This is a genomic window from Cryobacterium sp. TMT1-3 (assembly GCF_004402315.1).
GTDB classification, from domain to species: Bacteria; Actinomycetota; Actinomycetes; order Actinomycetales; family Microbacteriaceae; genus Cryobacterium; species Cryobacterium luteum.
On the sequence record NZ_SOFW01000006.1, the window covers coordinates 343041 to 455525 of the forward strand.

Below are 112485 nucleotides of genomic sequence, written 5' to 3' on the forward strand. Positions count from 1 at the left end.
CGGTCCGCGACCGTCAACGATGAATCCGTAATCGACATCGACGGTCGGCTCACCCGCGACGGCCGGGCGAGCGGATTCCGGCAGCTCCCACCACCCATCGTCTCGCGCCGCTAGGTCGAGCCGGTCGGGGCCGAGCTGCAGCTGCACGGCGTGCGCGTCGGGTGCCCAGACGGCGAATTTCTGATCGTTCATGCGTGTCGTCCTGTGGGAGTGTCGGTGGCGCGTCGATTGCCTTCGGCGGGGATCAGCAGCGCCACCGGGTAACGCGCGAGCAGGTCGGCGACGCGCAGGATCGGACCCGTGAAACGTTCCCCGGTGAGCACGTCCATGTAGCCGCGTCCGGCGACGCCGATCGTTGTGTTTCCCCAGCCACCACCGGCCAGCAGTCCGATCGGTAGCCGAGTGGCCAGGGTGATCGCTCCTCCACGATCGAACGCCACGGCATGGGTGGCGGCTGCTCCGAAAACGGGCACGGCGGCGTAGCGGGTGAAGAGCTCTGCCCAATCGCGCCGCAGGCGCAGTGCCCGGCACGTGACCAATAGTTTGGCTGCGCCGGTCTCATCGACCGGAGGGAGCCATCCGCTGTCGATGCGGGCGAGCAGCCGCTGGCGCAACTCATAGTCGACCGAGCGCCGGTTGTCGGGGTCGACGAGTGAAGATTCCCAGAGCTCGCTGCCCTGATATACGTCGGGTACGCCCGGCATGGTCAGTTGCATCAGTTTGAGCGAGAGCGAATTGCTCCAGCCGGCCGGCTGCACCCGAGAGACCAGGTTGGTAGCGAGGTCGCGGGTGGGACCGGGCTCGGTGACGGCCGTGACGAGGTGGTCGAGTTTGGTTTCGAATTCGATGTTCTGGCTCGTCCAGGTGGTGGAGGTGCCGGCCTCGCGCGCCGCCTTGAGCGCGTAGGCCGAGAGTCGTTCCCGGCCGGCCGGCCAGGCGCCGATGATCGCCTGCCACAGCAGGTTCTCGAAGGGCGCATCCCCGAGCGGATGCGCCGCCCGCAGCTGTTCCAGGGCTACCTCCCACTCGGCGGGGATCTCGGCGAGCACCGAGATGCGCGCTCGCACGTCTTCGCCACGTTTGGTGTCGTGGGTCGACAAGGTCGTCATGGAGTGTGGAAATCCGGCCTGCCGGGTGCGCTGTCGGTGGTGGAACTCGGCAAGAGTCACCGTGAACTCGTCGGGATCGGCGCCGACCTCATTGAGCGAGGTCAGCCGGCTGAACCGATAGTAGGCGCGGTCTTCGACGCCCTTGGCCATCACCATGCCCGAGGTCTGTTGAAAGCGCATCGCGGCCGGATGCCCCGGGTCGCCGAGGAGCGGCAACAGCCGGTTGAGCTCAGCCGCAAGCTCCGGGCGGTGGGCGGCCGATCGGCGCGCCGCCTCCTGCAGGCTCTCCAGCCCCAGCGGGAGGTAGGAGCGGTAGACCGGAAACCAGGCCAGCAGGTCGGCCAGGGCCTCGGCGGTGAGGTCGGCAATGACGTCATCTGCCGCGCTGTTGGGCAGGAGCCGGGCGATGCGCTGTACCTCGGAGTGCAGGATGCCGTCGGCCACGTCGCGTTTGTTGCGATAGACCAGAGTCGCCCAGGTGGCGGCTGGATCGCCGTGCAGGCGGGATTCGAGGGCGTCGAGGGCGTCTCGCCCAGCGGGATCGACGAGTACCCGGTCGACGTCGGCGAGGGCGTCATATCCGGTCGTGCCGGCCGTTGCCCAGCTCGTTGGCAGTTGCTCGGGCCCCTCCAGAATCTTCTCCACCAGCACGTAGCAGCCGTTCGTGGCCAGGCGCAGTGCTTCGAGGTAACCGGCCGGATCGGCGAGGCCGTCGGGATGATCGACCCGCAGCCCTTGCACAAGACCCTCCCGCAGCCAGCGCAGAATCTCGCGGTGCGACTCTTCGAATACCCACGGCACCTCTACCCGGATACCGGCGAGGCTGTTCACGGCAAAAAAGCGGCGGTAGTTCAACTCGGCGTCGGCCCGACGCCAGTTCACGAGCTCGTAGTGCTGACGCTCGTGTACCTCGGCCGGGCTCGCCCCGTCGTCGGCGGTTCCAGCGGCGACGGGAAAGCGGTTGTCGAAATAGCGCAATTCGCCGTCGACGAGCTCCAGCCGGTCGAGCTCGGCAGGCCCATCTCCGAGTACAGGGATGCGAATCTTTCCGTGCCCGAACGCCCAGTCAACGTCGAAGGCCTCGGCGTAGCGCGACTGTTGGCCGTTCTGCAGCAGGTCCCACCACCACGAGTTGTGACGCGGCGTCGCGACTCCCATGTGGTTGGGCACGATGTCGACGAGCACGCCGAGCCCGGCCCGGTGCGCAGCCCCAGAGAGTCGGTCGAGCGCCTCCGCCCCACCGCGTTCGGGATCGACGACTGAGTGGTCCACGACGTCGTACCCGTGGTCGGATCCGGCTTCGGCCTGCAGCAGCGGCGACAGGTAGATCCAGTCGGCGCCGAGATCGCGAAGGTAGCCGACCAGGCTCGCGGCGGCATCGAGGTCGAAGCCCGCCGTGATCTGCAGGCGGTAGGTGGAGAGCGGGACGGCCACGGGTCCCGTCGCCGTTGAATCTGTGTCGAAGGTCACCGGCCCGGCCTCAGCTGGGTCCGGGCAGGGTGATCAGGCCTGTGGCGTTGGCCAGTGAGGCCGCAACCGAGTGATCCGGCGCGACTTCGGGCTCGTGATAGGCGCGCAGCACCACGAGGGAGCGGCCAGCCACGGTCTGGATGGCTCCCGCCGGACGGGCGATCGCATCCGCTCCTTCACCGGCCGTGTCGACGACGATTTCCCAGGCCGGGGCGTATTCGTCGGGTGGCAGAGTGAACTCGACGTCGCCGGCATCAGCGTTGAACAACAGCAGAAAATTGACGTCGACGACGTCCTGACCCCTCACGTCACGCTCGCGGATGCCGTTGCCATTGAGGAACTTCGCGACCGCCTTGGCATGGTTCTGATCCCAGTCGTCGGACACCATCGGTTCACCATCGGTGTTGAGCCAGACGATGTCGGGCAACGATTCGTCAGCCAGCCGCTCCACCGGGCGCCCGTCGAAGAACCGGCTGCGTCGAAATGTCGGGTGCTCGCGGCGCAGGCGGGAAACAGCGGCCGTGAATTCGATCAGCGGCCCATCGGCGTCAGCCCAGTGCACCCAGGTCAGTTCGGAATCCTGCGCGTAGGTGTTGTTGTTGCCCAGCTGGGTGCGGCCCAACTCGTCGCCGTGCAGCAGCATCGGCACCCCCTGCGACAGGAGCAGGGTGGCGATGAAATTGCGTGCCTGTCGGGCGCGCAGTCCCCGAATCTCGGGATCATCCGTGGTCCCTTCCACGCCGGAATTCCACGACCGGTTGTGCGACTCACCGTCGTTGTTGTCTTCGCCGTTGGCATCGTTGTGTTTCTCGTTGTACGAGACGAGGTCGGCGATGGTGAAGCCGTCGTGGGCGGTGACAAAGTTGATCGAGGCCATCGGGCGGCGGCCGGAGTGTTCGTAGAGGTCGGCTGATCCGGCTACTCGGGAGGCGAATTCGCCGAGGGTAGACGGTTCGCCGCGCCAGAAGTCGCGCACGGTATCGCGGTACTTGCCGTTCCATTCCGACCACTGGGAGGGGAAATTGCCCACCTGGTAGCCTCCGGGGCCGACATCCCACGGCTCGGCGATGAGCTTGACCTGCGAAACGATCGGGTCTTGCTGTACGAGCTCGAAGAAGGTCGAGAGCTTGTCGACCTCGTATAGGTCGCGGGCCAGGGCGCTGGCCAGATCGAACCGAAAGCCGTCGACGTGCATCTCGAGCACCCAGTAGCGAAGCGAGTCCATGATGAGCTGAAGCACGTGCGGGTGCCGAACGTTGAGGGTGTTTCCGGTGCCCGTGTAGTCCATGTAGTAGCGCTTGTCGTCGTCCATCAGACGGTAGTAAGCCTCGTTGTCGATGCCCTTGAACGAGAGGGTCGGCCCCATATGGTTGCCCTCGGCGGTGTGGTTGTAGACCACGTCGAGGATGACCTCGATGCCCGCAGTGTGCAGGCTGCGCACCATGCCCTTGAATTCCTGCACCTGCTGGCCGAGGTCACCGGTGGAGGAATACGCGTTGTGTGGAGCGAAGAATCCGATTGTGTTGTAGCCCCAATAGTTGTTGAGGCCCTGCTCCACCAGGGCGCCGTCGTTGACGAACTGGTGCACCGGCATCAGTTCGATGGCGGTCACGCCCAGCTTTTGCAGGTGGTCGATGACGGATGGATGCGCCAGGCCCGCGTAGGTGCCCCGCTGCGACTCCGGCACGGAGTCCTGCAGTTTGGTCAGGCCCTTGACGTGAGCCTCGTAGATGAACGACTCGCTGTAGGGCGTGCGCAAGGACCGGTCACCGGTCCAGTCGAAGAACGGGTTGACGACCACGCCGAGCATCATGTGCGCGGCCGAGTCCTCATTGTTGGGCGAGTCGGGGTCGTCGAAGTCGTAGGAGAACAACGACGGGTCCCAGTCGATGGCACCGGTCGTCGCCTTGGCATAAGGATCAAGCAGTAGCTTGCTCGGGTTCAGCCGGTTACCGGCCGCCGGGTTGTAGTCGCCGTGTACCCGATAGCCGTAGCGCTGGCCCGGCTGCACGAGCGGCAGGTAACAGTGCCAGATATAAGCAGATGATTCGCGCACTTCGATGCGCGTCTCACCGCCGTTTTCGTCGATGAGACACAATTCGACGCGTTGGGCGGCTTCGCTGAACAGGGCGAAATTTGTTCCGCTCCCGTCGAAGGTTGCGCCGAGGGGATAGGCGGTTCCGGGCCAGGTTTCCATGAGACTCCTCGAAAAGAAGGTGGGACACGGTCAATGCACGAGCAGCGACACAGCACCGCGCTGCGGGTGACCGAATCGCGCTTGGAGAATACGCTACAGGCATCCGCTGACATATCCGGTCACCCGGGCCCCACCCCGCGAAAAAGGCCCGGCCCTGCAAGAATGCCCGGCCCTGCAAGAATGGAGTGGTGCCATCGGCGGCGCCACGAGGACGGGAGTCACCATGACAGAATCTGAGCTCATCGGCCACTGGGTCAAAGCGCGGGCGCACATCATCGCGTCTCAGGCAGCCCCGACCTTTCTCCTGACTGCCATCGTCGGCTTTCTCGCCCTCGGCCTCCCGACCGCCGACCTGAGCGTGCGCATTGCCGCGGCGGGTATTCTGCTGGCGTCGGGAATCTTCGGTGCACTCGCGCAGATTTCCGCCGCGAATGAGGGGCTTGCCGTCATCGCCGACCTGCGCGCCCTGGAAACACCCGGCTCGCTCGCCCGATGCGTCGTGGCCATGGCTCGGTGGGTGAATGTCGTGCGCTACGTCACTCCGGCGATCTTCGTCATCGTTTACGTGGCCTTGCTGGCATCGCTCTTCTTCAGCGCCCCGGCTCTGCACTTCGGTCGCTGACGGCCCGGCTCTCTCGGCGGTACCTCACCCGGGGGCATCAGGCGGAGCTCGACACCCGGCGCTCGCGGCGAGCTCGCCACCACGCCCACGCCCGCGTCACGATGCGTTTGAAGAATTCGCCCACCCGACGGGCCGCGGCGAACTCCGTTCCAAGTACGGCGAGGCCTAGAAAGACGATGAGCCAGCCGGGACCCGGCAGGGGAATGAGCACGACGCCGATCACGATGATGATCGTGCCGAGCAGCCCAACGCCAAGGCGATAAGCGAACAGCAGGTAGGGGTGCCCGTCTACCCAGGCACGCGTGCGACGCAGAACACGACGCACCGGATGCCGCGGATCGCTTCCGCTGGCCATATCCCGGGACAGATGCTCAGACATGCACCCCAATCTAAGCCCGCTTTCTGGGAGGTCACCTCCAAGGAACTAAACGGCCGAACTATCCGGCAAGGAATCAAGGTAATACCACCGGTGGTCAGTTTTGCGAAAGCGGCTGACTTCGTGTTGCTGTGCTGCAATTCCGTTCTCCCGGTAATGAGCGATGAATTCCACGACTCCTGCGTTATCGAGCAGACCGCCGCGTTCGGTGCGCACGATATCGAGCCGCCGCCACGATATCGCCGCATCCAATTCGAGTCGCTCCGGTCTGGTGAGCGGATGCCACGATTTCAGCAGATACTGTACGTCACCGTAGGCAAAGGCGCTATACCGCGAACGCATAAGCCACTCGGCTGTGGGCGATTGGGCTGCATCGATATGAAAACGTGCGCAGCACACCGAATAGGTGTCCCCGCTCAGGCAGGGACACCGTTCATCCTGGTGATTCATGGCCGGTGAAGCTGAGCTCAGGAAGGCTGGAGCCTGCGGGCCTCTACTTGGCCTGAGCGTTTGCGTAGGCCTCGCGTACGGTTCCCGCAATGCGCCCGCGATCGGACACCTGAACGTCGTTGGCGGCCGCCCAGGCCCGGATGGCCTGCAGCTCGGCGCGGTCGGAACCGGCCGAACCGGCAGCGCGCGGCTTGGCGGGAACATAACCCACGCGCCGCGATACGTTGATATACGGTTTCACGGCCGCGCGAAATTCAGCGAGGTTTTCTGCGGACAGATCAATCTCATAGGAGTCTCCGTCAAACGTGTACGAAACGGTAGCTCCGGAGCCATTCTCGATAACGGTGCCGTCAAGGTCATCCAGCAGTTGAACCGTGGTCTTCTTCATTCTGAAATTCTCCAATGGGGTGTCGAATACATTCGGGATGGATACATTCGCATGTGGCATTAGCCACTAACGAATTATCGCTGGCCATACCGCTTTTGCGATACCCGCCACGCGATATTTCTTTTTGCCTCCACCTTTCCGGCACCGCCCACAGGTCGGCTCTGCTTCCTGCGCGGTTTCCCGAACGTTCCGCAGCATCCGCTCCGAAAAAATATCGGAAAGAATATTTAGCACAGCGTCGCAGGCACAAAAAAATAACCCCGACATTGTCGGGGCTACTTCTTCTTTGGTGGATCCGAGGGGATTCGAACCCCTGACCCCCTGCATGCCATGCAGGTGCGCTACCAGCTGCGCCACGGACCCAGATTGCTGTTCCGAATCTCTCCGAAACAACTTTGTTAGCTTACAACACAGAATGTGATCTGCGAAACCAAAGCTACTCCGCGACCTCATCGGAGACCGCGTCGGCCGCGTTTTCTGCCGCCACCTTCGACGGGATACCGGTCGGGATAACCGGGCAGTCTTTCCAAAGGCGCTCGAGGGAGTAGTACTGACGCTCCTCCTCGTGGAAGACGTGAACAACCAGGTCGCCGAAGTCCACGAGCACCCAGCGGCCGGCAGCGCGCCCTTCGCGGCGCAGCGGCTTATGGCCGGCCTCGATGAGCTTGTCTTCGATCTCACCGGCGATGGCGACGACGTTGCGCTCGGAGCGCCCCGTGACGATGAAGAAGATGTCGGCCAGGGGAAGCGGGTTCGAGACGTCGAGGGCAACCAGGTCTTCTCCTCCCTTCGAGTCGGCGGCGGCGACAGCGATGGAGAGCAGCTCGAGTGCGTGAGGTGAAGTGGTCATGAATGAATCCTTGAGATTGTGCCCCGGGGCGTGAATGCGCTCGCGGCGATGATAAGGGGAAACAACGACGGCGAGCCACATAGGCTCGCGAAGCAGAAATGGGTGGGGCGGGTACCGGAGGCCACTAGTAAGCGCCCGAGAGATAGCCGATGACGAACAGCGCCAGTACGCCGACCGCCAGAACAGCCGTTGCGATGACCGAGATCATGGGAAGCGACGCGCGCTGTTTCTTCGGCGGGGTCAACATGCCCCGTGTGGAAGCGTGGGTGCTAACCGCACGACTTGCGCTGACCGGAGCCGAATCCCCACCCAGCTGATCGGCGTCGAGCTGGTCCATCATGTGGTCCATCTCCGACGAATCAAACAGGTTCGGGTGAGCACCGGTCGAACCAAGACTGCGCGGCAGATCGAACGACCCGGTGATCATGATCTCACCGGTGTTGGAGATTGGGCTTGCACTGCTGGGCTGGTGGGGTATGGATGGCAGAATCAGCGCATTCGTGGTGGTGGGAATGCCACCGGCCCCGATTCCGCGGTTGATCAGTTCGTCGAGCGACTGGTCGGGCTGCGACAGATCGACCCGCGGTGTATCCGCGTCGACGGACCAGTGCCCGATGGGCGGTGTCCAGGCGGAAGTCGCACTGGACCGCTCCTCGTGCGGCCGGATCGGTTCGGGCACGACCGGTTCGGGCACGATCGGTTCGGGCTCGATCGGTTCAGCCGCGATCGGTTCGGCATACATCTGTTCGGGTTCAACGAGCGGAGCAGCGGTGGACTGGGTCGGCTCGGGCTCGATCAGCTCCGCCTCGACCAGCTCGGAATCTGAGGGTGCAGCTGCGGCCGGGGCAGCGTCGGGCTTTGCCAGTTCTTCCCGCGCGTGCAGGGCGCGCAGTTCCCGGCGGCTCAGGATGTGCGGCGCCGAACTCACCGCGGTGGGCTCGTTCGGGTGTGCTGGCTCTGTGGCCTCGATCGACGGCGACTCAGCCTCGGCGTCCGACTCGGAAATGGAATGGTGCCGACTCGAACGTCGTGATGACGCCGAGGTTGATGCAGCGAAGGATGCCGGGCGAAGCGCGGCCGGAGCCAGCACCGGAACGTCCAGCGTGGGAATGGCCTCGTTGACGAGGACACCGTCGTCACCCTGGCTGCGGGCACGCTCACGCGCCTGACGTCGGCTGAGCGGCTGAGGGTCTCCCAACGTCATGCCACACTCCGATACAGATGATGCTTTGAGATGTACTGGACGACCCCGTCGGGAACCAGATACCAGACCGGGAATCCCCGATTGACCCGTGCCCGGCAGTCAGTGGACGAAATAGCCAGTGCCGGAACTTCCAATAAGCTTACGTCCTGGTTCGGCAAACCCGAAACGCTCAGCTCATGGCCCGGACGACTCACAGCGACGAAGTGCGCCAGCTGCCAGAGCTCGCGCACATCTTTCCAGCCGAGAATCTGGGTGATCGCATCCGCTCCGGTAATGAAGAACAGCTCCGCGCCGGGCCGTTCCTCGTGCAGGTCGCGCAGCGTGTCAATGGTGTACGTCGGCCCCACACGGTCGATATCGACTCGACTCACGGTGAACCGCGGATTGGACGCGGTTGCGATCACGGTCATCAGGTACCGATGTTCGCCGCGGGTCACCCCGCTCTTCTGCCAGGGCTGGCCGGTCGGCACGAAAATGACCTCGTCGAGGTCAAAACTCTGCGCGACCTCACTGGCAGCAACGAGGTGCCCATGGTGAATGGGGTCGAACGTTCCGCCCATTACGCCGATGCGCGGCCGTCGAACTGTCACGGTAAGACCAGGCTTCTAGTGGCCACCGGAAGTGGACGTACCGCTGTGTCCGCCGTGCGCTGCGGCGTAGGCGTCAGCCTTGCCGCTGTGGCGGTTGGCGACCTCGCGAAAGCTCCACAGCACAACGCCGAGGGCCAGAAACAGCACGGCGGCGACCATCGGGTAGACGATGAGCGGCAACGGGAGGGCGATGTGCTCGACCTCGGTCAGCACGGCACTCAGAAAATACATCGGTTCTCCATTCACGGGCCACGGGGTCAGGCGCGGCTTGAGGCGGCTGCGACGGGTCGCGGGCCTGACGGCTCACGCCGTCGCCCTATTCTAGCCGGACCCCGGCGTCGTCCGAACTCAGGCACGCACCTGTCCCGTGCCGCGCACGATCCATTTTGTGCTGGTCAGCTCGGGCAAACCCATGGGCCCTCTGGCATGCAGCTTCTGGGTGGAAATGCCCACCTCGGCGCCGAAGCCGAATTCGCCGCCGTCGGTGAACCGGGTCGAGGTATTGACCATGACCGCCGCCGAATCGACCTCGTTCAGGAATCGCTCGGCGTTCTGCAGATCGTTGGTGATGATCGACTCGGTGTGCCCGGTGGAATAGCGACGAATGTGCTCGATGGCCTCGTCGAGCGAATCCACGATCGCCACCGAGATGTCCAGGCTCATGTGTTCCGTGCCCCAGTCGTCATCGGTTGCCGGGACCGCGGCGGGATAGAGGGCGCGCGCGCGAGCATCCGCGTGAATGGTGACACCGGATGCCGCGAGCTTGGCCAGCACATCGGGAAGCAGTCGTTCGGCCGCGCTGCGGTGCACGAGCAGAGTTTCCAGGGCGTTGCAGACGCTCGGCCGGTGAGTCTTGGAGTTGTGCACGATGTCGATCGCCCACTGCTTTGTCGCCGACTCGTCGAGGAACACGTGCACGACGCCCGCACCGGTCTCGATGACCGGCACCTGGGACTCAGTCACCACGGTCTGGATGAGGTTCGCACTTCCCCGCGGTATGAGCACGTCGACGTAGCCGCGCGCTTTCATGAGCTCAGTGGCTCCGGCACGGCCGAAGGGATCGATAGTCTGCACCGAGTCGGGGTTGAGCCCGGCCGCGGTGAGGGCCGCCTGCACGAGATCAACGAGCACTCGGTTGCTGTTCTCCGCGGCTGAGCCGCCGCGGAGCACAACGGCATTGCCGCTCTTCAGCGCGAGGGCGGCGAGGTCCACGGTGACGTTGGGGCGAGCCTCATAGATGACGCCGATGACGCCGAAGGGAACACGCACCTGGCTGATCTTGATGCCGTTGGGCAGGCTGCTGCCGCGCACGACCTGACCGACCGGGTCGGTCAGCAGGGCGATCTGTTCGACGGAGTCGGCGAGGGCGGCGATGCGCGGCGCGTCGAGCTTGAGACGGTCGAGCAGGCCGGCGGTGAGACCGTTGGTGGCCCCGGCTGCGAGATCGGCCTGGTTAGCCGTGACGATCTGGTCGACGTGGTCGCGCAGCGACTGAGCGACCAGTTTGAGTGCTGCGTTTTTCACCTGTGTCGGTGCGGAAGCGAGCGACAGCGAGGCGGTGCGGGCGGCCTCGAGGGTGGGCGTGAGCTGGGCGACATCGTTCAATGACTGCAACATGCCCTCCAGTTTACCGGAGGGCATGGGCAGGGACTATTTCGGCCGGCTAAGGCAGACGGAGGGCTGACGGTGCGGCCGATGGTTCGAACCAGGTTCCGACCGGTTCTCCGCGCAGTGCCTCGGCCACCAGCCCGGTCGCGGTGACGAGCACGGCGGTACCGGCCTGAGCGGCGATCCGGGCGGCCGAAATCTTGGTGCTGGCTCCCCCGGTGCCAACACCGTTGACCTTGGTCGCGCCGAATTCCATACCGACGAGCGGATCACCGGAGGCGACGTGGCTGATGCGCTCGGCGCCGGGCAGGTGCGGCGGGCAGGTGTAGAGGGCATCGACGTCGCTGAGCAGCACGAGCAGGTCGGCACCGATCAGGATGGCGACGAGGGCGGCAAGCCGGTCGTTGTCGCCGAATCGGATCTCGTGCGTCGCCACCGTGTCGTTCTCGTTCACGATCGGCAGGATCCGCAGCGCCATCAAGCGTTCCATCGCCCGCTGGGCGTTTCCGCGGTGGGTGGCATTGTCGAGATCGCTCGCCGTGAGCAGCACCTGTCCGGCGACGATGTCGTACCGGTCAAGGCTGTCCTGGTACCGAAAGATCAGCAGATTCTGGCCAACGGATGCCGCTGCCTGCTGGGTGGCCAGGTCGGTCGGCCGTTCCTGCAGTTGCAGGTACGGCATGCCGATCGCAATCGCGCCCGATGACACCAGAATGACTTCGGTGCCGCGGCTGTGCGCTTCGGCGAGGGCGTCGACGAGCGGTGCGATCTGCCCGGCATTCTCACCGCTGATCGAGGAGGAACCGACCTTGACGACAATGCGTGCCGCCGAACGAACGGCGTGCTGCGACTGGGCCCTCATCGGCGGAGGCTGGTTCGGCCGACGATACTCACGCTGAAACCATTGACGACGCGCAACCCCACAAGCAACTGGCCCTCCGGCAAGAATTCTGGACGCGTAGTGCGACCATCGGCAGTTTAGCGCAGCCGACCCGCACGCCTGATCAGAGCAGCGCGCGACTCTCGGCGCTGGCCGTCGGCTCAAACCAGGTGCCAACATGATCGCCGCTGCAGTAATTAGAGCAGTGCGCGCCGGTCTTCGCTGGCCGTCGGCTCAAACCAGGTGCCAACATGATCGCCGCTGCAGTAATTAGAGCAGTGCGCGCCGCTCTTCGCTGGCCGTCGGCTCAAACCAGGTGCCTACATTATCGCCGCGAAGAGCGGCAGCGGCCAGTTCGGTTGAGGTGACCAGAACGGCGGTGCCGGCCTNCCTACATTATCGCCGCGAAGAGCGGCAGCGGCCAGTTCGGTTGAGGTGACCAGAACGGCGGTGCCGGCCTTGGTGGCGAGGCGAGCAGCGACGACCTTGGTGCTCGCTCCCCCGGTTCCGACGCCGGTTGCTCCGCTGGAGCTGAATTCGAAGCCATCGAGCGGGTCGTCGGCGGCAATGAAATCGAGTTTCTCCGCCCCCGGCAGGTGCGGCGGCTTGGTGTAGAGCGCGTCGACGTCGCTGAGCATGATCAGCAGGTCAGCGTGGATGAGGGTCGCGACGAGCGCCGCGAGGCGGTCGTTGCTGCCGAACCGCAAACCGTAGACGGCCACGGTGTCGTTCTCGTTGACGACGGGCAAAATACGCAGGTCGAGCAGGCGTTCCAGCGCACGACGGGTGTTGCTGCGGTGCGGTTCTTTGAGGGCGTCGCCCTCGGTGAGCAGCACGGTGCCGGCCGCGATGCCGTAGCGGTCGAGGCTTTCCTGGTAGCGAAAGATCAGCACGTTCTGCCCGACGGCGGCCGCCGCCTGCTGGGTGGCAACGTCGCTGGGTCGCTCCTCCAGGTTGAGGAAGGGCATACCGGTGGCGACGGCGCCCGACGAAATCAGCACGACCTCGGTGCCGCGACCGTAGGCCTCGGCCAGGGCGTCAACGAGGGGGGTGATCTGGTCGGAATTCTCGCCGCTGATCGAGGAGGACCCGACCTTCACAACGACACGTTTCGCGCCCGCTACGTTGTCTCTGGCTAAGCCACTCACTTCTGAACTTCTTTCGTTGTGTCGCCGCCAACTTCGGTTTCGGTATCGGTTTCGAGTTCGGCGTCGGCTTCTGCTCCGGTGTCGGTCGGCGCGGTGTCGGTCGGCGCGGTGTCGGTCGGCGCGGTGTCGGTCGGCGCGGTGTCGGCGACTCCCCCATCGGCGGTCAGCTCCACATCGGCAAGACGCACATCTTCGTTGTATTCCTCTTCGCCGGTCTGCCACATGCCCGCTTCGCGCTCACGAATGAGTTCGGCTCGGGCCGACGACTTGGCGTCCATCCGGCCAAAGTACTCTTCGCGACGTTCGTTGCTGGTGCGGCGCTTGGGCTCGTCGAGGCGAGCGTCGGTGCCGCGGGGAGCGGTGATGAGCTCGGCGGTCGACGTGAGAGTGGGCTCCCAGTCGAACACGACACCGTGGCCCGGGCCGATGATGACGGTCGAACCCGCGACGGCACCGGATTTGTACAGCTCGTTCTCGATACCGAGCTTGGCGAGTCGGTCCGCGAGGAAGCCGACGGCCTCGTCGTTGGTGAAGTCGGTCTGCTGAATCCAGCGCTCCGGCTTCGTGCCCAGAATGCGGTAAATGTTGCCGAAGGTGCCACCCTCGACCTTGATGACGAAGCCACCCTCGTCGACGGCCTTGGGACGGATGATGATGCGCGGCTTCTTCGCTTCGGCTGCGGCAGCCTCGGCGCGGCCCTGCTCAACGACCTCGGCGAGGGCGTAGTTGAGTTGCTTGAGCCCTTCGTGGGTGACGCTGGAGATCTCGAACACGCGGTACCCGCGGGCTTCGAGGTCGGCCTTGACGAAAGCGGCCAGTTCGCGGCCTTCGGGAACATCGATCTTGTTCAGGGCGATGAGCTGGGAGCGCTGCAGCAGCGGCTTCTGGCCCTCGGGTACCGGGTAGGCGTCGAGTTCACCGAGAATGACGTCGAGGTCACTGATCGGGTCGCGGCCGGGCTCGAGCGTGGCGCAGTCCAGAACGTGCAGCAGGGCCGTGCAGCGTTCCACATGTCGCAAAAATTCAAGGCCGAGGCCTTTACCCTCGCTCGCGCCCTCGATCAGGCCGGGCACGTCGGCGATAGTGTAGCGCGACTCACCCGACTCGACAACGCCGAGGTTGGGGTGCAGGGTGGTGAAGGGGTAGTCGGCGATCTTAGGCCGAGCGGCGCTCATTGCGGCGATCAGGCTCGACTTGCCGGCGGACGGGTACCCGACGAGAGCAACGTCCGCGACGGTCTTGAGTTCGAGGTAGACGTCGCCTTCCCAGCCGAGCGTGCCGAGCAGGGCGAAGCCGGGAGCCTTGCGCTTGGTCGAGGCGAGGGCGGCGTTGCCGAGCCCGCCCTGGCCACCGGGCGCGACGATGAGGCGCAGCCCGGGTTCGTTCATGTCGAGGAGCTGGTTGCCCTCCACGTCCTTGACCACGGTGCCGATGGGAACCATGAGTTCACGCATCTCACCGTTGTGGCCGTTGCGGTGATCGCCCATTCCGGGGCCGCCATTGTCGGAGCTGCGGTGTGGCGAACGGTGGTAGCCGAGCAGGGTGGTCGTGCTCGGGTCGGCGACGAGAACCAGGTCTCCGCCGCCGCCGCCGTTACCACCGTCGGGGCCGGCGAGGGGTTTGAACTTCTCACGTTTGACCGAAACGCATCCGTTTCCTCCATTGCCCGCTCGTAAATGCAGCGTCACGTGGTCAACGAATGTGGCCATGGAGTGCCCCTTTCAGGTGGCGCAAGAAATGCTTCAAAACAGAGGTGCTATGAAACGAATGCGGTGAAACTACAAGATCGTGCAGAAAATCGTTCGACGGACAAACACGTCAGGGCGGACCGAAGCCCGCCCTGACGATCAAATTATGCGAACCTACTCGGCCGCCACCACGATGTTGATGACCTTGCGGCCACCCTTGGCACCGAACTGCACGGAGCCGGCTTCGAGGGCGAAGAGCGTGTCGTCGCCGCCACGGCCAACGTTGACGCCGGGGTGGAAGTGCGTGCCGCGCTGACGAACGATGATCTCGCCCGCGCCGACAACCTGACCGCCGAAGCGCTTTACGCCGAGACGCTGGGCGTTCGAGTCACGACCGTTGCGAGTGGAACTCGCACCTTTTTTATGTGCCATCTGTCTATCTCCTCAGGCCTAGATAATGCCGGTAACCTGAACGCGAGTGAGCTCCTGACGGTGCCCCTGACGCTTCTTGTACCCGGTCTTGTTCTTGAACTTCTGGATGACGATCTTCGGGCCGCGAAGGTTGTTCAAAACCTCGGCGGTGACCTTGATCTTGGCCAGCGACGTAGAGTCAGAGGTGATCTTGTCGCCGTCGACGAGAAGCACGGCGGCCAGCTCGACGTTGCCGTCCTTGTCAGCCTTGATGCGGTCCATCGTCACGATGGTACCGACCTCTACCTTCTCCTGCCGCCCTCCGGCGCGCACAACTGCGTAAACCACTTTACGTACCAATCTCTGGGGAGCCCGAGGATTTCCGATTCTGGAATCTCACTGCTCTGACTTGTCTGCTGTATTCACTGCAGTACACGGACCGGCTGGCCCAGCGCACTCAGAAAACCCTGGTCTTTGCGTTTATTTTTCTAACGCACACCAAGGGTTGACTTTACCTGATCCGCTACCCATGGTCAAACCAACGGCACGGCGTGTCTGAACCACGGATGAAACACAGTGCGGCTCGTAGACTTCGATCATGGCAATACTTATCGACCAGCCTAGCTGGCCGGCGCACGGTACGGTGTGGGCGCACCTTGTGAGCGACTCACATCTCGAGGAACTGCACGCTTTCGCGGTCGCCGCCGAGATTCCCCGGCGTGGTTTCGATCTGGACCACTATGACGTGCCCGAAGCGCGCTACGCCGATCTGGTCGCGGCCGGGGCGCTGCCGGTGACCTTTCGCGAGATGATCGTGCGGTTGCGCTCCAGCGGTCTGCGGGTGAGCGCTCGGGAACGGCGCGAGCGCCAGGGCGCCCCGCCGCCTTAGTGCCAGCTGGTATCGAACCCGAGCACGCTGCGGCGAATCTCACCGGTGGCGACGTTCACGAACAGGGTGGTCGCATCCGCTGCCTGGGAATTGACGGGATAACCGTCGGAGACTTCGGTGTTTCGGTTCGGCACAATCTGCACGGCCAGAAACTGGTCGTTTGGAGAGAGTTCGAAACCGACGATCGTTTCCGAAGCGGATGCCGGCGCATAGACCGTGCGCGCCTCACCGTTCTGCACGAGGGAGAGGTACTGGCGCACGGCACCGGTGGCCGGGTCGAACTCGGCGACCCGCTGCACGTAGCCGTTGGGATCTGTACCGTCTGCTCCCCCGGCGAGAAACCGGAGTTCGGCGGTATACCGCGTGGTGCCCACGACGCTCTGCGGCACAATGATGGACTCGGTGCCCTGCGACAGGTCGAGCATATACTGACCGTCACGGTCGGAGACGGCGACGCGCACACCGTCGGGTGCGAACGCGGTGAGGTTGGCGAATTGCCCGAGCGGAACCGGTGGGTCGAGTTCCGGCTCGTTTTCCAGGGGGTTGCCACCGGACTGATCGAGCGGATTGATCAGCATCATGGTGGAGTCGTACTGCTGGGCGACGATGTCGGCGCGACCGGCCATGAAGCCCCAGGTCGTGACGCTGAGCGGATCGCCGTCGACGTCGAGAACCGCCGTGGCCGCATTGGTGCGCAGGTCCAGCACGAACAGCACGTTGTCGTAGTGCGGGCCGGGGGCATCCGCTGCACTATCGAATCGAAAGCCGAGCAGCGACTGGCCAGGCGCGGCCTGCAGGTCGTGCACGAGGCCGGCGCCGGGCAGGTTGAGGGCTTCGGCTGCGCCGTCGGCGTCGACACGGTAGAGCGCATTCGTGAAGTCAGAACCACCGTGCTCGGAACTGCCCTGCTCGGAGTTGACCGTGACCACGGCGAGTTCGCTGCCGATCGGGACGAATTCCTGAATGTTCGGGGAAGCAAAGGCCACGTCGGTGTCTGCTGAACCGGTCGTGGTGCGCAGAATGCGGTCGGCGGCGCGGGCACCGGCATCCGCTGACGGGGCCGCGCGACTGAGATAGTACAGCGAGGGTTCACTCGTGCTGAATTTTGCGGTGAGGGTTGAGTCCCGATTGACTGCCGTACCGGTGACCCCGCGCACGGCGACCGCGTAGTCGGTGTTGTAAGCCAGCGGCTGGGAAAAGGAGATGACGACCGAGTTTGCGCTCGTCGTCACCTGGAACGTCGTGGCGGGCTCGATGCTGATCTGTTCAGGGGTGACCTCCTCGAGTTGTCGGTTCGTCGCAAGCACCAGGCGTGCGTTGGCGGACGACACGACGGCGGCCCTGTCGATGTCGACGGCGGTGAGGCGGGGGCCGCTGACCAGGTTGACGGCGATGAGCGCGGCGCAGGCGGCGACGAGGCCACCGACCAGTATCCAGAGGGAGCGGCGGAACGGGCGCATCGATCGGGGCGGACTGGGTTGCCCGGTCAGCAGATCAACCCTGGGCTCAGTAGACATAGGCGCAGTAGACATAGGGGTCAGTAGACATACGGGTCATTCGGCTGGTCGACGACAAGGATTTCGACCGGGGTGATCGCGAGCGGGTCGCTCGCCGCCGCGCTCACGCTCAGGTCGAACCGGCCGGTGACCTGCACCCAGTCGTCGACCTCGTATTCGGCCTGCCAGCCCGGCAGGTAGACCGGAACGCCGATCGGCTGGGCGTCGACGGCGCAGCAGGTCACGACGAACCGGGCGACGTAGAACACGTTCTCGGGGTCCTGGGCGTCGGGTGTCACGAATCCGATCACTTGAGCGGTCTTGTCGGAGTAGAAGGCGGGATCGGATGACTGGGCCAGCAGGGACACCCATTCCCGCACGCTGAGCTGTTCGAAGTCGCCGGTGCCGATGAGCGTCGCAGCCTGCTCGGCGTCATCATCGGTGCCCAGCCCGCCGGAATTCACCTCTCGCTGGGTCGCGGTCGCGCTGCTCAGGGTGGTCGGCGGAACGATGACCATGGCGACCCCCATGACCAGGAGCAGCACGACTCCCACCCCGGTCAGGGTCGTCTCGACCGGTCCGGTGCGCTCGACCTCGAAGGTGCGGCGCCGGGCGAATCCAGCGGCCACAAGCACGAGCCCGATGACTGCCATGGCCATCGTGAACACGAAGTAACGGGGGTGGATGTAGAGGCCGAGCTGGCCGCTCAGGCCCAGCCAGAGGGTCGCCACGACGACCACGAGGCTGAGCAGCACGCCCTGCCAGCGCTCCGCCCAATAACGCAGGGCAGCGTTCGTCTTGCGGTCAGGCAACATAGTTCACCAGCAATCCGAGCGCCGCACTCATCAGGCCCACCACGACGGTGATCTGCAGCAGGGTGCGACTCGTGAAGGTCGTGCGCATGAGGGCGAGCATCTTGACGTCGATCAGGGCGCCGAACACCAAAAACGCCACGATGCCGCCGGGCAGAAAGGTGCTGCCGAAGGACAGCACGAAGAAGGCGTCGACGTTGGAGCAGACCGCCACGATGAAGGCCAGGGCCATCATGGCCAAAACCGACCACACCGGGTTGCTGCCGAGAGCGAGCAGCACCGACCGCGGAACGAACACCTGGGTGAGGGCGGCAACGGCGGAACCAATGAACAGGGCCGGCATGATCACCGAGGTCTCGCGAATGAAAATCTCGGTGGTGCGGCTGAACCGGCTCTCCCGGTTGTGCGCATGATCGTGCCCGCTGGTGGAACCGAGCATGCAGGCCGCCGCGAACCGGCTGGTCAGCAGGCTTTGCGGGTTGGGGTGTTTGCTGAACAGCCAGCCGACCACGTTGGCGATGAGGAATCCGCCGAGCAGGCGGGCCACCAGGATATGGCCGTCCCAGCCGAAGGCCTGGTGCGTGGTGATTATGGTGATCGGGTTCAGAATGGGCGCGGCGAGCAGAAAAGTGATCGATTCGGAGACGGTGAACCCGCCGACCATGAATCCGCGGGCGAGCGGGACGTTGCCGCACTCGCAGACCGGAAAGAACATGCCGAGCAGCGAGATCGACGCGCGACGCAGAATCGGGTTGCGCGGCAAGTGCCGGGCCAGTACTCCGTGCGGCAGCCAGACCTGCACGACCGCCGAGAGCAGGATGCCCAGAAAAACGAACGGCACCGACTCGATGATGACGCTGATCGCGAGGGTCAGGGTGTCCTGCACCCGGTCCGGCAGCGAGAAATCGCTCAGTTGTTCGTCGACGAAGGCCGGTGACATTGCCCGCACGACGAAAACGGCGAGCACCACCAGCACCCCCGCGGTGAGGCCGAGAGGCCATCGCCGCAGGAGAGGGAGTTGCCCGCCGATTGCGTTACCGTCTGACTTTATCGACGGTTAGGCGCCGTGCGGCGGCTGGCCGGGCGCCGATGTGGCGGTCGTCGTACCCGTCGCGGTCAACATGGCCTGGCCGGTGGAACCGCCGGCGGTCGTGACGCGGCGGCTGCGCGCGCGTCCCTGCCCGGGCAGTTTCGGTTCGGGCAGCGAGTCCAGCACCGAATCCAACAGCTGGTCGGTGACCTGCTTACTGGGGCGCCGGGCGGTGCGCGTTGACTTCTTCACCGGAATGTCGAGGATGTCGACGGACTCGGATTGTTCCGCCGCGGGCGCCTGAACCGCCGGACTGGCTACTGTCGGGGCGCCGGCTGCCAGGGTGCTGCGGCCGCCGCGGGTGCGGGGTGCTGCATCCGCTGCCGGGGTGGAAACGGTGTCGACGCTGAACGGCTCGCTGCTTCGCTCACTGACAGGGGCAGCGGATGCCGCTGGCTCAGTCTGCTGCGTGCTGGCTTGCTCGCTGGCCTGACGGGCGCGGGCCTGTTCGGAGCGCGACTGCTGACCGCGCCCGTTCTGACCACGCGAACGCGACTGGCGGCCACGCGAACGCTCGGTGCCGGTCTCGACGGTGTTGGCCTGCTCAGCCACGACCTGCTCGGTGACTCCCGGCTCGGTGTTGCCCTGTTCGGTGTCGGCCGGCTCGGTGTTGGCCGGCTCGGTGTTGCCCTGTTCGGTGCCGACCGGAGAGAGAGCCGGTGCGTCGGCATCCGCTGCCCGGGTTTCGGCCGGAACGATGGCAATGGAACCGGTGCGGGTGATGGTGCGGGCGGCGATCAGGGCGAGGGCGTGCTTGGCGTCCTCGGTGATGCCGTGGGTGCCCTGGCCGCTCTTCGGCGCGTCGGAAACGCCGGTGCCGCCGAAGTGGGCGTCACGGTTGCCTCCATCACGCTGCCCCGAGCTGTCCCGGTTGCTCGAGCCGTTAGTGGCACCAGGGGTGCTGCCCGACCCGTTGCTGCCCGAACCGGTGCTGCCGGCCGTGCTGCCAATCTTGGTGCGCGGGCGGCGTTCCTGCGGCGGCTGCGCGGTCTGGCGGTGCTTCACGACCGGATCGTGGTGCACGATGATGCCGCGGCCTGCGCAGGCCTCGCAGTTCTCGCTGAACGATTCCAGCAGGCCCAGGCCAAGCTTCTTGCGGGTCATCTGCACGAGTCCGAGCGAGGTGACCTCGGCCACCTGGTGCTTGGTGCGGTCACGGCTGAGGCACTCGATGAGGCGACGGGACACGAGGTCGCGGTTCGACTCGAGCACCATGTCGATGAAGTCGACGACGATGATGCCGCCGATGTCTCGCAGGCGCAGCTGGCGCACGATTTCTTCGGCCGCTTCGAGGTTGTTCTTGGTGACGGTCTCTTCGAGGTTTCCGCCGCTGCCAACGAACTTGCCGGTGTTGACGTCGACGACGGTCATGGCCTCGGTGCGGTCGATCACGAGGGATCCGCCGGACGGCAGCCACACCTTGCGGTCGAGGGCCTTTTCGATCTGCTCCGAGATGCGGAACTCGTCGAACGCGTCGACCTCGCCCTCATAGGTTTCAACCCTTTCGAGGAGGTCGGGGGCGACCTGGCTGAGATAGGTCTCGATCGTGGAGCGCACGTCGGGGCCGGCCACGACCATGCGCTGAAAGTCTTCGTTGAAGACGTCGCGCACGATCTTGACCAGCAAGTCGGGTTCGCTGTGCAGTTCGGCGGGGGCCTGGGCCGATTCGACCTGTTCGGCGATGTTCGCCCACTGCAGGCGCAGTCGGTTGACGTCGACGGTGAGCTGTTCGTCGGTCGCACCCTCGGCGGCGGTGCGTACGATGACGCCCACGTTGTCGGGCAGAACCTCCTTGAGGATCTTCTTCAGGCGCGCACGTTCGGTGTCGGGGAGCTTGCGGCTGATGCCGTTCATCGAGCCGTTGGGCACGTAGACGAGGTAACGGCCGGGCAGGGAAACCTGGCTGGTCAGGCGGGCGCCCTTGTGACCGATCGGGTCCTTGGTCACCTGCACGAGTACCTTGTCGCCGGGCTTGAGGGCAAGCTCGATGCGGCGGGCCTGGTTGCTGGTGCCGGAATTCTCGGCAGCGGCGTCCCAGTCGACCTCACCGGAGTACAGCACGGCATTGCGGCCGCGGCCGATGTCAACGAAGGCGGCCTCCATGCTCGGGAGCACGTTCTGCACCCGGCCGAGGTAGACGTTGCCGATGAGCGAGGCGTCCTGGTTCTTGGCGACGTAGTGCTCGACCAGCACGCCGTCTTCGAGCACACCGATCTGAATCTTGTTGTGCTTGGCGCGCACGACCATGAGGCGGTCGACGGACTCACGGCGGGCGAGGAACTCGGCCTCTGTGATGACCGGGCGACGACGACCGGCGTCACGGCCGTCGCGGCGGCGCTGCTTCTTTGCTTCGAGCCGTGTGGACCCCTTGATGCGCTGGGGTTCGGTTATGAGTTCGGGTTCACGGGGTGCGCGCACCTTGACGACCGTGTTGGCGGGGTCGTCGGTTCCGGACCGGTTCTCATCGCCGGTGCGACGACGGGCCCGGCGGCGAACCGTCGGGGCCTCCACGTCGTCGTCGTCGTCAAGTTCGTGGTGTTCCTGGTGGGACTGCTGCTGTGACGAGCGGATGCCGGTACGAGCCGGCATCGGCAGAATCTCCGGCGCCTGGAAGAGCAGGGAGAAGGACGAGCGCACCGGGGCCGCGACCTGGTCGTCGGCCGTGGCGTCTGCCGGGGTGGTTGGCGTAGCGTCGATCATCTGCTGGGCTCCGGTGACGTTGTTGTACTCGGCGATGGTCACCTTCGCGGGGGCGTCGGCCACTGGCACGATGGGCGCCTCGATTGCCGGCACGGTCGGTACTGAGACCAGCGCCTTCCGTGTTGATTTGCGAGTGCCGAACAGGCTCTTGCGTTTTTTGTTTTCGTTGTCTTCCACCATCACTGGTGCGCTCCTTGACCGCTGTGGGTGACCGCGCCACCCACCGGTTACTCTCTCGTGCGAGCCGGTCACCTTCGTGACCACCTCGCGAATGTTTTACTACGGCAACCGGCTTTGCTCCCTGTTGCTGCTCGGGGGCGGTGCTCTGGCTGCTAAAACTTCGGGTCGTGGGACCCTAATTCCGGGCGACTGTTGCCCGGGCAAGCTCTGTACTCATTAAGCTCTGTCTTCATTAAGCACTGTCTTCATTAAGCACTGTGGCGTCTGCTTGAGCGCGGCTCAACGACTATCAACGATTATCGCATGTAATCGCACAAAGCCACGCCGTGCGCGTGGCATAATCGCAAGAGTGCCACAGACAGAGCGTTCACAGCGTCCAACCGGCCTGGCTTTTTTCCTGATCATCGCCGGAATCATCGCGTTTGCAGCGGCCTTCGCCCTCACGCTCGACAAGATCCACTTGCTCGAGGATCCGAACGCTCAGCTGAGCTGCAGTTTCAGTGTCCTCATCGGTTGCGCGACCAATCTCTCCTCGCCGCAGGGAGCCGTGTTCGGCTTTCCGAACTCGCTGATCGGACTCGCCGCCTGGAGTGTGATCATCACGATCGGCATGGCGATACTGGCCGGGGCGCGGTTTGCCCGCTGGTTCTGGGTGGGACTCAACGTCGGCATGCTCGCCGCGATCACCCTCGTGATCTGGTTCATCGGCCAGAGCATCTTCGTGCTCGACGTGCTCTGCCCTTGGTGCATGGTGACCTGGGCGGTGACCATTCCGGTTTTTCTCACCGTGACCCTCTATAACGTGAAGGTCGGCAACCTGCCGGGTGGGGCATCCGTTCGCCGCGTGGCTGCCGGAGCCTATTCGTGGATTTTCGTCATCACGATCGTCTGCTATATCGTGTTTTTCATCGTTGCGCAGGTCAACATGGACGTGCTGAACCGACTGTAATCTGAACCGAAAATTGCCCCCGCTCAGAATTGAGACGAGGGCAATTGGCGTGGTGCTGGCTAGTCGAACCAGAGGGCGAGCTCGCGCGCGGCGGACTCGGCTGAGTCCGAGCCGTGCACGAGGTTCTGCTGAACCTTCACGCCCCAGTCGCGACCGAGGTCACCGCGGATGGTGCCGGGCGCGGCGGTCGTGGGGTCGGTGGTGCCGGCGAGGGCACGGAAGCCCTCGATGACCCGGTTGCCGGCGATGCGGAACGCAACGATGGGGCCGCTCTCCATGAATTCCACGAGGGGCTCGTAGAACGGCTTGCCCTCGTGCTCGGCGTAGTGCGCGGCGAGCAGCGAGCGGTCAGGTTCGACGAGCTTCACGTCGACGAGGGAATACCCCTTGGCTTCGATGCGGCGCAAAATTTCGCCGGTCAGGTTGCGGGCAACGCCGTCGGGCTTGACCAGGACGAGGGTTTCTTCGATCGGGGTGTTCATACAGTCTCCTTGGATTGGTCGGGATTTGAGTGGTCGATGCGGGAACCGGTGATCATGCAGTAGGTCCACATGGCGGCAAACAGGGCGCCGACGAAGAACATGGCCGGCGTGACGAACCCGGTGGCGATGATGACCGCCTGCAGCAGCCAGCCGATCGCGTACGACCAGCGATAGCGCAGGAGTCCGATCAGCGCGACCATAGCGAGGACGAGTAGCACACCGCCGATGATGACGGCGAGCGGGGAGACCGGGCCGGGTTCGGCCTGGACCGACACCAGGCCAAGCGTGACGACGGCGCCCAGGAAGACGACGATGGTCTCGAAGCCGAGGAGGATCGTGGCGAGCGAGCGTGTGACCGACCGCGGCCCCCTCATTTCTCCATCCATTCGCCGGCGGCGGCGAGGGTGATCGCTTCGCCGACGAGCACGATGGATCCGGTGACCAGCACGGCCCGCTTGGGCGCCTCGGCGGCCCACTCGCGAGCGCTGTCGAGGGCACCGGCCAGGTCGTCGAAGCGGAACGTGACCTGCTCGCTGGTCCACTCGGCGATATTGTCGGCGAGGTCGTCCATGCGCACGGCACGTTCGGAGTGCGGCTCGGTGACGTAGAACCGGTCGACCTGGGGGGCGAGGGCCGCGATGATGCCTCCAGCGTCCTTGTCGGCGAGGATTCCGACCACGACGGCGATCTCGTCGAAGTCGAAGTACGCCTCGAGGGCCGCCGCGAGGGCCGTGGCACCGTGCGGGTTGTGCGCGGCGTCCACGAGCACGGTCGGTTCGATACCGACCAGTTGCAGGCGTCCGGGTGAGGTCGCGCTGCCGAGTCCCTCAGCGAGCAGATCCCCGACCAGGGCCTGGCTGCCCGCGCCGAGGAACGATTCGACGGCGGCGATGGCGAGTGCCGCGTTTTGGGCCTGGTGGGTGCCGTAGAGCGGCAGGAACAACTCGTTGTAGGTGCCGGCGAGGCCGCGCACCGAGATGACCTGGCCGCCGACCGCGACGGTGCTCGAGAGCAGTTCGAACCCCTCGTTCTCGCGGGCGAGGGTCGACTCGCTCAGTTCGACTGCACGGTCGAGTTCGGCCTGAACTTCCGGGCTCTGGGCTGCAGAAACCACGGCTGCCGCCGGCTTGATGATGCCGCTCTTGGTGCGGGCGATCTCGGCGACGGTGTTGCCGAGGCGCAGGGTGTGATCGAGGGCGATCGGGGTGAACACGGCCACCTGGCCGTCGGCGACATTGGTGGAATCCCATTCGCCGCCCATGCCGACCTCGATCACGGCGACGTCCACCGGTGCGTCGGCGAAGCAGGCGAAGGCGAGCACGGTGAGCGCCTCGAAGAAGGTCAGGGGTACCTCGCCGGCCGCTTCGAGCTCCTGGTCGACGAGCCCCAGATAGGGCTGGATGTCGGCCCAGTTCGCGGCGAGAATCTGGTCGCTGATCGGTTCGCCGTCAATGACGATGCGTTCGTTCAGCCGCACCAGGTGTGGGCTGGTCAGCAGGCCGGTGCGCAGGCCATAGGCGCGCACAATGCTCTCGACCAGACGGCTCGTGCTGGTCTTTCCGTTGGTGCCGGCCACGTGAATGATCGGGTACGAACTCTGCGGATCACCGAGAAAGTCCAGTGCGCGCCGGGTGGGCGCGAGGCGCGGCTGCGGCTGCGCCTCCCCCACCCGCAACAGCAGCTCGGCGAAGACGGCGTCTCCCGCTTCGCGGAAGGCGTCGAGGGGCGCCGGCTGGTTCATCGGCTCCTCATCGTCGCCGCGCCCGGTGATGTTCTTCCAGTCGGCGCTGTCGTCGGCGGGGATACCGTCGGTCGGGGTGTTATCAGACAAGGATGGCTCCGTTCACGCGTGCGACGGCTACGATGACGGCGCCCAGATTGACATAGTGGTCGGCTGCGAACCGTACGTAGTGCTCGACCGGCGCGCCGACGCGCGCTTCGAGCCACTCGGACGGCAGGTCAGCGGGAAAGTCGCCGGTGGACGGGCGGTGGGTGCTGAAACTCGTTGCGAGGGTCTCGGCCGCAACATCGACTCCCCGAGCGAGGTCGAAGGAATCGGCATCCGCTTCGCTTTGAAAGACGAGATCCAAACGGATGCGGTCGCTCACCTGGAAGCCCGCCGACTTGCGGGTGTCCTGCACGGCGCGAATGAGGTCGCGGGCGAAGCCCTCGGCCTCGAGCTCGGGGGTGGTGGTGGTCGCGAGCAGCGCGAAACCGCCGCCGGGCAGCAGCGCGAGGGCGGCGGCACCGTCGCCGGCGTCGCTGTTCGCTTCAAGGGTCAGCTCGTACTCACTCGGCTCCAGGGCGATGCCGCCGGCCGTGACGACGCCGTCGGTCTCGCTCCAGTCGCCGGCGCGGGCGGCCTTGATGACCAGCTGCACCTGCTTGCCGAGGCGGGGACCGGCGGCGCGGGCGTTGACGACGAGCTTGCTCGTGACACCGTAGGCTGGGGCGCTGTCGTCTTCGAGTTCGATCAGCGTGACCGTCTTCAGGTTGAGCTCGTCGCGGAGAATGGCGACGAAAGAGGCCAGCGCCTGCGTGTTGCCGGTGACGACGGTGAGGTTGGTCAGCGGCAGGCGCACCCGCAGGCCGGCCTGTTTGCGCAGCGACAGCACGGTGCTGCTGATCAGGCGCACCTGGTCCATCGTCGTGACGAGCTCATCGTCGGCGGGGAACAGGGTGGCGTCGGGCCAGTCTTCGAGGTGCACGCTGCGGCCGCCGGTGAGCCCCTGCCAGATGCGCTCGGTGACGAGGGGCAGCAGCGGCGCGGTGACCCGGCAAACGGTTTCCAACACGGTGTACAGGGTGTCGAAGGCTTCGTGGGCGGTGGCCCCTTCGGCGGCGCCGCCCCAGAACCGGTCGCGCGACCGACGCACGTACCAGTTGGTGAGCACGTCGGCGAAGTCACGCAGCCGTGCGGCGGCGACGGTGCTGTCGAGGGCTTCGAGGTCGCTCGTGACGCCGACGATAAGGTCGCGGGTCTTGGCGAGCAGGTATCGATCGAGCACGTCGGTCGAATCGGTGCGCCAGGTGGCTTCATAGCCGCTGGCACCGTTGGCGGAAGATTTAGTGGACGACGACGCATTCGCATAGAGGGTGAAGAAGTAGTACGTGCTCCACAGCGGCAGCATGACCTGGCGGGCACCTTCGCGAATGCCCTCCTCGGTGACGACAAGGTTGCCGCCGCGCAGCACCGGGGAGCTCATCAGGAACCAGCGCATGGCGTCGGCACCGTCACGGTCGAAAACTTCGTTCACGTCGGGGTAGTTGCGCAGCGACTTGCTCATCTTCTGGCCGTCGTTGCCGAGTACGATGCCGTGGCTGACCACGTTCTTGAAGGCCGGTCGGTCGAACAGGGCGGTGGAGAGCACGTGCAGCAGGTAGAACCAGCCGCGGGTCTGCCCGATGTACTCCACGATGAAGTCGGCGGGGTTGTGGGCTTCGAACCATTCCCGATTCTCGAACGGGTAGTGCACCTGCGCGAACGGCATCGAGCCGGAGTCGAACCAGACGTCGAGCACATCGGTGATGCGCCGCATCGTGGACTGCCCGGTAGGGTCGTCGGGGTTCGGTCGGGTCAGCTGATCGATGTACGGGCGGTGCAGGTCGGTCGGGCGCACCCCGAAGTCGGCGGCCAACTCGTCGAGCGAGCCGTAGACATCCGTTCGGGGGTATTCGGGGTTGTCGCTCTTCCAGACCGGGATGGGTGAACCCCAGTAGCGGTTGCGGCTGATCGACCAGTCGCGGGCGTTGCCGATCCACTTGCCGAACTGGCCGTCCTTGACGTTTTCCGGAACCCAGTTCACCTGTTGATTGAGCTCGACCATGCGCGGACGAAAGTCGGTGACGCGCACGAACCAGCTCGACACCGCCTTGTAGATGAGCGGGTTGCGGCAGCGCCAGCAGTGCGGGTATGAGTGCTCGTAGCTGGCCTGGCGAATGAGCCGGCCGTTGGCCTTGAGCAGCGCGGTGAGCGGCTTGTTGGCGTCGCTCCAGAGCTGGCCGGCCACTTCGGGAACGTCGCTGAGAAACTTTCCGCCGTCGTCGAGCGAGAGGATCACCGGGATGCCGGCGGCCTCACAGACCTTCTGGTCTTCCTCGCCGTAGGCGGGAGCCTGGTGCACGATGCCGGTACCGTCGCTCGTGGTGACGTAGTCGGCCACGAGGATGCGCCAGGCGTTCTGGGTGCCCCAGACCGCTTCGTCGGCATAGTAATCGAACAGGCGGTCGTAGCTGACACCCTCGAGCTCGAGCCCGGTCACCGTGCGCGAAACGGATGCGACGGCCTCAGCCGCCGACTCATAGCCGAGGTCCTTGGCGTAGTTGCCGACCAGGTCGATCGCGATGAGGTATTCGGCGCCGAGCACCGTGGCATCGGCTGATCCTTCGCGCAGCACCTCGGCATCGGGTGTGCCGTTCGGGCCGGCCGGCACGACGGCGTAGACGATTTCGGGGCCCACGGCGAGCGCGAAGTTCGTCGGGAGGGTCCACGGGGTCGTGGTCCAGGCCAGCGCACGCACGGCGGTGAGGCCGAGCACTTCGGCCTTGGCGCCGATCAGCGGAAAGGTGACCGTGACCGTCTGGTCCTGACGCATCTTGTAGACGTCGTCGTCCATGCGCAGTTCGTGGTTGGAGAGCGGGGTCTGGTCGCGCCAGCAATAGGGCAGCACCCGGTAGCCCTCGTAGGCCAGCCCCTTGGTGTGCAGCTGCTTGAATGCCCAGATCACCGACTCCATGAAGGTGATGTCGAGGGTCTTGTAGTCGTTCTCGAAGTCGACCCAGCGAGCCTGGCGGGTGACGTACTCTTCCCAGTCCTTGGTGTATTCGAGCACCGACTCGCGGGCCACCGCGTTGAACGCCGCAAGACCCATCTCTTCGATCTGACTCTTATCGGTGATGCCGAGCTTGCGTTCGGCTTCGAGTTCGGCGGGCAGGCCGTGGGTGTCCCAGCCGAACCGGCGGTGCACCTGCTTGCCGCGCATGGTCTGAAACCGGGGGAACAGGTCTTTGGCGTAGCCGGTGAGCAGGTGGCCGTAGTGCGGCAGACCGTTGGCGAACGGCGGGCCGTCGTAGAAGGTCCACTCCTCGGCACCGTCGCGCTGGTCGATCGAGGCCTGAAAGGTGTCGTCGTTCTTCCAGAATTCGAGCACCTCGTTTTCAAGGGCCGGAAAGTTCGGCGAGGGAACGATGGCCTCGGCAGGCGTGCCGTGGGGGGGCGTAGTACTGCTCTTGGGGTACAAAATGCTTCTCCTACCGGGACGGGTCACTGGGGCCCTGCTCCACGAGGACGAACGATTCTGTAGAAATCGCCGCGGTACCACCTCGCTTGCCGCCCGAAACCGCTGGGCGACCGCTTGTTCAAAGGCTGTGACGGGCCCGACCCGTTCGGTTCTACTGAGCTGCCAACCCGAGGGCGGGCATCCGTTCTTCCAAAGACTCCCCGGTGATAGCCGGGTCACTGTCATTGACCACAATCGTACCGGATGAACGACCGCCGTAGCCTAACGTTGAGGGGTGAAGAATCAAATGCGGCGCCCAGCCCGTCCCCGTCGTCTGCTCGCCGCCACGACCGGCATCGTCGCCCTCGGGCTGCTGTTGGCCGGCTGCACGCCGGCCGGCCCGAACGAACCGGCCGGCGAGCCCCGAAGCGGCGGCACGCTCACCTACGCCTCCGGCGACGCCGAGCCGAGCTGCCTCGACCCGCACGTCGGCGGAAACTTTCCCCAGGCGCTGGTCAGCGCCCAGTACCTCGAATCGCTCGTCTCCCGTAACGACGCCGGCCAGATCATTCCCTGGCTGGCCGAGTCCTGGACCCCGAGCGACGACGGCCTGACCTGGGACTTCACCCTGCGCGCCGATGTGACCTTCACCGACGGCACCGCATTCGACGCCGCAGCCGTGCAGGCCAACATCGCGCACCTGCAGAACCCGACGACACTCTCCTCGACCGGATACCTGGCCCTCGGCAAGGTGAAGACCGTTGCGGCGGTCTCCCCCACCGTCGTGCGCTTCACCCTGACAGAACCGGACAGCGCCCTGCTCGAGTCACTGTCCCAGCCCTGGCTCGCCATGGAATCGCCGGCCGCCCTCGAACGCAGCCAGGACGAGAACTGTGCCAGCCCGGTCGGCACCGGCCCGTTCATCGTGCAGAGCTGGGTGAAGCAGAACGCCATCACCCTCGTGCGCAACGACGATTACGTCTCCCCTCCAGCGGATGCCGCCCACGCCGGCCCCGCCTACCTCGAGGAGGTCATCTGGCGGTTCATCCCCGACTCGGCATCGCGCTACGCGGCCCTGCAGTCCGGCGAGGTCGACGTGATCGACAACGCCCAGCCGGACACGATCGTGCAGGCGAAGCAGAGCGATTCAATCGAGCAGCTCGACTCGCCCCGGCCCGGCGCCGCCAACCGCATCGAACTGAACTCGGGTCAGGCCCCCTTCAACGATGTGCGGGTGCGGGAGGCGTTCATCCGCTCGGCCAACGTGGACGATGCCGTGTCGAGCCTGTTCCAGGGCACGGCCACCCGCTCGTACTCGGCGCTGTCGAGCGTTGAGGGCACCGCCATCTCGAACGCCGCCCTGTTCGACTACGACCCGGCCGCCGCCGCCGAACTGCTCGATGCGGCCGGCTGGAACGAAACGGATGCCGACGGCTACCGGGCCAAAGACGGTGTGCGGCTGTCGGTGGAGTTTCCGGTGAGCACCAACCAGTCCATTCCGGCCGAGCAGAGCGTGTTCGAGCAGATTCAGGCGACCGCGAAGGAGACCGGCTTCGAGGTGAACCTCGCTCCGATGGATCTCTCCAGCTGGTACGCCGCCCTCGCCTCCAACGACTACGACGCGGTGAGCGCGCCGTACACCAAGGTCGGCCCCGACGTGCTGCGCATTCTGTACCACTCCGACAGCATCGTGCCGGCGCCAAGCGGGTACTTCGCCAACCTCGCCCAGGTGAACGACCCCGAGATCGATGCGCTGCTCACGACGGCGGCGCGCACCACGGATACCGACGAGCGCAGCTCCCTCTACGCCGACGCCCAGAACCGCATTCTGGAAGGCTTCTACCTTCTGCCGCTCTACGACCAGCAGAATCACTTTCTGCTGCGCGGCGATGTGCAGGGCCTTCGCACCCTGCCGACCGTGGCCGTGCCCACCCTGTACGACACGTGGCTGAACCGGTAAGCCCACGCCGGGCCGCGCTGCGAGTGTTCGCCCCCGTGGCAGCCCGCCTCGGCGGAGCGATCTTCGTACTCTGGGCGGTGGCCTCGATCACCTTTTTCGCGGTGCGCCTCATCCCGGGCGACCCGGCCCAGGCGGTGCTCGGCGGCCCCGGATCGCAGGCGTCCCCCGAAGCTCTCGCCGCGGTGCGCACCGAATACGGGTTCGACAAACCCGTTTTGGTGCAGTATCTGGCCCAGCTCGGCCGCCTCGCCACCGGTGATCTCGGCCGGTCGTACGCCCTCAATCAGGATGTCGGGCCGCTCGTGCTCGATCAGCTCGGCGGCACCGTGCTGCTGGCCGTTCTGGCCCTGGCTCTGGCCTGGCTGCTTGCCCTCGCGCTGGCCGCCTGGTCGACGCGCGGCGGCACGGTCGCCGCCCGGGTGGGGTCCGGCCTCGAGATCGTCGCGGCGGCGCTGCCGCATTTCTGGCTGGCGACCTCGCTGATCGTGGTGTTCAGCATTTGGCTCGGCGTGCTGCCGCCGATCAGTACCGTTGGCGCCGCCGGACTGGTGCTTCCGGTGCTCACCCTCGCGATTCCGCTGGCCGGTTTTCTCGGCCAGATTCTGCGCGAATCGCTGCTCGCGGCGTTGGAGAGCCCCTTCGTGCTCTCGGCCCGCGCCCGCGGCGAGAGTGAGCGCGGAGTGCTCTGGACCCATGCGCTGCGGCACGCCTCCCTGCCCGCAATCAGCCTCTCCGGCTGGGCGTTCGGTTCACTGATCAGCGGCGCGGTGGTCGTTGAAACCATTTTCGCTCGCCCCGGGCTCGGTCGCACCCTGCTGACCGCCGTCACCCTGCGAGACGTTCCCGTGGTGATCGGCGTGGTCATGATCGTCGCGGTCGCCTACATTCTGATGACGCTGCTGACGGATGCCGCCACTCGCCTGGTCGATCCCCGATTGCGCAGCGAATGAGCGATCTCGAGGTGCAGGCCGAGCTAGCCACCCAGGCTGCCCGCTCGGGTCAACCGCGCCGCCTCGGCCTGGCCGAGGCGACAGCCGGACTGCTGGCCGTCTTTCTGCTGGTCGCTGCTGTGACGCCGCAGCTGTTGGCCCCCGGCGACCCTCTCGGCATTGACCCGCTCTCGGCGTTCATGCCGCCGACGGGAGCGCACGTCTTCGGCACCGATGAGTCGGGCCGGGACATCTTCACCCGGGTGGTGCACGGCACCCAGTACTCGCTTGTGATCGGTGCCGCCGCCACGGCGATCGGGTTGGGGCTCGGCATCGTGCTCGGCACCCTGGCCGGGATGCTCGGCCGAGTGGTGGACTTCACCGTGAATCGGTTTCTTGAGGTGCTGTTCGCGTTTCCCGGCTTGCTCCTGGCCCTGCTGTTCATCGTCATCTTCGGCCCGGGAGTGGCGACCGCCACCATCGCCGTCGGGCTGTCCACAGCGCCCGGGTATGCCCGGATCGTTCGCGCGCAGCTGATCACGGTGCGCTCGGCGGCGTTCGTCGAGGCGGCGACCGTTCTTGGTCGCACCCGCTGGCAGATTCTGCTGCGTCACATTCTGCCGAACACCCTCGCACCGCTGTTGGTGCTCGCAACCCTCGGCATCGGGCAGGCCATCGTCTGGGCGGCGACGCTGAGCTACCTCGGCCTCGGTGCCGAACCGCCGACGGCCGAGTGGGGCGCCATGCTCTCGGCCGGGCGCACCTACATCACATCGGCCTGGTGGATGAGCTTCTTTCCCGGCCTGTTCATCGTGCTGACCGCCGTGACGGCCACGGTGCTCGGCCGCAGCATCGACCGAAGAATGAGGCACGCATGAACCCGAGGCACGAATGACCATGACCGAACCGGCGGCGGCACTGACCGTTCACAATTTGCGGGTGGGCTTCGGCGCCGACCCGGTCGTTCGCGGTGTCTCGTTCGAGATCGCCCGGGGCGAGTGCCTCGCCATCGTCGGCGAATCAGGCTCGGGCAAGAGCGTGACCGCGCGCAGCCTGCTCGGTCTCGCCGGGGCGAACGCCCGGGTCGGCGCTGACCGGCTCGAACTCGGCGGGCAGACCGTGCTCGGCCTCACCGACCGTGCCTGGCGGGCCCGCCGGGGCAAGGACGTGGGCCTGGTGCTGCAGGATGCCCTGGTCTCGCTCGACCCGCTGCGGCCGATCGGCCGGGAAATTGCCGACTCGCTGCGCCTGCACACCATCCTCGGCGCCGCCGCCCGGGCACGCCGGGTGCTGGAACTGCTCGACGCGGTCGGCCTGCCCGAGCCGGCGACTCAGGTGCAGAAGCTCTCCGGGCAGCTCTCCGGCGGGGAACGTCAGCGCGCCCTGATCGCCGCCGCGATCGCCCTGGACCCGCCGCTGCTCATCGCCGACGAGCCGACCACGGCGCTCGACGTAACCGTGCAGGCGCAGATTCTGGCCCTGCTCGAGCACATCACGCGGGCCGGCACCGCCGTGCTGCTGATCAGTCATGACCTCGCCGTGGTGAGCCGCATCGCGCACCGGGTCGCGGTGATGCACGACGGCCGCATGATCGAGACCGGCCGCACCGAACAGGTTCTGGGCGCCCCCCGGCACGAGCAGACCCAACGTATGGTCGCGGCGATCCCGGCCGACAAACCGCGCGGCACTCGGCTCTCCCTCAGCACTCGCCCAAGGGATGCCGCGAGCCCGGTTTCAGCAGACAGCACCGTTTTGGCAAACAGTACGGTTTTGGACGACAGCACGGTTTCGGCAGCCAGCACGGTCGTGCTCGAAGCCATCGGACTGTCCAAGTCTTTTCGACGACCGGACGGCAGCCGGCACCTCGCCGTCGACGACGTCTCCTTCGCGCTGAAGCGCGGCAGCACCCTCGGAATCGTCGGCGAGTCCGGCTCGGGCAAGACCACGACCGCCCGACTGCTGCTCGCTCTGCTGCCGCCGGATCGGGGTGCGGTGCGGGTGTTCGGCGAGCCGTGGAGCGCGGCGAGCGAGAAGACCCGGCGCGGGCTGCGCCCCGGCGTCGGCGCTATCTACCAGGATGCCCTCGGCTCGTTCGACCCGCGCTGGAACGTCGCCGAGATCCTCACCGACGCACTGGGCCTTTCGCCGGGCCTCCGTCAGCGACGCCGCGCACCGCAGACGACGGCTCGGCTTTTGACCCTGCTCGACGAGGTCGGCCTCGCCGCCGCGGTGCTGACCCGCCGCCCGCTCGAACTCTCGGGCGGTCAGCGTCAGCGGGTCGGCATTGCCAGGGCCCTGGCCGGTCGACCGGCGATACTCATCTGCGACGAACCGGTCTCGTCGCTCGATGTGAGCGTGCAGGCCCAGGTGCTCGACCTGCTCGACGACCTGCAGCGGGAGCGCGGCCTCAGCCTGATTTTCATCTCGCACGACCTCGGTGTGGTGCAGCACGTCAGCGACGAGATCGCGGTCATGCGAGCTGGTCGCGTCGTGGAGAGCGGGCCGGCGGCGCGCGTGTTCGCCGCGCCGCAGCATCCGTATTCGGTGCAGCTGCTCGCCGCCGTACCCCGGCTGCCGGCTTGAACGATCTGCCGGATTGACCCCCGTTCGGGGAAAAAGGGCCGATCGGGTAGATTAGACGGGCACACTCAGGCACCTCACCATCGACACGGTGCCGAATATACCGAACCGGAGAATGATGACCCACGCTGACCGCGTTCCTGAAAAGCCTGCCCTCGAAGGGCTCGAAGCCAAATGGGAGACCCGCTGGGAGAGCGACGGCACCTACCGGTTCGCTCGTGAGAACGCCACCCGCGACACGATTTATTCGATCGACACGCCCCCGCCGACCGCGTCGGGCTCACTGCACATCGGCCACGTGTTCTCGTACACCCATACCGACGTCGTCGCCCGGTTTCAGCGGATGCGCGGCAAGAACGTGTTCTACCCGATGGGTTGGGACGACAACGGCCTGCCCACCGAACGGCGCGTGCAGAACTATTACGGCGTGCGCTGCGACCCGTCGCTTCGCTACACCGACAACTTCGTTCCCCCGTTCGAAGGCGGCGACGGCAAGAGTTCCAAGGCCGCCGACCAGCTGCCGATCAGCCGCCGCAACTTCATCGAACTGTGCGAAACCCTCACCAAAGAAGATGAGAAGCAGTTCGAAGCGCTCTGGCGCACCCTCGGCCTCTCCGTCGACTGGACCCAGACCTACCGCACCATCGGCCAGGAAGCCCTGTTCACCTCGCAGCTTGCCTTTCTCGGCAACGTCGAACGCGGTGAGGCCTACCAGGCCATGGCCCCCACCCTGTGGGACGTCACCTTCCGCACCGCCGTCGCCCAGGCCGAGCTCGAAGACAAGGACATGCCCGCCGCGTACCACCGGGTGGCGTTCGCCAAGCCTGACGGTTCCACCATCGAGATCGAGACCACCCGACCTGAACTGCTCCCGGCCTGCGTTGCCCTCGTCGCGCATCCCGACGACGAACGCTACAAGCACCTGTTCGGCACCACGGTGACGACCCCGGTGTTCGGCGTCGAAGTTCCCGTGCTCGCCCACCACCTGGCCCAGAAAGACAAGGGCTCAGGAATCGCCATGATCTGCACCTTCGGCGACGTGACCGACGTGGTGTGGTGGCGTGAACTCGACCTGCCCAACCGCGCCATCATGGGTTTCGACGGCCGCATCATCGCCGAGGTTCCGGAAGCCATCGTTTCCGAAGCCGGCCGCGCTGCCTACGCCCAACTCGCCGGCAAGACCGTGTTCTCGGCCAAACAGGCCGTCGTGGAGCTGCTCAAGGCCAGCGGCGACCTGATCGGCGATCCGAAGCCGATCGTGCACGCGGTGAAGTTCTTCGAAAAGGGCGACAAGCCGCTCGAAATCGTCTCCACCCGGCAGTGGTACATCCGCAACGGCGCCCGCGACGAGAAGCTGCGCGCCCGCCTGCTCGAGCACGGCTCCGAGCTTGCCTGGCACCCCGAATTCATGAAGGTGCGCTACGAGAACTGGGTGAACGGCCTCACCGGCGACTGGCTCGTCTCCCGCCAGCGCTTCTTCGGCGTGCCACTGCCGGTCTGGTACCCGCTCGACTCCAACACGAACCCGGTCTTCGACCAGCCGATCGTGGCCACCCGCGACCTGCTGCCGGTCGATCCCTCCTCGGATGCCGCGCCCGGCTACACCGAAAGCCAGCGCGGCCAGGCCGGCGGTTTCGTCGGCGAGGTCGACGTCATGGACACCTGGGCCACCTCCTCACTCACCCCGCAGCTCGCCGGCGGCTGGGAACGCGACCCGGAACTGTTCAACCTGGTCTTCCCCTACTCGCTGCGTCCGCAGGGCCAGGACATCATTCGCACCTGGTTGTTCTCCACCCTGCTGCGCGCCGAGCAGCAGCACGGTATCTCGCCGTGGCAGCATGCCGCCCTCAGCGGCTTCATCGTGGACCCCGACCGCAAGAAGATGAGCAAGTCGAAGGGCAACGTGGTCACCCCGGCCGACATGCTCGAGCTGCACGGCTCCGACGCGGTGCGCTACTGGGCGGCATCGTCTCGGCTCGGGACCGATGCCGCTTTCGACCCGAAGAACCCGACGCAGATCAAGATCGGCCGTCGTCTCGCCATCAAGATCCTCAACGCGAGCAAGTTCGTCGCCATGTCGCAGGGCAGCCGAACGGCCCCGATCACCGAACCGGTCGACCAGAGCATGCTGGCGGGCCTCACCGCTGTCGTCGCCCAGGCCACGACAGCGTTCGAGAACTACGACCACGCTCGGGCGCTGGAAACCACCGAGAGCTTCTTCTGGACCTTCTGCGACGACTACCTCGAGCTCGTCAAAGAACGCGCCTACGGCGAGCCGGGCCCGGAGCAGGCCTCGGCCGTTGCCGCCCTGCGCACGGCGCTCGCCACCCTGCTGCGCCTGTTCGCGCCGTTCGTTCCATTCGCCACCGAAGAGGCCTGGTCCTGGTCGAACGAGGGCTCGGTGCACACCTCTCCGTGGCCGGTCGCGGCCGATCTGCTCGGCAGCGACGCGGTCGCCACCGGCAACATCGCCCTGCTCGACCTGGCCAGCCGCGCGCTGACCGGCATCCGTCGGGCTAAAACGGATGCGAAGGCGTCGCAGAAATCTGAGGTGGAATCTGCAGTAATATGCGGTGCACCCGCCGAGATCGCACTACTCACCCTGGCCGCCGCGGATCTTAAGGCGGTCGGTCGGATTCACGAATTGACCTTTATCGACGGCAGCGAACTCGCTGTGACCGACATCGTGTTCGCCACGGTGTTGGAAAGTTAGGAGACCCGATGTCAGTAACCGTGCGCCCGCTGGGCGACAAAGACTTTTTCCCCTGGCTGGGCCTGTTCGAGGGCTACAGCGCGTTCTATGAGAGCGAACTGACCGATCAGAAGGCCCTTCAGGTCTGGAGCTGGATCATCGACCCGAACAACTCGCTTGACGGTGCCGTCGCGGTTGACGACCGGGGCGATTTCGTCGGCCTCGCGCACTACCGCACCGTGCCGCGCACCCTCAGCGGCGACCTCGCCCTGTTCCTCGACGACCTCTACGTTGCCGAGGACGCCCGCGGCAAGGGTGTCGGCACACTGCTGATGGACTTCACCAAGGCGTACGCGCGCGAGCGAAAGCTGGCCCAGGTGCAGCTGGTGACCGCGGCCGACAACGCTACCGCGCAGGTGCTCTACGACCAGGTCGGTACCCGTACCGACTGGGTCACCTACGAAATCGACGTCTAGACCGTGCAGCTGGGCACGCGTTGGACTCTCGGGGGAACCCTGCCCACCGGGCTTCCCCACGTCGTTGAAATCGCCGTCAAGGCCGTCGAAGACGACCTCACGGCGCTCGCCGTCGATACCAGTACGTGGCGTTGGACGCTGACCTGGCTGGAGTCCAAGCCGGTGATCGAACTCGACGACGGCACGGTCATCCGCTTCAACCCGGTCGACGACAGCGCGACCATCACGCAGCCGTCGACGAGCACGGATGATGACGACGAGGACTGGATCTGATCCGGAGCGGCAGCCGCGCGGCCTGACCGCACCGGGTTTCAGGCCCGAGCGTCAGGCGCGGGCCAGAATTTCGCCGTGCGGCATACCGAACCAGCCGTCGGGGTCACGCACCCACTCTCGCCAGGCCGCGGCCATCCGCTTGAGGTCGGCGAGATCGGCCACCCCCGATTCGATGGCGTGGGCCGCGAAGCTGGATTCGGTCACCCGCACCGCCCACGATTCCCCCCACCACTCACGCTCGGCGTCGGACGCGAAGCACCAGACGGATGCGCTGCTGGTCACGGTGGTGAAGCCGGCCCGCCTGGCCCAGGTTTTGAGGGACCGGCCAGCGTCGGGGTCGCCGCCGTTCCAGTAGTGCACCTCGCGGTAGACCCGCATCCAGTCGACCAGCCCGTCTATCGGCGGCGCAATCATGACTCCCCCATAGTCCACGTCGCGGGCGGCGAACACGCCGCCGGGCCGCAACACCCGGCGGATCTCGGTCATCGCCGCGACCGGGTTGGCGAGGTGCTGCATCACCTGGTGGGCGTGCACGATGTCAAAGGTGTCGTCGGCGAAATCGAGCGCGTAGACGTCGCCGACCTGAAAGCTCGCGTTGTGCACCCCCTCGTCGGCGGAGAGACCGGTCGCACGCGCGACGATGTCAGGCGACGCGTCTATGCCGACAACTCGTCCGGGAGCGAGACGCCGGGCCAGATCGACCGTGATAGTGCCGGGGCCGCAGCCGACATCGAGCAGCACACCTCCGGTGCACAGCTCCGGAATGAGGTAGGCCGCCGAGTTCGCGACCGTGCGCCAGGTGTGCGAACGCAGCACGCTCTCGTGGTGACCGTGAATATATTCGTCACGGGGGGCGGACTCAGAATTGCCGGTCAGGTCGGTCATGGTCAGATCCTACGCGCCGCCCGAGCGGCCGCGATGGTTAGGGTGGAGGCATGGCCTCGACAGCGAACAACCCGTTTTTCACCTGCAGCACCCTGCCCTACCAGCTGCCGCCGTTCGCCGCCATCACCGACCTGCACTACCGGCCCGCATTTCGCCACGGCATGACCGAGCAGCTCGCCGAGGTCGACGCTATCACCGCCACAGCGGATGCCCCCACCTTCGAGAACACCCTCGTCGCCCTCGAGCGCAGCGGGCAGACGCTGGCGCGCGTCGCCGAGGTGTTCTTCAACCAGAGTTCCTCCGACTCGAGTGACTTCACCACCGACCTGGAAGAAGAACTCGCGCCGCTGCTCGCCGCCCACGCCGACGCGATTCGGCTCGATCCCCTGCTCTACGAGCGCATCGCCGCCCTGCACGCCGAGCGGTCGCGACTCGGCCTCGATGCCGAGTCGCTCTACCTGGTCGAGCGGTATTTCACCGAGTTCACGCTCGCCGGGGCCGGCCTGAACGACGACGACAAGCAATCCCTGCGTGAATTCAACGCGCGACTGTCGACCCTCACCACCCGGTTCGAAAAGAACCTGCTGTGTGACACCAACGCCCTCGCGCTCGTGCTCGACGACGTGGCCGAGCTCGACGGCCTGACCGAAGGCGAGATATCCGCGGCGGCCGAAGCAGCCAGGGAACGGGGCCTCACCGGGCAATACGTGATCAGTCTCGTCCTTCCCACATCGCACCCCTATCTCGCGAGCCTGACCAACCGGGGGGTGCGCGAACGGTTGCTCGCGGCGAGTCGCGCGCGCGGCATCCGTTCTGATGCGGCGGGCGCCGACACCGACAACCGGCCCCTCGTGATCGAGATCACCCATTTGCGCGCCGAACGGGCCCGGCTGCTCGGGTTCGACAACCATGCCGCCTACGTGACCGCCGATCAAACCGCGAAAACGCCCGCTGCCGTCTGGAACCTGCTGGCCCGCCTGGCTCCCGCCGCCGCCCGCAACGCCTTGCTCGAGCAGGCCGACCTGCAGGCCGTGATCGATGCGGACGGCGGCGGTTTCGAACTGGCCGCGTGGGACTGGGCGTTCTACACCGAGAAGGTGCGCCGAGCCAAATATGACGTCGACACCGCCGCCATGCGTCCCTATTTCGAGCTTGAGAGCGTTCTCGCCAACGGCGTGTTCTTTGCGGCCAACCGGCTGTACGGGCTCACCTTCACCGCGCGGCCCGATCTGGTGGGCTGGCACCCCGATTCGCGCGTCTTCGAGGTCACCGCCGAAGACGGCTCTGCCGTCGGGCTGTACATCGGCGACTTCTACACCCGGGATTCCAAGCGCGGCGGGGCCTGGATGAACGCCCTGGTCTCACAGTCCTCGCTGCTCGGCACCGACACGTCTGTGGTCTGCAACAACCTCAACGTCTCCAAGCCGGCCGCCGGCCAGCCCACCCTGCTCACCTACGACCAGGTCACCACCCTGTTCCACGAATTCGGCCACGCCCTGCACGGGCTGCTGGCGCGCGCCACTTATCCCAAGTTCTCCGGCACCAACGTGTACCGCGACTTTGTGGAATTTCCCAGCCAGGTCAACGAGATGTGGATGCTCTGGCCCGACGTGCTCGCCAACTATGCCCGCCACTTCGAGACCAACGAGCAGATGCCGCAGCAACTAGTCGACCGCATTCAGGCGTCGTCGGCGTTCAACGAGGGTTTCCTGACCAGCGAATACCTCGCCGCCGCGCTGCTCGACCAGGCCTGGCACCGCATGGATGCCGACACGATCGTCACCGACGTGGCCCGGTTTGAAGCGGATGCCCTCGCCTCCGTCGGTCTCGACAATCCCGCCATTCCCACCCGCTACGCCAGCACCTACTTCGCGCACACGTTCTCCGGCGGCTACGACGCCGGCTACTACTCGTACATCTGGAGCGAGGTACTCGACGCCGACACCGTCGAATGGTTCAAGGAGAATGGCGGCCTGACCCGCGCGAACGGCGATCGTTTTCGTAATCGGCTGCTCGGGGTGGGCGGCACCAAAGATCCGCTCGAGGCCTACCGCCATTGGCGCGGTCGGCCCGCCGACCTGCAGCCGCTGCTCGACCGACGCGGCCTCAACTAGCCGTTCGCTCGCACCCTCAGTATTGAGGATGCGCGGGACGATCCGCGGCCGTAGGCTACGTGGCCATGGACGTTCCGACGGGTCTCATTCAGGGCAGGGGGCGGCGGCGGTTTCTCCGGATCGCCGCCATCGTTCTTGCCGTCATGTTGCTGAGCGGGCTCGTCTCACACTACTTGCGCGAGAACATCGCCATCAGCACTCCGGGCTGGCGTGGCCTCAGCGCGCTAGCGGGTCTGGTCTACGCTGACGGCGAAGCGAATCTGTGGGCCTGGGCGTCCGGACTCCTCCTCGCCGGTATCGCCCTGTGCCTGGCCACCGTCGGCTTCGCTGCACGAAATGAGCGAGATCTGGGCGCACCCTACTTCGTGCTCGCCGCCGTCGCCGTCGAATTGTCGGCCGATGAGATCGCCCAGTTGCACGAAAAACTCGCCCGCTTTGACCTCGACAGCCGCTTCACCTTCGCTTGGCTCACTGTCGGTGTGCCGTTGGCCGTTGTCGCGTGCCTGCTTCTGCTCTGGATCGCCCGCAAGATCGACCGACTTCTTCGCCGCCGTCTCATCGTCGCAGGCGCTATCTACCTTCTCGGTGCCGTTGGCTTTGAGGCCATTGGCGGCATCGCGGTGGGAGGCCGCCTCGACGAGTTATCGCGCGCCAGCCTGACCTACCATGCGCTTGTCGGTATGGAAGAGGGACTTGAAGTGACCGGTGCGCTCATCGCGCTGGGTGCCGTGCTGTCCGCGCTGGTCGTTGAACGCATGGAAACCGGAATACTGCTGCGAACTCGTTTCGGTCGCGCAGGTGAACACCCCCTCAAGAGTGCACCGGCGACTCAGTGAGGCCAGACCAGATCAGAACCAACCTCCGTGGCACTCGATAGCCGGACGTCGAATGCACCGCGAAGCGACCGCTACAGCACCAGCCACTCCAACATCATGGCCACCGCCAACATGAGTTGTTCGATCCCCAGCAATCCCAGCAAATACCCGCCGGGGTACGCCCGAACTAGGCCGACTTCACCTGGCGAGTCTTGTGCACCACCATTTCGGCTGGCGCATTGTGCAGCACCGTGTCGCGGGTAATGATGACCCGCTCCACGTCGGTCGTGGACGGCACCTCAAACATGACCGGGCCGAGCACTTCTTCGAGGATGGCCCGCAGCCCGCGGGCGCCGGTCTTGCGCAGCACGGCGAGGTCGGCGATGGCTTCCAATGCCGGCTGTTCGAATTCGAGTTCAACCCCGTCGAGCTCGAACATACGCTGGTATTGACGCACGAGTGCATTCTTGGGCACGGTGAGAATCTGCATCAGGGCCACCTGGTCGAGTTGGGTGACCGTGGTGACCACGGGAAGACGACCGATGAACTCGGGAATCAGCCCGAACTTGTGCAGGTCCTCGGGCAGCACCTCGCTGAACAGGTTGATGTCGTCGCCCTTGATGTGCAGCGGAGCCCCGAAGCCGATGCCCTTCTTACCGGCGCGGGACGAGATGATGTCTTCGAGCCCGGCGAAAGCACCAGCCACGATGAACAGCACGTTTGTGGTGTCGATCTGAATGAATTCCTGATGCGGATGCTTGCGCCCACCCTGCGGGGGAACCGAGGCGATCGTGCCCTCAAGAATCTTCAGCAGCGCCTGCTGCACGCCCTCGCCCGACACATCGCGGGTGATCGAGGGGTTCTCGGCCTTGCGGGCGATCTTGTCGATCTCATCAATGTAGATGATGCCGGTCTCAGCCCGCTTGACGTCATAGTCGGCAGCCTGAATGAGCTTGAGCAGAATATTCTCGACGTCTTCGCCGACGTAACCGGCTTCGGTGAGGGCCGTCGCATCCGCTACGGCAAAGGGAACGTTGAGGCGCTTCGCGAGGGTCTGGGCCAGGTAGGTCTTGCCGCAGCCGGTCGGGCCGATCAACAGAATGTTGGACTTGGCGATCTCGACGTCGTCGTGAATGGCTTCGGCTGCGGTGAGCGTTGCCCGAGACCGCACACGCTTGTAATGGTTGTACACGGCGACGGCGAGGGCACGCTTGGCGGGTTCTTGGCCAATGACGTATTCCTCGAGAAAGCCGAAGATTTCTTTGGGCTTGGGGAGGTCGAATTCACCGGCGGCGGCCTCAGAGCCGGCTTCGGCCAGACGCTCTTCGATGATTTCATTGCACAGCTCGACGCATTCGTCGCAGATATAAACGCCGGGGCCGGCGATGAGCTGTTGTACCTGCTTCTGGCTCTTTCCGCAGAAGGAACACTTGAGCAGGTCGGCACTTTCACCGATTCGGGCCATGTCAGCCTCCTCCATTGGTCTCGCTGCAATTGAGCCTAGCCTGTGCGTGTGACAGTTACGTGCAGCACGCCACAAACCGAAACGGCGCGCCGCCCGAAGGCGACGCGCCAGCCGGCCGGTTCAGGTCTTTAGGCTATTTAACGAGCATAGGAAGGTTCTTACGGCTGGTCAGAACCTGGTCGATGAGCCCGTACTCGAGAGCATCGGCGGCGCTCATGATCTTGTCGCGGTCGATGTCCTTATTGACCTGCTCCACGCTCCGGTTGGAGTGGTGTGCGAGGGTCTCTTCGAGCCAGACCCGCATGCGTAGAATCTCGGCCGCCTGAATCTCGATGTCCGAGGCCTGGCCACCGCCCTGGCCGCCAACCGAGGGCTGGTGGATCAGGATGCGCGCGTTCGGTAGGGCGAGACGCTTGCCCGCTGTACCGCCGGCGAGCAGCACGGCCGCAGCGGATGCCGCCTGGCCGAGGCAGACCGTCATCACGTGCGGGCGGATGTACTGCATCGTGTCGTAGATCGCCGTCATTGCGGTGAACGATCCGCCCGGCGAGTTGATGTACATCGTGATGTCGCGGTCAGGGTCCTGGCTCTCGAGTACGAGAAGCTGGGCCATGACGTCATCGGCCGAGGCGTCGTCAACCTGCACGCCAAGAAAGATGATGCGGTCTTCGAACAGCTTGGCGTAGGGGTCCTGGCGCTTGTAGCCGTAGGCGGTGCGCTCTTCGAAGGTGGGGAGGATGTAGCGCGACTCGGGAGCGTTCTTAGTAGAGCCGCCCATCGAGCTGTAGGCCGTTCCACCGAATGTGGGGATAGTCATGATTTCTTCCTGTTCAGTTTCGGTGGGCTACTTGGACACGTCGGCGTCGGGGTCAGTGCCGCCACCGCCGATAACGTCCGAAGCGGATGCGCGCAGGTGATCGACGAAACCGTATTCGAGGGCTTCCTGGGCGCTGAACCAGTTGTCACGGTCACCGTCGGCGTTAATTTGTTCCGGGGTCTTTCCGGTCTGCGCGGCCGTGATCTCGGAGAGGCGCTGCTTCATGTCGAGAATGAGGCGGGCCTGGGTCTGGATGTCGGCGGCCGTGCCACCGAAGCCGCCGGACGGCTGGTGCAACAGTACCCGCGCGTTCGGGGTGATGTAGCGCTTGCCCTTGGTGCCGCTCGTGAGCAGGAACTGGCCCATCGAGGCCGCCATGCCGATACCGACGGTGACGATGTCGTTGGGTACGAACTGCATCGTGTCGTAAATCGCCATGCCGGCGGTGATCGATCCACCGGGAGAGTTGATGTAGAGGTAGATGTCGCGTTTGGAATCTTCCGCTGCCAGCAGGAGGATCTTCGCGCAGATCTCGTTCGCGTTTTCGTCACGGACCTCTGAGCCGAGCCAGATGATGCGGTCCTTCAGCAGTCGGTCAAATACACCGTTGGTGGGTGTCGGGTCGGCCATGTCGTGCTCCGTTTCAGTTGTCGCTTCTCAATGAATCTATCGGAGCGCGCGAGCGAAAACGGCTCTGTTCGCCCTCGGCAGATAACCGGATGCCGCGCACGGCTCCTGCAGCATGCAGAAGGCCGACTGGAGTGAATCCAGTCGGCCCGTGCCCGCCATCAGGCGGTACTGCTGCAAACGCTACTTCTTGGCAGCGGCCTTCTTCTTCTTGGGCTTCTCTTCAACCTCGGCGTCAGCGTCAGCGACCGGAGCTGCCTCGGCGTCGCCGGCAGCGGCATCCGCTTCAACAACCGGCTCGGCGTCGGTGACGTCGTCGACCGGGCCGGTGAACGCGCTCAGGTCGACCGGCTTGCCGTTGGAGTCAACGACCTCGGCCTTGCCCAGGGCGATGGCGAGGGCCTTGTTGCGGGCGACTTCGGCCACCATCGACGGGATCTGGCCGTTGGTGTTGAGGGTCTGCACGAATTCGCTCGGGTCCATGCCGTACTGGCTGGCGCCCTGGATGAGGTACTGGGTGAGCTCGTCCTGGCTGACCTTGACCTGCTCGGCTTCGGCGATCGTGTCGAGCAGAATCTGCTGACGGAAGGTCTTCTCGCTGGCTTCGGTGACCTCGGCGCGGTGGGTGTCGTCTTCGAGGCGGCTTTCGCCCTCGAGGTGGCGGTTGACCTCGTCGAGGATGATCGCGGCGGGGATCGGAACCTCGACCGAGCCGAGGAGCGTCTCAATGAGACGCTCGCGGGCCTGGCTGCCCTGGCCGAAGGCCTTGTTCTGTTCCACCTGAACCTTGAGGCTCTCGGTGAGCTCGGCGATGGTGTCGAACTCGCTCGAGATCTGAGCGAAGTCGTCGTCAGCGGCGGGAAGTTCGCGTTCCTTGACGGCGATGACCGTGATCGTGATCTCGGCCGTCTCACCCTCGTGGTCTCCGCCCATGAGGTCGGAGTTGAAGGTGGTGGTCTCGCCGGCGCTGAGCGAGTCGAGGGCCTCGTCGATGCCGTCGATGAGGTCGCCGGAGCCGACCTCGTAGGAGATGCCGCTCGCGGTGTCGACCTCTTCGCCGTCGATCGCGGCGTTCAGGTCGATCTGGGCGAAGTCACCGGTCTTGGCGGGGCGGTCAACCGTGATGAGCGTGCCGAAGCGGCTGCGCAGCTTGTCGAGTTCCTCGGCAACTTCGTCGTCGGACACCTCGACGGCGTCGACAGTGAGCTTGAGGCCGGCGTAGTCGGGCAGGTCGATCTCGGGGCGCACGTCAACCTCGATGGCGAGGAGCAGGTCACCGGAGAAGTCGGTGTTGCTCGGCCATTCGACGATGTCGGCCTCTGGACGGCCCAGCGGGCGCAGCTTGTTCTCTTCGACGGCCGCGCGGTAGAAACCGTCGAGACCCTCGTTGACGGCGTGTTCCAGAACGGCAGCCTTGCCGACGCGCTGGTCGATGATGGCCGGCGGGATTTTTCCCTTACGGAAACCCGGGATGTTGATGTCTTCGGCGATGTGGCCGTAGGCGTGGGTGATGGCTGGCTTCAGCTCTGCTGGGCTCACCGTGATGGTGAGCTTGGCGCGCGTGGGGCTCAGTTTTTCGACCGTGGACTTCACTCGAGACTCTCCTGTGTATTGAAACGGTGTGCTGCGGGTAATGTCGGGGCGACAGGAGTTGAACCTGCGACTTCTCGCCCCCAAAACGAGCGCTCTACCAAGCTGAGCTACGCCCCGGATCTTTCAATCCGCTGGTACTGATAACTGGGGAGCCAACCTGCTGGCGCGTGAGAACGCTCGCGACAGGCGGATTGACCTCAACCAGTCTAATGCACGCCATTCGAGCGGATGCGCGCCCGCTGGCATCCGGCACCCGGTTTCTTGTACTAGGCTATCCCAGTGCCCGAATGTTGGGCGTGGGGTCGTAGCTCAATGGTAGAGCCTGAGTTTTCCAAACTTATGACGCGGGTTCGATTCCCGTCGACCCCTCTGTATCGACCGTAAGGACAACGTCGAATCGCGAAAGCCGCCAGCTTCTGCTGACGGCTTTCGCTGTTTAATCCGCTAGTGCCCGTGGGCCGGCGACAGCACGCGCGGCCCGCTGCCGACGGCCAGGTTCGATTGAGGCACCCTCGCGTCGTGAGCGGTCGGCGGGGTGCCGGCCTGTTCGCCCGGCTTGACGACGACGAACTGGCCCATCATGCCGGCGTCTTCGTGCGCCAGCATGTGGCAGTGGAACATGTACGGAAAGTCGGGATCGGTGTACTCAGCGAACTGCATGATCAGTTCGTAGCGCACCCCCGGCTCGAGGTAGATCGTGTCTTTCCAGCCCGAGAGTTCGGCCGGCGGTGGCTCGGTACCTACCCGCAGCACCTGAAACTGCACGGCGTGCACGTGAAAGTTGTGCGGCAACGGCATGGCGTTGTCGACGGTCCACACCTCGGTGGCGCCGGCCTCGACGGTCTCATCGATGCGCGTCATGTCCATCAGCTTGTTGTTGATGGTGTAGCCGTTGAGGGTGAAGGAGCGGTCGGCGGAGGCATCCGCTTTCCGCAACGGTTCCATGGCGGCGAGGGTGGTCGAGGGGGCGCCGATGCTGCTGAGCGTGGCGGCGGCGCGCAGCTCCAGCACGTCGAGCGTGTCGTCGCCGGCGTTGCGGGTGGCGGCACTGGCCGAGGTGCCGAGGTCGGGCGGGGTGGACTGTAGATTTACCGTCTCGCCCGGGGTGACCTGCACGAGAATCTCGGCACGCTCCCCCGGTGACAAACGGATGCCGTCCATCGGCGCCGCCTCCGCGAGCAGTCCCCCGTCGGTCGCGATCAGGTCGAAGGACCGGCCGTCGCTGAGCCCGAAGTCATACATTCGCGACGTGGATCCATTGACCAGGCGAAGCCGCACCACCTCGGACGTGACATCGAGGTAGGGCGCAAGGGTTCCGTTGACCAGCAGCTGGTCGCCGATCGGCCCGATGTAGCCGCGCACGTCGGTGACGAATTGACCGTCGTCATCGAAACGGCGGTCCTGCACGACCACGGGAATGTCGTCGACACCGTAGGTGCGGGGCAGGGTGAGCGCTGCTTCCTCGTCGTCCTGCACCAGGAAGAGACCGGCCAGGCCCATTTCGACCTGGTGTTCCGTCTTTCCGTCGGGGTGCGGGTGGTACCACAGGGTCGCTGCGGGCTGGTCGATGGTGAAGTTCGGGCTCCAGGTGGCGCCCGGTTCGACCATCTGGTGCGGGCCACCGTCCATCTCGGCGGGCAGGCTCATGCCATGCCAGTGCACGGTGGTGGCCTCCCTCAGATCGTTCGCGACATTGATGCGCACGTCCTCCCCCCGGGCGGCGACGAGTGTGGGGCCGAGGTAGCTGCCGTTGTAGCCCCAGGTGTCGGTGTCAACGCCCGACGTGAACTCGGTTGTCCCCGATTCGGCCGTGAGGTCGAAGACTCGCTCTCCGTCAGCGTTGACGGTCGATTCAGCCAGCGGCGGGATGGCGAGCGGGTTCACAAAGTCGATCGTGCCGACGGTGTCGATCACGCCGGCGCCAGTGTCGGTCGAGCAGGCGGTCAAGCCCACGGCCAGCACGACCGCGCCGATCAGACCACCACTGATCAGGGTGGCAACACGACGGCGGGGGCGCACAAAGCGAGACGGGAGCATGACTCTATTTTCGCAGCCCGCCTGATGCGCTCACACCACGCCGGTTCGCAGCGAGTGCTTCAGGCCTGGCACCGCGGGCACCAGTACAGCTTGCGGGCGGCCATCTCTTCGAGCACGATGTGCGTTCCGCAGACCCGGCAGGGCAGGCCTTCCCGCTTGTACACCCAGTGCCGGTCGGCGCGATTCTTCATGGCGAGCCGATAGGTATCGCCCTCGAGCTTGTCCATGGTCATCATCTGCCCGGTCGCAACGCCGATGTGCAGCAGGTGGGCCCAGTCCTGCCAGAGCGCGCGCACAACCTCGTCGCTCAAAGACTTGCCGGGAGCGTGCGGGTTGAGGCCGGCCCGAAAGAGCATCTCGGCCCGGTAGACGTTTCCGATGCCGCTGACCACGGTCTGATCCATCAGCAGGCGGCCGATCGGCGCCGGCTTCCTGCGCACAACACTCACGAACCGCGCTTCGGCTTCCGGACTGTTGTCCAGTTCCGGGTCGGGTCCGAGTTTGGCGATGACGGCCTCGACCTGGGCCGGGTCAAGCACCTCGCACGCAGTCGGTCCGCGCAGGTCGGCGCAGACCGTGTCGCTGAGCAGGCGCACCCGCACCTGGCCGACCGGCTCGGGCGGAAAGGTGTCGGCGAGGTCGATCTCCTTTTCCTGCTCCGACATGCGCACCCGGGTGCGGCGCGGCGCCCCGATACTGAAGATCGAGTTCTCGCCGTTCTGGTCGAAGGTTGGGGCATCCGCTGAAAGACCGGTGCCGTGCTGGTTGGTCTGGCCGATCCGGCCGTTGGCCGCGGCCATCGTGGCATCCATGAGGATGTCTCCGCTGAAATCCCAGGCGCCGTACATTCCCAAGTGGATGCGCAACCACAGTCCGTGGTCGAACTCCAGGAACATCTGCTTGCCGACGGCGCGGGCATCCGTCACCGTGTGCCCGGTCAGTTGAGCGGCACCGGTCACGAACCGGCCCTGCGGCGAACTGACCGTGACCCGGTGGCCGACGAAATTGCGTTGGAACTGTCGGGTGATGCGGTGAACGGAATGACCCTCTGGCACCTCAGATCACTTTTCGTCGACGTTCTTGCCGACGATGGTTCCGCTGGTTTCATACTCCGCCAGCTGACGGATGCGACGCACGTGCCGCTCCTCCTCGCTGAACGGCTCGGCAATGAAGGCGTCGATGAAGCCGGTGGCCTCCCCGATGGTGTGCTCGCGGGCGCCGATCGAGATGATGTTGGCGTCGTTGTGTTCCCGGGCCAGCCGGGCGGTGGAGAGGTTCCAGACCAGGGCGGCGCGGGCGCCGGACACCTTGTTGGCGGCCATCTGCTCACCATTGCCCGAGCCGCCGAATACGATGCCGAGCGCTTCGATGCCGCTCTCCCGGTCGTCGACGGTGACCTGCGCGGCGTTGATGCAGAAGGCCGGGTAGTCGTCGAGGGCGTCGTACGTCTGCGGCCCGTGGTCGATGACCTCGTGGCCGGCTGCACGCAGGTGCGTGATCAGGTGGTTGCTGAGGTCGAGTCCGGCATGGTCCGTGGCGATATGGATGCGCATAAGAGCAGTCTATTTAGTGCCGACGACCTCCGCGAAAATCGGCTCCCGGATGCGACTGCGCTTGAGCTCGAAGAATCCGTCGTAATTGGCGAGGGCCACGACGCCGTCCCAGAGCGCGAGGGCCGCATCGCCCATCGGTGCCGGGGAGATGACGGGGCCGAAGAAGGCCACGCCGTTGACGGCGATCACCGGGGTTCCGACGTCCTGGCCGACGCGGTTGATGCCGTCGAAGTGACTCGCCCGCATCTCCCGGTCGTACTCATCGCTGTCGGCGAAGGCGGCGAAGTCAGCGGGCAGGCCGACCTCGGCGAGCGCGGCCAGGATGACCTCGTCAGCATCAACGCTGCCCCCGGGGTGAATGAGGACGCCGAGGGCGTCATAGAGTGCCTTGACCATCTTTTGGCCGTGCAGCTCACCAGCGGCGGCCACGAGGCGGGTGTACTTCAGCGCCCGCGGAAAGAACGCCGCGTATTCCGCGCTCACGTCCTGATCTTCATTGAGGACGGCAAGGCTCATCACGTGCCAGGTCACCTCGAAATCGCGCAGTCGGGCGACCTCGTCGACCCAACGCGAAGTCATCCAGGCCCAGGGGCACGACGGGTCAAACCAGAAGTCAACGGAATCAGTCATGCGACCAGCCTAAGCGGGGCCAGCGGGGCTCCCGCATCCCCATTCCTGAGAATGCCGTTTGGGCAATGTCCCCCATAAGGGGGTATTGTGGCTGGGTTGAAAAAAATCTGCACCACGCAGTACAGCTTTGTCTTCGCAGCACAATATCTCCCCGGGAGAAATTCACATGCCCACTGACCGAAGCACGTCCAACCTGAATTCCGGCGCCACTAGCGCCGGGGCAGCACGGGGCAAGCCCACAAGGACCCTCCGCCGCCGCCGCATCGCGGTCTCCGACGTCAACGTCGTCGACAAGCCCATCATGAAGCGCGCCCTCGGCGGCACCATCGTGGGAAACACCATGGAATGGTATGACGTAGGTATCTTCGGGTACCTCATCACCACCATGGGTCCGGTCTTCCTGCCGGAGGCGGACGCATCCGTTCAAACCCTGTTTCTGCTCGGCACCTTCGCCGCGACCTTCTTCGCCCGCCCGCTCGGCGGGGTGTTCTTCGGCTGGCTCGGCGACCGAATCGGCCGCCAGAAGGTGCTCGCCACCACCCTGATCCTGATGGCCGCCTCGACCTTCGCCGTCGGGCTGCTGCCCGGCTACGCTCAGGTCGGCGTCTGGGCCGCGGTCTTGCTGGTGTTCGTCAAACTCGTCCAGGGCTTCTCAACCGGCGGCGAGTACGCCGGCGCAACGACCTTCGTCAGCGAGCACGCCCCCGACACGCAGCGCGGCTACTTCGCGAGCTTCCTCGACATGGGCAGCTATCTCGGGTTCGCCATCGGAGCCTCACTGGTCTCGGTGCTGCAGCTCACCCTCGGGCAGGACATCATGGAGGCGTGGGGCTGGCGTATCCCGTTCCTCATCGCCGGTCCGCTCGGCCTTATCGCCATCTACTTCCGCATGAAGATCGACGAGTCGCCGGCCTTCCAGGCCACCCTCGACGCGCAGGAGGAAGCCCAGAAGAACCCGGTCGGCGCGACAGCCGACACTCCCAAGGGCCCGATTGCCATTTTCAAGGCGTACTGGCGCAACATCATCATCGCGATGATCCTGGTGGCCGCGGCGAACACTGTTGGCTACGCCCTCACCTCGTACATGCCCACCTATCTCACCGAGAACAAGGGGTACGACGAGTTGCACGGTACAGCGCTGACCATTCCGATTCTCGTGGTCATGGCCCTATGCATCCCGCTGGCCGGCCGGCTGTCCGACCGCATCGGGCGTCGCCCGGTGCTGTGGATCGGTGCGATCAGCACCGTCGTGCTGTCGTACCCGGCATTCCTGCTGATCGGCATCGGTGAGATCTGGTCGACCCTGCTCGGCCTGGCGCTCATCGCGTTCCCGGTCACCTTCTACGTCTCCAACCTGGCTTCAGCCCTGCCGGCGCTGTTCCCGACGGCGAGCCGTTACGGCGCGATGGGCATCTCCTACAACTTCGCCGTGGCCATTTTCGGTGGAACCACGCCGTTCATCATCGCGGCGCTCATCGTGGGCACCGGCAACGACCTGATGCCGGCCTTCTACCTGATGGGCACCTCGCTGATCGGGGCGATCGCCATCTACTTTCTCAAGGAATCGGCCAACCGCCCACTCCCGGGTTCGATGCCGAGCGTCAACACCCACGAGGAAGCGCACGAACTGGTCAAGACGCAGGACGACAACCCCCTGCTCGACACCGACGAGATGCCGTTCGACCATACCTTCGAGCCGCCGACCAACGCCCTACCCATTCAGGAACCGGCCAGGCTCTAGTTCAGTAATTGCCTGCGGGCGTGCGCGGCTTCGGTCGCGCGCGCCCGTTTGTCGTTGTTCGAAACGGATGCTCCCAGTCGGCCCGCGTAGAATTTGCGGATGACCTCCGCGCCCCCCACCACTGCGCCCTCCACCGCGGCCGAAACGAGCGCAGCCGAACCCGGCACCGAGTTTGCCGGAATCGACCCGCACGACCTCGAAGTGACCCTGCGGGTACTCGCCTCGCTCAGCGACGTGGATCCGGACAGCACCGACTTCGTCACCGTGCGCCAGGCTACCGCCAAGATGTTCAAGTCGGTCAAGATGTCGCGGCGCCTCGAGAAGCGCGCCATCATCGCGGACGCCGACCGCAGTGTGATCGCCGCCACGGCCACCGGCGCCCCCACTCGCATCGACGACGAGACCCGCGGCGCCCAGCTCTCGCTCGGCACGAGCGCGGCCACGGCCGGCGAACTGCTCGTTCCCCGCGCCTGCTACATCTGCAAGCAGAAGTACACCGTCGTCGACGCCTTCTACCACCAGCTCTGCCCGAGCTGCGCGCTCATGAGCCACGCCAAACGCGATGCCCGCACCGACCTCACCGGCAAGCGCGCCCTGCTCACCGGTGGCCGCGCCAAGATCGGCATGTACATCGCCCTGCGCCTGCTGCGCGACGGCGCCCACACCACCGTCACCACCCGGTTTCCGCGCGATGCCGTTCGCCGGTTCGCTGCGATGGACGATTCCAACGACTGGCTGCACCGCCTGCGCATCGTCGGCATCGACCTGCGCGACCCGGCCCAGGTGATTGCCCTCGCCGATTCGGTTGCAGCCCAGGGCCCCCTCGACATTCTCATCAACAACGCCGCGCAGACCGTGCGGCGCTCGCGCGGCTCGTACTCCCCCCTGGTTGAAGCCGAGGATTCCCCGCTGCCCGACGGCCCGCTGCCCGAGATCGTCTCGTTCGGGCACACGAATGATGCGCATCCGCTGGCCCTCGCCGCGTCGGTCTCCGGGCATCCGCTGCTCGCCGGTGCCTCTGGCGCCGGTGCACTCACCGCGGATGACCTCACCCGCCTCGCCCTCGCGGCCGGCTCGTCATCGCTCGAACGCCTCGCCGCCGGCACCGCGATCGACGCCGGCGGGCTCGTGCCCGATCTGCACGAGGTGAACAGCTGGACCGCAAACGTCGAAGACGTCGATCCGCTCGAGATGCTCGAAGTGCAGCTGTGCAATACGACGGCACCATTTTTGCTGGTGAGCCGCCTGCGGGCGTCGCTGACAGCATCCGCTGCCCGCCGCACCTATATCGTGAACGTCTCGGCGATGGAGGGTGTGTTCGGCCGCGGTTACAAGGGCCCCGGTCACCCGCACACCAACATGGCCAAGGCCGCGCTCAATATGCTCACCCGCACGAGTGCGAAGGAGATGCTCGTCGACGGCATTCTCATGACGAGCGTCGACACCGGCTGGATCACCGACGAACGACCGCATCCCACCAAGGTGCGCCTGGCCGAGGAGGGTTTTCATGCCCCGCTCGACCTGGTCGACGGCGCCGCCCGGGTGTACGACCCGATCGTGCGCGGCGAGGCCGGTGAAGACCTCTACGGCGTCTTTCTCAAGGATTACCAGCCCGGCGCCTGGTAACCCTCAGTCGAGGTCGAACGCCGTGTGAATGGCGGCGCTGAGCTGTGGCTCCTGGCGCGGCAGTAGAAATCCGATTTGGCGGCCGAGGCTGGCCACCGGGATGGTCACGATGTTATCGCAGCTCACGACGCAGTTCTGGTCGAGGCCGTTCGCCGGGCCGACCGAAACTTCGGTGGACAGTCCGCGCACGGTGCTGGTGATGGGGGCGACCGTCACCCGCGTGAGGTGCGGGCGCACGAGCTCACGGGTGAGCACGAGAACCGGCCGTGCCTTGTCGAGGTGCGCAATGTGAATCGCGCGCATCATCACGCGAGGTCCGACGGAATGATCGCGCCGTAGCGTGCGAGGTCGTCCAGGTCGTCACGGATTGTCGGCTGCTCGGACAGAATGCGCACATCACGCAGTGCAATCTCGCGGCGACGTTCTCGTTCGAGGGCCCGGATGATCACAGCGGCGCGGCTGCTGTCGCGGCCCTCGGTCACCGCTCGGTCCAGGTAGTCCACGATGTCGTCGGGCAGGCGTACCGCGATCTGTCGGCTCATGCGCGTCAGCATACCACTTTGGGATTCATTACGGTATGGCGATGCAAAAGCCCGTAATCTGTCGAGGAAAGCACAGGTCACGAGCGAAAAGTCGCCACTGCCAGGCTGACCGCAGGCTACGCCTCAGCCGGCAGACCGCCAGCACAGGATGATCACAATTTCCGCAGCAGCGAGAGGGGTCGAACGGCCCTGCTGGTGAGCATTGATTGGCGTGAGAATGGGTAGCAAGACCTCGGCCCGAATACCCAAGGTCGCAGGTCCCTGGAGGAGAAGGAATGACTGCTGATTCGCTGCCGACTACGGCTCACCGCACCGACACAAGCGCTCGGCTGACCCCGTCACATCGCTCGCTGTGGCTCTCGATTGCCGCTGCCCTGCTCGCTTGGGGCGGCAGCATCCTGACCCTCGCCAACAGCGCTGTCTACGACCAGCTCACTCCGGTGTTTCTGCCGCAGGCTCTCGCCCAGGACGCGGCGAATCTCATCGTCGCTGCCCCGATGCTCGCCGTCAGTGCGGTATTGGCGCTCCGCGGGTCTGTCCGCGCTCACCTGATCTGGCTTGGTGTGCTGGCCTTTACTGTCTACAACTACGTAATCTACGCGTTCTCCGTTCCGTTCGGGCCGCTCTATCCGCTCTGGACGGCGGTTCTGGGCTTGAGCCTGTTCGCACTCATCGGCGGCGTGCGCACCCTTACCGATGCTACGAGCACCGCCCGGTTTCGCAGCCATCGGGCGACCAGCGTCGCCGCGTGGGTGTTGCTGATCGTGGCCGGATTGTTCGCGCTGATCTGGCTCAGGGAGGATCTGCCCGCCTTACTCGGCCGAACGACCCAGCAGAGCTCAACCGACATGAACCTGCCCACCAATCCGGTCCACACACTCGACTACATCTTCTTCCTGCCGTCGGCGTTCTACGTGGGGATCGGGCTGCTGCGAGAAAACCCGTTCGCCGCGCGCGCGACCGCTCCGTTCCTCATCTTCATGGTCCTCACCTGCGTGCCAATTGTCCTGACTCCCGTTGCGCAGGCCGTCAGCGGGCAGTCGCCGGTATGGAGCATTCTCGCCCCGATTGGTGTCATCGCGGCAGTCGTGCTCAGCAGCGTCACCTGGCTCCTGATAACCGTCCGACAGGCGCCAGCGGGTCTCTGACCGCGTTGGTGCGCCCTACGATTGGCACCATCCGGTGCAGATCATCGGGCACCAGGGAGGAACGCACCATGATCGAGGACACTTTCGACCGCGACGTCGTGCGCTCGTTCAAGAAGTTCATAGAGCGCGTCGTGGCGACAGCGGATGCCCAGAACCCGTCCGGACTGTCTCCCCTCGGCGACGCGATCAGCGAGTTTCTGGGAGCGAACGCGTCGACGTTGCCGGTCGTGTCTGAGACGCTCGCCGATAATCGCCTGGTCGACGCCGACGTGGCCCTGACCACCCTGGGCGGTCTCGATCAAAGCAACGTCCGCGGTGTCTCCGGTGGACAACAGCGTTTTCACTCGAGCTTGTCGGAGCTCGTGGCCAGCCCGTTCCAGGGCTTCGGACTCGGGCCGGTGGACTACTCGGCCCGGGCCACCGGACCGACGTCGACCCGCCAGGTGGTCTCCTTCGGCCTCAGGCTCATCCGCTTCGAGGGCCAGCCGATCGCGGTGCTGCAACGCGCCGCCAACCCGCAATTCGGCCGCAACACGGCCGAACTCGAGATTATGGCCGAGTCGCCCGAAACCGTCACGGCATTTCTCGAGCGCCTCCGCGGCCTCATGATCGAGCACAGCGTGCTGCGCGGGCAGGTGCTCTCGTTCGTGCAGACCGAGTATGGGGCCGGAGCCGGAATCACCTTTCTGGAACGCCCCGTGGTTTCAGCCGCCGCCATTGTGCTGCCGGAGAGCATCCTCAGCACCATCACCGACCACGTCATCGGAATCGGTGAGCAGCGCCAGGTTTTACTCGCTGCCGGGCAACATTTGAAGCGCGGGGTGCTGCTCTACGGGCCTCCCGGCACCGGCAAGACCCTCACCGTGCGCCACCTGCTGAGCGAAACTCCGGGCATCACCGCCGTGTTGCTCACCGGGTCCAGCATTGTGCACATCGCTGCGGCCGCCGAGATCGCACGCACCTTCGCGCCGTCGATGGTCGTGCTGGAAGACATCGACCTGGTCGCGATGCAACGCAACGCCACGCCCCAGCCGCTTTTATTCGAGGTGCTCGACGCCCTCGACGGGCTCGACGGTGACGCTGACGTGGCGTTCGTCATGACCACGAACCGGGTCGAGGTGCTCGAGCGCGCCCTCGCCGAACGACCCGGCCGCGTCGATCTGGCCGTGGAGGTGCCCCTACCCGCCCTGGCCGAACGCGAGCGGCTGTTCCGCCGCTACGCGCAGAACCTGCCGTTCAGCCCGGCCGCCCTCGACGCCGCGGCCGGCCGCGCGGAGGGCGTGACCGGGTCGTTTGCGAAGGAGCTCATTCGCCGGGCAGTACTCCGCGCCGCCCTGCGCGAAGGCACGGTCGACGACACCGACCTGCAGGCGTCCCTCGACGACCTGTTGTCGGCCGGTGAATCCCTCACCCGACGCCTCCTCGGCACCAGCAGTGGCGACACCCCGCGCTGGCAGCCCGATGAGGAGCCGAGCGATGGGCCGAACGAAGGCAGCTACGTTCCACGGCACGGTATGGTGATGACGAGCGAAGCCTCGTTCGGCTGGGTCACCGCAAGCGCAGCGCAATTGTCGGCGGCGCCGCCGCCGGCGCCGGCGCACGACGCGACGCGGGAACCTCCTCACGAGCCCCCCGCAAACCCGGCCGAGCCGGTGCAGTGACCGCTGGGGCGCTGGGTCAGGGCGATCGGCTCACCGGCCAGCGCCAGTATGAGACGGATGCCCCGGTACCGGTTACGGCAACACCTCGAAGATACCGCGGGCGCCCTTCTCGGCGTCCGACATGACGTGGCTGACGAAGGGGTAGTGGCCCGGCTGGGTGAAGCTGAGTTCGACGAACCCACCCTGGGCAACAGCGAGATCGAGCACCTGGGAGCCGCCGGTACCGGTGCGGCCGCCGTCCTTCAGCAGGTAGTCGCCCTCCTTGTAGACGGTGGAGAATTGACCGCCCACCACGTGGAAGGCGCTGCCCACGTTGGGCCCCGCGGCCAGCACCCAGACGCGCACGGTCTCTCCCGCCTTCGCCTTCAACGGTCGGGCGGCGTATTGGTTGGCGTACCCGTTGAAGACCACGACGTCGGGGAACTGCGTCGCCACCTTCGCGGCATCCACTTCACCGCCCTGAGCGCCGAGGTACAGTTCGGACTGCACGAGGAGGTACTCGCGGTCCACTGCCGCCAGGCCGGGCGGGTCGATGATCACCGAACCGAACATGCCGTTCGCGATGTGCACCGACATAGGCATGGTGGAGCAGTGGTAGAGCCAGATGCCCGACCGGGTGGCGGTGAAGGTGTAGACCAGTGACTCTCCCGGCGCGATGGTGCGCATCACGGAGTCGGGCGCGATGTCGCCGGCGTGGAAGTCGATCGAGTGCCCGAGCGTGCCCTCGTTCACGAGTGTGATCTCGAAGACGTCGCCGACGGTGCCGCGCAGGGTGGGCCCGGGCGCGGTGCCGTTGAATGTCCAGAGCATCTGGGTGACACCGGGCGCCACCTCGGTCTCCACGTTCCGTACGACGAGGGTACGCCGATGCGTTGTGGCGAGGGGGGCTGGTTCCAGTGTGGCGTCCCGCGCACGGAAGGCAGCGTCGGGTTCAGCCAGTGCATCGAGATCATCGGCGGCTGATGCCCCGGTCGTGGCGGAGCCGTGGCCGGAATGGGCGGCGCTATCGGCGCCTGCGCTATCGGCGCCCACGGCGACGATGCTGATTTCCATGCCCAGCAGCCGATGCCCGGCGATCGAACACCAGCCGGCCACGCTCGCGCCGATCACGCCAACGTGCACGGTCTCGGCGGCGCCCGGGTCGAGTGACCCCGACACCAGACCGGATTCCAGGACCAGGTTGTGCACCATGTCGTCGCCATTGGTGAGGGTGATCACCAGCTCATCGCCGACCGGCACCTCGATGCGGTCGGGCACGAAGCGGGTGCCCACCATGTCGACGGCCACCGTCGTGGTCTGCCCGGTGATGGCCAGGGCGCCCACGGCTGAGGATCCGGCGGCCTGGGTCGACACCGTCGACAGGCCCACCGAGGCCGGGTCGATCACAATGCCGACGGTCACCGTGAGCAGCAGTGCGCTCGCCGCCGCGAGCATCCGCCCGGTACTGCGCGGCCGATCGCCCGGCACCGGCCGTTCGCCCGGCGCCACGCGCACGAGCGGCAGGGCGCGCACCCGCCGGTTGACCCGCAGCGCACGGGTGAACAACACCAGGAAACTGGCCAGGGTGACCACGATCAGCATCGACAAGGCCACCGTGAGAGTGCTGGAGACGGGCAGCAACGACAGCGCGAGGGCGCCATTGACGACCGCGACCCGAAAGAGTCCGCCCCGGTCGAGCTCTGCCGCGGTGGCTTTGAGGGCGGCAGGACCGCCCCCGAGCACGACGGGCACCAGGTAGCTGAGGGCACCGAGTAGAATCTGGGCGGCGAAGCCGATCGCGAAGTAGGGCACGAGGGTTTCGACGCCGGCGGCCGCGGCCGTCCAGCTGGGGGCGAGAGCCACTTGTAGCCCGAAACCGAGGGTGCAGAGCGCAAACCAGATCTGCGCGACACCGAGGCTCCAGGCGGCGAAGGTGACGGCGGGCGCTTTGCGCAGGTGTCCGAGGCCCTCTCCGAGCACTCGACCCAGAGCTACCAGGTACACAAGAACGCCGAACGCCACAACCAGGCGCAGGTCGGCCAGGCAGCCGACGAGTTGCAGCCCGAGCCCACCGACCAGCACCGTCAGGGTGCGGCCAGCCGCCACTGTGGCACCCTCGACGCGGGTGTGCAGCACCGTGGGCCAGAGCAGCGCGACGGTTCCGATCACGGTGAGGCCAACCCAGCCGAGCAGGTTGAGAGCCAGGTGGCCGATGAACAGGCGTTCGTAGGCCTCACCGCCGCCGTCGAGCCGGGCCATCAGGATGCCGAGGGTCACGCCGCCGGCGAGCATCACGGCGCTAACCACGTAGTAGCGCACGAGTGGGGCGAACCGGCCGGGCATCGCACCATGGGTCTGGCCCACGATCACGGCGGCGTGGGCGAGCGCGTTCAGGCCCACCAGGATGCCGCCGACCAGTACGAGGGGGTACCAGCCGATGACCATGCCCGTCATCAGGGCGATAGCGCCAACGGTGTGCATGCTCAGCCGCAGCCCGAGCGAAAAGTGGTGGCCGAGGGCTTTGCGCCGCAGCAGGGTGTCGGCGAAGTGCTGACTCCAGATGAGAATCGCCGTGCTGACCCCGCCGAGCAGCAGCAGGTGCACGAGCAGCCAGCCCGACGACGGCACCTGGCGGTGCAGCAGGGTGAGAATCACCGCGGCAGCGAGCCAGGCGGGCACCAGGCTGCCGGAGACGATGTGCCAGAGCTTGTCTTTCATAGCAGTGAACCCCGAAGGGCTGCGCTCGACGGTACGGTGGTGCCGCGCGGCGCGGCGAGCAGTCCGGTTCCGTTCGGAAGCAGCACCGAGAGCACGGCAATCAGCACGAACAGCAGCACCGCGACGATGTTGAACACACCGCCCCACTGCACCAGCACCGGCCAACCGTAGGTGTCGCCGAGCAGCACCCGGGCCAGCAGCGACACGTGCAGCAGCACCGCCGGCAGGTACATGACCGGCCGGTAGGGCAGCGGCCGGCGCAGCACGGCGGGGAGGATGGTGGGCGCGTGCGCCATGATCATCGACATCACGAAGCCCAGGAACACGGCGTGCATCAGGGCGTCGTACGCGGGGCCGGAATAGACCGGGCCCTGCAGCAACCAGATACCGCCGACGACAAGCAGCCAGCCATAGCCGGCCAGCAGGCAGCCGGCCATGTAGCGGGGCAGCCCGGTGGACCGCACCAGGCGTGTGGCCACGTCGTGCCGGATCAGCCAGCCCACCAGGGCCAGCATCCCGGCACCGAGCAGGGGGTAGCCGGCGACCGGCCAGACCAGGGCCACGACCGAGCCGAAGCTGAGGTTCAGGCTGATGCCGAGCATCCACCCTTCGGCCCGGCGGTTGACGGTGGGCGAAATACGGGACAGCTCGAGGCGCTCACCGGCGATCGTGAGCACCAGGTAGAGAATGAGCAGTGGCGCGAGCTGCGGGATACCGATGCCGCGCAGCCAGAAGATGGTGGCCATCAGTCCCGCGAGGGCGCCGAGCACCTGCACCGCGGTGGATACCGCGCCCTGCTTGCGCCAGATCTCGGCATAGATGGCCAGCAGCAGGGCGCTGCCGGCGACCAGGGCGGTCTGGCCCACGATGACGGGCAGCGGTGAGATGAGGGCGATGCCCCCGCCGCCGAACAGGCCGGGGGCGAAGTAGGCCCAGCCGCGGCGCACCGCCACGGCTCGTTCGAGCGCGACAACGGTGCCCACGAAACCGAACACCATCAGCGGGCCGTGCACCGCGCTGAGCCGCACGGCGTCGATCGGCGCGGCAAGGCCGAGCAACAATAGGGCGCCGTCGAGTCCGGCCAGCAGGGCGATGCCGCCGAGGAGAAGAAAGCCCAGCCGGCCGGTGACATTGGGTCGTGCCGGCGAACCGGGGCCACGTGCGCTGCCGGTTCGTCGAAGAGAGCCCGGCGTGGTCGTCGGCGGCGTAGTCATCGGCGGCATGGTCAGGTCAGGCTGGCGGCGGGGTCAGTTGGCGCGGGTCAGGCGCACGGTCCAGGTTTCGGGTCCGCTTTCGAGGTAGGAAACGGCGAAATCGCCGGGGCGGGCGGCTTCGAGCTGTCCGAGGAGCGGCAGCGGGTTGTGCGAGGCCACCAGGTCGAGGGTGAAGCCGGGCTGGATGGCTCCGAGTGCGCCGAAGATCGTGGCATGGCGGATGGCGTGCGGGATCGGGCGACTGTCGAGAACGATGGTCTCGGCGTCGTCGTGGCCGCAGGCGCACGCGTGTGCGGCGGGAGCGTTGGCGGGTGCGGCGTCGGGCCCGGCACCGGGTCGGCTGACAGACAGGTTGATCGTTTCGGCAGTCATGGACTTTTCTCCTTCGCCGGGTCGAGTGACCCTAATCGCCAGTTTAGAGGATTTTATTCCTTTCAATTGACCGGGCGTGTTTGCCCCGTGCAGCCGAGCCGCACTGAACATCAGGTTCGGTTGTCACTTCACCGGCGGCAGCCGATCGATCAGCTTCGCGTTCTCGGGGTCGTTGCCACGCCGGCGGCCCACCCCTCGTAGCAGGCGCTCATTCCGCGGGCTTCACGCTCGGCGAAGGCCCGGTAGCGGGCGCTCGTGGCAACCGTTGGATCAGTGTTCTCTCTCATGGGCACATCGTAATCATGGTTAGGCTTGCGGGGTGCGATGGCGCCACGAGTGCCAAAGCCTCACAATCGTGAATCGAATTGGAGAACTAAGTTGCCTGGAGAAAACCTCACCCGCATCGAAGCGACCGAGCGCGCCGCGCTGGTCACCGTAGCGAGCTACAACGTTGTGCTCGATCTCACCACCGGTCCCACGACGTTCGGCAGCACGACCACGGTGCGCTTTAGTGCCACCGCAGGCGCCTCCACCTTCATTGACGCCATCACCGCGCGGGTTTACTCGGTGACCCTCAACGGCGCCGCGCTCGATGCGGCCGCGGTGAGTGACGGCATCCGCATTCAGCTGCACGACCTGCAGGCCGAGAACGAGCTCGTCGTCGTCGCTGACGCGCTTTATACCAACACCGGTGAGGGCCTGCACCGCTTCGTCGACCCGGTCGACGACGAGGTCTACCTGTACAGCCAGTTCGAGGTGCCCGACTCCCGCCGGGTGTTCGCGGTGTTCGAGCAACCCGACCTGAAGGCTAAATTCTCCTTCACCGTCACGGCGCCGCGGGAGTGGCAGGTCGTCTCCAACTCCACCACGCCCACGCCGATCGACGCCGGCAACGGTGCCAGCACCTGGGCGTTCGAACCGACCCACGTGATCTCGAGCTACATCACCGCGCTCATCGCCGGCCCCTACGCCGTCGTACGCAGCGAACTCACGTCGAGCGACGGACGCACCATTCCGCTCGGCGTGTTCAGCCGCAAGAGCCTTAGCGAATACCTCGACGCCGACTACATCCTCGCGAAGACCCGCCAGGGCTTCGCCTACTACGAGGAGAAATTCGGCTACGCCTACCCGTTCGACAAGTACGACCAGCTGTTCGTGCCGGAGTTCAACGCCGGCGCCATGGAAAACGCCGGCGCGGTCACCTTCACCGAAACCTACATCTTTCGCTCCAAGGTGACCGACGCCATCAAGGAACGCCGCGTCGTGACGATTCTGCACGAGCTCGCCCACATGTGGTTCGGCGACCTCGTCACCATGACCTGGTGGAACGACCTCTGGCTCAACGAGAGCTTCGCCGAGTGGGCGTCGACCATCGCCACCGCCGAAGCCACCGAGTGGCACGAAGCCTGGACCACCTTCGCCGTGATGGAGAAGAGCTGGGCCTACAAGCAGGACCAGCTGCCCTCGACCCACCCCGTCGTCGCCACCATCCGCGACCTCGACGACGTTCTGGTCAACTTCGACGGCATCACCTACGCCAAGGGCGGCTCCGTGCTCAAGCAACTCGCCGCCTGGGTGGGCATCGATGCCTTCTTCACCGGCGTCGGCTCCTACTTTCAGAAGCACCAGTGGGGCAACACCGAGCTGCGCGACCTGCTGGTCGAGCTCGAACTGGCCAGCGGCCGCGACCTCGGCGAATGGGCCGCGCTGTGGCTGGAAACCGCCGGCGTCAACACCCTGCGCCCCGAGATCACCGTCGACGCGGCCGGCCGGATCACCGGCTTCGCCGTACTGCAGAGCGCCGCCGCCGAGTACCCCACCCTTCGCCCGCACCGCCTCGCGATCGGCTTCTATACCTTCAACGATGCCCACCAGCTGGTGCGCACCCACCGGGTCGAGCTCGACGTCGACGGCCCCCGAACGGATGTCCCCGCTCTCGTCGGCCGCGACCGCGCCGACCTGATCCTGCTCAACGACGACGACCTGAGCTACGCCAAGGTGCGCCTCGACCCGGCCTCGCAGGCCGTCGCCCTCGAACACCTCGCCGAAATTTCGAGCCCACTCGCCCGCGCCCTGGTCTGGGGTTCGATCTGGGACGCCACCCGCGACGCCGAAACCACGGCCCGCGACTTCGTGCGCCTGGTGCTGAACAACGTCGCCACCGAAACCGAGTCGACCACCCTGCGCACCGTGCTCGGCCAGGTTGTGCTCACCGCGAGCTACTATGTGGCGCAGCCGCATCGCGACGCCGTGACCACCGAGGTGGCCGACGCCCTCTGGACGCTCGCGCTGGGCGCGGCAGCCGGCAGCGACGCTCAATTCCAGTTCGTGAAGTTCTTCGCCGCCGTCGCGGCCACCCCCGCGCAGCTCGACCAGGTGGCCGCTTTGCGCTCGGGCGAGACCCTGCTCGAGGGACTCACGGTCGACACCGACCTGGCCTGGGAGCTGCTCACCGCCCTCGTGGCCGGTGGGCGTGCCGACGCCACCGAGATCGATGCCGCGCTCGACGCCGACAACACGGCCACCGGAGCTCAGTCGGCTGCCCTGGCCCGGGCTGCCCTGCCCACCGCGGAGGGCAAGCAGGCAGCCTGGTCATCGCTCATCGACGTGGACACGGCCGCGACAACGATCGTGCGCACGACGGCCGCTGGATTCCTGCGGGTCAACGATGCGAAGCTGCTCGAGCCGTTCGTCACGACCTACTTCGACATGCTGCAGGCGGTGTGGGAGGCGCGGAGCTTCTCGATCGGCGAGAAGCTCGTCATCGGCCTCTACCCGGCACCGCTGAACAACCAGGCCCTCGCCGACGCGACGCAAGCCTGGCTCGACGCCAACCCGGAGCCGGCCGCGCTGCGCCGCCTGGTGGTGGAGAACCTCGCCGGGGTCGAGCGGTCGCTTCGGGTGCAGGCGCGCGACGCCGAGTAGCTCACCACGGCAGGCAACCCCGCGATCGGCCCCGGCCGGTCGCGGGGTTTCGTGCATCGCGCCGTTCACAGCAAACTCCACGCAAACCGGGCGGATGCCACTGGCTGCGTTGCAGGCACCGGGTCACGCCGGCCGCACGGCCGGGTCTGCAGCCCCGGCCGAAGCCACTTCACGGGTGACGCCAAAGCCCCTCGGTAGACTGGCTCTGATATGAACTGGGAAACATTCTGGGCCGACCTCGGCACCTACTTCGCTCAAATTACGTGGACCGTCTACCTGGAGAAGATCTTCGCCGTCGCGATGATCGTCATCATCGCCTTCGCCGTGCGCTGGGCCCTGCAATATGTCATTCGGCGGGTCGTGCAGCAGATTGTCTCGGGCGTCAAGAAAAACCAGAAGGTCGACGACACCCAGGCGCTGAACGTGTCGCCGCTGGCCGCGGTGCGGGTCGTGCAGCGCTCCCGCACGCTCGGCGCGGTGCTGGCGAACATCGTCAACGTGTTCATTCTGATCACGGCGCTGCTGCTCATCGTCACCACCCTGAACAAGGACATTCTCGGCTCATTCGCCCTGCTCACGGCAGCGATCGGTGCCGGCCTCGGTTTCGGTGCGCAGAACATCGTCAAGGACATTCTGAACGGCCTGTTCATGGTCGTCGAGGATCAGATCGGCGTGGGCGACATCGTCGACGTGGGCTTCGCATCCGGTGTCGTCGAAACGGTCGGAATTCGCATCACACAGGTGCGCGACGTCGACGGCACCCTCTGGTTCGTGCGCAACGGCGAGATTCTGCGCGTCGGTAACATGTCACAAGGCTGGGCCCGCGTCATCATCGACCTTGCCATCCCCTACAGCTCCGAAGTCGAAGCCGTGCAGGACGAACTGTTGCGCGTGGCCAGCGCCCTCGCCTCGAGCCGCAAGTGGCGTGCGTTCATCCTCGAAAAACCTGAGATCTGGGGCCTTGAGTCGATCAGCGCCGAAGCCCTCGTCACCCGCCTCGTTGTCAAGACCCGGGTATCGGCCAAGTGGGACTTCGCCCGCGACCTGCGCCTGCACATGAAAAAGGCCCTCGACGGCATGGGAGTGCCGCTCACCCCGCTCAACAGTGTGGTCATGACCACCGGCGACGGCACCATTGACGGCTCTGCCGTTGAACCCGCCGAGGGTGCTCTGGACGCTGCCGAAGAGGCCGCAGCCGCCGTGCCCGATGTCATGGCCGGCGTACGTACCGGCCCCGTGTCGGTGCGTAAGCCCCGCGGGCCGCGCAAGGCCAAGCCGAAGAATGTTCCGGCTCCAATGAAACCGCCGGACCCGGAAACTCGTGGCGACGGCATTGACTAGCCTGAAGTAACCACGCATCACGCCTCGAGCAGAAAGCCGCACCACGTGACAACTGAACGACACCCGACCGACCAGCCGACCGCCCCTGCCGGCGTGCACCTGCGCGAAGGAGAGAACGGTGCGGTCGTGGTGCCGACATTCTTCGACGAGGTCGGCGGGACGCCGTTCTTCGAGAAGCTCGTGCACGACTTCTACGTGGGAGTGGCCACCGACCCTGTTTTGAAGCCGATGTATCCCGAGGACGACCTCGGACCGGCCGAACACCGCCTGGTCATGTTCCTCGAACAGTTCTGGGGCGGTCCGGGCACCTACAGCGAGCAACGCGGCCACCCGCGCCTGCGCCAGCGGCACGTGCCGTTCAAGGTCAATCCGGATGCCCGCGACCGCTGGCTCGCCCACATGAAAGTTGCCGTGGAAGCAGCCAATCTGCCGCCGCTGCAGCAGGGCATCCTCTGGGACTATCTGGAACGCGCCGCCTTCGCGATGGTGAACAGCTTCGAGGAGTAGGCCGCGCCCATGCTTGAACCCGGCCGGCTCTCGGTAGGCTCACTGTAGAAATACGGGTCGACGGATTCCCACCGCAACCCCTGACCCGGGGAGTTGGCATGCAGGAGAGCACCGCAGCACACGGCGACAACGCCTCGCCGCCGAGCACCGACCAGGTCGTTGCGGCGATCGCAGCCGGTGACGCCTATCGTGACACCGAACCTGACGTGCTGGCGCGATTCGAGACGCGCCGCACCGGGCTGACCGATGCCGAGGTGGCCCGGCACCGCGCACTGTTCGGCGACAACGTGATCGTGCAGGTGCAGCAGGAATCGATGCTGCTGCGCTATCTCCACCAGTTCAAGGACTGGATGATCGTTCTGCTGCTCGCGTGCGCGGCGATCACCGGCTACCTCGGCGACACGCTGACCTCCGCCGTGCTCGTACTGCTGGTGCTGTTGAACACCTCCATCGGGTTCGTGCAGGAATACCGCGCCGGCAAGACCATGGATGCCCTGCAACACCTCGCACAATCGCTCACCCAGGTGTTGCGGGAGAACGTGTTCGGCCAGGTGGACTCCGCCGAGCTCGTCGTGGGCGATGTCGTGCGGCTGGAGGAGGGCGCGGCGGTGCCGGCGGACATCCGCTTGATCGAAGCGACCGCGTTCTCGACCAATGAATTCGCCCTCACCGGCGAGAGCGACCCCACCCGCAAATATACCCACGCCATCATGACCGAGGTCGCGGTCGCCGAGCGGCACAACACCGCGCACGCCGGTACGACGGTGGCCACCGGTGAGGCGATCGGCGTCGTCGTGGCCACCGGCACCCACACCGAGCTCGGGCGCATCGCCCGCCTCACCCAGTCGGCGCCGCGCACGGTGAGCCCATTACAGCGCGAGATGGGCTACCTCGCCCGCAATATCACCTATGTCGCGGTGGCCCTGGCCCTGGTGTTGCTTGTCGTCGCGGTGCAGGCTGACCTGCCGTTCCATGAGGCGCTGTTGTTCGCTGTCGGTTTTGCGAGCGCGGTCATTCCGCAGGGGCTGCCGGCCGAGGTGAACACGGCCCTCGCCCAGGCGGCCGGGGCGCTCGCACAGCGGCAGGCCCTGGTCAAGCGGCTCAGCGCGGTAGAAACGCTCGGCGCCACCGAGGTGATCTGCACCGACAAGACCGGCACGCTCACCAAGAACGAGATGACGGTGACCGAACTAGTCGTGGCCGGCCGCGACTATGTCGTGACCGGCATCGGCTATGCGCCGGAGGGCAGTATCGAGCCGGCGGGCGCGGCATCCGCTGATCGGGTGCGGCTCACCGCTTTTCTGCGCACCGGGTTGCTCGCGAGCAACGCCCGGCTGCTCGCCCCCGACGACAGCCATGCCGGCTGGCATATCCTCGGCGACCCCACCGAAGGCGCCCTCGTCACGGTCGCCGCGAAGGCCGGAGTGGACCTCGCCGCGACCGATCGTGAGGTGCGGGAGTTTCCGTTCGACTCGGCCCGAAAACTCATGACCTCCATTCGGGAGAGCCCCGAGGGCTCCCTCGTCGCCCACGTGAAAGGAGCGCCGGAGAGCATCGTGCAGCGCTGCTCGCACATCGACGACGGCGGCACCCCGCGGCCGATCACCGACGCCGATCGCGAGGCCTTTCTCGACCGGCACGCCGAGAAGTCCGATCGTTGCCTGCGCAACCTCGCCTTCGCCACCCGCACCGTCACCCCAGCGGATGCCGCGGCGGTCGACCCGCAGGCCGTCGAACGGGATCTCGTGCTGCTCGGCCTCGTGTCGATGGTCGACCCGATTCGCGAGTCGGTGCCGGGCGCCATGCGGACCGCCCTGGACGCGCGGATTCGGGTGAACATCATCACGGGAGACTTCTCCCGCACCGCCGAGGCCATCGCCCGTCAGGCCGGCCTCGACAGCACGGACCAACTGACCGTCGTCACGGCCGACGCATTGCGCTCAATGCCCGACGATCAGGTACTCGCCCACGCGCTCAAGGGCTATACCGTGTTCAGCCGGGTCGATCCCGAAGACAAGACCCGCATCGTCGACCTCGTGAAGAAGTCGGGCCACGTCGTGGCCGTCACCGGTGACGGCATCAACGATGCCCCGGCGCTGCGTCATGCCAGCATCGGAGTCGCGATGGGTGCCTCCGGAACGGATGTCGCCAAGGAAGCCGCCGAGGTCGTACTACTCGACGATAGCTTCTCCACCCTGGTCGGCGCCATTGAGAAGGGCCGGGTGATCTACGCAAACATCGCCAAGGGTGTGCTCGCCTGTCTCACGTCGAACGTCGCCGAGCTCGTGGTCAATATTGTGAGCCTGCTGCTCGCCACGATCGCCGGCGTTCCGCTCGCACTGAACGTGCTGCAGATTCTCGCGATCGACCTGCTCGGCGAGTTGTTGCCGATCGCTGCGCTCGGCAAAGATCCGGAATCGGGCCGGATCATGACGCGTGGGCCGCGCGATCCGAAGGCGCACATCGTCAACCGGCGCAGCATCCTCGATGTGGTCTATGCCGGCTCGCTCATCGGCCTGCTGGCAATCGGCAACTACCTGCTGTTCTACTCGCGGGCCGGTGTGAACCCGTTCGACGGCCCGCTCGCCGCCGCAATCGTCGCGCAGGCCACCACCATGACCTACGTGACGATTCTGGTCTGCCAGCTGGTCAACATCGTGCAGCGCCGCAGCGAGCTGGGCGCGTTCAGCCGCTACCAGTTCTCGAACCCCACCTTCTGGCTCGCCTGCGCCTTCGGCGTGGCGGTGATGCTTGCGATCGTCTACGTACCGTTCGTCAACGTGCTGTTCTCGACCGGCCCGCTCGGCTTCACGGACTGGGGCTTCGTGCTGCTCTCCGCCCTGATCTACCTCACCGTACGCGAGGCCGGACGGCTGCTTCGCAGCAGGCGCCACCAGGTCGCCTAGGTGACGCGGTTTGCTGCCGACGGCGTCGATACTGGAGACATGACGATCCGCGACCTGACCGCGTCCGACATCGACGCAGCGGCTGCCCTCTGGCATCAGGCTGGGCTGACCCGACCGTGGAACTCACCCGAGCTTGACGCGCAGCGCGCCCTCGACGGCGACACGTCGACGGTGCTTGGCGCCTTCGACGACGAGCGGCTGGTCGGCGCCGTCATGGTCGGCCACGATGGGCACCGCGGATGGGTGTATTACCTCGCGGTTGATGAGAGCCAACGCGGAACCGGGTTGGGAATGCGGATGACGGTTGCCGCAGAAGACTGGCTGCGCACCAACGGTGTCGCGAAGGTTCAGCTCATGGTGCGTTCGGGCAACGACGCCGTTCTGGGGTTCTACGAGCATCTGGGCTACGAGGACGCCAACGTGCAGGTTCGGTCCAAATGGCTGTTCCAGCCTGCGTCCTGAAAGTGGCCGGCATCTAGTGTCGATCAGAGGGCTGTGCGAGGCTGACTTCATGGACCGCATCGATCCCCAGCCCGCCGCGAACGAGCGCACCACGCTGCTGAAATTTCTCGACTACCACCGGGCGACACTGCTGATCAAGGTCGACGGACTGGGCGCCGCCGACATGAACCAGCCGATTGCCACGTCAACGCTGACGCTCTCCGGCCTGCTGAAACACCTGGCGCTCGTGGAAGACGACTGGATCCAGGTGCGCTTTCTAGGACTTGCGGAGGAGGAACCGTGGGCCAGCGCTCCGTGGGACGACGACCGTGACTGGGAATTCAACAGCGCGCAGTTCGACGATCCGAACGCTCTCCGAAGCCTTTACCAGGCTGCGTGCGAACGCACGCGGAGCGCACTCGTCGACACCGACCTCGAGACACTCTCTGTCGGAACGGACCGTGACGGTCAGCAATGGAACCTGCGCTGGATCCTCACCCACCTGATCGAGGAGACGGCCAGGCACAACGGCCACGCCGACCTGCTCCGCGAGGCCATCGACGGAATCGTCGGCGAATAGTCGGCAGCTGAGAGCCGCCACTCGCGCAGCGGTCAACGCCCCTCGTATGCTGGACTCGTGGGGAACATTCAAGGACGTGCGGTAATAGCGGGAGCAACAGGATTCATCGGGCGGCGGCTCGTTCGCGAGCTCCGCGACCAGGGTTATGACGTTGTCTGCATCGGCCGGAACGGGCCGGACGCGCGGTGGGACAACGCATCCGCTGTACGGGCGTTGGTTGATGGTTCCGAGCTCGTGGTCAACCTCGCCGGCAAGAGCGTCAATTGTCGATACACCGACCGGAATCGCGACGAGATTCTGCGTTCTCGCATCGACAGCACTCGACAGCTCGGCGAGGCCATTGAAAGCAGCGCGGCACCCCCACGAGTCTGGCTGAACGCGAGCACCGCGACCATTTACCGCTATTCCCTCGACCGACCAATGACCGAGGCGACCGGGGACATCGGCACGGGGTTTTCTGTCGACATCGCGCAAGCGTGGGAAGCGGAATTCTATTCCCGCGAACTGGCCACCACCCGCCGCGTCGCGCTGCGAATGGCGATCGTGCTGGGTGACGGCCCCGCAACTGCGACCTTGGTCCGGCTCGCGCGCATCGGGCTCGGCGGTCCTCAGGTCGACGGCTGGTGGTTCCCGCATCGGCGGTATCGCGGGATCGGCGCGAACCCGACAGGGAGTAGGACTCGAACACACCATTCCCGCGGACGCCAGAAGTTCAGCTGGATTCACATCGACGATGTCGTCAAAGCGGTCAAGTTCATCGTCGAGAACGACGCGCTTGACGGGCCGGTCAACCTGTCGGCACCGCGAATCAGTGACAACCGCACCCTCATGGCGACGCTTCGGCGGCGAGTCGGAGCCGCCGTCGGGCTGCCAGCATTCAGGTGGATGCTCGAGCCGGCCATGTTGATACTGCGCACCGAACCAGAATTGGTACTGAAAAGCCGCTGGGTCACGCCGGAACGTCTGCTTCAGGCTGGATACACATTCACCTGGCCCGATCTCGGACCTGCGATCAACGATGTTGTGAAGCGATAATCTGCCTTTCTACGTTGGAACACCGCTGGCCCGACTTCAGGGCGCGGTGAAAGTCCCGACCGCCTCGCAGGGGCTGGCCGTTGGATCCGCTCGGTGCACGCTCGTGGCCAGCATCCCCAGGAGACCCTCGAGCTGGTGGCCGGCATCCGTTGAAATGCCAGAGAGGATGCCGGCTTCCACGTCGGCCACGCGCCGCTCGTAGCGGGCGAGAACGCTCACTCCCTCTGGTGTGGCTCGAATCTTTCGGGCCCGGCGATCACTCGGATCGGGAATGCGTTCCACGAGCTTGGCATCCACCATGCCGTCGAGCAGGTAGGTGAGCACGGTGCGATCGATGGCCAGGTGCGCACCGATGGCCTGCTGCGACGGCAGGTCTCGGTGAATGACGGTGGACAGTACCTGGTAACAGCGCACTCCCCCGGGCAACCCCTCAACGGCGGTCTCGAGCTGTCGTTGATATCCGCGCAGAACCATTGCGAGGTTCCATCCGAGGTCTCCCGGCACCGTGGCCGGCAGCATCGATTCGGTTGTCATGACAGCCATCGTACCGCAAACCATGCAGTTGCATAGATATTCTCCTGGGCATATGATCTGTAGAGCATCATATTTTGACGGGAGTAGCGCCATGAGCAGTCCGCACGCCACCACAATCGGCATTTTGGGAGCCGGCCGGGTCGGCACCGCACTCGCCCGGCAAGCCATGAAAGCCGGCTATCGAGTGCGCATCGCGACAACCCAATCGGCGGCGGACAATGCTCTTCTCGTTGAGATCGTGACGCCGGGGGCGGTGGCCGTGCAGGCGAGCGAGGCCGCAGCATCCGATCTCGTCGTGTTGGCCATTCCACTGCACAAGTACCGCACACTCAACCCCCTCGATCTCACGGGCCGAATCGTCATCGACGCGATGAACTATTGGGCGCCGGTTGACGGGGTCTTCGATGATTTCGAAAGCGACTCGCGCACCACGAGCGAGGTCGTCGAATCATTCCTGACCGGCGCTCGTGTGGTGAAGTCGCTCAACCACATCGGTTATCACGAGCTCGAAGAAGACGACAAGCCCGCTGGGGATGCCTCGCGCCGCGCCCTCGCGCTCGCCGGTGACGACGCCGCAGCCAAATCCTTCGTCTCGCATTTCATTGACCGCCTCGGTTACGACGCCGTTGATGCGGGACCCCTCGCCGCCGGCCGGTCCTTTCAGCCGGCCACCGAGATCTTCACCGGCAGCCACACCGCGAACCAGCTCGTCGCCCTCATTCAGAAGGACCGTCCGCTCGCGGACGCCGCCTAAGCCCACACACGCAAATGGAGAACACCTTGGAAATCGGCGCCTACAGCTTCGGCGATACGCAACTCAATCTCGACGGGAGTTCGCGCTCCACCGCGGAGGCGATTCGGAACCTGTTCGACGCCATCGTGCTGGCCGACAAGGCCGGGCTCGACTACTTCGGCATCGGCGAGCACCACACCGTGTCGATGCCCGCCTCTTCGCCCGGTGCGATCATCGCCGCCGCCGCGGCCGCGACGACCCGCATCAAACTGGGCAGCGCGGCGAGCATCATCGGAACGGATGACCCGGTGCGGGTCTTCCAGCAGTTCGCCACCGCCGATGCGATCTCGGGCGGCGGCCGCATCGAAATCACCGCCGGCCGCGGCTCCTCGGTCGAGACTTTTCCTCTGTTCGGCTATGAGCTCGACGACTACGACGAGCTCTACGCGCAGAAGCTCGACCTGCTGCTCACGCTCAACACCAGCGCCACCGAGAACGTGACCTGGTCGGGCAGCGCGCGTCCGTCGATCCCCCAGCTCGACGTCGTGCCGCGCCCGGTACAGGGCTCCATGCCGATCTGGATCGCGACCGGCGGCAGCGCGCCGTCATCAGCCCGCGCCGGACGCCTCGGTCTGCCCCTCGCCTACGCCATCATCGGCGGGCAGCCGCACCGGTTTGCGCCCCTCGCCGACCTCTACCGGCAGTCAGCCAAACAGGCCGGTCACACCGATGACAACATCAAGGTCTCCGTCGCGACCTTCGGCCTGGTAGCCCCGACCAAGAAGGAAGCCGTCGAGCGGATGTATCCGGGCTGGGTCAACCTCAACGTGGAGATGGGTCGGCTGCGCGGCTGGCCGGCGCCGCAGCGCAGTTCCTATCTGGCCCAGGTCGATGCCCCCAGCGCCTACTTCGTCGGCGACCCCGACGACGTCGCGGAACGCATCGTCGCCCTGCACGGGCACCTCGGCCACATGCGCCACTTTCTGCAGGGCGACCACGGCGGGCTCCCCCAGGAGCACCTGCTCGAGTCCATCACCCTGCTCGCGACCGAGGTCAAGCCTCGCGTGGAGCGCCTCCTCGCCGCGAAGTGACGGTCTCGCGTGCCGAGGCGGCCGGTTAGCGGCGATTGTCGGGGGCATCCGCTGCTGCAGAGCGGGGTCGGCCATCAGAATCCTTGCTAATTCGGCTTATCAATTTGCCAGCAGTCTATCGCTGCGCAAAAATCAGCTAGAGCGCCAACAGATCGAAGTCTGTCGCCGGCTTCGCCCCCGAGAACGCTTTAAAACGTGCTCCCCACCAAACGAAGGTTGCCCCGTGAATGAGCCAGCACCCACCCCGGCCGAGTATTGGGAGAACCGGTACCGCGAGAACGGCAAATCCTGGAGCGGGAATGTCAACGCCGCGCTCGAACGTGAAGTCGCAGGAGTCGCCCCGGGGACAGCACTCGACATCGGCAGCGGTGAGGGCGGGGACGCACTGTGGCTGGCACACAACGGCTGGGTCGTGACCGCAGTCGATATCGCCCCAACAGCCTTGGCCATCGGCGCTGCGGCCCAGGGCCCAGACGATGTCGTGACCTGGGTAGCTGCGGACCTCGCCGATTGGACGCCACCGGGCAGCTACGACCTGGTCACCTCCTGTTTTCTGCACTCTTTTGTCGAGCTTCCGCGCGAGGCGATCCTGCGGAGGGCCGCTGCCGCGGTCGCACCCGAAGGGCTGCTGCTCGTCGTCGGTCACTCGGGCGCCCCGCACTGGCTGACCGCGCACGATGACGACGAACCTCACGCCGACGAGCACCACCAGAACCCAGGCGAGCACCGGCACGATGACGCTGACCTGCCCACAGCAGACGACGTTCTTGCTGCACTGTTTTTCGACAATGAGCGTCTCGATCGTGCCGAGTGGACCGTGCTCACCAACGGGCTGGTCGAACGCCCGATCACCGCTCCCGACGGGTCAGTGATCAGCATCGTCGACAGCGTACTGAAACTGCGACGCACAGCGGCCTGACGGAGACTTCGGCGGAGGATATCCTCAACGTCATGACCCGCTACGTGATCGACGCGCCGACGACGACGCCCGGCCTAGTCAGCCGGGCCGTAGGGCGAGCGAACGACCTCGTCGGCAGAACTGAGGTGCACGCGCCGCGCTCGATCAGCCAGCACGATCGCGACCACTCCGAGCAGCACCGTGCCGCCAATGCGCACCAGGGCGTCGACACTCATCAACACCACGGCCTCCAGCCCGAAACCCTGGCGGCTGTTCACCGTCACGACTGCCGAAAGCAACCACGAAACGGATGCTGCCCCCACGACTCCCGCCGGCACCCAGTTCCACGGCGCCGCCACGACGCCCGCGCGAGCGATCTGCATGACCGCGACCAGCGCCAACGCAAACGTCACGAAAGAGTCGACGTAACCAAACGCGAACAGCCCGTCCGACAGGGGGTCGTTCGAAAAGCTGGACGCGATGACATCCTGCAGCACCGACCCGAGCAGAAGCCAAGCGGCCAGCGCCGTCAGGGCGATGGTCCCCAGCGGACGCCGAGCCGTCACGCTTCCAGCCCCGCGGATACCGAATGCGAAGACCAGCAGGGCTGCGGAGAAGAGTACCGGCCTGATACTCCCGCCGAGTGGGATCAGGGCCAGCGCGGGCTGTGCGACGCCGATGACCACCGTGGCGAGCAACAATGCTCCACCGATCAACCACGCGCGCGATGCATCAGACTCTGAGCGATGTGACTTCAATGCCTCAACCATGGTCCCCATGGTACTCAGCGAGCTCGCAGACAGTTCTCGAGCACGACGGACCCAGGTGGTAGCGCCACCTACTGCTCCACACCGGGCTGGAAAATCCTCATCCGAGGCGACCAATACTGGCCGCAACCCGCCGCTGAGATCGACCCGGCACAGACGCTGATCGCCCTGCCCAGCAAGAACCCGTTCCTACAGCAGCCGCTCCCGCTCGAAGTCCCGAGCCAACGGTTCGATGTCGGGCTGTGACCCGGGGCTGTGAAACTCAACCGTCAGTGGCTGCACGTGACGGGCGCGGCATCCGCTCTCGACAAGCGGACGCCGCATCCCACGCAACATTCTCGACTATTCCTCGTGCTCGCCGTAGCGCGGCGCGGCCAGGCTGAGCGTCTCGCCGCGGAAGAAGGCCGGACGCACCCGGGACTGCACGAGCATGATGACGACGCCGATGAGCAGAATGGCCATGCCGAGCACGAAGACCAGACCCAGCCCGAAGATCTCGGAACCGCTGCCGTAGTTCGGATCCATGCTGTCGATGAGGGTCGTGCAAAACAGCACCGTCAGGATGATGCCGCCGACCAACGGAAACACGAAGGTGAAGAAGGCGTTCCGCACGGTGGCGAACCACTGCCGGCGAAAGTACCAGACGCAGGCGAACGCGGTCAGGCCGTAGTAAAAGCAGATCATCATGCCGAGGGTCGTGATGGTGTCCCAGAGCACGTCCTCACTGACGAATCGCATGATCGTATAGAACCCGGCGGCGACGATCGCCGAGGCGATGGTCGCATACCCGGGGGTGAAGAAGCGCGGGCTGACCTTGGCGTAGGCCGGCGGCAGGGCGCCGTAGTGGCCCATCGCGAGCAGGGTACGGGCCGGTGAGACGAAAGTGGACTGCAGCGACGCGGCCGAACTGGAGAGCACGGCGATCGACATGAGCACCGCGAACGGTCCGAGTGCCGGGCCGGCCAGGGCAAAGAACACGTTGCCCTGAATGTCGGGGTTGCCCAGGCCCACGCCCACGCCGCCGACGCCCGCGAAGGAGATGGCCGCGATCGCGACGAACAGGTAGAGCACCATGACGATGATCACGGTGAGGGTCGCGGCGCGACCGGGCGTCGAGCGCGAGCCCTTGGTCTCTTCCGACATGGTCAGCGTGACGTCCCAGCCCCAGAAGATGAAGATGGACAGGCTCAGTCCGGCCGCGAAAGCCGAGAACGAGGTGACGGCGAAGGGGTCGAACCACGAGAGCGAGACCGGCGTCGGGTCGAACGCCGAGCCGTTCGCAATATGCACGAAAGCCATGATGCCGAAGCCGACCAACACGATCAGTTGAAAACCGACCAGCCAGTACTGCACCTTCTGGGTGGTCTGCATGTCCCGATAACTGATCCAGGTGGCGATCAGAATGAACACGAGACAGGTTCCCACGTTGATGAACGGATTGCCGGCGAGCCCCGCAATCTCGGCGCTGTTGCCGAAGATCTGCGAGAGCATCAGGTAGAAGAAGTCGACCGCGATGCCGGCGAGGTTGCTCAGCACCACGACCGTGGCGGCGATGAGGCCCCAGCCGGCCATCCAGCCGATCCAGGGCCCGAAAGCCCGCGTCGCCCAGGTGAAGCTCGTGCCGCTGTCCGGCATGGCCTTGTTCAGTTCGCGGTAGCCGAGGGCCACGAGCAGCATGGGGATGAAGCCGGCCACGAAGATCGCCGGGAGTTGCAGACCGACCTCGGCCACGGTGGGGCCGAGGGCTCCGGTGAGCGTGTAAGCAGGGGCAATGCAGGAGATGCCGATGATGACGGCACCGACCAGTCCGACGGAGCCGGCGCTCAGGCCCTTCTTGGAGATGCCACCGTTCTGCTGGTCAACGGCTGCACTGGCGTTGAGTTCTTGAGTCATTGTCTCTTATTCCTTCACCGTCTCGATGAAATCTCGCGGCACCACGATAAGCGGTACCGGCAGTTCGCGCAGCATCTTGGCCGCAATCGAACCCAGAAAAAGTCGATTTGGTTGCGCCAGCCGGCTGGAGCCGACCAGGCAGACCTCGGCTGCATCCCAATGCAGGCCGCGAACGGCGTGCTCGATGCTGCCGCCGGAGGCGACGCTCGCCGTGACATCGAGCCCGTCCATCAAATGTTCGGTGGCGTAATCGAGCACCGACTGGGCGTGGTCGGCGGCCAGCTGAATGGCCTCGGCATCGGCGCCGGGGCGATCGATGGCGACGAGAGAAACCAGCCGCAGCGGGGCATCCACTGTGCGTGCCAGGCGGATGCCGGCCGTCAGCAGTCCGTCGGCTCCCGGTTTGGTGCCAACCGCGCAGGTGACCCGGCCGATCGGTTCGTCGGTGCCCATGACCCTGGTGCCTTCGGGCGCAAGCGCCACGGGCACCGGGGAGGAATGCAGCAGCCCGCCAGCGACGCTGCCGATCGCGAACCGGCCGAGCAGGCCGTGCGTGGCCGCGCCGACCACGATCAGATTTGCCTCCAGCCGCGCGGCAGCGGCGAGCAGCCCCTGGGTGAAGGAGTCGGCGTGTTCGAGGTGGGTGTGCACGGAGATGCCCGCAGGCACCAGGGCGCGCGCTTCGTCCAGCCAGCCCTCGGCCGTGTCGAGCAAGAGGCGGTCGTATCCGGGGTCGGCGGGGGTCAGCGTCGCGCGCTCGCCCCCGTTGAGCACGAGCACCACGTCGAGTACGGAGCCGGGCGCCCGGGCGAGGCGCACGCCGAGGGCCAGGGCATCCGCTCCCGCCGGGGTGGCGGTGTAACCGACCAGAAACCTCACGCGCTCGGCCCGGTCAGGGGCGCGGGGGCCGCGATGATCGCCGCCGCCGTTTCCTGCCCGACCCGAATGGCGCCGTCAACGTGCTGGTAGCCCTTACCGGCCATATCGCTGCAGGAGAAAGAGATGGGACCGACGGGGCTGCGCAGCTCGGCGCCGTACCGGGCCAGTCCGCCCATATCGAAGCTTGCCGCGTAGGCGCCGCGGGTCCATTCTTCGGAGCCCCAGTCGCTTTCGTAGTAGACGACCGGGTGCAGCGCCTGCTCTCCGTAGTAGTGCGACATCGACTCGAGGATGCGCTTCTTGCGTTCGTCGGCCGAAAGCGCGAAGACGCCGTCCGCTTCCTCATCGGAGACAAAACCCACCAGGGTACCGCGCGGGTCGTCGAAGTTGGTGTTGTCGTAGGCCTCGTGCACCAGCTCGTAGGGGCTGAAGGCGGTACCGGAGAGATTGTCGGCACGCCAGAACGGTGTCTCGTAAACGGCGTGCACCTTGATCACGAAGCCCATGGAGAGGTGCTGGTGCAGCTGCTGCTGCCGACGCGGCAGGGGAGGGTCGAAGCTGATCCGGCTGATCAGCGGCGGCGGAACGGCCACGATGGCGTGCCGGGCGGTCACCGTCATGCCGTCGGCGACAACCGTGACACCCGCCTCGTTCCAGGCGAGGCTGCGCACGGGCTGCCCGAGATAGACATCGCTGCCGAGCTTCTCGGCCAGCAGCAGCGGCACCTGCTGCAGCCCGCCGACCACGCGCTCGTCGAGAATGAAATCGGCGTCGACGAGGTTACTGAACGACCCGGCGCTGGCCGCCATGAGCAGCGCCTGCAAGGCCGAGAACGCGTGCGCCGGCTTGGTGAGCATGGCCCCGGCAATGAACATGCCGATGTTGTCGCGGGCTTCCTGGTCGTCGGTCTGCGTCTCCAGCCAGCGACTGAACGATATCTCGTCGAGTTCCTTGGCGAGCGGATGCTCCCAGGGACGATCCGGGTTGATCTCGGCCACGAGGGCGTCGAGCTTGTCAATCAAGCCCACGATCTGCGCCTCGGTACCGGCCGGAACGGGAAAGATCTCCCCGTCGAACCGGCTGACCACACCGGACCCGTTGATGTAAACGTTGCGGCCGGCCCGGTAGCGTGGATAGGTTTCCAGGCCCAGCTCGGCCAGCGTGCCCTTGAGGGCATGCTGGTCGGGCGAGACCCATTGGCCGCCGATCTCGAGCATGGCGCCCTCGATCTGGTCGGTCCACAGGCGCCCGCCGACGCGACCGCGGGCTTCGAGCACGACCACACTGAGGCCGGCTTTCTGCAGTGCGGTGGCGGCGGTGAGACCGGATGCCCCGGCGCCGATAATAACGACGTCACGATCAATCGTGGTCATGGTTGCTCCTGTGGTGACTGGCGGGTTAGACCGCGGGAATGAGGGTGTACTTGGTCGAGAGGTACTCGTGGATGCCTTCGAGGCCACCCTCACGACCCAGTCCGGACTGTTTGACACCGCCGAACGGTGCGGCGGCGTTGGAGACGAGGCCGGTATTCAGGCCCATCATTCCCGTGTCGATACTGTCGATCATACGGTGTCCACGTGCGATATCGGTGGTGAAAACATAACCAATCAGACCATATTCGGTGTCATTTGACATTTCAATGGCCTCTTCGTCTGTTTCGAAGGTTCTGATGCCAACGACAGGTCCGAAGATCTCCTCCCGCACCATGCGGCTGTCGGCGCTCACGTTGGCCAACACGGTCGGCGTGTAGAACGAGCCGGGGCCCTCGGGGCGCGTGCCGCCGGTGAGCAGGGTGGCACCGTGGGCGAGGGCGTCCTGCACCAGGGATTCAATGTTGTCGACGGCCGCGTCGGTCACGAGCGGACCGAAGTTCACCGTGGGGTCGATGCCGGGGCCCGGCACGAGCTCGTTCACTCGCGCGGTCAGTCGACGGCCGAATTCCTCGGCTACCGACGCGTGCACGATGAATCGGTTGGCAGCCGTGCAGGCCTGGCCGGTGTTGCGAAACTTCGCGATCATCGCTCCGGTGACTGCCTTCTCAAGGTCGGCGTCGGCGAACACGACGAAGGGAGCGTTGCCGCCGAGCTCCATCGAGGTGCGCAGCACATTCTGGGCGGCCTGGGCGATGAGCGCCCGCCCGACGACGGTCGACCCGGTGAAGCTGAGCTTGCGCAGCCGAGGGTCGGCGATGATCGGGGCCGATACCGCCTGCGACTGGTTCGTCGTGATGACGTTAACGACACCGGCCGGCACACCGGCATCTTCCAGCAGCTGCACGAACAGCAGGGTGGTCAGCGGTGTCAGCTCAGCCGGCTTGACCACCACGGTGCAGCCGGCGGCGAGTGCCGGCGCGATCTTGCGGGTGGCCATGGCGAGGGGAAAGTTCCACGGCGTGATCAGGTAGCAGGGCCCGACCGGTCGTTGGGTTACGACCATCGTGCCGGTCCCCTCCGGGGTGGGGCCGTAGCGGCCGCTGATGCGCACGGCTTCTTCGCTGAACCAGCGCAGAAACTCGCCGCCGTAGCTGACCTCGGAGTTGGCTTCGGCGATCGGCTTGCCCATTTCGAGCGTCATGAGGGTGGCGAAGTCGTCACGTCGCTCCTGCAGCAGGTCGAAGGCGCGCCGCAGAATCTCGGCGCGTATCCGGGCCGGGGTGGCCGCCCACGAGCTCGCTGCCCGAGCGGCCGCATCGAGCGCACGGGTGCCGTCGGCGACGGATGCGTTCTGAATCTGCTTGAGAACCCGCCCGGTAGCCGGGTCGGTCACCACGATCAGATCCCCCGTGCCGTTTACCCACTGGCCGTCGATGTACAGCTGGTCGGGTACCCGAGCCAACAGTTCGACCTCCGTCGACCGCACAGCGGCACTCTCGATCACGGCGCTCATGCTGCGGCCGAATCGGCAGCCAGCGCGTCGGCCAGAACCTGCAAGCCCTCGAGCAGCAGGTCGTCGGGAATGCTGAGCGGCGGCAGAAGGCGGATGACGTTGCCGTAGGTTCCGCAGCCGAGCAGGATCACACCCTGCGCGTGGCAGGCGGCGATGACGCGATTGGTCAGCCCAGCATCCGGCTCCCCGGTAGCGGGGTCGACGATTTCGATGGCCATCATGGCGCCGCGACCGCGCACCTCAATGATGCGCGAGTCGACCGCGGCGAGCGCGGTCAGGCGGTCACCCATGATCTGTCCGAGGGTGGCGGCGCGCTCCACCAGGTTGTCCGTCTCGTAGGTGTCGATGGTGGCGAGCGCGGCGGCACAGGCGAGCGGGTTGCCACCGTAGGTACCACCGAGGCCGCCGGCCTGCGGCGAGTCCATGATGTCGGCGCGGCCGGTGACGGCCGACAGCGGCAAGCCGCCGGCGATGCCCTTGGCGGTGCAGATCATGTCGGGCACGATGCCCTCGAATTCACAGGCGAACATGTGCCCCGTGCGGGCGAAGCCGGTCTGGATTTCGTCGGCGATGAAGACGACCTCGTTGGCGCGGCACCAGGCCAGCAGGGTGGCCAGAAAACCCGGAGCTGGAACGATGAAGCCGCCCTCGCCCTGGATGGGTTCGATGATGATCGCGGCGAGGTTGCTCGCGCCGACCTGCTTCTCGATCTGGGAGATGGCCCGATTGGCTGCAACGACGCCGTCTAGGCCGCCGTCGCGCAGCGGGTAGGACATCGGTGCGCGGTAGACCTCGGGAGCGAACGGACCGAAGCCGCTCTTGTACGGCTGGTTCTTGGCGGTCAGGCCCATGGTCAGGTTGGTGCGGCCGTGATAGGCATGGTCGAAGGCCACGATGGCCTGCTTGCCGGTGAAGTGCCGGGCGATTTTGACGGCGTTCTCGACCGCTTCAGCACCGGAGTTGAACAGCACGCTGCGCTTCTCGTGGTCACCGGGCGTGAGCCGGTTCAGGGCTTCGGCCACTTCGATGTAGGAGTCGTAGGGTGCCACGGTGAAGCAGGTGTGGGTGAACTGAGCCAGCTGGGCAGCGACGGCCTCGACGACGCGCGGAGCGCTGTTGCCGACGCCGGTGACGGCGATGCCCGATCCGAGGTCGATGAGTGAGTTGCCGTCGATGTCAACGAGAACGCCTCCGCCGGCGGCTGCGACGTAGACGGGCAGCGCGATGCCGACGCCGGCCGAGACCGCCCGGGCCTTACGTTCACTCAGCGCCTTCGACTTCGGCCCGGGGATGCTCGTGACCAGCTTGCGTTCCTGAGCCAGCGAGGGACCACCGAGCGGCGTGCCGGTGGGGCGAGCGGGAGCTACGAGTGTCATGAGGGTTCCGATCGATGCGAGGGCGGTATCGCGGCACGATGCCGCTGTGCCAGAGCAGCACGGGGCAATGTTAGACAGAAACAGGTCAGCCACCGCCATCCCGCCTGTATAGTGTGGGCATGTCAACTCGCCTATCTGTATAGGGACCGATGCTTCCCACCCTGCGCTTGCTCCTCGCTGAACCGAATCTCGGACTCACCCTGCTCGGAGACCCCGAACCAGCGGCCCGTGGGGCGATGCTCGAGCGAACCGTGGAGTGGGTGCACAGTTCCGATCTGATCGACCCGACCCCGTTCCTCTCCGCCGATCAGGTGCTGCTCACGACCGGCACCCAGTTCGGCGCCGACACGGCAGCGGATGTCGACTTCCTCCCCTACGTGCAGCGCCTGGCTGCCCGAGGCATCACCGCCCTCGGTTTCGGCACCGAGGTGATTCGGGACGGCACACCCGACGCGCTGCTCGCGGCCTGCCAGTCGCTGGGGGTGCCCCTGTTCGAGGTTCCCTATCGCACGCCGTTCATTGCCGTGGCCCGGGCAGCCGGCGATCTCGTGGCCGAGGATCGATTCGCGCGCGCCACCTGGGCCCTCAAAGCCCAGCGCGCCATCGCGCTCGCCGCGCTGCGCCCCGACGGTTTGAGCGCGACCCTCGCCGAACTGTCCACCCAGCTCGGCCACTGGGTGGCCCTGTTCGATGTCAGCGGCACCCTCGACCGGGTGTTTCCCCGCGAAACCTTCACCGTCACCCCCGACGCCCTCGCCACCGTGCAGCACGAGGCCCGGCGACTGCTGGCCCGCGGCCAGCGCTCCAGCAGCACCATCGACGCCGGCGGCGAAACCCTCACGCTGCAGACCCTCGGCGGCCACGACCACCTGCGCGGGGTGCTGGCCCTCGGCGGCCCTCGCGCCCTCGACCAGGCCAGCACCGAGGTCGTCACGAGCGTGATCGCACTCGCCGGCCTCGCCCTGGAGCAGAACAACGCCCTCGCCCGCGCCCAGGGACTGCTGCGCACCGGGCTGATGCACACCCTGCTTGGCGGGGACCAGAAACTGGTCGAGCAGATCTCCCGGCAGATGTGGGGTGCACTCCCCGTCGCACCGGTGCAGGTCGCCGTCGTCGACGCGCCGGCGCCGCGCCGCGACGCCATCACGGACTACCTCGAGCTGCGCGTTGAGGATTCCCCCGGGCAGGTGTTCTTCGCCCGCCAGGACGACACCATCGTGCTGTGTCTCGACCGCGCGGCGCACGGCATCCTGGTGAATTTGTGCACGCTGTTCGACCTGCACGCCGGTGTCTCGGAGCCGAGCAGCTATCGCCAGCTGCCCCGCGCCCTCGAACAGGCCGAGCAGGGACTGGCCAGGGCCAAAGAAGGCGCACCGGGCGTGACCGAGTTCGGCGTCGTCGCCCGGCAGGGCGTGCTAGCGCTCCTCGCGAGAACGGATGCCCGCGAGGTCGGCCTGGCCACGCTCGCGCCGGTGCTCGCGCACGACCGCGTGCACGCCACAGAGCTTCTAGGAACCGTGCGTGCCTGGCTGCTCTGCAACGGGCACTTCGGCGAAGCCGCAGCCCAGCTCGGCGTGCACCGCCACACGGTGCGCACCCGCATCCAGCAGGCGGAGCAGCTGCTCGCTCGCGACCTCGGGTCGTTTCCGGCCCGGGCGGATGTCTGGGCGGCGCTGCTCGCGACCGACAACGCCGTTCTGTAAAAGGTCAGGCCGTGAGGGTCCACGGCTTGCGCCGCACCAGCACGTGCCCGCGGCTCGTGCTGAGGCGGGTCCACAACCCCGACTCGAACAGTTGCACCGGTTCGTCGTCGGCGAGAAATCCCAGGCTGAACGCCGCAAAACCGGCTCCGGTGGGCACGAATTCGAGTCCGTCGACCTGGCGGCCCCAAACCTCCGAGCGCACACGCTCAACGATCAATTCGCCGGCGCCCTCGGGAACAGTCGCGGCAACCTCGTCGATCCCGGCCCGAGCGGCCACTTCGAGATTTGCCGCCGGAGTCTGACCGTGCGGTTCCCAGCCGCCCTTCGGCGGGGAGATGCCGGCCCAGGTCACCGTGTTGACCTCAAGGGGAACGGTCACCGTGACCGGCACGGTCGGGTCGCTCGTGGTGGATTCGAGGCGCTTGAGACGCTCCAGCAGGGACCGCACCGGCACGACCTTGTCGAGGTCCACCGGCTCGGTCAGGGCGAAGGTGCGCAAGCCCAGCACTGTCGGGCTCGCATCGAGCAGACCCCGCGGATAGAAGATGGCGGTGTAAACCGCGAGAACGCCCTCGGTGGCCATGAGGCGCACCGAACCATCGAGAACACGTCCGGAGCGTGACAGAAACACGATCAGGTCGCTGAGGGACTGGGAATCGGTAAGAGTGAATGACTGGCTCATCATCTCCTAAACTACCAAGATACGAAACATCCGCATGCCGCGGTCGCGAACTTGCCCGAGGAGACAGCATGCACAAGCCGATGGAAGGCCTCCTGGCTGTCCTCGATCTGACCGACACCGGTGCCCGCACCAGCGAAGACATCTTCACCGGTCCGTCCCAGTGGATGCCGCTCGGCCGCGTGTTCGGCGGACAGGTGCTGGCCCAGTCGCTCGTCGCCGCGATGCGCACGGTTCCCGACGAACGCCACGTGCACTCCATGCACGGGTATTTTCTGCGGCCCGGCGACGTCAATCAGCCGATCACCTTTTCGGTCGAGCGCATTCATGACGGTCGCTCGTTCTCCACCCGCCGCACGCAGTGCTATCAGGACGGCGTGCCGATCCTGTCGATGATCGCCTCGTTCCAGGACGCCGACGAGGGACTGGAACACCACGTCGAGATGCCCACCGACATCCCCGACCCGGAGAGCCTGCCGTCGGCATCCGATTCACTCTCCCACATCGACCATTCGGTGGCCCGCTACTGGGCGAGCGAGCGCCCGTTTGATATGCGGCATGTTCCCTCGCCGATCTATCTCAAGGTCAACGGTGAACACACCTCTCGCCAGGCCGTCTGGATGAAGACGTTCTCCCCGCTGCCCGACGACCCCGACCTGCACCGCGCGGCACTGGCCTACGCGAGCGATTATTCGATCATGGAGCCGATCATGCGCCGGCACGGCGTCGCCTGGTCCTCTCCGGGACTGAAAGTCGCGAGCCTGGACCACGCCATGTGGTGGCACCGGTTCGGTCGGGTCGACGAGTGGTTGCTCTATGTGCAGGATTCCCCGAGCGCGCAGGGGGGCCGCGGCCTCGCGACCGGCAGCATCTTCAACCGCGAGGGTGTGCTCCTGGCCACCGTCGCGCAGGAGGGCATGCTGCGCGTGCCCATCGTTCTCGAGTAGCTCGCCTACCAGGTCGGTTTGGATTCAAGCAACACCCGCTCGTCGGGCATCCACCGAATATCCACACTCGCGATGTCGTTCTCGGCGACGCTCGTGGTGCCGGCCGCGCTGATCGTCGTGCCGGGGCCCGAGATCCAGCTGGCGACGAGGGTCTCCTGGCCGTCCCGGTCGGTTACGAACAGGGCGTACGGCTGCGGCCCGAAATCGTTGCCGCTCTCGGCGTAGCTGCAGCTCGCATCGATGCGGGTACCCCAGTCTTCGCCGGTCAGGCTGAACGTAGCGGTGAGCGGGCTGGGAACGACCGCGGTCATCGCGACGGCCGGTTCGCTCACGCTGCGATTGGGTTGTGGGAGCCAGCCCGGCACGACCAGGGCAGCGGATGCCGCGATCGCGGCCGCCGCGACCACCGCGCCGGCGGCGAGCAGCCGGGCCCGCCGGGTTCGCGCCCTGGCTGCCTGCACCAGTCGGGGCAGCAGGATGGCGGAGGGGGCGGCATCCGTTCGGGGACCAAAGGCCTGGCCAAGCTGCAGGGCCTGGTCGAGCGGAACCTGTGCCAGCAGCCCGGGCAGGCCCACGAGGTGGGCGACCGCCTGGCTGCAGGCGACGCAGTCGTTGAGGTGGCGCTCATAGTCCCGTCGGTCACCCGGTGACAGGGCGCCGAGCACGTAGGCGCCATCCCAGTCGCTGTACTGATCTGCCGGGGTGTTCATCGTTCCGTCACTCCTCGCTCCTGCAGGGCAAGCCGCAGGGCGCGCAGGCCGTAGTGCAGCCGTGATTTGACGGTTCCTTCGGGAATGGCGAGGTCCCCGGCGGTCTCGGCCACGGACTGACCCCGGTAGTACGCGCAGACGATGACCGCCCGGTGGTCGGCCGAGAGGTCGTGCAGGGCATCCGCAACAAGCCAGGCGTCGAGCAACGCGTCGGTCTGGTCGTCAGTGGGAACCTCGGGCAGCTGGTCGGTCGGTATCTCGTGCCGGGCCCGTGCCGAGCGACGATCGTCAATCACCAGGTTGCGCGCCACCGTGAAGAGCCAGGCCCTGGCTGATACTTCAGTCTGGTCGAGCAGACGGGGGCGTCGCCAGGCGCGCAGCAGGGTCTCCTGAACGACGTCGTCAGCGAACGCGGGGTCGTGGGTCAAGCGCACGACATAACGCCACAACAGTGCCGCGTGTTCGTCGTGGAGGGCCTGCAAGAGTTCGGTACGCTCATCGGCCATGACCTACCTCCCCTGCTTAACACGATGATGTGGTCGTTGCGGTTCATGTCAAGGGCTGAAACACTGAACCGAACCGCTCCCGACCTCGTTTTCAGCTATAGCAGAGCCAACCTACCCGCGAACGCGTTCATCAAGGAGAATCATGACACCGGCACTCAACCTGTCCCGTCGCACCATGATGCTGGCCGGCGGAGGCGCTGCCGCAGCGGTGACCCTGGCCGCGTGCAGCAGCCCAACGGATGCCGCCACCGTCCCCCCGAGTTCGGCACCGACCGACTCGGGCAGTGCCGCCGCCGCGTCACCGACAGAAATCGCCAAACTCGCCGACATACCCGTCGGCGGCGGCCTGGCCGCAACCCTCGACGGCCAACCGATCCTGCTCGCGCAACCGACCAAGGGCACGGTCGTCGCTTTCAGCGCCATCTGCACGCACCAGGGCTGCAAGGTGAAGCCGGCGGCGACGGAGTTCGATTGCCCGTGCCACCAGTCCCGGTACGACCTCGCGACCGGCGAGGTTCTCGGCGGTCCGGCCCCGCGGGCGCTCGACAAGGTGACCGTCACGGTCGACGGCGACACGGTGCTGGCCGGGTGACGACCGATGATCAGGGACTAATCAGGGACTAATCAGGGACTGATCAGGGACTGCTCTGGGACTGCTCAGTCGCTTGATCAGCGGCGGGCGAACGCGATCGGTGCGTCAAGATAGGGCGTCCAGGCCGCGCGTTCGGTGTCGTTGATGCGCCGCGGTCGCTCGCTCGCTGCATCGACGAGCACAATGGTCGTGTTCGCTCGGGCATACAACAGCTCGGGAACCACGCCCTCCGGGCTGTACACCTCATAGCAGACATCGAGGCTGGCCCCGCCGAGTTTGCCGAGCCACAGTCGCACGTCCAGCGGCTGCCGCAGGTAGGGCACCGGCGCGAGATATTCGATCTCCTGCCGCGCGATGAGCGTCAGGGTCGCCGCTCCCGGGCGTCCGTCGAGCACGGCCGTGCTCGCGCCGATCGCCCCGTCGTCTTCGGTCACCCAGAAGGCCAGGATGCGCGCCTCCTCGAGCAGGCGCAGCATCTCGGCATTGTTGACGTGTCCGTAGGCGTCGAGGTCGGACCAACGCAGGCGGATCGGTACGTGCAGCTTCACCGGTTCGGCTCTCTAGTCGCGGGTGAGCTTGCGGTAGGCGGAACGGTGCGGCTTGGCCGCATCCGGGCCGAGACGTTCGATTTTGTTCTGCTCGTACGACTCGAAGTTACCCTCGAACCAGTACCAGTTGGCCGGGTTGTCGTCGGTGCCCTCATACGAGAGGATGTGCGTGGCCACCCGGTCGAGGAACCACCGATCGTGGGTGATCACCACGGCGCAACCCGGAAACTCAAGCAGCGCGTTCTCAAGCGACCCCAGGGTTTCAACGTCGAGGTCGTTGGTGGGCTCATCGAGCAGCAGCAGGTTGCCGCCCTGTTTCAGGGTGAGGGCCAGGTTCAGACGGTTGCGCTCACCACCGGAGAGCACACCGGCCTTCTTCTGCTGGTCGGGGCCTTTGAAACCGAAGGTCGACACGTAGGCGCGCGACGGAATCTCGGTCTTGCCGACCTGGATGTAGTCCTGACCGTCGGAGACGACCTCCCACAGCGTCTTGTTGGGGTCGATGCCGCCCCGGTCCTGGTCGACGTAGGAGATGTCAACCGTTTCACCGATCCGCAGCTCACCGCCGTCGAGCGGTTCCTTGCCGACGATGGTCTTGAACAGGGTGGTCTTTCCCACGCCGTTCGGGCCGATGATACCGACGATGCCGTTGCGCGGCAGGGTGAAGCTGAGGTTGTCGATGAGCATGCGCCCGTCGAAGCCCTTCTCCAGCTTGGTCGCGTCGATGACCTGGGCGCCGAGGCGCGGGCCGACCGGAATCACGATTTCTTCGAAGTCGAGTTTGCGGGTGCTCTCGGCCGCGGTGACCATCTCTTCGTAGCGAGCCAGTCGAGCCTTCGACTTCACCTGGCGGCCCTTGGCGTTGGAGCGAACCCACTCGAGCTCGTCGGCGAGACGACGCGACAGCTTGGCGTCCTTCTTGCCCTGCACGAGCAAACGTTCCTGCTTCTTCTCCAGGTAGGTCGAGTAGTTGCCCTCGTACGGGTACAGGTGTCCGCGGTCAATCTCGGCGATCCACTCGGCGACGTGGTCGAGGAAGTACCGGTCGTGGGTGACGGCGAGCACGGCGCCCGGGTACTTGGCGAGGTGCTGCTCGAGCCACAGCACGCTTTCGGCGTCGAGGTGGTTGGTGGGTTCGTCGAGCAACAGCAGGTCGGGCTTCTGCAGCAGCAACTTGGTCAGCGCAACGCGGCGTTTCTCACCACCGGAGAGGTTGGACACCTCGGAGTCGCCCGGCGGGGTGCGCAGGGCGTCCATGGCCTGTTCGAGCTGGGAGTCGAGGTCCCAGGCATCCGCTGCATCGATGGCTTCCTGCAGCACGCCCATTTCGGCGAGCAGGGTGTCGAAATCGGCGTCGGGTTCACCCAGGGCGAGGCTGATCTCGTTGAACCGGTCGACCTTGGCCTTGATCGGTCCGACGCCCTCCTGCACGTTCTCGAGCACGGTCTTGCTCTCGTCGAGCTGCGGCTCCTGCATGAGGATGCCGACCGTGTAACCCGGGGAGAGTCTCGCCTCGCCGTTGCTGGGCGTGTCCAGACCAGCCATGATCTTGAGGATGGTGGACTTTCCGGCACCGTTGGGGCCGACGACACCGATCTTGGCACCGGGAAAGAAGGACATGGTGACGTCGTCAAGGATCAGCTTTTCGCCGATCGCCTTGCGAGCGCGGACCATTGAGTAAATGAATTCGGCCATAGTGTTTACCAGTCTATTTGCCGGGTGGCCCCGACCAGACACAAACCGGTCGACAGAATGGGCGCGACCACGCTGTGGAAGCCATTGCTGGCCGGGCCGATCTGGCCGATCAGACATTCGCCGGCGAACCGCACCGAGAACTGCACCGCGTCGGCGGCGAGATCGGCCTGAGTACGGTCGAAGGTCACTTCCATGGCGGCCCGGTCGAACCCGCCGGCCGCGAGCGCGTCGATGTAGTCGCGTCCCCCGGCGGCCGGATTGGCTTTGATGACCCCTGCCGCCACAAAGTTGAAGTAAACGAGGTTCTCGGCGGCGGTTCCGGTGGGCAGCAGCCTCGGGCTGGAATCGGACGTCGCCGAAGGCTCCGGTTCCGGCTCGGCGGAGCCAGACGACGCCGGCGCGGTGGTGCCGGGCTCGGCCGGGCTGGCGGTGCAGGCCGTCAGGCCGACCGCGAGGAGCAGCACTGCGCCCACCACTCCCACGCCCCCCAATCCCCGGGTACGCCGCAACTGTCGGGTGCGCCGCCGCCCGGAACCCATCGTCATCTTCTGCTCCGCCGGTTCTGCCACGCTCACGAACTGCCTCCCCCAGTCCACACATGTGGACGATGCTACGAGTCTAAACGCGCATACGCATCCTGGTCAGCGTCGCTGTCGATTGGAACAAAGCCGTCTCCAGAACGGTCGATGCGACCGGGTTCGGCCTCGTACGCTGCGAAGGAGTCCGCGGATTCAACCGGTTCCGGCTCGGTCAGATCTGCACCAGCCTGATCGGTACCGCTCTGCTCGGCACCGTTCTGCTCGGCAACGCTCTGGTACGCACCAGCACGCGCTGGTGGCCCGCTGCGCACCGGTGTCGTGGTGTACCAGGCGAGGTCGTGTCCGACGGAGTCAGCAATGATCTCAACGGAAGTCCCGGATTTTTCGGCGTTGCTCCATTTGCGAACGACCAACCGCCCGGTGACGACGACGTGCTCGCCTTTGCTCAGCGACTTGCCCGCATTCGCGGCCAGCTGGCGAAACGTCGTGACGGAGTACCAGCAGCTCTCGTCAACGATCCATTCGTCTGTGGCCTTGTCACGGTGACTCTGGCGGGAGGCCAGCCGAAAGGTGGTGATCGGGGTGCCGTTCTTGCCGAAGATCACACGGGGGACGGAGCCGATGACTCCGGATATTGTGATTTGGTCGCTCATGGTTTCTCCCGGCACAGTGATTGCGTGAAAACGCAAGCGCACGGCGCCAAGCTTTCTGCCGGCGCACACGACCCGGGAACGACAACTCGTGCCAGTCTTCGTCGTTCCCAGGTCGCACACTGCGAGTGTGCCGCCCGCAGTAATCTCTTGGTGCGGGCGGCGGGGAATCGGTGGAGAATCCTCCCCGCTAGCGGCTGGGGAGGAGGAACTAGCCGACGAGGTATTCGGAGTACGACTTGCGAATCTTGTTGACCTTCGGCACCGCGACCGCCATGCAGTAGCCCTGACCGGGGTTCTTGTTGAAGAAGTCCTGGTGGTAGTCCTCGGCCTCGTGATAGTCGCCGAGCGGTTCGATCGTGGTCGTGATGCCGGAGCCCCACCATTCGCTCGCCCGATCACGAGCCGTTTCGAACAGTTGCTTCTGCTCATCGCCGGTGTAGAACATGGCCGACCGGTACTGGGTACCCACGTCATTGCCCTGGCGGTTGAGCTGAGTCGGATCGTGCAGCGTGAAGAACACGTCAAGAATGACGCTGGCCGGAATGACCTCGGGGTCGAAGGTCACGGCGACGGCTTCGGCATGGCCGGTGCGCCCGGTGCAGACCGCTTCGTAGCTCGGAGTGGCGGTGGTGCCGCCGGTATACCCGGACACCACGTCACTCACTCCGCGTAAGACCCGATAGACAGCATCGAGACACCAGAAACATCCACCCGCGACCACAAAAGTTTGCACCCGATCAGCCTAACTCGTCGGTCGCTCTGCACCCAGTTGGAACCGGTGTTCCCGCCGCCTGTTCGCCCAAAGCGGATGTCGGTGGTCCCCCATACGCTGAGTGAAAGACCCGCGGCCGGCCAGGTGACCAGTGATTCCCAACGAAGGAGCTCGAATGTCCACTCTCAGTGCACCGCGTACCGCTCGCGCAGGAGTTCCCGTGGTCCGTGGCCGCTCCTTTATCCTCGTTCGCGACGGGCTCTGGCGCATTGTCGACCCCGACGGCGCTGTCATCGGCTACATCGAATGTCACCCGGGGGGCGACGGCGATCGCTACAGCGCTCGCCGAGTGGTCTTCGCGACCCGCACCCGTGAGGTTGGTGTGTTCTGGCGCTTCGACGACGCGGTCGACTGTTTTCGCTAGCCGTCACCTATTTGATGCATTTGGGTGGGGGCACGCCGCGTCTGGTCCCCGAGAACGGGGTGCGGCGCGGATAAAATCCACCACATGGAATGGTGGAATAGCTTCGTAGCCTGGTTTGCCGCTGAAAGCACCCGACCGCTGGTTTTCACCGCGGTCGTGTTCGTCGGCGCGATCGTCATTGCCAGCGTGCTGGCCGCGTTGATCTCGCGCGGAGCCGTCAGACGCATCCTCACCCAGCGAGACCGCGAGATCAAGGTGGCAGCGATCGCTGCCCTGGTCGACGCTGCGACCGAGGCATCCGTCTGGAATTCGTTGACACCGCAGGAACAGGTCATGAGCGATCGCGCCGTCGGCCAGGCCGACATCCAGGTGCGGTTGTTGCCGATCCGCGGATCGGGAATCGCTGCGAACTGGGCCAACCACGAACTGTATGAACTCAAGCGCACCTCCGCCACCTTCGGCTACCAACTGGAGCCGGCCCTGGTGGAGTTTCGTGACCGCTTGGTCGAATGGCAGAACAAGCCGGCCCGCGCGCGCAAGATCTTTCAGGGCGACCTGGACCGGTGGAAGGCTCAGAACTCCTCGACCGAGAAGAGCCTGCTGGCCGAGCAGGACGCCTGGGTGGCCCAGCAGCATCACGACCAGTACACGGCGAGCGATTCCGCTCCGGTACCGGTGCGGGCTGCACCGATCACCCCCGCGGCGGTGAACCGTGGGGTGGCATCCGCTTCACCGGTATCGTCCGATGCCTCAACGGAAACGCAACGACTGCTCGACGACGTGAACAAACTCGAGGTGCGCAGCACCGACCCGCTGACCCGATCCTCGGCGGCACCGACGCTCTGAGCGTCGATAACATCGGCATCGAGCCGGTCGGCGCTTCTGCGCTGACCGGCTCGTTTTTTATGCCCGGTGGGGAGCTGCTTTCGCCACTCGTCGCTACTTCCACCACTCGTCGAAGAGGGAGGCCGGCACCCGCCGCTTGTGCTCGGTGTTGAGGTAGCGCGCTTCGATGGCGTCGGCCACTTCGTCTTCGACCGGCTGTCCCTCGAGAAAATCGTCGATGTGCTCGTACTGCAGCCCGAGGTTGGCCTCGTCGGTCTGGCCGGGTGTGTGGTCGAGCAGGTCGGCGGTGGGATCTTTCAGGTAGAGCTGCTCGGGCGCGCCCAGCTCCATCAGCAGGGCTCGGCCCTGGCGCTTGGTCAAGCCGGTCAGCGGCAGAATGTCTGTGCCGCCGTCGCCGTACTTGGTGAAGAATCCGGTCACCGCTTCGGCGGCATGGTCGGTGCCGACCACGAGCAGACCGAGCTGGCCGGCCAAAGCGTACTGGGCGATCATGCGCGAGCGGGCTTTGACGTTGCCCTTGGTGAAGTCGGTCATAGCCACATCGAGGCTCGCCAGAAATTCGCTCTCGAACCCGTCCACGGCCAGTTCGATGTTGAAGGTGGCTTGCGAGGGCGGGCGGATGAATTCCAACGCGAGTTGGGCATCCGCTTCGTCGCGCTGCACGGCGTAGGGCAGGCGCACGGCCACGAAGGTGGCCGGGTGCCCCTCGTCAACGAGTTCGTCGACCGCCATCGCACACAACCGGCCGGCGAGGGTCGAGTCCTGGCCTCCGCTGATGCCCAGGACCAGGCCTTGGGCGCCGGTGCGCTTGAGGTAGTCCTTGAGGAATTTCACCCGGCGGCGCACCTCCGCGGCCGGTTCGATGGTGGGTGAGACGTTGAGTTCCGCGATGATTCGCGCCTGGAGTTCTCGCATAGTTGAATCTACCAACCCTCGAGAAGTCGTGCTGCCTGGTTGTTGTCCAACTGTTGAAGCAACCCGTCACCGACTCTGGCAGTCAGAAGAAACATCTGAATTCGTGTCATTGTGATCATGAGATTCCCTCGCGCTTAGGGGTGGTGTGCGGTAGAATTATGGGTGAAGGAGGCACCGTCGCCATGCCCCTCACCGCCCCGCCCGCCGCAGCCGGTCCCGTGCCGGAGGGTTCCCGGGTTGAGGCGGTCGCTCAGGCCGGTGCCCTTCTGGCGGCGGCGTTTGACGGTGTGACCTTTGGGTACTTCGACGATGCGGAGGCCATCGCGGTGCTGGCGGCACTCGAGGGTCTCCGTCGTAAGCTCGATGGGGCCAGACTACGTTCCACCACCGACATCGGGGTTCGGGCCGAGACCGACCTCGGGAACGGGTCGCTGGCCTTTTGTAACGGATGCCGCACCCGGGTCGAGTTCATCGCCCAGCTCGCCGGCATCAGTGGCCGTGAAGCCAAACGTCGCCTGAAGCTGGGTGAGAGCACGGTGGAACGCACCCCGATGGGGCTGCCGGTTCCCGCCCGCTACCCGGTGATCGCCGATGCGCTCGGCAGCGGCGAGCTCGGCCTCGAATCGGCGGAGATCATCGCGACGACCCTCACCGCGCTGCACGGCACGGTGCTGCAGAGCGACCTCGACCACGTCGAACGTGCCCTCGTCGCCTCCGCGACCGGAGCGATCACGCCGGAGACTGCCGGGCTGCCGGGCTGCCGGGGGCGGGCATCCGCTTCGCACCCGACCTGCTGCGCGCGCAAGCCCTGGAATGGCAGGGGCGGCTCGACCCCGACGGCACCGCCCCGAGCGGACACGCCCCACTTGAGACCGCGCCGAGTATTGATGGCGTCGGTCACGATGTTGGTCGGCATAAGCCGGCGCAAGAAGCAGCAGCTGCGGGCCGTGGCGGCCAGGATGAATTCGAACATGGCGCGGCCTCTCAGATATTGTCCTCGCCACGAGCGATGGCGCGCAATATCGGTGACCTGAGAAAATTCCAAATCAGATCAACCACAGACGAAAGCACCGAAAATGCGTTCCAAAAGCGGATGCTCGCGCACCGCCCTGCGGTCCTCGCAGGCAATAATCGGCAACGGCGACACTCCCACACCCGCACAATGTTGCGCAGAACGGATACTGACCGCCGTGGCGGCCGTTTCGCCAATACAAAGGACGAAATGAAAGCCACTGTCCAGACCCGCGGTGGCACTCAGCGGATGCCCAGCCGGGAATTCCTCCTGTCGATCATGGTTCTCCTTAAGACGCGTCAGGATCGGCGAGCGTCAGTGCCCGCTGGAGAAACCGACGCCGGCCTCAACTGAAAGAAGATCAAACATGGACATCAACAATCTCGATCTCACAGATCGACGCGGAATCATCACGGGGGCGGGTCAAGGCATCGGTCGCGCAATCGCCCTCGAATTTGGTCGACGCGGTGGCCACCTGCTGCTTGTCGGCCGCCAACTGGCCACGCTCACTGAAACCGGTCGACTCGTCGCCGCCGCAGGCGGAACGACCGAGATCCTGGTGGAAGACCTGACCAAGCCTGGTGCCGTCGAGCGCATCGCACACACCGTCGCTTCCTGGAAAACCGTTGACCTCCTCGTCAATAATGCCGGCAATGTGCGCGCGGGTCGGCTCGAGCTCACCAGCGATGCGGATGTTCACTCGATGATTGATCTGAACCTCACGGCCCCGATCCTGTTGACAAAAGCACTGCTCCCTGCACTTCGCGAAAGCGGTCAGCAACGCGGAAGTATCCTCCTAAACGTCTCCAGCGGGATAGCACTTGTTGGAATGCCGTTCTATTCGATTTATGCTGCAACAAAGTCAGGCTTGGCCCAATTCGGCGAGTCGCTTCGCCGGGAATTGACCGGAACGGGTGTGCACGTCGCGACCGTGTACCCCGGCGCGACCGACACTGACATGATGAGGTCGCAGAATGCCGGCGCCGAACTCGGCTGGGGACGCCGCAGTCTGGCCGACGTCATCACCGATCTGATTACGGCCCTGCAGGCCGGCGAACATGAAATCAACACCGCGCCGGAAGGCCGCCGTGCCATGCAAGACCTCAACCGCACTGACCCGATGGCAGTGGATGCCGCCCTCGCGCCCGGTCTGGAGAACCTCGAACTCGCTGTCCGGGACCACCGCAGCATTTAGGAGTCCGCGCGCTCCGGCCTGCCTCCGGCAGCCGCCCTGCGAGCTCGCTCATCGTGCGCACAGGAGTGCTTAGACGAGCCGCCACCTGTCTGTGTGTGGCGGGCTCGTCTGCCCGAATGAGCCAAGTAACAACGCAGTACCTGCCGTCTCCATAGACACCCGCAGTACCTGATCCGCCGCACTTTTCGACAGGTTGACGCCCGCCGGGGTCGATCCGGTGAACGACAGTTAGCGAAGCCGGGCGTCCGTGATCAGCGGCCCGGTCACAGCGCCAGCGCTCGTAGTCTGCACCACGCTGAGAACGTCGGCCGGTATCCCACGCTCCTGAAGCACCTGGTCAAAAAAACAGCGCGCTGAGCGGGGTGAGAGTGGCTTGCCCATCCCGAGCGTCATCAGCAGTGCAAAGTCATAGACCCCGACGCTCACTGCTTCGAACGCGCCCAAAGCCCGACTGTGATCGCGCCTCAATGAAGCAGGCCTGTTGGCGGCGCGTGTTGCGGCGGAACTTTTCGTGCAACGTGGGGCGCCATCCGGAACTTAGTCGCGCATTCGGCTGCCTGTACCGGTGTGTTCGCCCGCGGCAGCGCAAAGCTAAACCTTCTTCAGCGGATCATTTCCCCAGTTCATCAACGAGTAGCGCCAGCGCGAGTGCTCGACATCGGAATCCGGTTTCTGTGCCGAATGTCGCTTGACGTAGCCGACCACCTTATGCATGTGTTCGATATCGGACGCGGTCAGATCTCCTCTATTTGTTCCAAGAATCGTGACGATCCTGCGTCCGGACCGATGGCCGGTGGATTCCCCGCTACCATCGTCTTTCTGTCCGACCTCTTTGGATTCGTCTGTGTCGAGCCACGACGAGATCTCACTGGCGGTCATCGTGACCGCGTTTTTCCAGTCGTCCCAGATCGCATCAACATCGTTCGCTTTAGCTGCCATAACTCAATCATCGTGGTGAAGCTTCACCTCGACAAGGGCGTGTGTTGGCTTAGTGGGGTGATCCGAACTTTTACGAAAGGGCTCGGTCACAAGAAGCACTCTTGGCCCTACGAACATTCGAATTGCGCGCATCGGCCGAACTGGCGGCGAGCTGATAGTTGACTTCCCACTAGTACCTGGACACAGCCGTCCGTAGGCTGCGAGCATGAAAGTTTTCAGCACAGGTGACCGAGTGAGTTGGGCGACGTCTCAGGGGCGAACTCAGGGGGAAGTCGTCGACAAGAAGACGAGCGACTTTGACTTCGCGGGCACAACGTTTCACGCCTCGAAAGATGACCCTAAATATATCGTGAAGTCCGAGAAGACGGATGCGGAAGCCGCCCACAAGGCCAGTGCCCTGCGCAAGCTGTCGCCACGATAGGGCAACTGCTATTCGAACAAATAGGCACTTCTATCCGGCTGCCGGTACCTTCGGTTTGCACTGGATGAAGGGCGGGGGCGGGGCTGGCCGGAGCGAACCCGATCCAGGAGTTTGACCTAAGTCCTGAACCGTTTGGCTACTAACGACGGCTCGCAGACCAGCGGCACGCTTCCGCGAGCTCGTCCAGCGATTTCCGAGCGGGCTTTCGGCCGACCTGGCTAGAATGTCCTCAAAGCATTTCAGAGACGGATGCCCGCGGATGGGAGTCCCGCGGCGATAGCCGGTAACAGTGCATCGAAGGTGTCATCTCCTTTTGCGAGCCGCTGCGCTGCCGCAAGCGCGGCATGAGCGCGGGCGGCATGAGCGCGGTCGGCATGAGCGCGGTCGGCATGAGCGCGGTCGGCATCGAGCTTCTGGGCCGTCGAATCCGGAACTGCCCCAAGCGGCCGAACACCGGTGATGCCGTAGCGGTCTCGGTAGGCCGCGACGGCGCATCCGTTTTGGTGCCACGCGACTGCGGCCGCCCCGCGGGGCGCGGGGCCGAGCGCCCGAGTCCACGGCTCCCCCGCGAGCAACGCCTGGTCGAGCACAGCGGCCGCTCGCGACTCGATCAGGTCGGCGCGCTCGGCCAGCGCCTGGTGCATGGCAGCGTCCATCGGCCCGATCGCGCGCGGGATCAGCCCTGCGACGAGACGCGGCGCACGGCGCGTGCGACCGGCTCCGGTATCCCGCGACTCGACCGCCGCGACCCTTGACCGCAGTACCGCAGCGATGTCTTGCGCATCCTCGAACCCGCGCGCCGCGACCACGCGTGGCAGCAGGCTCGCCACGTCGACATAGTGGGCCTCCGCCCGCCTTAGCTCTGCAGTCAGCGGCCCGAAGGCATCGGAATTGATCACGTCCAAGGCCTGGCCCGGCGACAGACCACTCGCACGCACCAGCGCGGCCCACCGGTCGTGCTGCGCAGCCGCCGCGAGGGTCTCGTACTCCGCCGCGAGTTGCGCCACTGAGCCCCACGCATCCTGCTCGGCCGCCAGAGTTTCGTGGGCGGACAGCTCGGCGCCGACGTGCTGCAAAATGCCACAGAGGATGCTGCGCGCCGTCGCGTCCGCCACGTCACCCGGCCGCGGCCCGACGTGGGCAATGTCGGGGCGGTCGACGGCGACGTAGGCGGTGTTCGCTTCCCGTCCCCGCGTCATCGCAACGTACAGGTTCTCGCGCGGCATGCTCGGCGCCACGACGACGTGCGCGGTATCGGTCGTGAGGCCCTGCGCCCGGTGCGAGGTGACCGCGTAGCCCAGGTCGACGTGCTGAGCGAGGTACGACGCGGGCAGCAGCACCGCGCTCCCCCACCGCCGACCCTGCCGCTGCACCTCGACCGAACCGTTCCGATGCACGCCGATCACGTTCCACCGGTCGCCGTTCCGCACCCAGCCGCGCGACGCAAACAGTCGCCGATCGTTCCGACGGGTGATGACCATGTCACCGACGGCGGCGCGGGTTCCGTCGTGCAGGGCGACCTCGTACAGCGCGTTGACGCGACCCTCCAGAATCAGTTCGGTGCGAGCGCGCACGTTCAGCGCCGCGACCGCCTCGTTCGAGTCGCTGATCAGCACGGTCAACTTGCCCGAGCGGATGTCCGCACGCCACGCCTCGTAGGCAGCATCCGCCATCGCCTCGGTGCTGCCATCGCGCAGGCGATCGTGTCCGGCATACCGGTCAATCACGTCGGGGTTGCCTTGGCGCAGTTTGAGGGACGCGGTCTTCTACCACTCGTGCAGGAAGAGGTGCACGTCAATGAGTTTGTCCGAAAAAGTGGTCGGCGTTCAACAGGAGGCGTACTGTCACCATGTGCTGGTGCCGCCGCTCAAATCGTTGAGTTTACGAAGGGCTTGACGCCATCTAAGTGACGGTCAATACTAACGGCATTGGCAGAACCCCGACCCACTTCGTCGGGCTCAGCAAGGAGAAGTTCGCATGCGGAAGCGATTCGCTGTCGGAACGGTCACGATTTCCGTGGTGCTTGCACTCTTACTCTCGGGATGTGTAGGCAGCAGGATCGTATCCACCGGCGCGGATGATGCTGCTCGAGCAGCGGCGAACCTGATTCACAGGGGCGCGGACGCTGGGGCGCGGGGCGCGGCCGCGGTCCTGCTCCACACCGGAGTCGACGATGCGGCCGCCTTTCGGAGCGCGGCGAACGCGGCAGTTGATGACGCCGTTCAGGCTCCTCGCTGGACTAAGTTCAAATCGCAATTCGCCGCGAAGGTAGCAATGACGCGCGAAAGCCCGTTGTGCGAGCCGGCAATCGATCTGGTCTTCGCAAAAGATTCCGAGGATGTAATCGATGCGTTGTACGGGCTCGCTGGGGAGGCGGATGCCCGAGGTGACGGGCAGGAGCTCTATAACGACACGCTCGACTTGATTGAGATCTGGGAGAATTACGACCCAGCAGAACCCGACAAAACATATCTCACGGTCAGTACGGCCCTATTTCAAGACTTCTACTGCGTTGACTAAGGTGCATCGGCTCAACACTCGCTCGGGTCACTAACCCGCCCGAGCCGGGCACGCCCCACTTGAGACCGGAGAGTGCGAATCGAATCGAACACGATGTTTGGTCCGCCCAAGCGCAGCAAGGAGTGGTGAACGCGGGCGGTCAAGGTCCAAGTGAGCTCAAACCTGCGGCAGCCTTTCAGGTGCTGCCTCGTATCAAGCGATGGCGCTCAATACGGCAAGGTGGGACTGATATCGACTGCCCAGTCGACGCGCTGGTCAAGTAGAACGTCCACGCCGTCTCCGGGGACCTGCCATTCCGTGAACAGCGCATCGGTCCTGCGTGGCTCTTGCGAGGAACGATGTCGTCGGTCTCGACCTCTTCCTGCGTACGCTCGCTCAAATGGCTCGTACGAGCCAGTGTTGTTGCGAGACCTCTGGGCCGGACTGTTCAATAGGGTGAGGGTTTCGAGGCTCGCATTGAGCGCGTCCACAGCCTCACGCGGCAGGTCCTCCGCGCGGAGCAACACCGGAGGCGACTGGGCGACGGTCAACAGACCGTGCCGGAGCACGCGTGTAGCTCGTTCTCGCCACGCCGCCGTGAGATCTGCCAGCGAGTGCACCTGCTTCGCCGGCCGCGTGGCGAGCGTGGCCTGCGCGCGCAGCCTCATGATCGTCACCGGCCTCGGCCGCCGCCTGTGACTGGTCACGTACTCCTCGATCAACCGATCCGTCTCGACATCGATGTGCCGAGACCGGGTCGAGAATTCCGCAACGAGCGCCTCCGGCACGCCGGCCAGAGCCCAGGCCGGATGGCGTTAACGCCCCCGCCCGCGCCTCTCCCGCTGCACGCCGAGCGATCGCGTGAGTTCGTCGGCAAACAGGGATTCGCGCCCCGTGGGAACCCTGTCGCGGCCGGGCGATGCGGCCGCCCTGCGCGAGTGGAACGATCCCGAGTCGGGCGCGGTGATGATCCACGACCCGCACGCGCAAACCCTCACCGCGATCGTCGCGGTGTCGCACCCGGCGTTCGCGCTGCTCGACCCGGACGAACAGCATCGACGCGTGGTCGGGTGGGACCGTGTCTTGGCCGGGGCCTGCCGGTCGGGCCGGATCGCGCGTCTGCAGGTGTCGGAGCGCACGCTGCCCGATTCTGGTACCGGGCTGGCCGAGTGGTGGGAGCGGCATGGCATCAACGACGGTAGTTGGGCCGCCACCACCTATCGCGATCTCATCGAGCGCGCCGGGCCCACTAAGGAGCACCATGCGACGACGACAGCGGTGTCCCTCGACCTGAGCGCGGCCTCCCGACAGGTGCGCACGCAGGGCGGCGGTATGCGCGGCGCAGCGACTGTGCTGCGCCAGGAAATGACCGCCCTGACCGGGGCGCTACGCGCGGCGGACCTCACGGTCGGTGACTGGCCGACCGCCGACGAGCTCGCGGTGATTCTGCGAACGGCATACGACCCCGCCGTCGGCGTCGATCTGGTGCGGCATCCGTTGGTTGGGCGGTCGCTGGCCACGGCCGGGCCGGTCGCGGTTGCCGAGGGCTGGGATCACCTGCGCACCGATAGCGCGTTTCATGCGGTGTTGTGGATCAGTGAGTGGCCCAGGTCGCAGGTGTTCACCGGTTTTCTGTCGCCGCTGGTCTTCAGCAACGGCATCCTGGGCACCGTGTCGCTGCACTACCTGCCCGTGCGCGCCGACCAGGCCGCGCGCGACCTGCGCACGAAGAAGACCGAGCTGATCAGCGACGCCCTCCAACGAACCCGCATCGACCAGATAGAGGATGCCTCCGCCACCGCCGAATACGACGACCTCCTGCACCAGGAGGCCGACCTCACGGCCGGGCACGGCGTGCTGCGCACGACAGGACTGGTGTGCGTGACCGCGGGCACTGTTGATGAGCTCGATGCCGCCGTCGCGTCGATCGAACAGGCCGCGATTCAGGCCTCGTGCGAGACCGACTCGTGGGGCAGCAGGCGCAGGCGTTCACTGCTGCGGTGCTGCCGTTGTGTCGAAGGGTGTGAGGAGTGCACTCGCCCTTAGAGGATTAGGACTTCTACTTGCAATGGCGCGCAGTAGTCGGTGAGCCAATCGCGATCTTCGGCGAAGGCGAAGGCACGCCCGTAGTCTGATTGAATATTTAAGTCGGATTGATTTACTCGGTCACCGAAAAGGGTGTACACCCGGTCGCTGTTGCAGCGCCGACTCATATAGACCACCCCATCGAACCCGGCGATGTGCGCAGCCTCCGCCCACTTCACGGTTTCCGGATACCGATCTGCTTCGGTCTCCGTCACTTCGCTAGCGGGCACACCAAGCCGTCGGAAGCTGGTTCCGAGGAAGGCTGCGAGTCGAAGCCGCCGGGTAAGGATTAGCTTTGAGGCGACGCTCGACTGGTAACTGCGTGGGCGGAGAACCCCGCCTGAAAATGGGACGCTGTGGAGGAGCGTTTCGCAGATGGCAGCGTCCTCGGTCGCTGCCGCGTAAAGGATAGGGACTATTGGGTCACCAAAAAACGCGAAGCGTGTAGGAGCACCGAGTCCGGGGTTGAATTCGTTGGCTGCGCGGGTGTTGCTGTGCACCCGGTACAGCGGCGATCCGCCAGGTAGAAATATGGTTGCTGCAGTAAAGGGTGTCGGTGGTGCTACCACTGAACAGTCGCTTCATCCCGCGCTCTAGTCAGAATCTCCTCGGTCGCATCTAAGTTGTCGGCTGGTCGTCCGCCGCCGTAGTAGCCCGACGGGGAACTCAGCCAAATGGTCAGATCTTCCACGTTCCATGTGAGTTCCTCCGCCAGCGCCAAGAGGAGAGGAATTGCCGGTTTGATCCGGTGAGTTCGAGCGTTGAATTGGAACCCAGGGTAGACGTAGGAGTTTCGACGTTGAACTCCCAAGAGTTGCCCCTTGGCACGGAGGTTGGAGGCGTAGGCCCTGTTAGCGTTCTTGGCGCCGAGGAGGGCAGCGACCTCGGTACTGGTGAGGAGTTTGTACCTCTCTTCGACCTCTCGCCACACATTCTCTGTCGCCTGGAGGGCACGGGCGGTGGACGGTGTTGCCGCCGTGTCCAGCTTCGTTAGAGCCGGGCCTAACGCTTGGACGCTAAGCCGGGTATTCACCAGGTCCCGAATCAAGTGCTGTGCTTGCTGGCGACTGAGGCCCGGTATCAAGGCGAGGAGCTGAGCGGCGACCGAGTCGAGTGATTTTGGATCACCCAGTGCTGGCGTCTGCGCGTTAGCGGCTAAAGGTGCTCTAACCTGCCGGGCTTTCACGCCACGAACATTATCAATCTGAATAACACGCACGACCTTGGTGCCGCGCATCTTTCGGCCACCGGCATGGGCATGCGTGAATGTCGTCGCCTGACTTTTGTTCTTAGCCTTCACAACGTTCACCGCATCCGAGGTTTGGACTTTCTTTGCTCGGGCTGCACGCACGATCCTGTCTTTAGTGCTCACAGTCGCCTCCGTTACTTACATCAGAGTCTAGCGTCAGTTCTGTCAGATATGGCTGTGGGTTTCACGTTTATGGGCGCCTTGAGACGACCGTACTCTTGAGTGCTACTTCGATCTGTTGCTGGGTCGGAGCTCCGGCCACGCCGTTCGGGGTGAGATAGATCCGGCAGGCGAGATCGCTGGTGCGGCCCTCCGTGGAGAAGAGATCGACTCCGTCGACGAGGATCGTCGGCGATCCGGCGAAGAGAAGACTCGCGGCCGTCTCAGCGGAATCGATCAGTATGGACTTGATGGGCGTGTTCGACGGCATGGTGTTGCTGACCGCGCGTTGCAGGCGATGAAGGGTTTCTCCCGAGTTCGGGCAGTCTGCGACGTGGAGAATCTCGATTGTCGCCATGGGTTTCTTCCTCTGCACGGGACCGTCGAGATCCAAATCTTCAGACGGGTACGACGCCTCGTAGCCCAATTGTGCCACCGGAGTCCCCCGCCACGTAGTCCACTGCGCACCTCCAAGACGAACCGGCTCAACCCGCTCGACGAGGGCCACCGGGCAGCATCCGCTTCAGACGAAGAGTGGTCGGCCCAGCTGGCCGCCCGGCGCCGCGACCTGATCGGCGCCCTCGCCGAAACCGTGCTCGATCGTCCCCTCAGCCCGCTCGAGCACACGGCCATCGACCTCGCGCTGGCCGATGCCGTGCGCAGCGCCGAGGTACCGATCCTGCCGATGGTGGTCTCAGCGACGCGAAGTGACGCGCGTCTTTTCGATCTGCGAGTGTTCAAGCGGATGCTCGCCACTGCCTGAATCAGACTGTCTTAGCTATTCGAAAAATCGTCAGTCCAGAAGAGCACAGACGCAACGACTGGGCGGATACCGCCCGGTCGCACCAAGAACACGGGGACCTTCGGCCCTACCTGTTGCAACCCATCGCCCGTAGCGTCGACATGCACCTCGTCCTGAGCTGGCTACCCGCCCGCGACACAACCACAGAGGATCTCGATGACCGTTCTACAGCCTGCTCCCAACGTCACACAGGTTGACCGAGCCGACAGGTCCACACCTGTGACATCTGTATGGCGTGTGTTACTCCTGATCCTCTCCGGGTTCTGCATCGTTTCGGCGATCGCTGGATTTATCGCGCTCGGGCCGGGCGGCGCCCCGGGCTGGCCGCTCGAATTCCTCGAGGGCAGCCCCTTCGACAGCTACTGGTGGCCCGCGACCATTCTTCTTGTCGTGGTCGGCGGAACTCAATCCGTCGCTTTTGTGCTCCTGTTACTTCGCCGCGCTTCGGCGCCCCTCTGGGCCGCGATCGCAGGCTTTGCCATGGTGATCTGGATCATCGCGGAACAGCTGCTCTTTTATGTGCCGGATGTGAGCGGCGAATGGATCGCACTGCCCATCCTCCAGATCGTCTATTCCGCGGTCGGTCTGGCGGAGCTCGGCTGTGTGCTCGCACTCCTCGGAGTCTTCAACCGCGAACACACCCATGCGGTCATCGCCCGTCGAGCGGCCGGGCCGCAGGAATTATCAGTGCAGCTACCGGTGACGGCGGTCTGATCGTCCTCAGCGGAGCTCGGCTTCATTGCCGAGACAACGCGACAGAAAGGTACGTGCGGCGCATCTCCTAGTGAGCGCGGACCACGACGGTCTGCCCCAATCACAGGAGGCACAGTCCCATGGCACTTCACACCCAGCATTCACTGTCCGGCTTTATCGCATCAGAGCCGCAGCAATCCATAACCGAGAACGGCGACACCCGCTTCTACGTGCGCGTCGGCCAGCCGCACTTCCGCCACGAATACAACGGCAGCTTCACCGCGCTCAAGCCGACGTTCCACGACCTTGTCGCCTACCGAGCCACCGCCGAACGGGCGCTCACCCGATTCGCGAGAGGCGACAGCTTTGTCGCTGCAGGGTATGTGCGAACCTTCCAGGTCGAGCGCGACGGCGAATTCATTCAACGCGAAGAGTTCGTCGCCAAGAAGATCGGCCACGATCTCGCGGGCACCAACTATCAGGTCACTAGAACCAATCGCCCGGCTCCGGGCAGCGAACAAGACGCTGCCGCAACGCGGGAGGCAATCGTCAGCGAGACGGAAGCTGCTCACGCCAGCTCGGGGTGGTGAAGCAGCGATGGCAAAGTCCTTGATCGAGTGGGCATCCGGTGAACACGACGACGCGTTCGGAGCAAGCTCGTTGGATGATCTTGACGGGCCGCTCACTGCGGAGCCGCCGCATCCGATCAATTGGAACCTGCTCAGCGCCGACGACGCCGAGGCCAAATGGATCGAACTCAACCGGTGGGTGAACTGGCTGCGGCGCACCTACGGGCTGCCAACATCCGTCGTACCGCCGTTCTGGCATCGACACCCCGAACTCGTCTGGGAACTCTCCGCGCTGCACCTGCACTGGCTCGGCGTCTACGACCCCGACCAACACGGCTCCGCCCCACTCGGCTGGCACCGTGACTTCGCGGATGCCCGCCAGCGCCTCCGCGACTGGGTCGCGATCTCAGGGACGCGGCTGGAGCGGGATCGGCCTACTCGGCAGACTCCGTGGCCCGGCGAGCCGCAGTCCGACGCCGTCGAAGACGTGGTCATCGGCGATCGCGATGAGGACTTCGTGCTGTTCGTCGTCGACGATGTCGTGCGTCGCCGCGATGCCGAGGCAGCGTTCAACTCTCGCGCTGAATCTCGTTGATATCGCCAAGCCTTGGCTCTTGCGAAGGGCGTAAATGGACCAACTGCGCTGTCCCAGTTGACGCACCTGAGCGCGACTGTTTAAAGGGCGGGGCAAACGCGACACCCTCGGGCTCGTGACCCGCAGAACCCTGTATCCGTGCGGACGTGCCCGCTCAGCGTCCGCCTTACGGGCGCACCTCCCTCTGGCGGGTGGAAGACGTAGATCATAGTGTGAGGCTATGGGCGAAGAGGCGATTGTCAGAGTGGTGTTATTCGTGGTCACGGTTGGCAGTGGCGTTCTGATGCTGTGGATCGCGCAGGCTGCAGCCAGCGGACGCCTCGGACGCAATCAGCTCGCTGGCTCGCTACGTTAACGCAGCAACACTCAGGAGCGGGAAACAACACAGAGATACTGGATGTGACCCAGCTGACCCGCACGGTGACAATGAATTGCACTCAGGGGGACGCAACCTTTCTGCGCCGCAGAGGGACTCGCGAACTACCGCTCCTGAGACGACCCGCAGACGCTGTTTCCCTCTCCATATATTTCGCTCCGGAATGATCGTTACCCCTCCTCCGAAGAGTTCATCAACTGGACCCGAGGTGCGGTTGACAGTTACCCAGATCGTCGACCTCTGGCGGTTTATGCGCCAACTCTGACGGGCATACTCATCAGTGGGGCACGATCCCGGTCGTTGAAAACCGGGAATTCGCGGCCCAAGAGCGCTGGCCGATCATGGTCGGCGGCATTGCCGAGGGGGAGCCACGGTGTGAATAACGCATAAATTCTCTCGGTATTCATGCCCGCTCTTTCGAGTATCCGATATACCCAGGAAGGCAATTCCGAATGTTCCAGCAAAAACAACGTGGACGCTCCGGCCACATTGCCTCTTCGCACAACACCACCCTGAAACGCCGTGCACGGTATTCCATGGGAATCGGCGGTGCCCTTGGTGCCGTCCTTCTGACGGTGATCACGATCGCTCCGGCGAACGCAAGCGCGGGCGCAGCTGACGATGATGCTCTGAGTACGTCGATCAACGCCCCGCTCGCCGCAGCCCGGAACGCCGCAGGCGACAGTCTCGACCCAGCCGGCTTCTGGACCGAGGAGAAGCTTCAGAGCGCCATACCGCTCGACCTGTTGCCGGACACGACAGGCAGCGACCGGCGCAGCGAACCTCCCGCCGAAAGTGACGAGTCCTCGGACGAGGGAGTCACTCTGTCCGATCCCGTCGCACCGCTCCAGTCATCCGAGATCACGCCGTTCGCCGATCCAGTCGCCTCTACGGTGGGCCGCTTGTTCTTCAACACTCCGAACGGTCCCAGCTCGTGCACGGCTTCCACAATCAACAACGCCAATAAGAATTTGTTGATCACCGCTGGCCACTGCGTCCATCAAGGCGGCGGTGGCGCTTGGTACTCCAACTTCCTATTCGCCCCTTCGTACTACGATGGGCCCTCAGCTCAGGGCTATTGGAGTTGGAGTAACGCCCGAACCTTTAACTCCTGGATGGACAGTTCGGATTTCACCCACGATCAGGCGTTCATCGCCGTTTACCCGAACAACGGGACCCAGATCGTCGACGCGGTCGGCGGCAATGGTCTTGTCACTGGTGCCGGGCCGGTTCAGAGCAATGTGCGGGTATGGGGCTACCCGGCTGATCCTCCGTTCACCGGCGAGATTCCTTACTACTGTGACGGTAACACCACTGCGGTCGCGTTTAGTTCGGACGCAAGCTTCCCCTGCGGCATGAATGGTGGGGCGAGCGGTGGGCCCTGGTTGAAGGATCGTATCAACGTGAATCTGGGCTATACATGGGCGATCACATCGCGATGCGAGACAACGCCGGGGACTACGGACTGCGCGCTGACCAATCTGCGCTCCACGCCGAACACACGCGACGTTGTTACCATGTTCAACCTGATGTAGGGAGACGCAGTGTGCGGATGGAACTACGTGGACGCGATTGGCGACTGACATGACGAAAAGCATCATCGCATGCCTCGCGATTCTGGGCATCATGTTCTTGACCGCGTGCGGTGGGCGCGCGCCCAGTTCGACGCCTTCACCGACTGACGGTTCCGGCTCTCGAGAGATCACGGTGCCGACTGATGAACCGCCGACGAAGGAGTTCTGGACAGACGAGCGGCTCCGCAGCGCGACCCCGATGCCGATGCCGCCGGCCAAGTAGTTAACGCCTCGGGCGATGCCCAGCCTCACCGATAATGCGTGGGGGTGCGTTCTGAATATCTCAGAACCCCCGCTACCTTGTTTGTAACTTCGGATGGTGTGAGTATCTGAGGGAGTTGGCCTGTCGGGTCCGGCATGATTGTTGCCCCCAGTCGTTGATGATCCGGGGGGTGTTGTCACCGGACTCGATTGGCGTCGGGTGATCGCTGACAGGGCTCGACTAGGCGTAAAGCCGAGGTCGTTTGTAACGTGGATGCCGAGACTTGACGCCGTAGACCAGGCCACGAATGCAAGTGGATGGGAGCAGTCATGATCGAAAACTATGACAGCGTCGACGTGTTCGTCGGTGTCGACGTTGGCAACGTCGAGCACCACGCCGTCGCCCTGAATAGGACCGGCAAGGGTTCAATGTCGTCCTGGTGGATCAACCTCTGGGACCGCCACGCCGCAGTGATCTTCGACAAAAGCACCGGCCCCTTCCTCGACTGCGACCCCGCCGAGGGGCACCTTCATCGCCGCAAAGACAAGTTCCCAACGATCATTTTTTCGACAAAACCACCCGATAATGTGGAGCTTTAGGGGAACCTGACCGAGCTTGCCGGCCTGATGTGTCATAGAGGATCAGTTCCGCACGAGCAATCACGGTGTGGCATCGGCAGGTGCGAGCCTCAGAAGAACGCGACCTCGTAGCCCGGACATGGCATCGAGCAATTCAGCTGGATCCTCGCAATCAAAGATTCCATACTCAAGGCGGTCGAATGAGCTCTCCGGAGGCCGTACCGTGTCCCCAACGTCCGCCATGACATAGCTGCGCGTCAAACCGGTGACTGCGTTCCAGCCGGAGACGTCTATCTGCGCGACGACGCCCTCCCTGATGCCGATGACTGTCTTGGTCGAGAGCTACTGGCGGGAGATCAGCGGTGGTCTTACCGAGCACGGCATACCGATCCACCATTTCGTCCTCCACGCCGACCAAGCAACGCTCCGCGACCGCATACAAAACGACAAAGACCTCGGCCCCTCGACGTTCCGCTTCGCGTACTTGGAGCCATACGCCGAGGCAGCTCATACCTGGCTACACAAAGAAGCCGAGGTCATCGACACCACACACATCACAGCGGACCAAGCCGCGCAGCAGATCGCGGATTCAGTGCTTGATCACTGAGAACGCGGGACATCCGGCATCCTTGATGCCCGGTGAAGGATCGCTTACCCAACCTCGCGGGAGCCCCGAGTATGCCCTTCCTGCAAAGGTCCGCCGACGCTTTCGAGGACCTCATGCGCGATGCGGCAGAGCTCCTCAGATGATCGTGGAACTGACTCCGCCCACTGGACGAGGCTCTTCGCAGTCGGATCTTGGAGATTCCCGAGGCGTCGCACCAGCCATTTGCCGCTTCCAAGCCAGCTGTGGTTGGCGAAGAGCAGCAGCTCCCCAGCGCGCGTGTAGACGTCCGCGATGATGGCGAACTCCTCTCCGGGATCCGGGCGTCCCTGAAGATCATCGATGGCTGCCGTGAGCCCGTATCGCAGGTCGGCTTGCTGTGTCGCGCCGATCGGCTCCGGACCTGCGGCCATCACCCCTAGCGCACGGGCCTGCAGCAGCGACGTTGCGACGTTGTCAACCAGTGGGATGCCGCCAGCCCACATATCCAAGGCGACGGGCCGGCGCTGCTTCGCCTCCAAGGCGAACCACTCATCGATGCCCTCGGGGCCGTAGACAAACGATTCGACCAGCCAGCCGTCGTGTCTGAGCGTTTCTGCGAAGCTCGCCGGACGGTCGTCGTAGTAGACCACGATGTCGAGATCAGAAGTTCTGGTCCCGCGGCCGCGCGCGATGCTGCCGGCTAAAGCGGACGCTGCCGCCTCGGGGTGTACCTTCCTGACGAATGCTTGAGCCGATTTGAGGGCCCCGTCCAGTGCCGAAGTCATGCCTTGAGCATAGGGCGACACCAACGAGCGCCGCTGGGTCGAACCGTGAATGCGCCCGTTCACGGATCCCTGCGGACAATGCCCCGCAGGGGGTTCGGCTAACGGGTTGCCCAATGCCGAAGGCACTCCGATGGCGGGAATGCCCCCTGCGGGCGACTTTGCCCGTACCCTGAGCCGGTCGGTAGGCTACAAGCGAGGCCGCTGCTGGCTGATCGGGGGGTCAAATGTCGTTGTCGCTTCAGCCCGAAGGTGTGCAGGTGGCAGACGCGTTGCCGGTGCGTCCGGTCGTTGCGCGCATCCGGCGCCTAATTGTGCTCGCCATGTTCGCTGCGCTTGGGTACAGCGCCTTTACTGTGGCTAGCAAAGGTTACTGCCCAGGTGGCGTGAATGCTGATGGCACATTTATCGATGCAGCCGGAAACGTTACCGAGCTGTCGCCGAGCTGCATTAACCTAACGCTCCAACCGAGTGTCTTTATCTATATCGGGATCTTCGCGATCGTGATCGGAGCGCTTACCTTCGTACTCCGCCGGGCAAGCGATGTTCCCGCCGCGTTGCGTTACCTCAATCGCGGCGCTTTGACGGTCGTGGTCCTCGCTGTCGCATCGGTCGCGATTAGCCAGATTTGGTTTGCGATGATTCCCATTACCGATTGGAATGGCGCGGGCACATTCTTCTACCCGTTCCCATTTGGTTCAGTCGATCTCACTATCACTCCGATGCAGACTCAATAACTTTGAGAACGTGATGGGGCCAAGGGCATCGCTTGCCCCAGTTGAAGTGCACCCTGCCGCGTAGCACCCCCCTGCGCGCAACCTCAACCTCCGGGAAGCAAACTGAGTGAGGTTCGTCGACATGCTCCAGGCATATTCTCCGGCCGGCCAGGGGTCTCGCAACCCATCTGTCTCACATCGCCAGCGAAGTAAGACGACGCGAGTCCCGGAGTCCCGGAGTGCCGGGTGCCCGTAAGCCGTTCCCTTGCGGGCGGCCCGTATTTAGTGAATCTCGTGGTCCGGGTGGTGGGCGTCGTAGTCGGCTCGGGAACGTCCAATGGTTTCACGGTGGTCAAGTGACCAATCGGCGAGTTGTTTAACGAGGTGCGTCAGGCTGCTGCCCAGCGCCGTCAGCTCGTACGTGACTTGGGCGGGGACAGTGGGAAATACGGTGCGGGTGACGAGGCCGTCGCGTTCCAGTCTGCGTACGGTGAGGGTCAGCATTCGCTGGGATATTCCGTCAATGCCGCGTTGCAGTTCGCGGAACCGGCGAACGCCCGAGGCGAGTTCAACGATGACGAGCACGGACCATTTGTCACCTACCCGGGTCAGTACGTCACGGATTCCGCAGTCCGGATGCTCATCGAGGCCACAGGGATCAAGGGAGGCGATTACCTGAATGTGACTGTCTGACACGAAAGTGCCTCCTTGTGCAGGGCGGGGAAGTTGCCGAAAATGAGTCTAGTTACTGATTAGAACCACCGAGGGGACGCACATATGATTTTGGTTACCGGAGCATCCGGACAGCTCGGCCACGCCATTGTCGAACGGCTAGTCGAGGCCGGCCGCCCAGTGGTTGCGGGCACACGGCGACCGGTTGCCGGAAGCACTCAACGGCACATTGATTTCGATGAACCCGTTTCTCTGGATTTCACCGGTTTCGCTACGGTCGTCATGGTCTCCGCTGGTTATGCCGAGGATGACGTGGTGATTGCGCGGCATGAGAATGTCGTGGCGGCCGCGGAACGCGATGGCGTGGAGCACCTGATCTACACCAGCGTTGCCACGGACGGAGATCACCTGGGCTTCTCCGTCGCTCATCGCTGGACCGAGCGCCGCATACAAGGCAGCACGCTGCGCTGGACGATTCTGCGCAATGGGCTCTACGCTGAGCTCTTCGGATCGCTGCTCGCGCCCAGCGAGGGCGTGATCACGGCACCATTTGGTTTTGGTGCCGTAGCTGTGGTGACCCGCGCTGACTTGGCGGAGGCAGCGGCTAACGTGGCATCCGAACCGGACCGCCACATCAATCGTGTGTATGACCTGGTTGGGGCGCGCGCCATCACGGCCGACCAGATCGCCAGGGTGGCCGGTCTCGTCTACCAGCCAGCTTCTCTCGGCAGTCACCGCGCTGCCCTGGACGAGAGCGGCCTGCTGCCCTTCCAGCCAGCAATGCTCCTATCGATCTACTCAAGCGTGGCACACGGGATTCTGTCCCGCACGACCACTGACCTCGGCGACCTCCTTGGCCGAAGCCCGAGCGACCCCGAACTTACCGTCATACGCAGGATGGAACAGCCCGCTACTGTCTGACGCTACTGCGTCCCGCAGGGGGTTCCCCAAACGGAACGGATGAAAGTCGCCGATCGACCGTTTGCGTGTCCCCCTCGGCGTCCGGCTTGCGGGGCGGCTTGGAGATGGCGAAATGAAGCACCACAGTTTGGCCAGTGCAACTGTTCTGGAGGGTAGCGCTCTTTCTAGTTTCCGTCACAGATGCTGGGTGGCATTTGTCGCCGTGATCACGCAGCCATCAAGCCATTGATAGACGCTGGCCCGTTTTGCGGCGACCCACGATTTATCGTTCGACTATTCTCGCACTATGCTCGTGCGAGAATAGTCGAACGATATGAGGTGGGCCAGATGGCAGCAGCACGCGT

At 65.3% G+C, this 112485-nt stretch carries 109 protein-coding genes, 3 tRNA genes and 2 pseudogenes (2 of these 114 running past the window's edge); 48 read left to right on the plus strand and 66 right to left on the minus strand.

Translation table 11 applies throughout. The features are described from left to right. The 3 genes in view from treZ to glgX are tightly spaced (at most 46 nt apart) and all read right to left on the minus strand, a layout consistent with a single transcriptional unit that may run on beyond the window. Positions 1-192: the 5' portion of a malto-oligosyltrehalose trehalohydrolase gene (gene treZ, locus E3O25_RS02145; RefSeq protein ID WP_134360328.1), read on the minus strand. 1575 nt of this gene lie to the left of the window's left edge; the window shows 192 of its 1767 coding nt (coding positions 1-192); its start codon is at positions 190-192; its stop codon lies beyond the left edge, outside the window. Then, positions 189-2543, minus strand: a complete 2355-nt coding sequence (treY, locus tag E3O25_RS02150; RefSeq protein ID WP_134360400.1) for a malto-oligosyltrehalose synthase — start codon at positions 2541-2543, stop codon at positions 189-191. The genes treZ and treY overlap by 4 nt, the downstream gene beginning before the upstream one ends. 46 nt (positions 2544-2589) lie before the next feature. Then, complete coding sequence (glgX, locus tag E3O25_RS02155; protein WP_092110759.1) at positions 2590-4776, minus strand: glycogen debranching protein GlgX; 2187 nt, start codon at positions 4774-4776, stop codon at positions 2590-2592. Between the two features lie 223 nt (positions 4777-4999). Here glgX and E3O25_RS02160 point away from each other — a divergent pair, with 223 nt between their 5' ends. Further along, complete coding sequence (locus tag E3O25_RS02160; RefSeq protein ID WP_092110761.1) at positions 5000-5398, plus strand: hypothetical protein; 399 nt, start codon at positions 5000-5002, stop codon at positions 5396-5398. 37 nt (positions 5399-5435) lie between these two features. Here E3O25_RS02160 and E3O25_RS02165 read toward each other — a convergent pair whose 3' ends face one another. The 14 genes from E3O25_RS02165 to rplU all read right to left on the minus strand — a co-directional run bounded on the left by E3O25_RS02165 (position 5436) and on the right by rplU (position 15339). Beyond that, a complete protein-coding gene (locus tag E3O25_RS02165) occupies positions 5436-5777 on the minus strand; it encodes a TIGR02611 family protein (protein ID WP_092110763.1) in 342 nt (113 codons plus the stop codon). Between the two features lie 45 nt (positions 5778-5822). Further along, positions 5823-6224, minus strand: coding sequence for a YchJ family protein (locus E3O25_RS02170; RefSeq protein WP_092110765.1), 402 nt, complete (start codon positions 6222-6224; stop codon positions 5823-5825). 43 nt (positions 6225-6267) lie between these two features. Continuing rightward, positions 6268-6612 (minus strand): Lsr2 family protein, encoded by a 345-nt coding sequence (locus tag E3O25_RS02175; protein WP_092110767.1) that lies wholly within the window; start codon positions 6610-6612, stop codon positions 6268-6270. Positions 6613-6899: 287 nt separating this feature from the next. Further along, a tRNA-Ala gene (locus E3O25_RS02180) sits at positions 6900-6975 on the minus strand. Between the two features lie 73 nt (positions 6976-7048). Then, entirely contained in the window at positions 7049-7462 is a 414-nt protein-coding gene (rsfS, locus tag E3O25_RS02185) for a ribosome silencing factor (protein ID WP_092110769.1), read from the minus strand. Between the two features lie 124 nt (positions 7463-7586). Further along, the gene (locus E3O25_RS02190; protein ID WP_092110771.1) at positions 7587-8666 is read right to left on the minus strand and encodes a hypothetical protein; all 1080 of its coding nucleotides are present in this window, start codon (positions 8664-8666) and stop codon (positions 7587-7589) included. Further along, complete coding sequence (gene nadD / locus E3O25_RS02195) at positions 8663-9256, minus strand: nicotinate-nucleotide adenylyltransferase (RefSeq protein ID WP_092110773.1); 594 nt, start codon at positions 9254-9256, stop codon at positions 8663-8665. Before nadD ends, E3O25_RS02190 begins: the two co-directional genes overlap by 4 nt. A gap of 15 nt (positions 9257-9271) precedes the next feature. Beyond that, complete coding sequence (locus tag E3O25_RS02200; protein ID WP_092110775.1) at positions 9272-9487, minus strand: hypothetical protein; 216 nt, start codon at positions 9485-9487, stop codon at positions 9272-9274. A gap of 117 nt (positions 9488-9604) precedes the next feature. Beyond that, complete coding sequence (locus E3O25_RS02205) at positions 9605-10873, minus strand: glutamate-5-semialdehyde dehydrogenase (protein WP_092110777.1); 1269 nt, start codon at positions 10871-10873, stop codon at positions 9605-9607. A gap of 46 nt (positions 10874-10919) precedes the next feature. Then, positions 10920-11726, minus strand: coding sequence for a glutamate 5-kinase (gene proB, locus E3O25_RS02210; protein WP_092110779.1), 807 nt, complete (start codon positions 11724-11726; stop codon positions 10920-10922). Positions 11727-12064: 338 nt separating this feature from the next. Next, positions 12065-12892, minus strand: a complete 828-nt coding sequence (gene proB, locus E3O25_RS02215) for a glutamate 5-kinase (RefSeq protein WP_134360329.1) — start codon at positions 12890-12892, stop codon at positions 12065-12067. Beyond that, positions 12889-14601 (minus strand): GTPase ObgE, encoded by a 1713-nt coding sequence (gene obgE / locus E3O25_RS02220; RefSeq protein ID WP_134360330.1) that lies wholly within the window; start codon positions 14599-14601, stop codon positions 12889-12891. The genes proB (E3O25_RS02215) and obgE overlap by 4 nt, the downstream gene beginning before the upstream one ends. Before the next feature lie 153 nt (positions 14602-14754). Further along, the gene (gene rpmA / locus E3O25_RS02225) at positions 14755-15012 is read right to left on the minus strand and encodes a 50S ribosomal protein L27 (RefSeq protein ID WP_035836705.1); all 258 of its coding nucleotides are present in this window, start codon (positions 15010-15012) and stop codon (positions 14755-14757) included. An 18-nt stretch (positions 15013-15030) separates the two neighbouring features. Continuing rightward, entirely contained in the window at positions 15031-15339 is a 309-nt protein-coding gene (gene rplU, locus E3O25_RS02230) for a 50S ribosomal protein L21 (protein WP_092110784.1), read from the minus strand. Positions 15340-15589: 250 nt separating this feature from the next. On the opposite strand from rplU, the gene E3O25_RS02235 reads away from it, so the two are divergent. After that, positions 15590-15880: a DUF4031 domain-containing protein gene (locus E3O25_RS02235; protein ID WP_092110786.1), complete on the plus strand. Its 291-nt coding sequence runs from the start codon at positions 15590-15592 to the stop codon at positions 15878-15880. On the opposite strand, the gene E3O25_RS02240 is transcribed toward E3O25_RS02235, so the two are convergent. The 4 genes from E3O25_RS02240 to E3O25_RS02255 all read right to left on the minus strand — a co-directional run bounded on the left by E3O25_RS02240 (position 15877) and on the right by E3O25_RS02255 (position 22158). Beyond that, positions 15877-17397, minus strand: coding sequence for a hypothetical protein (locus tag E3O25_RS02240; RefSeq protein WP_134360331.1), 1521 nt, complete (start codon positions 17395-17397; stop codon positions 15877-15879). The two genes, E3O25_RS02235 and E3O25_RS02240, sit on opposite strands and share 4 nt — an antisense overlap. Before the next feature lie 20 nt (positions 17398-17417). After that, positions 17418-18191: a TIGR03943 family protein gene (locus E3O25_RS02245; RefSeq protein WP_134360332.1), complete on the minus strand. Its 774-nt coding sequence runs from the start codon at positions 18189-18191 to the stop codon at positions 17418-17420. Next, entirely contained in the window at positions 18181-19158 is a 978-nt protein-coding gene (locus tag E3O25_RS02250) for a permease (protein WP_241983753.1), read from the minus strand. The genes E3O25_RS02245 and E3O25_RS02250 overlap by 11 nt, the downstream gene beginning before the upstream one ends. Before the next feature lie 87 nt (positions 19159-19245). Continuing rightward, positions 19246-22158 carry an Rne/Rng family ribonuclease gene (locus E3O25_RS02255; protein WP_241988475.1) on the minus strand — a complete coding sequence of 971 codons (2913 nt, stop codon included), beginning with the start codon at positions 22156-22158 and terminating at the stop codon, positions 19246-19248. 349 nt (positions 22159-22507) lie between these two features. On the opposite strand from E3O25_RS02255, the gene E3O25_RS02260 reads away from it, so the two are divergent. Next, positions 22508-23107: a vitamin K epoxide reductase family protein gene (locus E3O25_RS02260; RefSeq protein ID WP_241988466.1), complete on the plus strand. Its 600-nt coding sequence runs from the start codon at positions 22508-22510 to the stop codon at positions 23105-23107. A gap of 59 nt (positions 23108-23166) precedes the next feature. On the opposite strand, the gene ndk is transcribed toward E3O25_RS02260, so the two are convergent. The 4 genes from ndk to ileS form a co-directional block, all read right to left on the minus strand. Continuing rightward, a complete protein-coding gene (gene ndk, locus E3O25_RS02265; RefSeq protein ID WP_092110791.1) occupies positions 23167-23589 on the minus strand; it encodes a nucleoside-diphosphate kinase in 423 nt (140 codons plus the stop codon). Further along, positions 23586-23963 carry a DUF4233 domain-containing protein gene (locus E3O25_RS02270; RefSeq protein WP_166805943.1) on the minus strand — a complete coding sequence of 126 codons (378 nt, stop codon included), beginning with the start codon at positions 23961-23963 and terminating at the stop codon, positions 23586-23588. Before E3O25_RS02270 ends, ndk begins: the two co-directional genes overlap by 4 nt. Continuing rightward, positions 23960-25330 (minus strand): folylpolyglutamate synthase/dihydrofolate synthase family protein, encoded by a 1371-nt coding sequence (locus E3O25_RS02275; protein ID WP_092110926.1) that lies wholly within the window; start codon positions 25328-25330, stop codon positions 23960-23962. The genes E3O25_RS02270 and E3O25_RS02275 overlap by 4 nt, the downstream gene beginning before the upstream one ends. An 82-nt stretch (positions 25331-25412) precedes the next feature. Then, a complete protein-coding gene (gene ileS / locus E3O25_RS02280) occupies positions 25413-28832 on the minus strand; it encodes an isoleucine--tRNA ligase (protein ID WP_370448714.1) in 3420 nt (1139 codons plus the stop codon). Between the two features lie 283 nt (positions 28833-29115). Between ileS and E3O25_RS02285 the strand changes: the two genes are divergently transcribed. The 7 genes from E3O25_RS02285 (at position 29116) to E3O25_RS02315 (ending at position 37718) form a co-directional block, all read left to right on the plus strand. Beyond that, positions 29116-30768: an ABC transporter substrate-binding protein gene (locus tag E3O25_RS02285; protein ID WP_092110796.1), complete on the plus strand. Its 1653-nt coding sequence runs from the start codon at positions 29116-29118 to the stop codon at positions 30766-30768. After that, on the plus strand, positions 30753-31718 hold the full coding sequence (locus E3O25_RS02290; protein WP_092110927.1) for an ABC transporter permease: 966 nt from the start codon (positions 30753-30755) through the stop codon (positions 31716-31718). The genes E3O25_RS02285 and E3O25_RS02290 overlap by 16 nt, the downstream gene beginning before the upstream one ends. Further along, positions 31715-32575 (plus strand): ABC transporter permease, encoded by an 861-nt coding sequence (locus tag E3O25_RS02295; protein WP_134360335.1) that lies wholly within the window; start codon positions 31715-31717, stop codon positions 32573-32575. Before E3O25_RS02290 ends, E3O25_RS02295 begins: the two co-directional genes overlap by 4 nt. A 19-nt stretch (positions 32576-32594) precedes the next feature. Beyond that, positions 32595-34280 carry an ABC transporter ATP-binding protein gene (locus tag E3O25_RS02300; RefSeq protein WP_134360336.1) on the plus strand — a complete coding sequence of 562 codons (1686 nt, stop codon included), beginning with the start codon at positions 32595-32597 and terminating at the stop codon, positions 34278-34280. A 115-nt stretch (positions 34281-34395) separates the two neighbouring features. After that, complete coding sequence (valS, locus tag E3O25_RS02305; RefSeq protein WP_174721693.1) at positions 34396-36990, plus strand: valine--tRNA ligase; 2595 nt, start codon at positions 34396-34398, stop codon at positions 36988-36990. A gap of 8 nt (positions 36991-36998) precedes the next feature. Next, positions 36999-37445: a GNAT family N-acetyltransferase gene (locus tag E3O25_RS02310; RefSeq protein ID WP_092110801.1), complete on the plus strand. Its 447-nt coding sequence runs from the start codon at positions 36999-37001 to the stop codon at positions 37443-37445. Positions 37446-37448: 3 nt separating this feature from the next. Continuing rightward, positions 37449-37718 (plus strand): hypothetical protein, encoded by a 270-nt coding sequence (locus E3O25_RS02315; protein WP_092110803.1) that lies wholly within the window; start codon positions 37449-37451, stop codon positions 37716-37718. Between the two features lie 51 nt (positions 37719-37769). Here the strand turns inward: E3O25_RS02315 and E3O25_RS02320 are convergent, their stop codons facing one another. Beyond that, a complete protein-coding gene (locus E3O25_RS02320; RefSeq protein WP_092110805.1) occupies positions 37770-38603 on the minus strand; it encodes a methyltransferase domain-containing protein in 834 nt (277 codons plus the stop codon). A gap of 50 nt (positions 38604-38653) precedes the next feature. On the opposite strand from E3O25_RS02320, the gene E3O25_RS02325 reads away from it, so the two are divergent. Together E3O25_RS02325 and E3O25_RS02330 are read left to right on the plus strand one after the other, a co-directional pair. Then, the gene (locus E3O25_RS02325; RefSeq protein ID WP_134360338.1) at positions 38654-40717 is read left to right on the plus strand and encodes a M3 family metallopeptidase; all 2064 of its coding nucleotides are present in this window, start codon (positions 38654-38656) and stop codon (positions 40715-40717) included. Positions 40718-40782: 65 nt separating this feature from the next. Beyond that, a complete protein-coding gene (locus tag E3O25_RS02330; RefSeq protein ID WP_134360339.1) occupies positions 40783-41553 on the plus strand; it encodes a hypothetical protein in 771 nt (256 codons plus the stop codon). 166 nt (positions 41554-41719) lie between these two features. Here the strand turns inward: E3O25_RS02330 and clpX are convergent, their stop codons facing one another. From clpX to E3O25_RS02355, 5 genes are all read right to left on the minus strand, one after another. After that, complete coding sequence (gene clpX / locus E3O25_RS02335; RefSeq protein ID WP_134360340.1) at positions 41720-42997, minus strand: ATP-dependent Clp protease ATP-binding subunit ClpX; 1278 nt, start codon at positions 42995-42997, stop codon at positions 41720-41722. A gap of 133 nt (positions 42998-43130) precedes the next feature. Continuing rightward, positions 43131-43814, minus strand: a complete 684-nt coding sequence (locus E3O25_RS02340; protein ID WP_092110811.1) for an ATP-dependent Clp protease proteolytic subunit — start codon at positions 43812-43814, stop codon at positions 43131-43133. 27 nt (positions 43815-43841) lie between these two features. Then, a complete protein-coding gene (locus E3O25_RS02345) occupies positions 43842-44444 on the minus strand; it encodes an ATP-dependent Clp protease proteolytic subunit (RefSeq protein ID WP_092110813.1) in 603 nt (200 codons plus the stop codon). 180 nt (positions 44445-44624) lie between these two features. After that, positions 44625-46034 carry a trigger factor gene (gene tig, locus E3O25_RS02350; protein ID WP_166805944.1) on the minus strand — a complete coding sequence of 470 codons (1410 nt, stop codon included), beginning with the start codon at positions 46032-46034 and terminating at the stop codon, positions 44625-44627. A gap of 43 nt (positions 46035-46077) precedes the next feature. After that, positions 46078-46151: transfer RNA gene (locus E3O25_RS02355), tRNA-Pro, on the minus strand. A 181-nt stretch (positions 46152-46332) separates the two neighbouring features. Between E3O25_RS02355 and E3O25_RS02360 the strand changes: the two genes are divergently transcribed. Continuing rightward, a tRNA-Gly gene (locus E3O25_RS02360) sits at positions 46333-46403 on the plus strand. 75 nt (positions 46404-46478) lie between these two features. Here the strand turns inward: E3O25_RS02360 and E3O25_RS02365 are convergent. Genes E3O25_RS02365 through E3O25_RS02380 form a run of 4 tightly spaced genes read right to left on the minus strand, consistent with a single transcriptional unit; the run spans position 46479 to position 50254 of the window. Continuing rightward, on the minus strand, positions 46479-48071 hold the full coding sequence (locus E3O25_RS02365) for a multicopper oxidase family protein (protein WP_134360341.1): 1593 nt from the start codon (positions 48069-48071) through the stop codon (positions 46479-46481). A gap of 59 nt (positions 48072-48130) precedes the next feature. After that, a complete protein-coding gene (locus E3O25_RS02370) occupies positions 48131-49126 on the minus strand; it encodes an Fpg/Nei family DNA glycosylase (protein WP_134360342.1) in 996 nt (331 codons plus the stop codon). Between the two features lie 6 nt (positions 49127-49132). Continuing rightward, on the minus strand, positions 49133-49624 hold the full coding sequence (locus E3O25_RS02375) for a ribose-5-phosphate isomerase (protein ID WP_134360343.1): 492 nt from the start codon (positions 49622-49624) through the stop codon (positions 49133-49135). A gap of 9 nt (positions 49625-49633) precedes the next feature. Beyond that, complete coding sequence (locus tag E3O25_RS02380; RefSeq protein ID WP_092110823.1) at positions 49634-50254, minus strand: DsbA family protein; 621 nt, start codon at positions 50252-50254, stop codon at positions 49634-49636. Positions 50255-50420: 166 nt separating this feature from the next. Here E3O25_RS02380 and E3O25_RS02385 point away from each other — a divergent pair, with 166 nt between their 5' ends. Both E3O25_RS02385 and E3O25_RS02390 read left to right on the plus strand, forming a co-directional pair. Then, positions 50421-51995: an MFS transporter gene (locus E3O25_RS02385; protein ID WP_134360344.1), complete on the plus strand. Its 1575-nt coding sequence runs from the start codon at positions 50421-50423 to the stop codon at positions 51993-51995. A 99-nt stretch (positions 51996-52094) separates the two neighbouring features. Further along, positions 52095-53621, plus strand: coding sequence for an SDR family NAD(P)-dependent oxidoreductase (locus E3O25_RS02390; protein WP_134360345.1), 1527 nt, complete (start codon positions 52095-52097; stop codon positions 53619-53621). A 3-nt stretch (positions 53622-53624) separates the two neighbouring features. Here E3O25_RS02390 and E3O25_RS02395 read toward each other — a convergent pair whose 3' ends face one another. Both E3O25_RS02395 and E3O25_RS02400 read right to left on the minus strand, forming a co-directional pair. Beyond that, a complete protein-coding gene (locus E3O25_RS02395; RefSeq protein ID WP_338419420.1) occupies positions 53625-53927 on the minus strand; it encodes a type II toxin-antitoxin system PemK/MazF family toxin in 303 nt (100 codons plus the stop codon). Further along, positions 53927-54163 (minus strand): YlcI/YnfO family protein, encoded by a 237-nt coding sequence (locus tag E3O25_RS02400; protein WP_134360346.1) that lies wholly within the window; start codon positions 54161-54163, stop codon positions 53927-53929. Before E3O25_RS02400 ends, E3O25_RS02395 begins: the two co-directional genes overlap by 1 nt. A gap of 275 nt (positions 54164-54438) precedes the next feature. Here E3O25_RS02400 and E3O25_RS02405 point away from each other — a divergent pair, with 275 nt between their 5' ends. After that, positions 54439-55311, plus strand: coding sequence for a hypothetical protein (locus E3O25_RS02405; RefSeq protein WP_134360347.1), 873 nt, complete (start codon positions 54439-54441; stop codon positions 55309-55311). 68 nt (positions 55312-55379) lie between these two features. Continuing rightward, positions 55380-56972 carry an AAA family ATPase gene (locus E3O25_RS02410; RefSeq protein ID WP_134360348.1) on the plus strand — a complete coding sequence of 531 codons (1593 nt, stop codon included), beginning with the start codon at positions 55380-55382 and terminating at the stop codon, positions 56970-56972. A 72-nt stretch (positions 56973-57044) separates the two neighbouring features. Here the strand turns inward: E3O25_RS02410 and E3O25_RS02415 are convergent, their stop codons facing one another. The 4 genes from E3O25_RS02415 to E3O25_RS16855 all read right to left on the minus strand — a co-directional run bounded on the left by E3O25_RS02415 (position 57045) and on the right by E3O25_RS16855 (position 61542). Then, positions 57045-59669, minus strand: coding sequence for a multicopper oxidase domain-containing protein (locus E3O25_RS02415; protein WP_134360349.1), 2625 nt, complete (start codon positions 59667-59669; stop codon positions 57045-57047). Further along, entirely contained in the window at positions 59666-60883 is a 1218-nt protein-coding gene (locus E3O25_RS02420; RefSeq protein WP_174721694.1) for a hypothetical protein, read from the minus strand. The genes E3O25_RS02415 and E3O25_RS02420 overlap by 4 nt, the downstream gene beginning before the upstream one ends. Positions 60884-60916: 33 nt before the next feature. Then, the gene (locus tag E3O25_RS02425; protein ID WP_092110835.1) at positions 60917-61255 is read right to left on the minus strand and encodes a DUF2249 domain-containing protein; all 339 of its coding nucleotides are present in this window, start codon (positions 61253-61255) and stop codon (positions 60917-60919) included. A 149-nt stretch (positions 61256-61404) separates the two neighbouring features. Further along, positions 61405-61542, minus strand: coding sequence for a hypothetical protein (locus E3O25_RS16855; RefSeq protein WP_166805945.1), 138 nt, complete (start codon positions 61540-61542; stop codon positions 61405-61407). Positions 61543-61633: 91 nt separating this feature from the next. Here E3O25_RS16855 and pepN point away from each other — a divergent pair, with 91 nt between their 5' ends. The 7 genes from pepN to E3O25_RS02460 all read left to right on the plus strand — a co-directional run bounded on the left by pepN (position 61634) and on the right by E3O25_RS02460 (position 70990). Further along, positions 61634-64180, plus strand: coding sequence for an aminopeptidase N (pepN, locus tag E3O25_RS02430; protein ID WP_092110837.1), 2547 nt, complete (start codon positions 61634-61636; stop codon positions 64178-64180). A 210-nt stretch (positions 64181-64390) separates the two neighbouring features. Continuing rightward, positions 64391-65521, plus strand: a complete 1131-nt coding sequence (locus tag E3O25_RS02435; protein WP_134360350.1) for a mechanosensitive ion channel family protein — start codon at positions 64391-64393, stop codon at positions 65519-65521. Between the two features lie 99 nt (positions 65522-65620). Then, a complete protein-coding gene (locus E3O25_RS02440; protein WP_092110943.1) occupies positions 65621-66028 on the plus strand; it encodes a globin in 408 nt (135 codons plus the stop codon). A gap of 98 nt (positions 66029-66126) precedes the next feature. Then, positions 66127-68934 (plus strand): cation-transporting P-type ATPase, encoded by a 2808-nt coding sequence (locus tag E3O25_RS02445; RefSeq protein ID WP_134360351.1) that lies wholly within the window; start codon positions 66127-66129, stop codon positions 68932-68934. A 39-nt stretch (positions 68935-68973) separates the two neighbouring features. Beyond that, positions 68974-69396, plus strand: a complete 423-nt coding sequence (locus E3O25_RS02450) for a GNAT family acetyltransferase (RefSeq protein ID WP_134360352.1) — start codon at positions 68974-68976, stop codon at positions 69394-69396. Positions 69397-69445: 49 nt separating this feature from the next. After that, complete coding sequence (locus tag E3O25_RS02455) at positions 69446-69955, plus strand: DinB family protein (protein WP_134360353.1); 510 nt, start codon at positions 69446-69448, stop codon at positions 69953-69955. Positions 69956-70012: 57 nt separating this feature from the next. Beyond that, positions 70013-70990: an epimerase gene (locus E3O25_RS02460; protein ID WP_241988468.1), complete on the plus strand. Its 978-nt coding sequence runs from the start codon at positions 70013-70015 to the stop codon at positions 70988-70990. Between the two features lie 36 nt (positions 70991-71026). Here E3O25_RS02460 and E3O25_RS02465 read toward each other — a convergent pair whose 3' ends face one another. Continuing rightward, positions 71027-71524 carry a MarR family winged helix-turn-helix transcriptional regulator gene (locus E3O25_RS02465; protein WP_166805946.1) on the minus strand — a complete coding sequence of 166 codons (498 nt, stop codon included), beginning with the start codon at positions 71522-71524 and terminating at the stop codon, positions 71027-71029. A 52-nt stretch (positions 71525-71576) separates the two neighbouring features. Here E3O25_RS02465 and E3O25_RS02470 point away from each other — a divergent pair, with 52 nt between their 5' ends. From E3O25_RS02470 to E3O25_RS02480, 3 genes are all read left to right on the plus strand, one after another. After that, complete coding sequence (locus tag E3O25_RS02470; protein WP_134360355.1) at positions 71577-72278, plus strand: NADPH-dependent F420 reductase; 702 nt, start codon at positions 71577-71579, stop codon at positions 72276-72278. 14 nt (positions 72279-72292) lie between these two features. Continuing rightward, positions 72293-73348, plus strand: coding sequence for an LLM class flavin-dependent oxidoreductase (locus E3O25_RS02475; protein WP_134360356.1), 1056 nt, complete (start codon positions 72293-72295; stop codon positions 73346-73348). A gap of 223 nt (positions 73349-73571) precedes the next feature. Continuing rightward, on the plus strand, positions 73572-74267 hold the full coding sequence (locus tag E3O25_RS02480) for a bifunctional 2-polyprenyl-6-hydroxyphenol methylase/3-demethylubiquinol 3-O-methyltransferase UbiG (protein ID WP_092110849.1): 696 nt from the start codon (positions 73572-73574) through the stop codon (positions 74265-74267). Positions 74268-74341: 74 nt separating this feature from the next. On the opposite strand, the gene E3O25_RS02485 is transcribed toward E3O25_RS02480, so the two are convergent. The 6 genes from E3O25_RS02485 to gabT form a co-directional block, all read right to left on the minus strand. Further along, the gene (locus E3O25_RS02485; RefSeq protein ID WP_134450283.1) at positions 74342-75016 is read right to left on the minus strand and encodes a hypothetical protein; all 675 of its coding nucleotides are present in this window, start codon (positions 75014-75016) and stop codon (positions 74342-74344) included. Between the two features lie 339 nt (positions 75017-75355). After that, positions 75356-76906 carry an APC family permease gene (locus E3O25_RS02490; protein ID WP_092110853.1) on the minus strand — a complete coding sequence of 517 codons (1551 nt, stop codon included), beginning with the start codon at positions 76904-76906 and terminating at the stop codon, positions 75356-75358. A 6-nt stretch (positions 76907-76912) separates the two neighbouring features. Beyond that, the gene (locus E3O25_RS02495) at positions 76913-77785 is read right to left on the minus strand and encodes a universal stress protein (protein ID WP_134360358.1); all 873 of its coding nucleotides are present in this window, start codon (positions 77783-77785) and stop codon (positions 76913-76915) included. Continuing rightward, entirely contained in the window at positions 77782-79158 is a 1377-nt protein-coding gene (locus E3O25_RS02500) for an NAD(P)/FAD-dependent oxidoreductase (protein ID WP_134360359.1), read from the minus strand. The genes E3O25_RS02495 and E3O25_RS02500 overlap by 4 nt, the downstream gene beginning before the upstream one ends. 25 nt (positions 79159-79183) lie before the next feature. Continuing rightward, positions 79184-80671, minus strand: coding sequence for an NAD-dependent succinate-semialdehyde dehydrogenase (locus E3O25_RS02505; RefSeq protein ID WP_092110859.1), 1488 nt, complete (start codon positions 80669-80671; stop codon positions 79184-79186). Further along, a complete protein-coding gene (gene gabT / locus E3O25_RS02510) occupies positions 80668-82047 on the minus strand; it encodes a 4-aminobutyrate--2-oxoglutarate transaminase (protein ID WP_134360360.1) in 1380 nt (459 codons plus the stop codon). The genes E3O25_RS02505 and gabT overlap by 4 nt, the downstream gene beginning before the upstream one ends. Positions 82048-82196: 149 nt before the next feature. Between gabT and E3O25_RS02515 the strand changes: the two genes are divergently transcribed. Next, on the plus strand, positions 82197-83750 hold the full coding sequence (locus E3O25_RS02515) for a PucR family transcriptional regulator (protein ID WP_092110861.1): 1554 nt from the start codon (positions 82197-82199) through the stop codon (positions 83748-83750). 4 nt (positions 83751-83754) lie between these two features. On the opposite strand, the gene E3O25_RS02520 is transcribed toward E3O25_RS02515, so the two are convergent. Beyond that, positions 83755-84432, minus strand: a complete 678-nt coding sequence (locus E3O25_RS02520) for a hypothetical protein (protein ID WP_134360361.1) — start codon at positions 84430-84432, stop codon at positions 83755-83757. A 68-nt stretch (positions 84433-84500) separates the two neighbouring features. Between E3O25_RS02520 and E3O25_RS02525 the strand changes: the two genes are divergently transcribed. Beyond that, entirely contained in the window at positions 84501-85376 is an 876-nt protein-coding gene (locus E3O25_RS02525; protein ID WP_241988469.1) for an acyl-CoA thioesterase II, read from the plus strand. A gap of 5 nt (positions 85377-85381) precedes the next feature. Here the strand turns inward: E3O25_RS02525 and E3O25_RS02530 are convergent, their stop codons facing one another. Together E3O25_RS02530 and E3O25_RS02535 are read right to left on the minus strand one after the other, a co-directional pair. After that, a complete protein-coding gene (locus tag E3O25_RS02530) occupies positions 85382-86086 on the minus strand; it encodes an anti-sigma factor (protein ID WP_134360362.1) in 705 nt (234 codons plus the stop codon). Then, positions 86083-86592 carry a sigma-70 family RNA polymerase sigma factor gene (locus tag E3O25_RS02535; protein ID WP_092110866.1) on the minus strand — a complete coding sequence of 170 codons (510 nt, stop codon included), beginning with the start codon at positions 86590-86592 and terminating at the stop codon, positions 86083-86085. The genes E3O25_RS02530 and E3O25_RS02535 overlap by 4 nt, the downstream gene beginning before the upstream one ends. Before the next feature lie 142 nt (positions 86593-86734). On the opposite strand from E3O25_RS02535, the gene E3O25_RS02540 reads away from it, so the two are divergent. Continuing rightward, positions 86735-87184, plus strand: coding sequence for a ubiquinol-cytochrome c reductase iron-sulfur subunit (locus tag E3O25_RS02540; protein ID WP_092110868.1), 450 nt, complete (start codon positions 86735-86737; stop codon positions 87182-87184). 77 nt (positions 87185-87261) lie between these two features. Here the strand turns inward: E3O25_RS02540 and E3O25_RS02545 are convergent, their stop codons facing one another. From E3O25_RS02545 to msrA, 5 genes are all read right to left on the minus strand, one after another. Continuing rightward, on the minus strand, positions 87262-87732 hold the full coding sequence (locus E3O25_RS02545; RefSeq protein WP_092110870.1) for a thioesterase family protein: 471 nt from the start codon (positions 87730-87732) through the stop codon (positions 87262-87264). Between the two features lie 12 nt (positions 87733-87744). After that, positions 87745-89427, minus strand: a complete 1683-nt coding sequence (gene ettA / locus E3O25_RS02550; RefSeq protein WP_092110872.1) for an energy-dependent translational throttle protein EttA — start codon at positions 89425-89427, stop codon at positions 87745-87747. Between the two features lie 5 nt (positions 89428-89432). After that, a complete protein-coding gene (locus E3O25_RS02555; protein ID WP_134360363.1) occupies positions 89433-90002 on the minus strand; it encodes a hypothetical protein in 570 nt (189 codons plus the stop codon). Between the two features lie 35 nt (positions 90003-90037). Further along, positions 90038-90619: a single-stranded DNA-binding protein gene (locus E3O25_RS02560; RefSeq protein ID WP_092110876.1), complete on the minus strand. Its 582-nt coding sequence runs from the start codon at positions 90617-90619 to the stop codon at positions 90038-90040. Positions 90620-90827: 208 nt separating this feature from the next. Then, entirely contained in the window at positions 90828-91352 is a 525-nt protein-coding gene (gene msrA, locus E3O25_RS02565) for a peptide-methionine (S)-S-oxide reductase MsrA (protein ID WP_134360364.1), read from the minus strand. Positions 91353-91506: 154 nt separating this feature from the next. Here msrA and E3O25_RS02570 point away from each other — a divergent pair, with 154 nt between their 5' ends. Together E3O25_RS02570 and E3O25_RS02575 are read left to right on the plus strand one after the other, a co-directional pair. Then, the gene (locus tag E3O25_RS02570; RefSeq protein WP_134360365.1) at positions 91507-91755 is read left to right on the plus strand and encodes a hypothetical protein; all 249 of its coding nucleotides are present in this window, start codon (positions 91507-91509) and stop codon (positions 91753-91755) included. A gap of 84 nt (positions 91756-91839) precedes the next feature. After that, complete coding sequence (locus E3O25_RS02575; RefSeq protein WP_174721695.1) at positions 91840-92601, plus strand: hypothetical protein; 762 nt, start codon at positions 91840-91842, stop codon at positions 92599-92601. 93 nt (positions 92602-92694) lie between these two features. Here the strand turns inward: E3O25_RS02575 and nadE are convergent, their stop codons facing one another. Beyond that, on the minus strand, positions 92695-93516 hold the full coding sequence (gene nadE / locus E3O25_RS02580; RefSeq protein ID WP_092110882.1) for an ammonia-dependent NAD(+) synthetase: 822 nt from the start codon (positions 93514-93516) through the stop codon (positions 92695-92697). 182 nt (positions 93517-93698) lie between these two features. Here nadE and E3O25_RS02585 point away from each other — a divergent pair, with 182 nt between their 5' ends. Together E3O25_RS02585 and E3O25_RS02590 are read left to right on the plus strand one after the other, a co-directional pair. Beyond that, positions 93699-94550, plus strand: a complete 852-nt coding sequence (locus E3O25_RS02585) for a DUF222 domain-containing protein (protein WP_166805947.1) — start codon at positions 93699-93701, stop codon at positions 94548-94550. Positions 94551-94895: 345 nt separating this feature from the next. Beyond that, a complete protein-coding gene (locus E3O25_RS02590) occupies positions 94896-95723 on the plus strand; it encodes an SDR family oxidoreductase (protein WP_092110886.1) in 828 nt (275 codons plus the stop codon). 591 nt (positions 95724-96314) lie between these two features. On the opposite strand, the gene E3O25_RS02595 is transcribed toward E3O25_RS02590, so the two are convergent. Then, on the minus strand, positions 96315-96662 hold the full coding sequence (locus E3O25_RS02595; RefSeq protein WP_092110890.1) for a DUF3140 domain-containing protein: 348 nt from the start codon (positions 96660-96662) through the stop codon (positions 96315-96317). Positions 96663-96867: 205 nt separating this feature from the next. Here E3O25_RS02595 and E3O25_RS02600 point away from each other — a divergent pair, with 205 nt between their 5' ends. Then, complete coding sequence (locus E3O25_RS02600) at positions 96868-97083, plus strand: DUF2945 domain-containing protein (RefSeq protein ID WP_092110892.1); 216 nt, start codon at positions 96868-96870, stop codon at positions 97081-97083. Positions 97084-97322: 239 nt separating this feature from the next. Here the strand turns inward: E3O25_RS02600 and E3O25_RS02605 are convergent, their stop codons facing one another. Beyond that, a complete protein-coding gene (locus E3O25_RS02605) occupies positions 97323-98810 on the minus strand; it encodes a TrwC relaxase (protein WP_134360368.1) in 1488 nt (495 codons plus the stop codon). A 250-nt stretch (positions 98811-99060) separates the two neighbouring features. Here E3O25_RS02605 and E3O25_RS02610 point away from each other — a divergent pair, with 250 nt between their 5' ends. Continuing rightward, on the plus strand, positions 99061-99603 hold the full coding sequence (locus tag E3O25_RS02610) for a hypothetical protein (RefSeq protein ID WP_092110896.1): 543 nt from the start codon (positions 99061-99063) through the stop codon (positions 99601-99603). Between the two features lie 206 nt (positions 99604-99809). Here the strand turns inward: E3O25_RS02610 and E3O25_RS17825 are convergent, their stop codons facing one another. After that, entirely contained in the window at positions 99810-100370 is a 561-nt protein-coding gene (locus E3O25_RS17825; RefSeq protein WP_338419415.1) for a relaxase domain-containing protein, read from the minus strand. Between the two features lie 100 nt (positions 100371-100470). Here E3O25_RS17825 and E3O25_RS02620 point away from each other — a divergent pair. Further along, positions 100471-101609, plus strand: a pseudogene (locus E3O25_RS02620) (SCO6880 family protein); the annotation flags it as partial. Positions 101610-101624: 15 nt separating this feature from the next. On the opposite strand, the gene E3O25_RS02625 reads toward E3O25_RS02620, so the two are convergent. From E3O25_RS02625 to E3O25_RS02635, 3 genes are all read right to left on the minus strand, one after another. Next, entirely contained in the window at positions 101625-102236 is a 612-nt protein-coding gene (locus E3O25_RS02625; protein ID WP_092110898.1) for an RES family NAD+ phosphorylase, read from the minus strand. Next, positions 102230-103039 carry a hypothetical protein gene (locus E3O25_RS02630; protein ID WP_134360369.1) on the minus strand — a complete coding sequence of 270 codons (810 nt, stop codon included), beginning with the start codon at positions 103037-103039 and terminating at the stop codon, positions 102230-102232. Before E3O25_RS02630 ends, E3O25_RS02625 begins: the two co-directional genes overlap by 7 nt. A gap of 67 nt (positions 103040-103106) precedes the next feature. Further along, positions 103107-103433 (minus strand): hypothetical protein, encoded by a 327-nt coding sequence (locus tag E3O25_RS02635; protein WP_092110902.1) that lies wholly within the window; start codon positions 103431-103433, stop codon positions 103107-103109. A 120-nt stretch (positions 103434-103553) separates the two neighbouring features. Here E3O25_RS02635 and E3O25_RS02640 point away from each other — a divergent pair. The 7 genes and pseudogenes from E3O25_RS02640 to E3O25_RS17830 all read left to right on the plus strand — a co-directional run. Further along, positions 103554-103769, plus strand: a pseudogene (locus E3O25_RS02640) (ATP-binding protein); the annotation flags it as partial. Positions 103770-104033: 264 nt separating this feature from the next. Further along, complete coding sequence (locus tag E3O25_RS02645; RefSeq protein WP_166805948.1) at positions 104034-104591, plus strand: hypothetical protein; 558 nt, start codon at positions 104034-104036, stop codon at positions 104589-104591. 119 nt (positions 104592-104710) lie between these two features. Continuing rightward, on the plus strand, positions 104711-105160 hold the full coding sequence (locus E3O25_RS02650) for a single-stranded DNA-binding protein (RefSeq protein WP_092110906.1): 450 nt from the start codon (positions 104711-104713) through the stop codon (positions 105158-105160). 7 nt (positions 105161-105167) lie between these two features. After that, the gene (locus E3O25_RS02655; protein ID WP_092110908.1) at positions 105168-105734 is read left to right on the plus strand and encodes a hypothetical protein; all 567 of its coding nucleotides are present in this window, start codon (positions 105168-105170) and stop codon (positions 105732-105734) included. Between the two features lie 828 nt (positions 105735-106562). Beyond that, positions 106563-107645: a serine protease gene (locus tag E3O25_RS02660; RefSeq protein ID WP_134360371.1), complete on the plus strand. Its 1083-nt coding sequence runs from the start codon at positions 106563-106565 to the stop codon at positions 107643-107645. Between the two features lie 49 nt (positions 107646-107694). Then, on the plus strand, positions 107695-107907 hold the full coding sequence (locus E3O25_RS02665) for a hypothetical protein (RefSeq protein ID WP_092110912.1): 213 nt from the start codon (positions 107695-107697) through the stop codon (positions 107905-107907). Positions 107908-108203: 296 nt separating this feature from the next. Further along, a complete protein-coding gene (locus tag E3O25_RS17830) occupies positions 108204-108485 on the plus strand; it encodes a DUF4913 domain-containing protein (RefSeq protein ID WP_370448706.1) in 282 nt (93 codons plus the stop codon). A gap of 60 nt (positions 108486-108545) precedes the next feature. Here the strand turns inward: E3O25_RS17830 and E3O25_RS17835 are convergent, their stop codons facing one another. Further along, complete coding sequence (locus E3O25_RS17835) at positions 108546-108725, minus strand: hypothetical protein (RefSeq protein WP_370448707.1); 180 nt, start codon at positions 108723-108725, stop codon at positions 108546-108548. Positions 108726-108729: 4 nt separating this feature from the next. Between E3O25_RS17835 and E3O25_RS02675 the strand changes: the two genes are divergently transcribed. Continuing rightward, positions 108730-109071 carry a hypothetical protein gene (locus tag E3O25_RS02675; RefSeq protein WP_241983747.1) on the plus strand — a complete coding sequence of 114 codons (342 nt, stop codon included), beginning with the start codon at positions 108730-108732 and terminating at the stop codon, positions 109069-109071. A 44-nt stretch (positions 109072-109115) separates the two neighbouring features. Here the strand turns inward: E3O25_RS02675 and E3O25_RS02680 are convergent, their stop codons facing one another. Next, complete coding sequence (locus tag E3O25_RS02680) at positions 109116-109835, minus strand: nucleotidyltransferase domain-containing protein (RefSeq protein ID WP_134360372.1); 720 nt, start codon at positions 109833-109835, stop codon at positions 109116-109118. Positions 109836-110092: 257 nt separating this feature from the next. Between E3O25_RS02680 and E3O25_RS02685 the strand changes: the two genes are divergently transcribed. Then, positions 110093-110569 carry a hypothetical protein gene (locus E3O25_RS02685; RefSeq protein ID WP_134360373.1) on the plus strand — a complete coding sequence of 159 codons (477 nt, stop codon included), beginning with the start codon at positions 110093-110095 and terminating at the stop codon, positions 110567-110569. A gap of 261 nt (positions 110570-110830) precedes the next feature. On the opposite strand, the gene E3O25_RS02690 is transcribed toward E3O25_RS02685, so the two are convergent. Further along, positions 110831-111244 carry a helix-turn-helix domain-containing protein gene (locus E3O25_RS02690; protein ID WP_134360374.1) on the minus strand — a complete coding sequence of 138 codons (414 nt, stop codon included), beginning with the start codon at positions 111242-111244 and terminating at the stop codon, positions 110831-110833. An 81-nt stretch (positions 111245-111325) separates the two neighbouring features. Between E3O25_RS02690 and E3O25_RS02695 the strand changes: the two genes are divergently transcribed. Both E3O25_RS02695 and E3O25_RS02700 read left to right on the plus strand, forming a co-directional pair. Beyond that, positions 111326-112141 carry an NmrA family NAD(P)-binding protein gene (locus E3O25_RS02695; protein WP_134360375.1) on the plus strand — a complete coding sequence of 272 codons (816 nt, stop codon included), beginning with the start codon at positions 111326-111328 and terminating at the stop codon, positions 112139-112141. Between the two features lie 327 nt (positions 112142-112468). Further along, positions 112469-112485, plus strand: the beginning of a protein-coding gene (locus tag E3O25_RS02700; protein WP_166805949.1) for a helix-turn-helix transcriptional regulator. The gene runs 322 nt beyond the window's last position; 17 of the gene's 339 nt are visible here — the first part of the coding sequence; the start codon lies at positions 112469-112471; its stop codon lies off the right edge, out of view.

What these genes read in the sequence shown, in the direction of transcription:
- E3O25_RS02400 (WP_134360346.1), bottom strand. Translation starts at nt 54,163, where the DNA reads ATGAGCCGACAGATCGCGGTACGCCTGCCCGACGACATCGTGGACTAC.
- E3O25_RS02255 (WP_241988475.1), bottom strand. Translation starts at nt 22,158, where the DNA reads ATGGTGGAAGACAACGAAAACAAAAAACGCAAGAGCCTGTTCGGCACT.
- gabT (WP_134360360.1), bottom strand. Translation starts at nt 82,047, where the DNA reads ATGACACTCGTAGCTCCCGCTCGCCCCACCGGCACGCCGCTCGGTGGT.
- E3O25_RS02205 (WP_092110777.1), bottom strand. Translation starts at nt 10,873, where the DNA reads ATGTTGCAGTCATTGAACGATGTCGCCCAGCTCACGCCCACCCTCGAG.
- E3O25_RS02415 (WP_134360349.1), bottom strand. Translation starts at nt 59,669, where the DNA reads ATGAAAGACAAGCTCTGGCACATCGTCTCCGGCAGCCTGGTGCCCGCC.
- E3O25_RS02410 (WP_134360348.1), top strand. Translation starts at nt 55,380, where the DNA reads ATGATCGAGGACACTTTCGACCGCGACGTCGTGCGCTCGTTCAAGAAG.
- E3O25_RS02365 (WP_134360341.1), bottom strand. Translation starts at nt 48,071, where the DNA reads ATGCTCCCGTCTCGCTTTGTGCGCCCCCGCCGTCGTGTTGCCACCCTG.
- E3O25_RS02695 (WP_134360375.1), top strand. Translation starts at nt 111,326, where the DNA reads ATGATTTTGGTTACCGGAGCATCCGGACAGCTCGGCCACGCCATTGTC.
- E3O25_RS02500 (WP_134360359.1), bottom strand. Translation starts at nt 79,158, where the DNA reads ATGACCACGATTGATCGTGACGTCGTTATTATCGGCGCCGGGGCATCC.
- E3O25_RS02525 (WP_241988469.1), top strand. Translation starts at nt 84,501, where the DNA reads ATGCACAAGCCGATGGAAGGCCTCCTGGCTGTCCTCGATCTGACCGAC.
- E3O25_RS02385 (WP_134360344.1), top strand. Translation starts at nt 50,421, where the DNA reads ATGCCCACTGACCGAAGCACGTCCAACCTGAATTCCGGCGCCACTAGC.
- E3O25_RS02235 (WP_092110786.1), top strand. Translation starts at nt 15,590, where the DNA reads ATGGCAATACTTATCGACCAGCCTAGCTGGCCGGCGCACGGTACGGTG.
- E3O25_RS02515 (WP_092110861.1), top strand. Translation starts at nt 82,197, where the DNA reads ATGCTTCCCACCCTGCGCTTGCTCCTCGCTGAACCGAATCTCGGACTC.
- E3O25_RS16855 (WP_166805945.1), bottom strand. Translation starts at nt 61,542, where the DNA reads ATGAGAGAGAACACTGATCCAACGGTTGCCACGAGCGCCCGCTACCGG.
- E3O25_RS02390 (WP_134360345.1), top strand. Translation starts at nt 52,095, where the DNA reads ATGACCTCCGCGCCCCCCACCACTGCGCCCTCCACCGCGGCCGAAACG.
- E3O25_RS02540 (WP_092110868.1), top strand. Translation starts at nt 86,735, where the DNA reads ATGACACCGGCACTCAACCTGTCCCGTCGCACCATGATGCTGGCCGGC.
- E3O25_RS02170 (WP_092110765.1), bottom strand. Translation starts at nt 6,224, where the DNA reads ATGAATCACCAGGATGAACGGTGTCCCTGCCTGAGCGGGGACACCTAT.
- E3O25_RS02655 (WP_092110908.1), top strand. Translation starts at nt 105,168, where the DNA reads ATGGCAAAGTCCTTGATCGAGTGGGCATCCGGTGAACACGACGACGCG.
- E3O25_RS02340 (WP_092110811.1), bottom strand. Translation starts at nt 43,814, where the DNA reads ATGACTATCCCCACATTCGGTGGAACGGCCTACAGCTCGATGGGCGGC.
- E3O25_RS02650 (WP_092110906.1), top strand. Translation starts at nt 104,711, where the DNA reads ATGGCACTTCACACCCAGCATTCACTGTCCGGCTTTATCGCATCAGAG.
- E3O25_RS02310 (WP_092110801.1), top strand. Translation starts at nt 36,999, where the DNA reads ATGTCAGTAACCGTGCGCCCGCTGGGCGACAAAGACTTTTTCCCCTGG.
- ettA (WP_092110872.1), bottom strand. Translation starts at nt 89,427, where the DNA reads ATGGCCGAATTCATTTACTCAATGGTCCGCGCTCGCAAGGCGATCGGC.
- E3O25_RS02635 (WP_092110902.1), bottom strand. Translation starts at nt 103,433, where the DNA reads ATGGCGACAATCGAGATTCTCCACGTCGCAGACTGCCCGAACTCGGGA.
- E3O25_RS02660 (WP_134360371.1), top strand. Translation starts at nt 106,563, where the DNA reads ATGTTCCAGCAAAAACAACGTGGACGCTCCGGCCACATTGCCTCTTCG.
- E3O25_RS02520 (WP_134360361.1), bottom strand. Translation starts at nt 84,432, where the DNA reads ATGAGCCAGTCATTCACTCTTACCGATTCCCAGTCCCTCAGCGACCTG.
- E3O25_RS02585 (WP_166805947.1), top strand. Translation starts at nt 93,699, where the DNA reads ATGCCCCTCACCGCCCCGCCCGCCGCAGCCGGTCCCGTGCCGGAGGGT.
- E3O25_RS02645 (WP_166805948.1), top strand. Translation starts at nt 104,034, where the DNA reads ATGACCGTTCTACAGCCTGCTCCCAACGTCACACAGGTTGACCGAGCC.
- E3O25_RS02295 (WP_134360335.1), top strand. Translation starts at nt 31,715, where the DNA reads ATGAGCGATCTCGAGGTGCAGGCCGAGCTAGCCACCCAGGCTGCCCGC.
- E3O25_RS02590 (WP_092110886.1), top strand. Translation starts at nt 94,896, where the DNA reads ATGGACATCAACAATCTCGATCTCACAGATCGACGCGGAATCATCACG.
- E3O25_RS17830 (WP_370448706.1), top strand. Translation starts at nt 108,204, where the DNA reads ATGGGAGCAGTCATGATCGAAAACTATGACAGCGTCGACGTGTTCGTC.
- E3O25_RS02665 (WP_092110912.1), top strand. Translation starts at nt 107,695, where the DNA reads ATGACGAAAAGCATCATCGCATGCCTCGCGATTCTGGGCATCATGTTC.
- E3O25_RS02405 (WP_134360347.1), top strand. Translation starts at nt 54,439, where the DNA reads ATGACTGCTGATTCGCTGCCGACTACGGCTCACCGCACCGACACAAGC.
- E3O25_RS02275 (WP_092110926.1), bottom strand. Translation starts at nt 25,330, where the DNA reads ATGAACCAGCCGGCGCCCCTCGACGCCTTCCGCGAAGCGGGAGACGCC.
- proB (WP_092110779.1), bottom strand. Translation starts at nt 11,726, where the DNA reads ATGAGGGCCCAGTCGCAGCACGCCGTTCGTTCGGCGGCACGCATTGTC.
- ndk (WP_092110791.1), bottom strand. Translation starts at nt 23,589, where the DNA reads ATGAACACCCCGATCGAAGAAACCCTCGTCCTGGTCAAGCCCGACGGC.
- E3O25_RS02535 (WP_092110866.1), bottom strand. Translation starts at nt 86,592, where the DNA reads ATGGCCGATGAGCGTACCGAACTCTTGCAGGCCCTCCACGACGAACAC.
- E3O25_RS02485 (WP_134450283.1), bottom strand. Translation starts at nt 75,016, where the DNA reads ATGGTTGAGGCATTGAAGTCACATCGCTCAGAGTCTGATGCATCGCGC.
- E3O25_RS02200 (WP_092110775.1), bottom strand. Translation starts at nt 9,487, where the DNA reads ATGTATTTTCTGAGTGCCGTGCTGACCGAGGTCGAGCACATCGCCCTC.
- E3O25_RS02175 (WP_092110767.1), bottom strand. Translation starts at nt 6,612, where the DNA reads ATGAAGAAGACCACGGTTCAACTGCTGGATGACCTTGACGGCACCGTT.
- glgX (WP_092110759.1), bottom strand. Translation starts at nt 4,776, where the DNA reads ATGGAAACCTGGCCCGGAACCGCCTATCCCCTCGGCGCAACCTTCGAC.
- E3O25_RS02245 (WP_134360332.1), bottom strand. Translation starts at nt 18,191, where the DNA reads ATGTTGCCTGACCGCAAGACGAACGCTGCCCTGCGTTATTGGGCGGAG.
- E3O25_RS02345 (WP_092110813.1), bottom strand. Translation starts at nt 44,444, where the DNA reads ATGGCCGACCCGACACCCACCAACGGTGTATTTGACCGACTGCTGAAG.
- E3O25_RS02160 (WP_092110761.1), top strand. Translation starts at nt 5,000, where the DNA reads ATGACAGAATCTGAGCTCATCGGCCACTGGGTCAAAGCGCGGGCGCAC.
- E3O25_RS02330 (WP_134360339.1), top strand. Translation starts at nt 40,783, where the DNA reads ATGGACGTTCCGACGGGTCTCATTCAGGGCAGGGGGCGGCGGCGGTTT.
- E3O25_RS02680 (WP_134360372.1), bottom strand. Translation starts at nt 109,835, where the DNA reads ATGACTTCGGCACTGGACGGGGCCCTCAAATCGGCTCAAGCATTCGTC.
- E3O25_RS02475 (WP_134360356.1), top strand. Translation starts at nt 72,293, where the DNA reads ATGGAGAACACCTTGGAAATCGGCGCCTACAGCTTCGGCGATACGCAA.
- nadE (WP_092110882.1), bottom strand. Translation starts at nt 93,516, where the DNA reads ATGCGAGAACTCCAGGCGCGAATCATCGCGGAACTCAACGTCTCACCC.
- E3O25_RS02595 (WP_092110890.1), bottom strand. Translation starts at nt 96,662, where the DNA reads ATGGCAGCTAAAGCGAACGATGTTGATGCGATCTGGGACGACTGGAAA.
- obgE (WP_134360330.1), bottom strand. Translation starts at nt 14,601, where the DNA reads ATGGCCACATTCGTTGACCACGTGACGCTGCATTTACGAGCGGGCAAT.
- E3O25_RS02425 (WP_092110835.1), bottom strand. Translation starts at nt 61,255, where the DNA reads ATGACTGCCGAAACGATCAACCTGTCTGTCAGCCGACCCGGTGCCGGG.
- E3O25_RS02240 (WP_134360331.1), bottom strand. Translation starts at nt 17,397, where the DNA reads ATGTCTACTGAGCCCAGGGTTGATCTGCTGACCGGGCAACCCAGTCCG.
- clpX (WP_134360340.1), bottom strand. Translation starts at nt 42,997, where the DNA reads ATGGCCCGAATCGGTGAAAGTGCCGACCTGCTCAAGTGTTCCTTCTGC.
- E3O25_RS02610 (WP_092110896.1), top strand. Translation starts at nt 99,061, where the DNA reads ATGCGGAAGCGATTCGCTGTCGGAACGGTCACGATTTCCGTGGTGCTT.
- E3O25_RS02395 (WP_338419420.1), bottom strand. Translation starts at nt 53,927, where the DNA reads ATGATGCGCGCGATTCACATTGCGCACCTCGACAAGGCACGGCCGGTT.
- E3O25_RS02575 (WP_174721695.1), top strand. Translation starts at nt 91,840, where the DNA reads ATGGAATGGTGGAATAGCTTCGTAGCCTGGTTTGCCGCTGAAAGCACC.
- E3O25_RS02420 (WP_174721694.1), bottom strand. Translation starts at nt 60,883, where the DNA reads ATGACTACGCCGCCGACGACCACGCCGGGCTCTCTTCGACGAACCGGC.
- E3O25_RS02490 (WP_092110853.1), bottom strand. Translation starts at nt 76,906, where the DNA reads ATGACTCAAGAACTCAACGCCAGTGCAGCCGTTGACCAGCAGAACGGT.
- E3O25_RS02465 (WP_166805946.1), bottom strand. Translation starts at nt 71,524, where the DNA reads ATGACAACCGAATCGATGCTGCCGGCCACGGTGCCGGGAGACCTCGGA.
- E3O25_RS02190 (WP_092110771.1), bottom strand. Translation starts at nt 8,666, where the DNA reads ATGACGTTGGGAGACCCTCAGCCGCTCAGCCGACGTCAGGCGCGTGAG.
- E3O25_RS02325 (WP_134360338.1), top strand. Translation starts at nt 38,654, where the DNA reads ATGGCCTCGACAGCGAACAACCCGTTTTTCACCTGCAGCACCCTGCCC.
- E3O25_RS02320 (WP_092110805.1), bottom strand. Translation starts at nt 38,603, where the DNA reads ATGACCGACCTGACCGGCAATTCTGAGTCCGCCCCCCGTGACGAATAT.
- E3O25_RS02505 (WP_092110859.1), bottom strand. Translation starts at nt 80,671, where the DNA reads ATGAGCGCCGTGATCGAGAGTGCCGCTGTGCGGTCGACGGAGGTCGAA.
- rsfS (WP_092110769.1), bottom strand. Translation starts at nt 7,462, where the DNA reads ATGACCACTTCACCTCACGCACTCGAGCTGCTCTCCATCGCTGTCGCC.
- E3O25_RS02570 (WP_134360365.1), top strand. Translation starts at nt 91,507, where the DNA reads ATGTCCACTCTCAGTGCACCGCGTACCGCTCGCGCAGGAGTTCCCGTG.
- E3O25_RS02450 (WP_134360352.1), top strand. Translation starts at nt 68,974, where the DNA reads ATGACGATCCGCGACCTGACCGCGTCCGACATCGACGCAGCGGCTGCC.
- valS (WP_174721693.1), top strand. Translation starts at nt 34,396, where the DNA reads ATGACCCACGCTGACCGCGTTCCTGAAAAGCCTGCCCTCGAAGGGCTC.
- E3O25_RS02285 (WP_092110796.1), top strand. Translation starts at nt 29,116, where the DNA reads ATGCGGCGCCCAGCCCGTCCCCGTCGTCTGCTCGCCGCCACGACCGGC.
- rpmA (WP_035836705.1), bottom strand. Translation starts at nt 15,012, where the DNA reads ATGGCACATAAAAAAGGTGCGAGTTCCACTCGCAACGGTCGTGACTCG.
- E3O25_RS02165 (WP_092110763.1), bottom strand. Translation starts at nt 5,777, where the DNA reads ATGTCTGAGCATCTGTCCCGGGATATGGCCAGCGGAAGCGATCCGCGG.
- E3O25_RS02560 (WP_092110876.1), bottom strand. Translation starts at nt 90,619, where the DNA reads ATGAGCGACCAAATCACAATATCCGGAGTCATCGGCTCCGTCCCCCGT.
- E3O25_RS02270 (WP_166805943.1), bottom strand. Translation starts at nt 23,963, where the DNA reads ATGAGGGGGCCGCGGTCGGTCACACGCTCGCTCGCCACGATCCTCCTC.
- E3O25_RS02445 (WP_134360351.1), top strand. Translation starts at nt 66,127, where the DNA reads ATGCAGGAGAGCACCGCAGCACACGGCGACAACGCCTCGCCGCCGAGC.
- E3O25_RS02435 (WP_134360350.1), top strand. Translation starts at nt 64,391, where the DNA reads ATGAACTGGGAAACATTCTGGGCCGACCTCGGCACCTACTTCGCTCAA.
- E3O25_RS02300 (WP_134360336.1), top strand. Translation starts at nt 32,595, where the DNA reads ATGACCGAACCGGCGGCGGCACTGACCGTTCACAATTTGCGGGTGGGC.
- E3O25_RS02375 (WP_134360343.1), bottom strand. Translation starts at nt 49,624, where the DNA reads ATGCGCATCCATATCGCCACGGACCATGCCGGACTCGACCTCAGCAAC.
- E3O25_RS02380 (WP_092110823.1), bottom strand. Translation starts at nt 50,254, where the DNA reads ATGACTGATTCCGTTGACTTCTGGTTTGACCCGTCGTGCCCCTGGGCC.
- E3O25_RS02455 (WP_134360353.1), top strand. Translation starts at nt 69,446, where the DNA reads ATGGACCGCATCGATCCCCAGCCCGCCGCGAACGAGCGCACCACGCTG.
- E3O25_RS02530 (WP_134360362.1), bottom strand. Translation starts at nt 86,086, where the DNA reads ATGAACACCCCGGCAGATCAGTACAGCGACTGGGATGGCGCCTACGTG.
- E3O25_RS02470 (WP_134360355.1), top strand. Translation starts at nt 71,577, where the DNA reads ATGATCTGTAGAGCATCATATTTTGACGGGAGTAGCGCCATGAGCAGT.
- E3O25_RS02600 (WP_092110892.1), top strand. Translation starts at nt 96,868, where the DNA reads ATGAAAGTTTTCAGCACAGGTGACCGAGTGAGTTGGGCGACGTCTCAG.